This is a genomic window from Candidatus Thiodubiliella endoseptemdiera, assembly GCF_964212635.1.
In the GTDB taxonomy this organism is placed as follows: Bacteria; Pseudomonadota; Gammaproteobacteria; order PS1; family Pseudothioglobaceae; genus Thiodubiliella; species Thiodubiliella endoseptemdiera.
In genome coordinates this window covers 572421-687321 of the sequence record NZ_OZ156463.1, presented here as the reverse complement: position 1 = coordinate 687321, position 114901 = coordinate 572421, and the positions used below count along the sequence as shown (strand labels likewise).

Below are 114901 nucleotides of genomic sequence, written 5' to 3'. Positions count from 1 at the left end.
AGCGTGGTTGCAAGAATAGTGTTGTTATTGTTGGCGTGCAGTGTGCCTGCGTTGGTGATGAGGTTAGTTTTAGTGTTATCAGTATTGTCTAGGGATTTTTTAATGTTGAGATTGTTGCCTGTAATGATATTTGCAGCTGTTTGATTGTCTAGTTCATTGGTGGCTAGATTTATATTTTGTGTGGCTTGGATGGTGCCTTGGTTGGTGGTTTTGATAGTTGCGGTAATGTTGGTATTTTTAGCAATGATATTGGCTTGGTTGTCAAGTTCATTGGTGTTGAGCGTTAATAAATTGTCAGCTTGAATGGTGCCTGTGTTGGTTGTGGTGCTAATATTGGTGAGTTTGTTGGTATTGTTAATAACAAGATTATTAGCACTTAACAAGTTACCACTGTTGGTAATGTCATCGGTATTGATGTTTAGGTTGTTAGCTGTGATGTCTTTTTGGTTGTCCAAAGTTTTAGCGTTTATATCAAGTTGTTGATTGGCTTGGATTGTGCCTTGGTTGGTAAATAGGTTGCTAATGCTTAATAGCATATTATTGACTGCTAATAGGGCTGTGTCAGTAATGCTTAGATTGTTGGTCGTAGTAATATTCGTATCATTGGCACTTATCTTGCCACCTGTGGTAGTCATATTAGTAGCCGTAATATTCAGTTCGTTTGTTGCCGTAATATCACCTGAGTTGTTTAGTCTATTAGCAAAAATGCTTTGGTTGTTATTAGCATGCAATGTGCCTGCATTGGTGATTAGATTACTTGCAGTATTGTCGCTATTGCCATTGCTGTTTAGATGCTTTTTAATGCTTAAATCATTGTCTGCAACGATGCTACTATTTGTTTGATTGTCTAGCTCATTGGTGGCTAGATTTATATTTTGTGTGGCTTGGATGGTGCCTTGGTTGGTGGTTTTGGTGGTTGCGGTAATGTTGACATTTTTAGCAATGATATTGGCTTGGTTGTCAAGTTCATTAGTTGTTAGTGTAAATTGGTTGTCTGCTTGGATGTTGCCAGCAGTGTTGGTGAGTTTGTTGGTATTGTTAATGGTTAAATCATTAACTGTTAAGATATTACCTGAGTTGGTTATATCGTCGGTGGTTACTGTCATGTTAGTGGTAATGATGTCTTTTTGGTTGTCTAAGGTCTTGGCGTTTAAGTTTAGGGTTTGATTGGCTTGGATTTTGCCTTGGTTGGTTAATAGATTGGCAATTTGTAAGTTGATGTTATTCACAGCAGACAAAATTGTGTCAATAATGCTTAGATTGTTGGTAGTAATGTTAGTGTTGTTGGCGCTGATTTTTGTATTCGCACCTGTGGTTGTTATGTCAGTGGCTGTAATATTGAGTTCTTTTGTTGCGGTAATATCGCCTGAGTTGTTAAGTGTGGTTGCAAGAATAGTATTGTTATTGTTAGCGTGCAGTGTGCCTTGGTTGGTGATGAAGTTAGTTTTGGTGTCGTTGCTATTGCTGTCACTATTGCCATTACTATGACTATTTAAATGTTTTTTAATAATTAAGTCGGTGCCTGCAATGATACTGCCATCCGTTTGGTTGTTGAGTTCATTAGTAGCTAGGTTGAGTGTTTGTGTAGTTTGGATGGTGCCTGAGTTAGTGGTTTTGGTGGTTGCGGTAATGTTGGTATTTTTAGCAATGATATTGGCTTGGTTGTTGAGTTCATTGGTTGTTAGTGTGAATTGGTTGTCTGCTTGGATATTGCCAGCAGTGTTGGTGAGTTTGTTGGTATTGTTAATAACAAGATTATTAGCACTTAACAAGTTACCACTGTTGGTAATGTCATCGGTATTGATGTTTAGGTTGTTAGCTGTGATGTCTTTTTGGTTGTCCAAAGTTTTAGCGTTTATATCAAGTTGTTGATTGGCTTGGATTGTGCCTTGGTTGGTAAATAGGTTGCTAATGCTTAATAGCATATTATTGACCGCCAATAGGGCTGTGTCAGTGATGCTTAGATTGTTAGTTGTAGTAATATTCGTATCATTGGCGCTTATCTTGCCACCTGTGGCGGTCATATTAGTAGCCGCAATATTCAGTTCGTTTGTTGCCGTAACATCACCTGAGTTGTTCAGTGTATTAGCAATGATGCTTTGGTTGTTATTAGCATGCAGTGTGCCTGCGTTAGTGATGAGATTGGTTTTGGTGTTATCAGCACCGTCTAAAGATTTTTTAATGTTGAGGTTGTTGCCTGCAATGATGCTACCGCCTGTTTGATTGTCTAGTTCATTGGTGGCTAGGTTTATATTTTGTGTGGCTTGGATGCTGCCTTGGTTGGTGGTTTTAGTGGTTGCGGTAATGTTGGCGTTTTTAGCAATGATATTGGACTGGTTGTGAAGTTCATTGGTTGTTAGTGTGAATTGGTTGTCTGCTTGGATATTGCCAGCGGTGTTGGTGAGTTTGTTGGTATTGTTAATAACAAGATTATTAGCACTTAACAAGTTACCATTGTTGGTAATGTCATCGGTATTGATGTTTAGGTTGTTGGCCGTGATGCTTTTTTGGTTGTCCAAAGTTTTAGCACTTATATCAAGTTGTTGATTGGCTTGGGTTGTGCCTTGATTAGTAAATAGGTTGCTAATATTCAATAGCATATTTATTGACTGCTAATAGGGCTGTGTCAGTAATACTTAGATTGCTGGCAGTAATGTTGGTGTTGTTGGCACTGATTTTTGTGTTTGTGCCTGTGGCTGTTATGTCGGTGGCTGTTATGTTTAAATCCTTACTTGCACTGATGTTGCCGTTGGTGTTGGTGAGTGTGGTTGCAAGAATAGTGTTGTTATTGTTGGCGTGCAGTGTGCCTGCGTTGGTGATTAGATTACTTGCAGTATTGTTGATATTGCCATTACTGTTTAGATGCTTTTTAATGCTTAAATCATTACCTGCAACAATACTACCACTTGTTTGGTTGTTAAGTTCATTGGTGACTAGATTTAAATCTTGTGTGGTTTGGATGACGCCTTGGTTAGTGGTTTTGGTAGTTGCAGTAATGTTGGCGTTTTTAGCAACGATATTGGCTTGGTTGTCAAGTTCATGGGTTGTTAATGTGAATTGGTTGTCTGCTTGGATTTTGCCAGCAGTGCTGGTGAGTTTGTTGGTATTGTTAATGGTTAAATTATTGACTGTTGAGATGTTGCCAGAGTTGGTTATATCATCGGTGATTACTGTCATATTAGTGGCAATAATGTCTTTTTGGTTATCTAAGGTCTTGGCGTTTAAGTTTAGGGTTTGATTGGCTTGGATTTTGCCGTTATTTGTTAAAAGGTTGGCGATTTGTAAATCAATGTCTTTGACTGCTAAGATGTTGGTACTGGTGTTGGTTAAGTTATTGGCAGTGATATTGGTATTGTTGGCATTTATCTCGCCACCTGTGGCGCTAATATCGGTGGCTGTTATGTTTAAATCTTTACTTGCGGTAATATCGCCTGAGTTGTTAAGTGTGGTTGCAAGAATAGTGTTGTTATTGGCATGCAGTGTGCCTGCGTTGGTGATTAGATTACTTGCAGTATTGTTGATATTGCCATTGCTGTTTAGATGCTTTTTAATGCTTAAATCATTACCTGCAACAATGCTACCACCTGTTTGGTTGTTAAGTTCGTTAGTAGCTAGGTTAAGGTTGGTAACGGCTTGGATGATGCCTTGGTTGGTGGTTTTGGTAGCATTTATGTTTAATATCCCATGGCTATTCTGGGTTAAATCTGCATTTAAACCTGCGATAATTTGTGATTGATTGTTGAGTTTCTCACTACTAATATTGATAACATTTTTTGCTGAAACAATGCCTTGTATTACATCAATTTTGTGATCTGCATGAATATCTAAGGCTTGTTCGCTATAAAGATTACCCTTAACGCTTACTTCATCACTTGAGGTGATTTGAATATCGCCTTTTGCACTCATTTTTTGTAAAGATATATTACCTTTGTTATCAATAAAAATACCACTAGTAGAGGCTGATACTTCAGGTGGTAGATTAACCCCTAAGCCTTGGTCAGTACCTACAAGGGTAATTCGATTGGCATACATACCGCCTAATGCAGATGTATCAAGCAATAAATTTTGAACTTGCCCCGAATTACTTGATTGGGTAATACTGCCGTTTTCATTAATAATATTCTTACCTAACTTAATGTTAATGTTTTTAGCGTTAATACCCGCATTAAGTTGCAGGTAGTGACTATAAACATTCACACTATCCTGATTACTTGTATCTAAACCTGTGCCTTCAATTAGGACATCACCGCCATTCACAATGAAACCATTAAATTGATTGTTGTCAAAGGTTGATTTGCCTGTGGTTAAAGTAATGTTGTTGGTGTTGATAAAGCCAGCACCATTAATAGTTAAACCGTTAGGATTGGCAATGATTAAATCTGCTTTTTGACCCGCTACCTCAGTCCACCCTTTTAGACTAGAGCGACTCGTGCTAGTAACTTCATTCAAAATGAGTGTTGCGTTATTGGTTAGACCTTTGTTACCAAAAATAATACCGCCAAGTTGGGTATTAATATTAGTTTGCTTTGAATTGTTAAGAATTAACCCTTCACTACCAACATTGTAATGAATAAATTTGTTGTGCGATAATCCATTGCTATTAGGATTGGCAATATTAACAATAGGAACATTATTACGAGCTTTGTCTAATGTGGTATTGGTTGAGCCGTCTATTTTAAGTGGTACACCATAAGCCACTAAAGGCGTAAATGCCAAATATGCAGCAAAATAGATTAGGAATATTTTTTTTAAAAATAGTAGCATTTATTAAAATGATTTTAATAAAAAGATATTATTGTACCTTTTTTTATGAGACCTTTGCATAAATATGAATAATCATCAAAACGCCATCTTTCATCAAATTACAAACTTTTTAAAAACACCCTTAGCCCTGCTAGGAGTGGATTTAAAAAATTTCCAATTTAATAAAATCTGTCATTTTGCTAATCATCCCTATTTATGCAAAGGTCTCTTTATGTTGTTTATTGAAACTTTTTTCATAACTTTTTCATAAAATAGGGACGATTAGCAAAATTCAATTTTCACTCACAGTGGATTATTGATGATTATTCATATTGGTGCAAAGGTCTCTTATTGCTCCATAATGATAGCCTGAGACCTTTGCATAAATATGAATAATCATCAAAACGCCATCTTTCATCAAATTACAAACTTTTTAAAAACACCCTTAGCCCTGCTAGGAGTGGATTTAAAAAATTTCCAATTTAATAGAGACCTTTGCATAAATATGAATAATCATCAAAACGCCATCTTTCATCAAATTACAAACTTTTTAAAAACACCCTTAGCCCTGCTAGGAGTGGATTTAAAAAATTTCCAATTTAATAAAATCTGTCATTTTGCTAATCATCCCTATTTATGCAAAGGTCTCTAATAAAATCTGTCATTTTGCTAATCATCCCTATTTATGCAAAGGTCTCAGCCTGTATTTTATTGAGTGGTATTATTGACTTCAACAGATTCGCCTACTTGATTAATACTTCCAATTAGCACTAAATACAAATAACGGTTCTTTTTTAAAATCTTGTCCAAGGTCTTTTAATGGATACGACCATGTGAGGGTTGTGCTTAAATTATTACTATCGGTGTGAAACCCAATGGCGCTACCAGCAATCTCACCACAATTACTATTATTGTCACTTTCACATCTTACTTTGCCATAATCAAGTCCAATAAAAGGCGTTATAGTTTTTAATAGCTTTGGATGCCAGTTTAACGCAATAGATTTTGACAAATTATTTCTGACATACCAAGCATTATTGCCAAATAAATTTGACGCACTATAGCCTCTGACTGTGCCACTACCACCTACAGTTTGTTTGTCATTATCATATAAATTATCTTTGGTATATTGCAGACGAAAATTTGAATTTAGCGAGTAATCCCTATCTTGAAAATAGTACAACCATTTACTGGCAATACCAAACTTCTTAAATTCTAAAGTTGCCAGGTTAATTAAGTCAGGCTCAGCACTAATATAATTATCATCCCTCGCACCAAACCAATCTACACCTTGGTAATAACTATAAGTATTGATCAACTGCCATCGATTTTGTGAATGCGTATGAATAAAATCAACTTGCGCCAAAGTGGTCTTATAACTAGACACATCAAGCGGCACATTGGCAGCATAATTTTTAGTATCTTTATGGTAAATTGAGAACAGAAGTTGATACTTATTGCGTTTATCTCTAGCAAGTATTTTGCTAATTTTTAAACGCTTGCTTTCTGTATTTCCATTGGCCAAATAGGTTTTGCTATTTAAGCCAACAGCACCTTTTCGATAAGAAATATCTGCACCAGTAAAATCAATCAAATAACTACCGATAGGAAAAGAATAATTGTATTCACTTCCTTTAGTGCCTTGGTATTTCTGTTGTAGCATGCTGCCATTAATAGTAATTGATAAAATATCATTAATACCCAATAAATTATCGATTGAAAACACAGCGTTAAGGTCTGGATTTTCATCGTTCAAATCACCCTCTCCATTCACACCGAAACTAAAATGGTATGGCGAAGATTCAGTTGTATCAACCTCAATCACACTTTTTCCTATTTGTTTACTGGGTTTTATTTTAAATTTTGCATCAACTGAGGGCACTCGGTTAATCATCTCTAGTGCAGTTTCAATATCTTGCAAATTAAGTGGACTGTTGTTTTGATGAATAAATGCTGTGGCAATTTTGCCATCTACCTTTTGTGTTTTACTATTGACAATATTTTGAATAATGCCAGTTACCACATTGATTTTTATTGCTCCGCTGTTAATATCTTGTGGTTTTAAATAAGGTTTAGTGGTAATATAACCATGATTAGTATAAAAACTATCTACTTCAGTTACTATCGTTTTAATCATCTCAGCACTGATACAACGACCAAGATAGGGATGCAATAAAGACTGTTGTTGCTCCAAAGTAAATAATTGGTACTCATCTAAATTAATGGCTTTTAGCCTGATGCAATTATTAAGTTCTTGTTCTGAATTTAGTGTCAAAGCGTTAACTTGGGTAGCAGAAGTGGCAGGGACTGACATTAGTGTCAAATAAAAGCCAAGATGGATTAAAAACGATATTTTTAGCATAAAGTTTATTTTAATACTATTTCTTTTGATTGGTTTAGTTTTCCCTAATCCAAAAATAGAAATCACAAACCTAGCACCACCCTTTGCAATCTCTACTTTTGGATTGGGGTATAAATACTTTGGGGTGATGTAATGTTATTCCAATGCCATTGCCACCATTACTACCTTAAGCACCAGCGCTTAACCCAGTGGAGCAGTTGTGGCTTAATATTAAGCAAAGGTATTTATCAAATATGTGTTTCAAAAATTACGATGATATTGTAGATAAATCCTGTAACGCTTGGAATGATATTTTAATAGAGAAGGAATTTATTAGGAAATTGTGTAGTATAAAACGAATGAAATTAGTCTTAGAGACCTTTGCATAAATCAACTAAAAACACATCAAACTGGTAAAATAAACACCCTCTAAATCAACCATAAAAATACTAAAATGTCCTGGAAAAACACTCAACAAAACTCATTCGCAGATTCTCTTGTCGTTGAGCATAAATCCCTATCAGAACTTGATGATGTTCACAACATCATTAACTGGAATGAGATAGAGCAAACACTTTCAAATTTGTATTCATCCAAGCGAGGTGCGCCCAGTTACCCGCCATTGATGATGTTCAAGATTCTCATCCTTCAAGCTTGGCATGACCTCAGCGATGAAGCCTTAGAGAAAAAAATTGCCAGAGACTTAATGTTCAGACGCTTTATTGATTTATCCCTATCTGAGAATGTAGCAGACCATTCAAGCATATGGCGTTTTAGACAACTGCTTAATACGGAGCAACTATTAGAGACCTTTGCATAAATATGAATAATCATCAAAACGCCATCTTTCATCAAATTACAAACTTTTTAAAAACACCCTTAGCCCTGCTAGGAGTGGATTTAAAAAATTTCCAATTTAATAAAATCTGTCATTTTGCTAATCATCCCTATTTATGCAAAGGTCTCTATTAGAGCCATTACTAGAACAAATCAACAATCACTTAGAGCAAAACTCAATTATTGTAACGCTAGGTTCAATTAACATCATTGATGCCACCGTCATAGAAGCCAAACAATCGCGTAAGCGCAAGGGCAAAGATAGCAACAATACCCAAGACTCAGAAGCTGGCTATAATGTGAAGACCGCAGCCGATGGCAAACGCAAAACCACCTATGGCTTTAAAATGCACGCCAATACTGATGAAGATGGCTTTGTTAAAAGAATGACCTACACCCCTGGCAATGTCCATGACAGTCAAGAAATGGATAGGTTACTCAACAAGGCTCATGGTCAAGTTTTTGCTGATAGTGCTTATGCCAACAAAAAGAACGATGAAAGACTCGGTAAACACAATGAGACCTTTGCATAAATATGAATAATCATCAAAACGCCATCTTTCATCAAATTACAAACTTTTTAAAAACACCCTTAGCCCTGCTAGGAGTGGATTTAAAAAATTTCCAATTTAATAAAATCTGTCATTTTGCTAATCATCCCTATTTATGCAAAGGTCTCACAATAACAAAATACTGCACAGAGCCTACAGAAACAAGCCTTTAACCAAACAACAAAAACAAGACAATAAACAACGCTCATCCATTCGCTATATTGTTGAACGAACCTTTGGACTGTTAAAACTTCACCACGGATTAGGCAAGGCAAGATACCTTGGGTTAGAACGCAATAAAGCCAAAGCACAGCTTATTGCCATGAGCCATAATCTTAAAACCGGGATGAATATTTTTAAAGAAATGCAACGGTTAAAAACGCTTAGGGATTATTGTGTCCAATGAGTGGCAAAAAGTTAAAATAGAAGAAAAAGCCAAGAAAACAGGGTGTTTTTAGATTTTTATTGGAAAATTATAAGAGACCTTTGCATAAATAGGGATGATTAGCAAAATGACAGATTTTATTAAATTGGAAATTTTTTAAATCCACTCCTAGCAGGGCTAAGGGTGTTTTTAAAAAGTTTGTAATTTGATGAAAGATGGCGTTTTGATGATTATTCATATTTATGCAAAGGTCTCTATAAGAAATTTTAGACAATATTTTTGAAAAATGATAAAATTGAAAATCAAGATAATAAATTATGAATTACGCAAAGGTCTCTTTATTAACCCAGAACAACTTATGAAACACATAAAGCAGCCTTTTTTCCACTCAGAAACTCGTCAAATAACTGGCTATTTTCCTTATTTTTTGGGTGGAAAATGCACTATTGCGCTAGGTTAATAAAAAAGTCTCAATTATGCAAAAAATAATTTTAGCCAGTAATAACCAAGGAAAAATCAGAGAATTTAATGCCATGCTCAAAGGTGTGTATGAAGTGGTTTCAATGAAGACAATGGGTGTGAAAGAAATACCTGAAACAGGGCTAACTTTTGTAGAAAATGCCTTGGAAAAAGCCCGAAACGCATCACAGCAATCAGGTTTACCCGCTTTGGCAGATGATTCAGGGTTGAGTATTGATGCACTTGACGGTGCACCAGGGATTTACTCGGCACGATATAGTGGCGGTAACGACCAGAAAAATATCGATAAAGTGCTTAAAAATTTAGCAGGAATTAAAGACAGAAATGCCTATTTTTATTGTGCCATCGTCTTTGTTGAACACGCTACCGATCCGACACCGATTATTGCTACAGGAAAATGGCAGGGGCAGATTTTAGAGCAAAGGCAGGGTGATAATGGTTTTGGTTATGACCCTATTTTTTATCTGCCTGAGTTTAAAAAATCATCAGCAGAATTAGATACAGAACACAAAAATACTCTTTCACACCGTGCCTTGGCATTGCAAAGTTTACTCACTCAATTATAATGTTCACAGTCCCATGATTTTACCGCCACTTTCTCTTTATATTCACTATCCGTGGTGCGTGAAAAAATGTCCTTATTGTGATTTTAATTCGCACGAGCAAAAAGCCGATAACGATATCCTTTATATGCAAGCCGTTTTGGCGAATTTGAAAAATCAATTACAAGCCGATTGGCTTCAAGGGAGAAAGATACAAACGATTTTTATTGGTGGCGGCACACCTAGTTTGTGCTCGATTAAAGCAATGGAAATATTGTTTTCAGGGTTGAAAAATACCCTGACTTTTGCCAAAGATATTGAAATCACTTTGGAGGCCAATCCAGGGGCGAGTGATACGGAAAAATTCAGCGAATTACGAGCCTTGGGCGTTAATCGCTTGTCCATCGGTGTGCAATCTTTTAATGATAGGCATTTAAAAAATCTTGGCAGAATCCATTCCAGCCAACACGCCGTCAACACCATCAAACAGGCGCAATCTGTTGGCTTTGATAATATTAATATTGATTTAATGTTTGGTTTTGAGGGGCAAACGGTAGACGAATGTCTGAACGATGTTTGCCAAGCGATTGATTTAAATCCAGCTCACCTTTCTTTTTATCAACTTACTATCGAGCCTAATACTTTTTTTGCCAAATACCCACCAAAACTCTCACAAGAAACCAATTGGGCAATGCAAGAACAAGCACACACTTTATTAGAAAAATTAGGTTTTGCACAATACGAAATATCCGCATTTTCACAACGCCCTGCCAAGCACAATCTTAACTATTGGCAGTTTGGTGATTATTTAGGTATTGGTGCAGGAGCACACGGGAAAATTACTATTGACGACAAAATTATCCGCACTTTACAATCAAAATCTCCTAAAGATTTTATTGAAAACAATCAAAATAAAATCACCCCTGTAGAACAAGTGGGTTTTGAATTTATGCTCAATGCATTGCGTCTCAAAGCAGGATTTTCCCCCGATTTATTTACACAAAGAACAGGGCAGCCTATACAGATAATTGAACAACAATTGAAAAAATCACAAAAAATAGGGTTGCTTGAGTTGACTGATAAATGTATTCAGCCCACTAAAAAAGGATTTGATTTTTTGAACGATTTGCAAACTATTTTTTTATGATGAGACCTTTGCATAAATATGAATAATCATCAAAACGCCATCTTTCATCAAATTACAAACTTTTTAAAAACACCCTTAGCCCTGCTAGGAGTGGATTTAAAAAATTTCCAATTTAATAAAATCTGTCATTTTGCTAATCATCCCTATTTATGCAAAGGTCTCATGATATAATTTGAGAATGAAATTTTTACTATCATTGTTTTTTCTTGCATTTATGTCGTTAGTTAATGCTAACGATATTGCTGTATCTAGCGGTATTGAGCATTGTTCATTAGATAGTAAATCGATGAATATGTCTGTTGAAGAACATTTATCAGGATGTTGCGATACAGTCTGTGCGCAACATTTGTCTATTGATAAAAAGGTTGTAATTTCTGAGAGAGTCATTCCTCAATCACTTTCAGTGGCTTTCATTTCTAATACTTTTTATACATCTTTTTCCTCTAAGGTGATTCTCCCCCCTCCAATCGTTTAAATTTTCTAGCGTATTGATGTCTGTAAATTTGTTTTTATAAAACAAACTTTATTATCGTCAATCGTAAATCAAACTAAGTTTTTTTAGTAGTAGAGACCTTTGCATAAATATGAATAATCATCAAAACGCCATCTTTCATCAAATTACAAACTTTTTAAAAACACCCTTAGCCCTGCTAGGAGTGGATTTAAAAAATTTCCAATTTAATAAAATCTGTCATTTTGCTAATCATCCCTATTTATGCAAAGGTCTCTAGTACTTAAGAATTGTTTATCAATTCAAATAGTTATTGATTAAGGAGAATAAAAATGAATAACAAAATATTATCACGCAGGCAATTTGTTACTGGCGTAACAATGGGCGCTGCGGCATTAGCGATTAACCCAAGTATTTTATTTGCGGGTATGCGCAACAATATAACAACTTTAACAGGCAACACTTTTAACCTGAGCATTGGAGAGCAAAGTGTGAACTTTACGGGCACAACGCGTCAGGCAACCACCGTGAACAACTCACTCCCAGCACCCTTATTAAGGCTTAAGGAGGGTGAGATGATAACTTTGCATGTGAAAAACAACCTCAAAGAAAGCACCTCTATTCATTGGCATGGATTAATTTTGCCATCAGAGATGGACGGAGTGCCTGATATCAGTAACGATTTTCATGGTATTGATCCAGGGCAAACTTTTACTTATCGGTTTAAAGCTAAACAAAGCGGTACCTACTGGTATCACTCGCATTCTGGCTATCAAGAGCAAACAGGTTTGTATGGGTCGATTGTGATTGACCCGATTGATAAAGACCCATTTGAATATGACAAAGATTATGTAGTGATGTTGTCGGATTGGACTGATGAAGACCCAAATGATGTGTATGCCAATCTAAAAAAACTTTCAGATTATTACAATAGAGGCGAACGTACACATAGCGATTTGATGAATGATATTAGAGAAAAAGGCGTTAGCGGCACTTGGAATAGTCGAAAAATGTGGAATCAAATGCGTATGTCTCAGCGTGATTTGTCAGATGTGACGGGTTACACCTATACTTATCTTACCAATGGACATACACCAGATAAAGGCTGGGTTGGACTATTTAACAAAGGTGAAAAGATACGATTAAGGTTTATCAACGGTTCAGCGATGACATTTTTTGATGTGCGTATCCCAGGCTTAAAAATGACGGTGGTAGCGGCAGATGGTAATAATGTTCAACCTGTCAATGTGGATGAATTTCGTATTGGTGTGTCTGAGACATATGATGTAATTGTTGAGCCAAAAGATGATATGGCTTATACGATTTTTGCTCAAGATATTGCCCGCTCTGGTTACGCACGAGGCACATTGACACCAAATGTGTCGATGACTGCTGAAGTGCCTGAACTTGATAAAGTACCCAATCTAACACATACCGATATGGGTATGGATATGTCGAATATGGCTGGCATGGATCATGGGTCAATGGATATGGGGGGTAAACCTAGTGCAGGTGTGGATCATTCTAAAATGAATATGGGTCAAAAGCCAATGGCAGGTATGGATAACTCGAAGATGAATATGTCAGGCGGTAAAAAAATGTCAACCATGGATTCAATGGTAACCCATGCCGATACTGAGTTTGGCCCGCATGTTGATATGCGTTCAGCGAGTCCTCAATATCGCTTGGACGATCCAGGTGTAGGCCTGCGCAATAATGGCAGAAAAGTCTTGACTTATGCTGACTTACGCAATTTGCATATGACACACAACTATCCAGACCCAGACCGTGAAGTTCAACTGCATTTAATGGGCAACATGATGCGTTATATGTGGTCGATTAATGGGGTTAAATTTTCTAAAGCCGAGCCGTTGCGTTTTAAGATGGGCGAGGTAGTTCGCATTACGCTTGTGAATGACACGATGATGAATCATCCGATGCATTTACATGGTTTGTGGAGTGATTTGGAAACAGGTGATAATATGTATATTCCACGCAAACATACCGTGATTGTGCAGCCTGGGGCAAAAATTAGTTATCGAGTGATTGTTGATGCCAAAGGTTCGTGGGCATATCACTGTCATTTACTTTATCACATGGCAGGTATGTTCCGTCAGGTGATTGTGGCTTAATTATAGGAGAAATATTATGAAATTATTAACAATAACATTGGCAAGCTATAGCATTGCCTTATCATCATTGTCATTTGCCAGCATGGAAGATGATCCTGTTTTAACCAAAGTAATGGGCGAAGTGGAGATGCGTAGTACAAATGGCGATAACCCTAGGGTTTGGAATATTGATGCTTGGGTGGGTCAAGATTTAAACAAACTTTGGATTAAAGCTGAAGGTGAAAGAGTTGGCAGCAACACTGAACAATCCGAATTGCAATTACTGTATTCAAAAGCAGTTGCACCTTTTTGGGATTTACAATTTGGTGTTAAAAAGGACTTTAATCCGAAACCAAGTCGTAATTGGGGTGTGATTGCTGCCAAAGGGCTTGCGCCTTATTTATTTGAAATTGATGCCTCGTTATTTATTGGTGAGTCTGGTCAAAGTGCGGTACGCTTAGATGCTGAATATGAATATATGCTTAGTCAAAAATTGATTATTTCCCCAGAAATAGAAATCAATATTTTCGGTAAAGATGATGAATTAACAGGCACAGGAAAAGGTTTATCTACTGTTGAAGCAGGACTAAGATTGCGTTATGAAATAACGCGCGAATTCGCCCCTTATATTGGCATCAATTGGGAGAAAAAATACGGCAATACTGCTGATTTTTCTGCCACTGAAGGTGAAAATATTGAGGACACGCAGCTAGTAGTTGGTGTGCGTTTTTGGTTTTAGTTTTTATAATATAGGGCTAATCTGACAATTGGATACTGTGTGTCTGAGGTTTTAATAAATTCATTTGGATAAAAGGCATGAATTGTAGTTAATGGCTAGCCTTTAACTACAATTCACAATACAGGTGAATTTATTGAGATTTTAGGTATATAGAGACCTTTGCATAAATATGAATAATCATCAAAACGCCATCTTTCATCAAATTACAAACTTTTTAAAAACACCCTTAGCCCTGCTAGGAGTGGATTTAAAAAATTTCCAATTTAATAAAATCTGTCATTTTGCTAATCATCCCTATTTATGCAAAGGTCTCATATAGTATCAACTGACAGGTTAATCATAACTTTTTTTGGGAGTATAAAAAATGAAAATTTTATTAAAAATATTGTTAATTGTTGGAGTGTTGTTTTCATTGATTTGGTTTGGAGTGTTTAATGTTTCTGCCAAAGATCAGCATTGGAATATTGCCACAAAGTTATTAGCATTTGTAAAAGAACGATCTATTACTGTTCGTGCACACGACATTAAAGTGCCTGATTTATCAAAGCCTAATATGATTGAAAATGGTGCGAAAAATTTTGATGCAATGTGTGTGCAATGCCATTTATCGCCTACAACAAAATCAACAGAACTCAGTCTTGGGCTTTATCCAAAAGCACCTATTTTTTATCAAGAAAAGCATACGGGTCACGGCTCTGGCAATATATTTTGGACCATTAAAAATGGACTGAAAATGACGGGAATGCCAGCATGGGGTGATTCACATACTGATCAACAAATATGGGAAATGGTGGCTTTTTTAGAAAAACTTAATGGTATGTCTGCTTCTGAATATACGCAGTTGGTTGGCGAGGGTGGGCATACACATAAAAATACTGAGCATACGGAAAAACTAGTTTTTCCTAGAAGTAACAATGCTCATCAAGAGGGCAAACATTCGCATTAAAATAAAACTTATAAAAAAGGAGAGAAAATGAAGAAAATAATAATAGCATTAAGTGCATTGCTTTTAGCCAGTTGTTTTGATAGTGGTGATGCGAAAGCAAAAGAAGTGGCATTGGGGAAAACAGTTTTCAACAAAAATTGTGCGTCTTGCCATGGCAAAGAAGCAGTTGGTTTGACCAAAAATTGGAAGCAAACTTTACCCAACGGGAAATACCCAGCACCCCCTCTTAACGGCACAGCACATGCCTGGCACCACTCACCAAAACTACTACTGAGCACCATTAACAATGGCGGTGCAAAATTGGGCGGATGGATGCCAGCATTTAAAAATGAACTAAGCGAAAAAGAAAAACAAGCAACCTTAGATTATCTTTACAGTTTATGGCCAAAAGACATCCAGCAAAAATACGACAGGAGGTTCAAATGATTAGCAGAAGAAAATTCATTCAAGCAGGGGTAATTTTAGCTACTTTTCCAAAGCAAATTGTATTGGCAGGTAGGCGTTTATTTAGAAATAATTTTCAAGTGCCGACTTTAGAAATGGGCAGAAGAGTAGGCAAAGATGTGTATTTTGATTTGAATATTCAATCAGGGCAAACGGCAATTTTACCGAATAAACTCACCCCAACTTTGGGTGTTAACCAGTCTTTTCTTGGCGTTACTTTGCGTGCAAATAAAGGCGACCGTGTGCATATTAATGTTAATAATCATATTGATGAAACATCCACTTTGCATTGGCATGGAATGAAATTACCTGCCAAAGCCGATGGTGGTCCGCATCAGCCGATTTATCCTAATGGCAGTTGGTTGAGCGAGTTTGATATTATTCAAGATGCTTCTACACTTTGGTATCACTCACATCAATTACACAAAACCGCCGAGCAGGTGTATCACGGTTTAGCGGGATTATTTATTCTTGATGATGATAAATCAAAAAGCTTGAATTTACCGATTGACTATGGTATTGATGATATACCTGTGATTATTCAAGACAGAGATTTTAAGCAAAATGGGGCGTTTGCTTATATGACTTCAATGCGTGATAGGATGATGGGTAAACGCGGAAAAACTGTTTTGGTGAATGGGGTTATTAACCCTGTTTTAAAAGTGAAAAAATCGTTAGTGCGTTTTCGTATTTTGAATGGTTCTAATGCCAGAACTTATCATTTGAGTTTTGACGACCATCGCGAATTTCATATTATCGGCAGTGATGGTGGCTTATTAGAACAAAGCCACACAACCAAAAGATTGCGTCTTGCACCTGCAGAACGCGTAGAGATTTTGGTGGATGTATCTGATGGCAGAATGCCGATTTTGCGTCATAAATCAAGACATAAACAAGAGCAAGGTAGAGGCATGATGGGGATGATGAGTGGAATGATGGACGATGGCAAGGATATGGATATTTTACAAATTGATGCCAGTCAAGCTACAAAAAGCAATCGTAGCATCCCTGCAAATTTAGTCAAACACGACAATCCAAAACCGTCAGAAGTGGTTAAAGAAAGAAAAATGGTGCTGGAAATGAAAATGGGTCCGATGATGATGTTTGGCGGCAATTCTTTCAGTATTAACGGCAAAGCGATGGAGATAGATCGCATTGATGAAGTGGTGAAAGCAGGTAGCACCGAGATTTGGACGATTGAAAATAATTCAATGATGGCACATCCGTTCCATATTCACGATGTGCAATTTAAAATTATTTCTAGAAATGGCGGTGTTAGAGGGCATGAATTAGGTTTTAAAGATGTTGTCTATGTGCGTCCGAATGAAACAGTGAGAGTGGTGATGAAATTCCCTGAGTTTAGCGATGCAAAAATACCTTATATGTATCATTGTCATATTTTAGAGCATGAAGATAGAGGAATGATGGGGCAGTTCACAGTGGTCTGATGGTGTAATCTACAAGGGTATATAGGCTGTAAATGAAGTAATGAATAATTATAGTGTGCAATTTATGTTAAATAACACACTGACTCTAATTCTCCTAATTATTCACTCTGACCCTAATTATTCATAATTATTCACATTTTGTTTAATAACACTCTGACCCTAATTATTCCAGTTTTTTGCCTGCTTGACGCAAGAGTTGGATTTCTGCGTGGGCAGTCGGGTCATTATTTAGAATTGGTTGATTGTGGGCACTGGCAATGAGTTTGTTGTCTTGGACTAAGACTGCACCGACGGGTACTTCCTTTATTTTTTCTGCTAATATTGCTTGTTGAATAGCAAGTGCCATCCATTGTTCATCGGTTTTCATTGAAGTAAGTTGGCTGCTTCGTTAAATAGAAATAGTGCAAATAATATCAATAAAAAGAAGGATAAATAAGCAAAATTATCCTTTAATAATTTAGTGCCCATTTTTCCAATAATTGCATAAAGGAAGAAAAATAAACTGGCTACTAACGCCATTATTGATGCAAAAATAAAGGCGTTGAGCATAATACTTTGTTCTAATTGTGTGGCAATTATTGCCCCTGATGGGAATAACAGCCATATTTTTGGCGAAAGTGCCATAATCATAACCAGATTAGAAACGGTCAAATCTAAAGTGGTGTTTTTTGTTTTACTGCGGATGACTTTGTAAGATAAATAAAGAATATACAATCCGCCAAAAATATAAAACCATAAGCCAATGTCGGCAAAAATCCTTGACACCCATTCTACGAATACGACACAAATCATTGCTTGAGCGAATTGAAGGGTTGCATTAACAGGTAAGAAAACCTTGGTAAAAAAACGCAAAACTTCTGTGTTGGATAGGTTACGAGTGGCTTCCATAACCGCAACCCACACGGGGCCAGGGGTGATATAAAAAATAACCCAAAATAAAATTATTTTATAAATAATGTCAATGTCTATCATTTAAACGCTCCCTTCTTTTTCGATAACCAACACTCTTGCTTCTCCAACGGGATGAGCAACATGCTCAACTCCCTCTGTTGCATAGAATATATCGCCTTCATTTAATAAAACGGATGTTTTCTCGCCATTAACACGATATAGCATTTTTACTTGACCGTCTAAAACAACGAACACCTCATCCCCTTCATTGGTATGCCATTTATAGGCTTTATTTGTCCAATGTAGATGGGTTGTAATCCCATCCATATTTGCTATTTCAATTGAATCCCAAGGGATATCTGAGGTAAATTTTTTGCTGCGTATTATGTTCATTCGAGACCTTTGCATAATCCATAACCCCTTACCTTAATTCCAATTTTTATATTTTTTTTTAAAATATTTTCTCAATAATTAGGGTCAGTGTGCAATAATTAGGGTCCAATAATTAGGGTCAGTGTGTAATTAAATGAAAAATACTAAAATTTATCAAAAGGCGGTCTGCCACCAGGCACTTTGACTTGAATGGTTAAGGCTTTTTCTATAGGCTCTTTAAACAGTTCCCAGTCTATCACTGCATTTAACTTTTGTAAAGGCGGTTGTTTTTTGTTGATTTCTTCTAGAGACCTTTGCATAAATATGAATAATCATCAAAACGCCATCTTTCATCAAATTACAAACTTTTTAAAAACACCCTTAGCCCTGCTAGGAGTGGATTTAAAAAATTTCCAATTTAATAAAATCTGTCATTTTGCTAATCATCCCTATTTATGCAAAGGTCTCTTCTAGTTTGAATTGGTAGTCAAATAATCCTATTGTTATTGTCTTGTTTTTTGATAAAAGATGGTGTTTATTTTACTTTAAATTATTTTGTAGCAAGGTTTTTATAGGTTTTTTTGATTGGAAAAATGCTAATTTTTTGTGTTTGGGTTTTTGGGTACCCTAAATTCTAAATATTTTGATAAAGTTGAATTTGATAAATAAAAAACCAAATAGGTTTTTCCGAGATGATGAAATAATGATTTTTAGTGGTAAAATAATCGGCTAATGAATTCATATCTTTAAGCGGATGTCTAACAAAACCAATAATATTGCCAGTGTTCTCATTGAGGCGTTGCCTTATATCCAAAAATTCTCGGGTAAAAATATCGTTATTAAATATGGCGGTAATGCGATGATTGATGAGAAATTAAAGTCTAGTTTTGCACGGGATATCGTGTTGATGAAATCGGTGGGTATGAACCCGATTGTAGTACATGGTGGTGGGCCACAAATTGGACGGGCTTTGGAAAATATTGGTAAGGAAAGTCAGTTTATTGACGGTATGAGGGTAACGGATAGTGAGACGATGGGCGTGGTTGAGTCTGTACTTGGTGGAGTAGTTAATCAAGAAATTGTGAGCCTCATTCAAAAACACGGTGGTAATGCGGTGGGTTTATCAGGTAAATCGGGTGATGTGGTTTTTGCCAAGCAATTAACAGACCGTGCAGATTTGGGTTATGTGGGCGAAGTGGAGCATATTGAAACAACAACACTTGACGGCAATTCTATCCCTGTCATCGCACCAATTGGCACGGGAAAAGACGGTAGTTCTTATAATATTAATGCAGATTTAGTGGCAGGGGAAATCGCTCAGGCATTGAACGCTGAGAAATTAATTTTACTGACTAATACGCAAGGTTTATTGAATGCAAATGATGAATTACTGACGGGATTAGACGCACACACAGTTGATGAATTGATTGCCGATGACACGATTTATGGCGGAATGTTGCCAAAAATTGATTGTGCATTGTCTGCTGTTAAACATGGCGTTAAAGCGGCACATATTATTGATGGGCGTGTTCCTCACGCTGTGCTTTTGGAAGTCTTTACTGATGAGGGTGTCGGCACACTGATTACAGATGATGAATAATAATCGAGACACTATTCAAGTTACTGATTGCCAGATTTTAGCGCATTATAAATTTGAGGGCGACCAGTATATTTTGACCTTGGCATCTGATGAAATTGCCGAACGAACTAAGCCAGGGCAGTTTGTGCATATTAGCGTTTCTACTTCTTTGTCAATGAGGCGACCGATTTCAATTATGTCAGTGGATGTTGAAAATGGCTCGTTTGATTTGCTTTATAAGGTGGTTGGTGAAGGTACACGGCAATTGGCTGAACGCAAAATTGGGGATGTGTTATCAATTATTGGGCCAATTGGCAATGGCTTTAAGATGACGGATAAAAAATTACCCTTGTTGATTGGCGGTGGCGTAGGAATGCCACCAATGATTGCGATTGCACAACATATTCAAAACTCTAATTACGACCCTTTTGTGATTTTAGGCTCGGAAGTGCCATTTCCTTTCATACCAGAACTCAGCAAAATGGGTAAGCCATGTCCACGAGCCAGCCATACAATGCCCTTGTTAGAAGAATGGGGTGTGGCGTGTCGTCTTGCCAGTTTGCAAAACTATGAAGGAGTTTTTAAGGGATTTGTTACTGATTTAGCCCGTGTGTATTTAGACACTTTGTCAACAGAAGAATTGGCACAGGTGGAAATTTATTCTTGTGGACCACACCCAATGTTAGAAGCAGTGGCAAAATTGGCAGAAGAATATGATTTACCTTGCCAAGTATCGCTAGAAGAATATATGGCATGTGCTGTTGGTGGCTGTGCAGGTTGCGTGGTGCAAGTGCAAACTGAGCAAGGGTTGGCAATGAAACGCGTTTGTGTTGATGGCCCTGTTTTTGATGCACGCACTGTCTTTTGATTGCAGATAGATTACAGCGCGTTCAGGCACGCATTAAAGCGGTTGATAAAAATCAACAAGTAACTTTAATTGCCGTGAGTAAGACCAGGCCTGTTGCCGATTTACAGCAGGCGATTAACGCAGGACAACGCCATTTTGGTGAGAATTATTTGCAGGAGGCGTTGGATAAAATTGAAGTATTGCAGGGGCAGGGTTTAATCTGGCATTTTATTGGGGCAATTCAGTCAAATAAAACCCAGCAAATTGCACAACATTTTGATTGGGTGCAAAGTATTGATAGGCTGAAAATTGCCAAGAGATTAAATGATCAACGACCAAAGGATTTGCCTAAACTTAAAGTTTTATTACAGGTCAATATTGATAATGAAGTAACTAAATCAGGGGTATCAATTGATGAAATTGATGAAATTATTACTCAATTTAAAGGTTTAACAAATCTAACTTTGAAAGGTTTTATGTGTATTCCTAACCCTGATAATTCAGAGCAAAGTTTTACCAAGATGAGAAGCGTTCTTAATCAATACCCTGATTTGGATGTTTTATCAATGGGGATGAGTTACGATTTAGAGTTCGCCATTGAAAACGGCGCTTCGTTTGTGCGTATTGGCACGGATATTTTTGGTAAAAGAGATTGAAGACCTGCATGTGTTTACAAAGTAAGATATGTGCAGATTTCGTACAGGAGAAAAAATATGGATTTATCTTTAAGAGACCTTTGCATAAATATGAATAATCATCAAAACGCCATCTTTCATCAAATTACAAACTTTTTAAAAACACCCTTAGCCCTGCTAGGAGTGGATTTAAAAAATTTCCAATTTAATAAAATCTGTCATTTTGCTAATCATCCCTATTTATGCAAAGGTCTCTTTAACAGTATTGCATTCTCATTTATTTGGATATGTGGTGAAGCAATTGCAACAGCACCTTTTCCGCCCAAAAACTCATCACACACTGGCTATTTTTCTAAGGATAAAATTATGTTAATAAATTTTAATCAGGCAGTTTGGGTATGATTAAGTTACTCATTACTGGTGGAACGATTGACAAAATCTACGATGATTTAACGGGTGGTTTGGTATTTGGGAAAACCCATATTGTGGATATGCTCAATCGTGGGCGGTCGATGAGTGAGACAGCTTCTGAAGTATTGTTTTTAAAAGATTCGTTAGCAATAACGAAAGCAGACCGTCAGTTGATTTTATCTAAATGTCTTGAAGCAAAGGAAGATAAAATTTTGATTACGCACGGCACAGATACGATGGTTGAAACAGCACAATTATTGGGCAATAAGATTATGGATAAAACAGTAATATTGTTTGGGGCAATGGTGCCTTATTCAATCAATCAATCGGATGCATTATTTAATTTGGGTTTTGCATTGAGTAGTGTGCAAACGCTTGAAAATGGGGTTTATGTGGCAATGAATGGCAGAGTATTTGATTTTAATGAAGTGGTGAAAAATAAAACATTGGGTATTTTTGAATGAGAAAAAAAATAGCACACCACAGCATTAAGATATTCAAGGCAAGCACTTGGGTTGTTGGCATTTTGACATTACTTGTTGTTTTGTTGGTAGCAGCTGTAATGGCATTCCCCGTGCTGATGAAAGCACCCATTGAAAATCAATTATCTGAGTTGAGTAATACTAATATTAGTATATCCAACCCCCATCTCAGCTTTAATTTTAGTCAAAATAATTTATCGTTGCGGATAGACGATTTAGATATTACGACCGTTGAGAATGAAGCACCCATTGCAAGCATTAATGGTTTGGAATGGGACATTCACCTTGGTTCATTATTAGACGATGTGTATCACTCAAGTAAAATTACGATTGATACTTTAATGCTACATCCAAGTACCAAATTTAACCTTGCAGAAATTAAACAAATAACAGCACTTAAAAATACAGATAAATTCTATTTTTTCAAGTCATTGAGTGTTAACAAAACTGTGATTAAAGGTGAGAAAAATTTTGAAATTGCACCGCTATTATTGACACGGGACAAACTTAAAATCAAAGGACAAAATCTAAACTTTGGTTCATCAGATACAGAGTCTGCCACAGTTAATTTTGATATTACTCTGCCAGATGCTACACCTGAAAACACCCCTTTAATTATGCCAATTTTGATGAGCAATGATGAATTATCAATCAATACTGAAATTAAATTGTTCAATAAAAACGGCAATGATTGGCTTGAAATTAAAAGTGATTTAGCAAAAATACCAGCCAATAAACTGACCCAATATCTACCCACACAGATAATGAATACCGATACTTATACTTGGATAAAACACGGTTTTATTGCAGGTAATTTGGAAAATTTAAAACTCAGAATTAGTAAAAACTTATCGCAATCAGAGGCAATGAAAACGCAATTTGACATGCAATTAAAAGAGATGAAATTGGGTTTTAATTCCGATTGGAAACCCCTTGAAAAATTGAACGCTAGCCTCAGCACCAATGGTAAAAAAATTGTGCTGAAAGTGCATAATGCCAAACTCAATGGCATGCCATTCAAAGACATCAAAGTGCAGATTTCAGACCTCAGCCAAACCAATTTAGAGGTTGAAGTGAGTGGTAATATTCATACGCAAAGCGAACAATTAATTACATTTTTAAAACACACGCCTTTGGATGAGGAAACCAATAAAATACTACATCAATTCACCTTGTCTGGCAAGGTGGACGGCACTATGAAATTAGTCGTTCCATTAGACGAAAGAGTGCCAATATTGGATATTGATTTGGAACTAAAAGACAATCATTTAACCGTTTTAGAAGGTGCAGTAACAGTTAAAAATTACAATTCTAAACTTGCATTTCATCATAATAAAATCACCGCTATTGGCATGGGCAATATCCGTGGTTTACCATTTAATATTCGTATCAATCCCAACCAAAGGAGCGATGAAAGTAGTTTTAGCGTGGAATTGGTTGATAACAACAGTGGATTTAAAGCGACTATCGCCAAGCAACTGGATCAATCTTGGCGCACCAGAATTGACTCTAAATCTGTTAAAGGCAATGTCGCTATTTTCTTGAATAAAGGCAAGCCACCAACCGTGCGTTTGTTAAATATGCAAATAGCCACAACAGTTATCAACGCAATTAAAGGCGATTGGAAAATCACACCTCAAGACTTTCCAAGTATGCATTTAAGCACTAAAAAAGTATATATTGGCGATACCCTCCTCCCCAATCTAAGTGTTGAATTAACCTCTATAAATAACCAGCTAACGATTAAAGACTTGCAATTTGAAGGGCTTGGGTTTGACAACAAAGCCCTTAATTTCAACGGCAGTTGGAGCAAGGGAAAAACACAACTTCTCGCCAACGCTAAAGGCAAAGTCCTAACCGAGTTTTTGAAAAATCTCAAAATTAAAGAAAAAGTCATTGGCGGTGCATTTGATTTTGATGCCTACCTCACCTGCGAATGCACACCGTGGAATATGAACTACCAAAACATCACCAGCACCTTAAAACTAAATGTCAAAAAAGGTATATTTACCGACAAAGACCCAAATTTAGGACGCATTCTATCACTACTAAACATCAATTCCATCGCCAAACGCCTCAAACTCGATGTCTCCGATGTTACCAACAAAGGCTTTACCTACGACAGCATTAATGCCCAGATATCCCTAGTTAATGCAATTGCTACCATCGACAATTTCAACATAGAATCCTCCTCTAGCCAAATCACATTAACAGGACAAACCAACATTAAAGAAAAAAAATACGACCTTGTCGCAAAAGTTACCCCCGCTGTCAGTGATGCCGTCCCCGTGGCAACCTATCTAGCAGGAGGCGGACTAATTGGGCTGGGTGCTTGGCTAGCAGACAAAGCCCTATTTGACGGCAAAATAATCAGCAGTATTACCGATAGCCTAGTGGAATTTAGATATAAAATAACTGGCCCATGGGACGACCCTAAAATTGAAGAATTGTAAATTATGATTGAACAACTATTAGCAGAACACAAACTCAACCAAAACAAAATCACCACACTACTATCCTCTCTAGCAGTCAAAGGCGTGAATTATGCCGATTTGTATTTCCAACATTCCATCTCTGAATCCTGGCTTCTAGAAGACGGCATCGTCAAATCAGCCACTCACCATATCAGCCACGGCGTCGGCACGCGTGCGGTGAAAGGTGAACAGACTGGCTTTGCCTATTCTGATGACTTAAATGCTAAAGCCATTCAGCAGGCAATTAATTTTGCTAAAGGCATCTCTGGACAACAACAAACGCAAAAAGTTCAAACCTTTCAAACCGCACCACACCCCGCAAAATACAACGGCATCAGCCCACTAAACAGTTTAACCTCGCAAGAAAAAGTGGATATGCTAAAACAAATTGACACCCTCGCCAGAAAAGAGCCAAAAGTCAAACAAGTCAGTGCCTCGTTGTCAGGGGCTTATACAGAAGTTTTGATTGCCTCAACCGACGGCGTTTATCAAAAAGATTATCGCCCAATGGTGCGTGTCAGCGTCAGCGTCATTGTTGAGCATAATGGCAGAGTCGAAAACGCATCCAGTGGCGGTGGCGGGCGTTATGATTATCGTTATTTTATTGACCACAACTTCACTGAAATTTACGCCAAAGAGGCAGTGCGTCAAGCCCTAGTTGCCCTAGAAGCACAGGATACCCCCGCAGGCACGATGCCTGTCATACTTGGGCCAGGCTGGCCAGGCGTATTATTGCACGAAGCCATCGGGCATGGGTTAGAAGGGGATTTTAATCGCCGAGGCACCTCAGTCTTTACAGGGAAAATCGGCGAACAAGTTGCCAGTGAAAAATGCACCATTGTTGATAATGGCACACTGGCAAACCGCCGTGGTTCTTTAACAATCGACGACGAAGGCACGCCGACCCAAAACACCACTCTAATTGAAAACGGCATCCTCAAAGGCTACCTATTCGACAAACTCAACGCAGGCTTAATGGGTGTTAAATCCACTGGCAATGCCAGACGCGAATCCTACGCCCACATCCCCATGCCAAGAATGACCAATACCTATATGCTCAACGGCACAGACAACTTAGAAGATATGATTACCTCAGTCGATGATGGCATTTATGCCGTTAATTTTGACGGCGGGCAAGTTGACATCACCTCAGGCAAATTCGTATTCTCAGCCAATGAAGCCTACCTTATCAAAAACGGCAAAATCACCCACCCCATCAAAGGCGCAACTTTAATTGGTTCTGGTGATGAAGTATTGAAGAAAATTTCAATGGTAGCAAACGACTTAAAACTTGACAGCGGCGTTGGCGTTTGTGGCAAAGATGGACAATCCGTCCCCGTCGGCGTCGGTCAACCAAGCCTAAAAATTGACCAACTCACCGTCGGTGGTACCAGCCTAACTCCTTAACAACCTCCAAAAAAAGCAGATATAACTTCCCCATTTAACCAAAAAACTCATACACCCTGCCTAACGAGGAAATGAGGTGGAAAAATTCGCACCGCATATTGATGCGTATGTGTTTATTAAAAGAGACCTTTGCATAAATAGGGATGATTAGCAAAATGACAGATTTTATTAAATTGGAAATTTTTTAAATCCACTCCTAGCAGGGCTAAGGGTGTTTTTAAAAAGTTTGTAATTTGATGAAAGATGGCGTTTTGATGATTATTCATATTTATGCAAAGGTCTCTAAAAGAGTAAAAGTCTTTTGAACCCCTTTAGAAAATCCCAAGCCACTATTAGTCTAGTCGTGGTTTTTTAGGCTTGTTATACCTTCTAACAGTCTCATCTTTGCTCCCAACAACCTTGTTAACAACTTGTCTCAGCCTTATGGCAATTAGTAATTATGAAGGCGGTAAGCTCACTCGCTTTGCTAATCTTGAGTATAAATCTGACACCCAACGAGACAGTACAAACTATATCAGCAAAAATACCGAACAAGAAGTAAACTTAAAACTAGGCATCGCCTACCAATGACAACACCCACAACAACAGTATTGAAGCCACCACACTGGAAGTTCTAACCTTTGACAAGGTCGAACCTTGTCAACGCATCTTGTCAAAGTGGAAAGGATGTGTGTTAGATTTTTTTAAAGGCTTGTCTTATAACTGAGTAATATAGGATACAAATCCTTTGATAAATTGGCTATAATACTTGAATTCTGTTAATAAAAGAGTGTTGCGTGTTAGAAAATTATCTGCCTATTATGGTGTTTGTCTTTTTAGGGATTGGCTTTGGTATCGTACCAATGTTAATTGGCTACCTATTAGGACCGAGTAAACCTGATGAAGAAAAAAACTCTCAGTTTGAATGTGGTTTTCCTGCATTCGATGACTCTCGTATGTATTTCAATGTGCGTTATTATTTGGTGGCGATTTTGTTTATTTTGTTTGATTTGGAAGTCGCTTTTGTCTTCCCGTGGGCAGTGGTTCAATCGCAACTTGGCTGGTTTGGCTTTGTGGCAATGGGTATTTTTTTATTATTATTGGTGGTCGGCTTTATTTTCGAATGGAAAAAAGGCGCTTTAGAGTGGGAGTAATTAATGGCTATTGATGGTCTAATGAAAGAAGGATTTGTTACTACTTCCCTTGATAAAGTTATCAACTGGGCGAGGACAGGGTCGTTGTGGCCAATGACATTTGGCTTGGCATGTTGTGCGGTAGAGATGATGGAGGCAGGTTCGTCTCGTTATGACCTTGACCGTTTTGGGATTGTTTTTAGACCAACGCCCAGACAATCGGATTTGATGATTGTGGCAGGCACATTAACGAATAAGATGGCACCAGCACTAAGAAAAGTTTATGACCAAATGCCTGAGCCTCGCTGGGTGATTTCTATGGGTTCTTGTGCGAATGGTGGGGGGTATTATCATTATTCTTATGCTGTGGTGCGTGGTTGTGACCGTATTGTGCCAGTGGATGTATATGTACCAGGTTGTCCGCCAACGGCAGAAGCATTGCTGTATGGTATTTTGCAATTACAAGATAAAATCAAACGCACCAACACTATTGCGAGAACCTAAATGCAGGATTTAAAAGGAAAATTAGTTGAAGAATTTGGCGATAGTAATGTTGTTGAGGCATTTGGCGAATTAACGCTAACGGTTGATAGTGCGGATATTGTTAAGTCGTGTTTGAAGCTTAGAGATGTTTTTTTGTTTGACACCTTGATTGATTTATGTGGTGTTGATTATTTGACTTATGGACAATCTGAGTGGGATAGCGATGCCAGTTCTTCAGGGTTTGGTAGAGGGCGAGAGGCACAAGGTGATAAAGACAGGCACGATAAGCGTTTTGCCGTGGTTTATCATTTGCTTTCAGTGCGTAAAAATTACCGACTTCGGGTGAAAGCGTTTGTTGATGAGGTACAGCCGATGATTAAAACAGTAACTGGTATTTGGGCAGTGGCAGATTGGTATGAGCGAGAGGCGTTTGATTTACTGGGTATTTTGTTTGAAAACCACAAAGACTTACGCCGTATTTTGACCGATTATGGTTTTGTGGGGCATCCATTACGCAAAGATTTCCCGATGATTGGCGAGGTTGAAATGCGTTATGATGAAGAATTGGGGCGGGTTATTTATGAGCCAGTGAGTATTGAGCCGAATATCAATGTCCCAAGAGTAATTAGGAAATAAGGTTTTATAAAATGGCTGAAATTCGCAACTACACCCTTAACTTTGGTCCGCAGCATCCAGCGGCACATGGCGTTCTTCGTCTGATTTTAGAAATTGATGGCGAAGTCATTGAACGCGCTGACCCGCATATCGGGTTGCTCCATCGTGGCACTGAAAAACTCGCAGAGTCGAAACCTTATAATCAGTCTATTGGTTATATGGATAGGCTGGATTATGTTTCAATGATGTGTAATGAACACGCTTATGTTAGGGCAATTGAAACCATGCTTGGGTTAGAAGTGCCTGAACGCGCTCAGTATATTCGGGTGATGTTTGATGAGATTACCCGTATTTTGAACCACTTAATGTGGCTTGGCACACATGGTCTAGATGTTGGAGCAATGAGTATTTTCTTATACGCATTCCGCGAGCGAGAAAAATTGATTGATTGCTATGAAGCCGTTTCAGGTTCTCGTATGCATGCAACTTATTATCGCCCAGGTGGTGTGTATCGAGATTTGCCTGAAAAGATGCCACGATACCTTAAAAGCAATTTCCGTAAACCCAAAGAATTAAAGGCAATGAACAAAGACCGTCAAGGTTCATTGTTGGATTTTATTGATAATTTTGCCAAAGAATTCCCTGCAAGCATCAAACAATATAATGATTTATTGACCGATAACCGTATTTGGAAGCAACGATTAGTGAATATTGGGATTGTTTCAGCTAATCGTGCCAAACAACTCGGTTTTACTGGCCCCATGTTACGAGGTTCTGGCGTGGCGTGGGATTTGAGAAAAAACCAACCGTATGCGGTGTATGATAGATTAGAGTTTGATATTCCAGTCGGTGTTACTGGCGACAGTTACGATCGCTATCTTGTGAGAATGGAAGAGATGACACAGTCTAACAACATTATTAAGCAATGTGTGACTTGGTTGCGCGCTAATCCTGGTGCAGTGATGAGTGATGATAAAAAAGTAGCGCCACCAAAACGCACTGAGATGAAAGACGATATGGAATCACTGATTCACCATTTTAAATTGTTTACCGAAGGCTATTGTTTGCCAGTAGGTGAAGTGTATTCGGCGGTTGAGCATCCCAAAGGTGAGTTTGGGGTGTATTTAGTGTCAGATGGTGCGAACAAACCCTATCGCATTAAAATTAGAGCACCGGGTTTTGCCCATTTGGCTTCTATGGATGAAATGGCAAAAGGGCATATGTTGTCGGATGTGGTTACTATTATCGGCACGCAGGATATTGTATTTGGAGAGATTGACCGATGATTTCAAATCAGGCAAAAAAACAAATTGATGTGTGGGTGGCAAAATACCCAGCGGGTAACCAAAGTTCGGCGGTGATGGAAGCGTTGAAAATTGTGCAGGCAGAAAATGACAATAGTTTGAGTGCAGATACCATTCAAGCCGTGGCAGATTATTTAGAAATGCCCGGTATTGCTGCCGCTGAAGTGGCAACTTTTTATGAAAATTACAATCACCAGCCAGTCGGAAAACACACTATTCGTATTTGCCACAATATTTCTTGTATGTTGAATGGGGCGGATGATTTGATTGCCTATTTAGAGAAAAAAACGGGTGTTAAAACCGGCAAAGTTAGTCAAGATGGGTTGCTTAATGTGAAAAAAGTGGAATGCTTAGGTGCTTGTGTTGGGGCACCGATGTTGCAGATTGGTGAGCAATATTATGAAAATCTTACTGAGCAGAAAATTGACAAAATTTTAGCTGACTTAAAGGCAGGTGCTCAATGAATGAAGTTTGCTTTAAAAATCTAGATCAAGAAAATTGCCAGTCTCTTGCAGTCTATGAGAAAAATGGTGGTTATAGTGTTTGGCGTAAAATTCTCAAGGGTGAAATTAGCGCTGATGAAATCATTAACGAACTCAAAGCGTCGGGCTTACGAGGTCGTGGCGGTGCAGGTTTCCCAACAGGATTGAAATGGAGTTTTATGCCACGCAACTCTGATGTGCAAAAATATGTGGTTTGTAATTCAGACGAAGGTGAGCCGGGTACTTGTAAAGACAGAGATATTCTTAGATACAACCCACATTCAGTGATTGAAGGTATGGCAATTGGTGGTTTTGTAATGGGGGCAACTGTAGGCTATAACTACATTCGTGGCGAGTTTATGGAGCCATTTGAACGCTTTGAAAGTGCTTTAAAAGAAGCATATGAAGCAGGTTTATTAGGCAAAAATATCCAAAAAAGCACTGTTAATTTTGATTTACATACGCATTTAGGGGCAGGTGCCTATATTTGTGGCGAAGAAACTGCCTTGTTAGAATCTATTGAAGGTAAAAAAGGACAGCCAAGATTTAAACCACCATTTCCTGCTAATGTTGGGCTATTTGGCAAACCGACCACCATCAACAACACCGAAAGTTTTGCTTCCGTGCCTGAAATTTTAGCCCAAGGTGGACAATGGTTTGCCGATATTGGGGTGGAAAATTCTGGTGGTTGTAAGTTATTTTCAGTGTCAGGACATGTGCAAAACCCCGCCAATTTTGAAGTACCAATGGGTACGCCATTCAAAGATTTATTGGCTATGGCGGGCGGTATTAAAAAAGGCAGAAAACTCAAAGCCGTGATTCCAGGTGGTTCATCCACCCCAGTATTAACCGCAGAAGTGGCAATGACTATGACGATGGATTATGACGGTATCGAAAAAGCTGGCTCAATGTTGGGTGCTGGCTCAGTCATTGTGATGGACGACACCACTTGTATGGTCGCTACCCTAACTCGATTGGCACATTTTTATTATGATGAATCTTGCGGACAATGCACTCCGTGTCGTGAAGGTACAGGCTGGTTATACCGTGTTTTAAAACGCATTATGGATGGTAAGGGCAAAGCAGATGATATTGATTTACTGCTGGGAGTTAGTGACAAAATTATGGGTAACACCATTTGTGCATTGGGTGATGCAGCGGCAATGCCAGTAGAAAGTTTTTTGCGTAATTTCCGTGAAGAGTTTGAGTATTATATTGAGTACGGTAAAAGTATGGTGAAGGGTTAGTTTGATTATGAATAAGGACTATTTAACAAATAGTATTAACACCTTAAATACAAGGTGTTTTATTAAATATAAAAGAGGTGTTACCAAATGATTAAGTTATATTTTTTTATGATAGGAGTATTAATAAATACTAATTTATTAGCCGTTAGCGTGGTTAATGAGTTGTTTCAAATTGGAGAAAGCGCTGTAACGATTGAAATTGTTCAGTCAAATGATGCTGGCCTTGTATTTTTTCATCCTCATGAAGATGAAAAAACTTCCTACGAGGATGTTAAAAAACTCATTAATCAGTATGGCGGCAAATTGGTTTCTATTAAACAACAAGGCAAGCGCTTAGTTGAGGTTAAATATCAAGGAAAACAATATATATTTGACCCAAATAGAATATTTACCCCTCAAGGAATAAAAGATACACTCATTAAATATTCTAGTTTTCATCAACAGGTGGCTAAAGATATTCAAAATTTTGCAGATAGGATTGCTAGTTTAGTGCTTGGAAGATTAGTCGTTGCGGTACATAACAATTATGATAAGGGCTATAACATCAGCAGTTACAAAAATAGTGATGAAGTTAAATATTATTATCAAAATCCAAAACAAGGCACAGGGGAGTTTTTTTATACCACCAACGATCCTTTTTTTAATTTTGCTAAAGTTGCTGGTTATAATGCTGTTGTGCAATCCAAATCGGTTACAAATGATGGTTCTTTTTCAGTTTACGCTGCACTCAAGGGAGTGGAATACATTAACTTAGAAGTAAAAAGAGGCGAAGACAGTTTGGAGCAAGAAATGCTATTGTTTTTAATGCGCTATTTTGCCAATCAGTATTCTAACTTGCCAGTCAAAGGCTGGGCTACACTTACAAAAGGCGATACTATTGATTTAATTGCCCCTTCATCAGCCACCAGTAAAGACAGTATCGATAGAACCGTTAAAATATTAGAAGAATTTGGTTTTAAAATCAGCACAAAATACGCCAAAATTATGCCGACTAAACTTAATTACGCTAATACCGATCAATACCGTGCCAATGCGTTTATTCAAGCAATGAATAATCCAGATTCTCAGGCGGTTTGGGTGGTTAAAGGCGGGGCTGGGGCAACCAGATTACTGCCTAAATTACTAAAGTATCCAGCGCCAAAAATAAGTAAGCCATTGATTGGTTTTAGTGATGTTACTGGGCTGCATAATTTTGTTAATCAACAGTGGAAAATGCCTTCCTTACATGCGATTGTGGCGGGTTATAATAGTGAAGTTGATGCAGGAATAAACACGAATATTAATATAGGAGAATCGATTAAAACTGTAGTTGATATTTTGTTAGAGCAAGAGAATAAAGCACTTTTTTACTCTCATTTAATACCTATGAACACATCAGCTAAACAGGCAACAAAAATTGACGGATCCTTATTGGGTGGTAATTTAACTTTGGTACAGTCCACATTGGATACGCCTTTTCAGGCAAGGCTAGACGATAGAATACTAATACTTGAGGATATTGGTAATTCTGCCCACCAGTTGGAGAGAATTTTGGATAACATTCGTTACTCCCAATTATTAAATGGCGTGAATGCAATTATTTTGGGTGAGTTTATACAAACTACACAAGATAAAAAAGCAGTTATTGATATGATTGATTTAGTATTGCAAAGGTTTGCAAATGGGGTTGATATTCCTGTTTTTAGAGGAGATTTTTTTGGGCACTCTAAGTTAAACCATCCGATGCCGCTTAATACCACAACGCAGATATTTAAAAATGGTAATGATTTTTCTATAAAGGTAAATATTAAATGATTTCAATTGAAATTAATGGTAGTGTAGTCAAAGCCAAAGCAGGTGAAATGCTAATCGCTGTTACCGACAGAGAGGGCATCAGTGTGCCAAGATTTTGTTATCACAAGAAACTTTCAGTGGCTGCCAATTGTCGGATGTGTTTGGTGGATGTTGAGGGTGCACCAAAGCCACAGACCGCATGTTCTACGCCTGTTAATGAAGGGATGAAAGTGCATACTCAAAATGAGAGAGCCAAGGCATCACAGAAGGCAGTAATGGAATTTTTACTCATTAATCATCCGCTTGATTGCCCAATTTGTGATCAAGGTGGTGAGTGTGAATTACAAGATGTGGCAATGGGCTATGGCTCAGATGTATCACGATTTACTGAGGGCAAGCGTGTGGTGGTTGATGGTGATATTGGTGCTTTGATTCAAACTGATATGACTCGTTGTATTCATTGCACCCGTTGTGTGCGTTTTGGTGCTGAGATTGGTGGTACGATGGAAATGGGCGGCACGGGTCGTGGCGAAGCATTGAAAATTGAGCCGTTTTTAGCTGAGGGCATTCAATCAGAATTGTCAGGCAATATGATTGATGTTTGTCCCGTGGGTGCATTGACTTCTAAGCCGTTTCGTTACGAGTTAAGGTCTTGGCAAATGAATTCTGTTTCAAATATTGCACGACACGATTTGGTCGGCTCTAATCTTTACACGCAAACTTATAAAGGCAAGGTCAAACGCATTGTTGCTAAAGATAATGAAGCGGTTAATGAAACTTGGATTTCTGACAGAGATCGTTTTTCTTACGAAGGATTGGCACATAAAAACCGACTGTTAACACCAAAAATTAAAGTGGAAGGTGAATGGCAATCGGTGAATTGGGACACAGCACTTGATTTTTCGGTGCGTGGTTTGGTTGCTAATGTATTAAACAATAAACAAGTCAATAAGTTGGGTGCATTGGCCTCAAATACAGCCACACTTGAAGAATTTCATTTGTTACAAAAGATAATGAGAGAAGTGGGTTCTGAGAATATTGACCATCGTTTGAATGTTAAAGATTTGAACAACACGGTTACATTGGAGTCTAATATTAAGTTAGCAGGATTGGAAGGCGTTGACCATGTCTTGATTATCGGTTCTAACCCACGATTAGAGCAACCAATGATTAATCATCGTTTGCGTAAGGCACATTTAGCAGGGGCAAGTATTGATGTTATTAATGTAATGCCATTTGACTTTAATTATAAATTAAACAATGAAAATATTGTTGACCCTAATCAAATGGCGGTGATGTTGGCAGAAGTATTGAAGTCGGTATTGCAAATCGCACAAAGAGAAGTACCAGAATATTTGGACAAGGTTGAAGTCAGCGATGTTGCGAAACAAATGGCAGATAAATTAGCAGATACCAATAACTCGGTGATTGTTTTGGGTGCACATATACTTAATAATCCGCAGGCATCTAGTGTGGCAAATTTAGTCAGTCAGATTGCACAAGAAAGCAATTCCACCACACTCAATATCACTGTCACAGCAAATTCAACCGCAGCGACGATGGCAAATTTTGTGCCAGGTCAGGGTGGACTGGATACCAATGCAATGCTCAAAGCAGATTTGACAGCCTATATTTTATTAGATGTCTATCCACAATATGATTTTCATCATTCGATTGAAGCTGTGGAAGCACTTAACAAAAAAGATACCTTTGTGGTTTCTATGAACAGTTATCAAGATGATACGGTTGCTCAATATTCAGATGTCTTATTGCCAATCGCTGCTTTCTACGAAACTTCGGGCTCACATGTGAATATTGAAGGTGTTGTGCAATCATTCTCAGCCGCAGTGAGTGCGCCAAATGATGCTAAACCAGCTTGGAAAGTATTGAAAGTATTGGCAGACTTGTTAGACTTACCTGGTTTTCACTTTGCCAATTCTATGCAAGTAACTGATGAAGTCTCACATCAAAGACATAAGCACAATAAGGCTGACAATAAGATTGACATCACAGTCAAATGCGGTGTGAATGTAATTTGGCAGCACTCTCCTTATGCGGTTGATGTGTTATCAAGACACGCAAATTCATTACAGGCAACCAATATTGGGAAAATGCACAGTGCAACAATGAACAAGGGCACAGCGAAAGAATTAGACATTAAAAAAGATACCTACTTAAACTTGCCAGTGGTTATCAATGAATCGGTAGCGAATAATTGCGTTTTTGTCAATGCTAATAAAGCAATAGGAGATGAGTCATGACAGATTTTTGGTTATGGATACACGCCTTGATCCCTTGGTTTGACGGGGCAATTGCTACCATTTTAATTATCCTAATCAAAGCGATTGCGTTGGTAGGTCCACTGATGTTAGTGGTGGCATATTTCACTTATGCAGAGCGTAAAGTCATTGGCTATATGCAATTGCGTATCGGACCTAATCGTGTTGGTCCGAAAGGGTGGTTGCAACCAATTGCTGATGCGTTAAAGTTGATGACGAAGGAAATTATTTTCCCAAGCAAGGCCAATATCTATCTCTTTTTATTAGCCCCTGTCTTAGCAATTGCCCCTGCAATTGCAATATGGGCAGTAATTCCTTTTGATGAAGGTGTATATGTGACAGATTTAGACATTAGTTTGTTGTATGTGATGGCAATTGGCTCGGTGGGCGTGTATGGTATTATTTTGGCAGGTTGGGCATCGAATTCTAAATACCCATTGCTCGGTGCATTGCGTAGTGCTTCGCTGTTAGTGTCTTATGAAATCGTGATTGGTTTTGCCTTGGTAACCGTAGTTATGATTGCAGGCAGTGTCAACCTCAATGATATTGTCATAGCACAAAAAGGCGGTATTTTAAATTGGTACTGGATACCATTATTTCCAATGATGATTATCTTTTTTATCTCAGCTTTGGTGGAAACTAACCGTGCACCTTTTGATGTGGTGGAAGGAGAGTCAGAGATTGTCGGAGGCACTCATGTTGAATATTCAGGTATGACATTTGCAGTATTTTTCTTAGCAGAATATGCCAATATGATTTTTATGGCAGTATTGGCAGTCATCTTGTTTTTTGGTGGTTGGCACTCTCCTTTTGAAGGTATTGCTTATTTAGGCGTAGGGTTTGCCTGGGTGCCGGGTATTATTTGGTTATTGGCAAAAACCACTTTCTTTATGTTTTTGTATTTGTGGGTGCGTGCGACTTTTCCACGCTTTCGTTATGATCAGATTATGCGTTTATCGTGGAAAGTTTTCTTACCATGGACGATTGCGTGGATTTTCGTCGTCGCATTAATGACGCAACTTAAAATAGGCCCTTGGTTTTAGGATTTAATTATGATAAATAACATTAAAAAATTAGTAAAAGACTTTAGCCTTGCCGAGTTGCGTGGCGGTATGAAAATTACTGCTAAGGAAATGGTTAATAAAAAAATCACGGTGCAATTTCCAGAAGAAAGAACACCAATTTCACCCCGTTTTAGAGGCTTACACGCACTGCGTCGCTACCCAAATGGTGAAGAGCGCTGTATTGCTTGTAAATTATGTGAAGCAGTTTGCCCGGCAAACGCTATTACCATTGAATCTGAAATGCGTGAAGACGGATCACGACGCACTACGCAGTATGATATTGATTTATTTAAATGTATTTTTTGTGGTTTTTGTGAAGAAGCCTGTCCTGTTGATGCAATCGTTGAAACTCAAATTTTTGACTACGCCTTTGTTGACTCAAGAGAAGGTAGTATTGTCGATAAGGCATATTTATTAGAAATCGGCGACAAAAATGAGAAAGCTATTACTGATATCAAAGCAGAAGATGCGCCATATAGATAGGAATTATTATGACATTTGACCAAATATTATTTTATGTTTTTTCTTTTTGGTTCATTGCTAGTTCGTTGGCAATGATTTTTTCGCGTAATGCAGCGAAAGCCGTACTATTTTTAATTTTAGCTTTCTTTTCGGCAGCCAGTATTTGGATTTTGCTTGAAGCAGAGTTTTTGGCGATTATTTTGATACTAGTGTATGTTGGCGCAGTTATGGTGTTATTTTTATTTGTTATTAAGATGCTGAATATTGACAAATCAACCTTACGAGCAAAGTTTGCAGGTTATTTACCACTTGGTTTAATCGTGGCAGCGATTATTGTTGCTGAAATGACTTTGGTATTAGGTGCTAATCAATTTGGTTTAGAAGTGGTAGCAACCCCTGTAAGACACACAGCGGATTATAGTAATATCACTACATTGGCGTTGCAACTTTATACTGAATATGTCTACCCATTTGAGTTGGCGTCGGTGTTGTTGTTGATTGCGATTATTTCAGCGATTACTTTGGTGCATCGTAATGAAGTCAATCGTAAAACGCAAAATATTGCAGAACAAGTGAAAGTTCAAGCCAAAGACAGGATGCGTTTGGTTTTAATTACTACGCCGAATGAGGAGCAAGATAATGATTAGTTTGAGTGATTATTTAATTCTAAGTGCTATTATTTTCTGTATTGGCTTGGTCGGTATTTTTGTTAATCGAACCAATATTATTACTTTATTAATGTGTGTTGAGTTGATTTTAGTGGCAGTCAACACTAATTTTATTGCCTTCTCTTATTTTTTAGGTGATGAAGCAGGGCAAATTTTCGTTTTCTTTATTTTGACAGTGGCAGCAGCAGAAGTTGCGATTGGGTTGGCAATTCTAACTTCATTGTTTAGAAACAAAGGATCAATCAATGTTGATGTGACTAACAGTTTAAAAGGATGATTGTGAAGAACTCAGCAGATTATTTTAAAAAATACCGTTTAGAGTTAGGGTTTTCTAATCAGAATGATGCTAAGTTTTTTTTGGCGGCAAAAGATATTAAGCCCAATATAGATTATGCATATATAGTGCTTCTTAATAAACGGTTAATTAAAATTTTAAAGAATCTTAATAAAATATTGGTTGATGACTTAAAAAATAATGATTTAAATTTATTTAGCAAGGAATACATTATCCGTCCTTATGAAATTCTTAAAAATCACGATATAATATCAAAACTGAATAACCAAGGCAGGAGACCAGAACAGGTTCTGTTTTCATGGTTAAGGGGATTTGTTCTTGTAGAATTATTTAAACCTATTTTTGCCAAACTATTCGAAATAGATGTGACTTTAATGACTAATATTGGCGATGATGATTTAAAAAATATTGATACTTTTAAAAGAACACCAACAGCAGATTTACAAATTCAAAAGAATAAAGAAATTATTAATATTGAAGTTCAGGCTGGATTTCAAGGCATTAATGATATTAAAGAGCATAAAGTAAGAGAGGCTAAAAAAGTTTTTCAAGATAATAATATTAAAACTATTTGTATTCATATAGATGTTTTTAATGGTCAAGTTGCTTTTGTTAGATTGGATAGTATTAAAAATGACGATGTTAATTTTGTGACAAGACAACAAATGGAAGGACAGAGCGTTTTTTCTATTGACCAAAACTATTTTAAATGGCGGTTATTGGATGCCTTGCCATCATTGCAAAATTTGGAAGTAGGCTTATGAATGACTTATATACAGTAGAGTTATTCTCAGGTGCTGGCGGTTTAAGTTTAGGGCTAAATAAAGCAGGCTTTAAAGTTGTTTTGGCGAATGAAATAGAAAAAGACTTTGCGAAAACTTATGTGAATAACCACCCAAAGACAAAAATGCTTAATGGCGATATTCGTAAAATTGATTTTAAGAAAGAATTACAAAAACTTAATATTGAAAATATTTCTCTCGTTTCAGGTGGTCCACCTTGCCAAGGGTTTAGCACTTTAGGGTCTAAAAATGAAAAAGACAATCGCAATAATCTTTTTTATGAATTTTTAAGAGCTGTTGCTGAACTAAGACCAAGCTATGTAATATTTGAAAATGTTGCAGGTTTCAAAACTATGTATCAAGGTAAAGTTTATAAAGAACTCCTATCAAAATTAGATAAATTGGGCTTTAATAGCACCACAACTATTTTAGATATTTCTGATTTTGGATTGCCGCAAAAACGATTAAGAACAATCGTTTTAGCTTGGAAAAAAGAGTTAAATAAAGTATTTCTACCAACTGCAACACACTTGTTTAACAAAATACCTCTCATAGATGCTATTTCTGATTTACCACCTATTAAAACAAACGGTTCATCGCAACAATATCATCAAGTTGTTAATCGTTACCAAGAACAATTAAGAGGGAATTGCCAGACACTAACTGAACATAACGCCTCTAATTATGGCACAAAAATGCAAGAAATTTTATCGCTTGTGCCTCAAGGTGGTTCGGTTAATGATTTACCAAAAAGGTTGAGACCAAAAAGTTATTTCAGTAATACTTATGCCAGATTATTGCCTGGTAAAGTTGCTCCAACGATTACTAGAAACTTTGGGACACCCTCTTCTTCAAGATGTATTCATCCTTTTCAAAATAGAGCTTTAAGCACTAGGGAGGGAGCGAGATTACAAGGTTTCCCTGATAATTATGTGTTCCATGGCAGTAAAACTTCTAAAAATTTACAAATTGGTAATGCTGTTCCACCTGTATTAGGCGAGGTGATAGGACGACAAATTATTAACAGCATACAATATTCTGTTAAACAAAATATAGAGAATTGATTATGGAAAAACTTTATTTAACAATTGCACTTGCCCCTTTACTGGGTGCTATTATTGCTGGCTTCTTTGGTAGAGTGCTTGGGCGTAATGCCACACATACCATTACGATTTTAGGGGTATTGATTTCAACCGTATTGGCGTTAATGGTCTTTGATCACCATGTGTTGCAACAAGGGGCAGTTTTCAATCAAAATCTTTATACTTGGATGCAAATTGGCAGTCTGAATGTCAGTGTGGGTTTCTTGGTTGATAATCTGACTGCGGTGATGTTGGTGGTGGTATCGTTTGTTTCCCTGATGGTGCATATTTACACCATTGGCTATATGGATGACGACAAGGATTACACCAAATTTTTTAGTTATATTTCCCTATTCACCTTCTCAATGTTTATGCTGGTGATGAGCAATAACTTTATGCAATTGTTCTTTGGCTGGGAAGCAGTGGGACTGGTATCTTACTTATTGATTGGTTTTTGGCACCATAAAGAAAGTGCAATTGAAGCGAATTTGAGGGCCTTTTTGGTTAATCGTGTCGGTGATTTTGGTTTCTTATTAGGTATTGGTTTGGTATTGGCGTTCAGTGGCTCATTGGATTATATGGAAGTATTCGCCAGCCTCAATAACACAGTCGGCGAAACACTTTGGGGTCTGGATTTAATTACCGTGGTTTGTTTGTTATTATTCGTTGGTGCAATGGGTAAATCAGCGCAAGTGCCATTGCATGTTTGGCTACCAGGTTCGATGGAAGGTCCGACACCGATTTCAGCGTTGATTCACGCGGCAACAATGGTAACTGCAGGTATCTTTATGGTGTCGCGTATGTCGCCCATGTTTGAAATGAGCGATGTGGCACTGACTGTCATTATGGTAATTGGTGCGATTACTGCCTTATTTATGGGCTTGTTAGGTATTGTGCAAAATGATATTAAAAAGGTAGTGGCATATTCAACACTTTCACAATTAGGTTATATGACGGTAGCATTAGGTGTGAGTGCGTATTCAGTGGCAATTTTCCACTTGATGACACACGCATTTTTCAAGGCGTTATTATTCTTGGGTGCAGGTTCGGTGATTGTGGCAATGCATCACGAGCAAGATATTCGTAAAATGGGTGGTTTGAAAAAATATATGCCGATTACTTATATCACAGGCTTGATTGGTACATTAGCATTAATTGGTTTCCCAGGTTTCTCAGGTTTTTACTCAAAAGATATGATTATTGAAGCCGTGCATTTTTCCAATCTACCATTTGCAGATTGGGTTTATTATGCAGTGATCTCAGGTGTTTTCATTACCGCTTTTTATTCATTCAGAATGTTCTTTTTAGTGTTCCACGGCAAGTCACGGGTTAAGCACGAAACTGCAAGACATCTACATGAATCGCCATTATCAATCACATTTCCATTGATAATGTTGGCAATTCCTTCGGCAATTATTGGTTACCTTACCATTGAGCCAATGTTGTTCAAAGGCTGGCTGGACAATGCAATTACAGTTACATCAAACCATGCATCAATGACTTCACTCAGTCAAGAATTTCACGGCGCCTTAGCAATGATTTCTCATGCAGTGCAAACCGTGCCATTCTGGATGATGGCTGGCGGTATCGTTTCTGCATGGGTATTCTCGCTGCATAGAACGCAATGGGCAGATTGGGTTCAGAAAAAATTCTCCATGGTGGATTATGTGTTGAAATCGTTATATGGCTTTGACCGTTTTAATGAAATCGTCTTTGTCAACGGCATTAAAAAACTCGGTAATGTTTTATGGAAAGTCTCCGATACAACAATGATTGACACAATACTAGTGAATGGCAGTGCCAGATTGGTCGGTTTCATTGGTGCATTGGTTCGTCCAATTCAAACAGGTTATGTTTATCACTATGCTTTTTTTATGATATTCAGTTTACTAATTATTTTAACTTGGACGCTGTTTTTGGGCGACCAGCCACTACTTGAGATTTGATTATGCAAAGCACTTTACTTAGTTTGTTAATTTGGCTGCCGATTTTAGGCGGTGGGTTGGTTATTTTATTGGGTGATAAGCGTGCCACAACGGCTCGTTGGGTAAGTTTGGTGATTTCAATTTTGGTATTTGTGATGTCGCTTAGCCTGTGGACGGGGTTTGATTCAAGCACACATTTAATGCAGTTTGTTGAAAAAAGTATTTGGATTGCACAGTTCAATATTCACTACCATTTAGGTGTTGATGGCATTTCTATGCCGTTGATTATTCTCACGACTTTTTCAACTATTTTGGTGATTGGCGCAGGTTGGGAAGTCATCCAAAAACGCCCAGCTCATTATATGGCAGCATTTTTGATGATGGAAGGTTTGATTGTCGGCGTGTTCTCATCACTAGACGCCATCTTGTTCTACGCATTTTGGGAAGCGTCATTGATACCAATGTTATTGATTGTTGGTATTTGGGGAGGTGATAATCGTATTTATGCAGCAATTAAATTCTTCTTATATACATTTTTAGGTTCGGTATTTATGTTGGTATCACTGATTTATATGTATAACAAAGGTGGTTCATTTTCAATTTTAGATATGCACAATCTCAGTCTAAGTGCAACTGAGCAAGCGTGGATTTTTTGGGCATTCTTTATGGCATTTGCGGTGAAAGTGCCGATGTTCCCAGTCCACACTTGGTTACCTGATGCCCATGTCCAAGCGCCCACAGGTGGCTCGGTAATCTTAGCGGCGATTATGTTAAAAATGGGTGGTTATGGCTTCTTCCGTTTTTCTTTGCCAATTACTCCTGATGCGTCGTTTGAGTTTTCAGAAATCATCATCATTTTGTCATTGATTTCGATTGTTTATATTGGCTTCGTGGCTTTGGTGCAACGAGATATGAAAAAACTCATCGCTTATTCTTCAATCTCGCATATGGGTTTTGTAACTTTGGGTGTATTCACTTTATTTTTAGCTTATCAACCAGATCAAGTAGAGGGTGCATTGTTAGGTCTTGAAGGGGCGATGGTGCAAATGATTTCACACGGCTTTATCTCGGCAGCAATGTTCCTTGTGGTAGGTGTGCTATATGACCGTTTGCATTCAAGAGAAATTTCAACTTATGGTGGCGTGATTAATTCCATGCCTAAATTTACAGGGTTTGCAGTGTTGTTTGCGATGGCAAATGCGGGCTTGCCAGGAACATCAGGTTTTGTTGGTGAATTTATGGTTATTCTTGGTGCAGTGCAAGCTAATATTTGGTATGCAGTATTAGCAGCTACGACGCTTATCGTAGGTGCGGCTTATACACTGTGGATGGTAAAACGCGTATTTTGGGGCAAAATTACCAATCCAGCCGTAGCGACACTGAGTGATATCAACACGCGTGAATTTTTTATTTTGGCGACCTTAGCAACTGCCGTGTTAGTTATGGGACTCTATCCGCAACCAGTCATTGAAGTAATACACACTTCAATTAATCATTTATTGCAACAAGCACACACTTCAAAATTATGAATACATTCCAATTTGATACCTCCTCGCTTTTGGTCGCAGTACCAGAAATATTTTTACTTAGTGCTATTGTGGTTATTCTATTAATTGATTTATTTTTAACCAAACCATTCAAGCAAGTTACTTACTACTTAACGCAAATCAGCCTATTGACTACAGGCATATTGGCATTTAATTTAATCGGACACCCTGAAACCGTCATCTTCGGCAACGCATTCGTCCTAGACGATTTAGCATCCGTGCTCAAAGTCTTTATGATGGGTGCAGCCATGATAGCTATGGTTTATTCCCGTCACTACCTAACGCAACACGCCCTATTTAAAGGCGAGTATTTTGTCTTAGTGTTACTCTCAATATTAGGCATGATGGTAATGGTATCGGGTTACAGTTTATTGTCACTATATCTGGGTTTAGAAATCCTCTCCCTATCACTTTACACCTTAATTGCTATCGCCAGAAACCGCTCCAATGCGATTGAAGCAGCACTCAAATATTTTGTCCTAGGTGCAATTGCCTCAGGTCTATTACTCTACGGAATGAGTATGGTTTATGGCATCAGCGGCAGTCTCAATATCAGCGAAATTGCCACCTTTGCCAACCAAGCAACATTAGCCTCAAGAGATGTTTTGGTGCTTAACTTTGGCTTGGTATTTTTGGTAATCGGCATCGCCTTCAAACTCGGTGCCGTACCATTCCATATGTGGGTACCCGATGTCTATCAAGGTGCTCCCACTTCCGTCACAATGTTCATCTCAACCGTGCCAAAACTCGCTGCCGTTGCAATGCTAGTGCGTTTATTGGTTGACGGATTGGGCGCAATGCAGGCTTATTGGTCCGATTTATTTATGGTATTAGCCATTCTATCTATCGCACTCGGCTCTGTGGTTGCCCTAATGCAAACCAATATCAAACGCATGCTAGCATACTCAACCATCTCCCACATCGGCTTCGTCTTATTAGGTTTTGTTACTGGCGTCATTACGGGCTATGGTGCGGCCGTGTTCTACATTCTGGTTTATGTATTAATGAGTTTAGCCGCATTCGGCATCATTATTTTGCTCAATAAAAAAGGCTTTGAAGCAGATTCAATCAACGATTATAAAGGATTAAGCACTCACTCACCTTGGTTCGCACTAATGATGTTAATCATTATGCTTTCAATGGCAGGCGTCCCCCCATTCATCGGTTTCTACGCAAAATTATTTATCTTGCAGCAAGTTATTTCCGCTGGAATGCTCACCATAGCAATCATTGCTGTAATATTTGCCGTCATTAGTGCTTATTACTACCTACAAATCATCAAATCGATGTATTTCGAAGATGCTAACAATGACAAAATCACTATCTCCGCCCCAATGGATATGCGATTAGTATTGTCCATCAACGCCGTGTTGATTTTAGTAATAGGCTTGTTTCCTGACTTCTGGGTAAAGTTGACACTCTCACTTTTTTAATTTGAATTTTTACACTGTTGCTATTTAGTAAAAGAGATACACAAAAATAAAATGAATTATTAGAGACCTTTGCATAAATAGGGATGATTAGCAAAATGACAGATTTTATTAAATTGGAAATTTTTTAAATCCACTCCTAGCAGGGCTAAGGGTGTTTTTAAAAAGTTTGTAATTTGATGAAAGATGGCGTTTTGATGATTATTCATATTTATGCAAAGGTCTCTATTAATTACTAAGTTTAATCCCTGGTTCACTTACCTTTTTCCAGGCGTGTCCGTAAACTATTTCATAAGTAGCAGGTAGTTTGCCGTTGGTACGATAGGACTCATACATTTGAATCATCGATTGGAATTTATTTTTGCCTGTTAATGATTTAGAACGGGTGCTGACGGTTTGGGCACCAATGGCTTTTAGGTCTTTTAATAAATCGGTGACGGTTTGGTAAGTTAAAGTTAGAGTTTCCATTTCCATTACGGGGGATTGAAAGCTGTTTTGTAATAGTTGATCGCCGATATCGTGCATATCGGTGAAGGTGTTTACATGTGGGGTGTCATCGACTACCGACCAACTTTTTTTGAGTTCTTTAAGGGTGTCAGGTCCGAAAGTAGAGAATAGCAAAAGTCCATTATTTTTTAGCACTCTATGGCACTCTGAAAATAGTTGTTTGGTGTCGGGGCACCATTGTATCATCAGGTTGGAAGTTACAATATCTATGCTATTATCCGCCAAAGGCAAGTGATTGGCATCGGCACAAAGTTTGTGGGGTACAGGGTTATTTTTAAGAGATTCTTGGGCAAAATCCAAGCAAATCAGTTGTGAATTTTTAAAGCGTTTGAGTAAGTTTTGAGAGAGTAGGCCTGTGCCTGCACCCAAGTCTAAAATCACTTCGGTATTACCAGAGATAACTTCTAATTTTGAATCAAGACGCAGGGCAATTTCTTTTTGCAAAAAAGCATGTGTATCATATTCAGAAGATGCTTTGTTAAAGGCTGATCTTACTTCAGACACTGGACAATTTTATTGCTGATACTGTGCATCAATTCAAAATAATGATCACCTCCTTGCTGAATGTTAAATCCTATAATATCAATATTTTCTGAATTTATATTTAGACCTTCAGTGAGTGAATTAATGCGTTTTTTTGGTATTTCTACGGTAGCAAGTAAACATTTTGTTTGTGTTTTTTTCATTGTTTTTTTAGCTTTTAGCATTTTAAATATACTTAACTTTTCACCGTGATAGTTCGTAATATTGACTGATTTTTTTAATTGATTAATATTAGTAAAATAATCAAAAGTGTTGGAATAACTTGCAAGTACTTTGGACTTATAAGAGGATAGTTTTTGACTGATATCTTGTTTAAGGTTGTCCAAATTTTGGTTAAGTTTATTAAAATTAGTTGTATAATCCAAAGAGTTATCAGGGTCAATTTGAATCAATTTTTTAACTAATTTTTTGGCAAATATTTGCATATTATTAACATCCAACCAAAGGTGATAGTTGACTATTTCTTGATGTTCATCATGCCCATGCCCTTCGTTGTGAATAAGATGAATATTTTCTATATCACCAATAATCAATTTTTTATCAGTATCAACATTCTCCAAAACTTTTTTAAGTCCACTTTCGAAATAAGGATGAATAAAAATAACTAAATCTGCACGACTTAATAAAGATAATTGAGAAGGCTTTAAATAAGCATGTTCTATTAACTGATTAGTATTTAGTAATAATTTTGGCTCTGTTATTCCTTGAGTCAAACTACTAACAATAGAGTGAATGGGCTTGATACTAACTACAATATTTAGCACTGCAAAGGTATTTGCAGAAAACAACAGGATTATTACCGCTAAGAGTGAGCGAGAATTTATCATAATTTATGCAAAGGTCTCTAAATAAAGAAAACAATTATACTTGCTTAATTTTATTTTTGGCAAATAAAGATAGCACGCTTCGGTGCTGGCAAGCCTTCAATAGTCAGATTGCTATCATTTGGATCTAGGAAATCGGCAAGGGATTGTGTGTTGTCGCCAATCCAGTGGGTTGCTCGTTGTTCTTTCGGCGTGGTCTGGGTAACATCGGCTAATTTTATGTCTTGAAAGCCAGCAGACTCTAACCAACCGTGTAAAGTATCCGTTGACGGTAAACACCAGACATTACGCATTCTCGCATAACGGTCTTTAGGGATAATCTGCTCACCGTATTTTGCATCAATAATCAGAGTTTCTAAAATTAATTCACCGCCATTTGTCAAAACATTTTTGAGCTGTTGCAAGTGTAAAAGATGGTCTTTTTGATGATATAACACCCCCATTGAAAATACCGTATCAAATAAAGGTTCTGTTGGTATTTGTTCTAATTTTAGGGGTAAAACAAACGCATTTGGCGGGTTGTCCATTAAAGTGCGAAGTGCTTGGAATTGATAATTGAACAATAAAAAAGGCTCAATGCCTAAAGCAATTTTTGCCCCTGCCAATGCCATTAAATAAGTGAAATAGCCATTGCCAGAGCCAACATCTAAAACACTTTTACCTTTAAGCGATTGAATATGTGGCAACACTCTATCCCATTTCATATCGCCACGCCACTCACTATCAAGTTGTAAGCTCCCAATTTGATAAGGACCTTTACGCCACGGCATTAGAAGTTTTAACGATTGTTGCAAGGTATCAGTATCGCCATCTTTAGTGTGAATATGTAAATAGGGCACTTGATAATCAACCTTACCTTTTGAGTATTTTTTAATATCGTCAATAGCCGCTTCCCACTTGGGAATGTTGCCATTATTAACCGAAAATGCGTCTTTTGAAATATCCGCCAATTGTTCGCAAATAATTGACAACTTTGACTGCTGACATTGTTTTGTAAAATTATTAATCATAACGGGTTATACTAATATAAAATGCATTCTAAGTAAAATGCAATTTTAAATTATACGGAGAAATAAAATGATGAAAAATAGATTAACTTTTGTAGTAGCAATGACTTTAGCAATGGGCGTTATTGCTGGTGGCGACGACCGTGATATGGGTCCAATAGAATCATTAGAAGCAATGACACCGATGACACCAGTGGCACCAAGTTCAGAGGCTTCTGTTGGTAACCAACCTACAGAAACATTAAAACTCACCGTAGGTGGAAAGGCTGTTTCTGTTACTGCACACATTGTTTGTCAAGATAAGATTGGCTTAAAAGAAAGTAATATCACTATTTTTAGAAGAGCGCAAGCCGCAGGTAACTTATACAACACTGGTCCAATTGAAAATTCTGGCACAGAGTTTTCACCTGGGCGCTGGGATGCCTATTTTGAGTGCGTTGCAAGAAATGGTGGTTAATACTTTAATAAGTACAGAATAAAAAAGCCCTGCATTTGCAGGCTTTTTAATGTTTAAAAGTAAAATATTTAGATTTCAAGCAATGAATTTTCTTTCTCAGTTAATTTATCATCGATAGATTTAATATGTGAGTCCGTCATTTTTTGCACATTTTCTTCTGCTTTACGCGCATCATCTTCTGACACTTCTTTGTCCTTTAATAATTCCTTAAAATCAGAATTTGCATCACGACGAATATTGCGCACTGCAACTTTGGCTTGTTCAGCTTCATCTTTCACCACACGAACTAATTCACGACGACGCTCTTCTGTGAGCGGAGGTAATGGAATACGCATCACTTGTCCAACTGTTTGTGGATTGAGCCCAAGGTCAGAAGTCATAATGGCTTTTTCAATTATCGCAACCATCTCTTTTTCCCAGGGGGATACTTTGAGTGTGCGAGAATCTTCCGCAGAAATATTAGCCACTTGCGAAATCGGTACCATAGAGCCATAATAATCCACTTGAATTTGTTCAAGTAAAGAAGGGTGTGCACGCCCCGCTCTAATTTTACTAAAATTATTTTCTAATGAAGCAAGGCTTTTGCTCATTCGTTCATCAGCATCTTGTTGGATTTCGTTTAACATAATCAGTTTCCTATAATTGTGCCCGCAGGCTTACCATTTAATATATCAGATAATGTGTTGGTATTGCCAAGCATACTAAATACACAAATATCCAAACTGTGTTCGCGACATAATGCAAACGCCGCAGTATCCATAATTTGTAAGTTTTTCTCAATCGCTTCATCAAAATTTAATGATTCATAACGCGTTGCACTTGGGTCTTTGACAGGGTCAGCTGTATAAACACCATCCACTTTGGTGGCTTTAAACACCACATCGGCTTCAATCTCAATACCCCGCAACACCGCACCTGTATCAGTTGTAAAGCATGGACTACCTGTTCCTGCCGAGAAAATAACCACTTTACCTTCGCTTAATGCTTGTTTAGCCTTGTTATGGTCAACAGGGTCACAAACGCCACCACCAATTGGGAAACCTGACATAACCTGAGCATCAATGCCAGCGCGTCTGCATGCATCGCCAATTGCCAAAGCGTTAATAACCGTTGCCAACATTCCCATATGGTCGCCAGTCACACGGTTCATACCTGCTTCTGCAAGTGCTGCACCTCTAAAAATATTACCGCCACCGATGACAATACCCACTTCTACTTTTTGTTTAAGTGCTGATTTAATAATAGTAACCACTTGGCTTAGCGTGCCAGGATCTATAGTGTTATTGCCTTGGGCAAGTGCTTCACCACTCAGTTTTAATAAAATTCTTTTGTATTTACTCACAGTATTATTATGATTTGCTTTGAATAAAAGCATTTTACCGTTATAATTAACCCTTTGCTCAACATAATTTCAACACATATTTATGGAACAAATCAGCATCCGCGGCGCACGCGTTCACAACTTAAAGAATATCGATATTGATATCCCCAGAAATAAATTGGTGGTGATTACTGGCTTATCGGGTTCGGGCAAGTCATCATTGGCATTTGACACTATTTATGCCGAAGGACAACGCCGTTATGTGGAATCATTGTCGGCGTATGCACGGCAATTTTTGTCATTGATGGAAAAGCCAGATGTTGATCATATTGAAGGTTTGTCGCCAGCAATTTCTATCGAACAAAAAGCCACTTCACACAACCCTCGTTCAACCGTAGGTACGATTACTGAAATTTATGATTATTTAAGATTGTTATTTGCTCGTGCTGGTTTGCCAAAATGTCCAAAGCACGGGATTGATTTGGTATCGCAAACTATTTCACAAATGGTGGATAGCATTGTATCGTTGCCAGAAGGAAAAAAAATAATGATACTAGCCCCAGTGGTACAAAACCGCAAAGGCAGTCATATTAAAATGTTAGAAGAGTTGTCACATCAAGGATTTTTGCGTGCCAGAGTTGATGGCAAAGTGGTTTATTTAGAGGATATGCAAGAACTGGATGGCAAAACTCATCACACCATTGAGATTGTGATTGACCGCCTAAAAATCCGAGCAGATATCGCTTCGCGTTTATCCGAATCTCTGGAAACGGCACTTAATTTAAGTGCGGGTTTGGTGCGTATTGCGTCGATAGACGATACAGATTCAAACCAGCAAGAATTGGTTTTTTCAGCTAAGTTTTCTTGCACAAAATGTGGTTATTCTTTAACCGAACTTGAGCCAAGATTGTTCTCATTTAATAACCCTGTCGGCGCTTGCCAAAGTTGCGATGGTTTAGGTATTAAAGACATTTTTGATGAGAATAAAGTGGTCAGCAACCCAAGTGCAAGTCTTGCCGAAGGTGCGATTTATGGATGGGGTCGTTCGAATGCTTATTTTTATCAAATCTTATTTTTGCTCGGAGAACATTATGGTTTCAGTGTTGACACATCCTATGAAAAATTAAGCGACCAGCATAAAAAAATCGTCCTATATGGCAGTGGCAAAGACAAAATTAATTTTTCAAAAATAAAAGGCCGAAAAGGCTGGTCAAATACAGACAAACCTTTCGAAGGTGTAATTCCGAGAATGATGCGTCGTTATGAAGAAAGTGAAATCCGCTCGGTACGCGAAGAACTTTCCCGTTATGTCGTTAGCAAAAATTGTAGCAGTTGCAATGGCAGTCGTTTGAACGAATCTGCTAGAAATGTCTTTATTGGGGGTTGTAATTTATCCGACATCACGCAACTTTCAATTGTTAGCACATACGACTTTTTTACGCATTTAAAACTTGACGGCGTGCGAGGTGAAATTGCTGAGAAAATCTTAAAAGAAATCATTCAACGCCTAGAATTTTTACTCAATGTTGGATTAGAATACCTAAGTTTAGGCCGCCGTTCAGGCACTTTATCAGGAGGCGAAGCACAACGCATTCGCCTTGCCTCTCAGATTGGCGCAGGTTTGATGGGTGTCTTATATGTATTAGACGAACCATCAATTGGTTTACACCAGCGAGACAACCAGAAACTTCTAAATACTTTAATATATCTTCGTGATATTGGTAATACCGTGATTGTGGTTGAGCACGATGAAGATGCAATCAAACAAGCAGATTTCGTTATTGACATTGGACCAGGGGCAGGTATGCACGGGGGTGAAATTATTGCAGTCGGCACGCCACAACAAATTAGCGACAATCCTAACTCCATTACGGGTGATTATATTAGTGGTCGCCAAAGTATTAGCATACCAAAAAAGCGTAAAAAAGCAAAACAATGGTTGCGTATCAAAGGGGCAGACGGTAATAATCTAAACCAAGTTGATTTGTCCATTCCCGTGGGTGTGCTGACTTGTATTACTGGTGTTTCTGGCTCTGGAAAATCCACCTTAATTAATGACACACTTTACTTATTAGCCGCTAGAGATTTGAACCGTGCACAAACTACACCAGCATCTTATCAATCAATCACAGGGTTAAATTATTTTGACAAAGTGGTTAATATTGACCAAAGTCCAATTGGACGCACACCCCGTTCAAACTCAGCCACTTATACAGGTGTATTTTCACTCATTCGGGATTTATTTTCACAAACTTTAGAAGCCCGTTCTCGTGGCTATAAAGCAGGGCGTTTTAGTTTCAATGTCAAGGGCGGTCGTTGCGAAGCCTGTAAAGGTGATGGTTTAATCAAAGTAGAAATGCACTTTTTGGCAGATATTTATGTACCATGCGATGTTTGTAACAGCGACCGTTATAATCGTGAAACTTTGGAAATCACTTACAAAGGCAAAACCATTGCCGAAGTGTTAAATATGACTGTTGAAATTGCCGTTGAATTTTTTGAACCCATCCCAAAAATCAAACAAAAACTACAAACTTTAATGGATGTCGGCTTATCCTACATCACCCTCGGACAAAATGCCACAACTCTATCGGGCGGTGAAGCACAACGCATCAAACTCGCCAAAGAACTCTCAAAACTAGATACTGGAAACACCCTGTATATTTTAGACGAACCCACTACAGGCTTACACTTTCACGATATTAAGCAACTATTGTCAGTCATCAATCGTCTGCGTGACCGCAATAACACCATTATTATCATTGAACACAATCTTGATGTAATTAAAACTGCCGATTGGATTGTCGATTTAGGCCCTGAAGGCGGCGATAAAGGTGGACATATTATTGCCACTGGAACCCCTGAAGAAGTTGCAGAAGTTAAAGGTTCTTATACGGGGCAGTATTTAAAAGAGATGCTTTAAAATATAGTTTAAATATAAACTATATTGTAGTATAATGATAATTATATTATATATTTAAACTAAAGAATGATATTAAAAATAAGGATTTTTGATAAAACTATCGGCTATATGTCTCAAGAAGGGCCCACGCTGTTATTTGAATATGATGCAGATTTTTTAAATGGTAATATTGAAATATCTCCCTTTATGCTGCCCAAAGCATCTGGCGTGCATAGCTTTAATGACAGAAAAGATGATTGTTTTAAGGGGTTGCCGCATTTTATAGCAGATGCATTACCCGATAATTTTGGCAATATGATTACTAACGCAGCCTTTGCCAAAATAGGTAGGAGTGCTGACAGCATCACTATTTTAGAAAGATTGTCCTATCTCGGTAAAAGGGCAATTGGCGCCTTAGAATTTGAACCAGTCTTTACAAAATCTAGTAATAACAACGATATATTAGAATTGAGAGATTTAACAAACTCTATCAAAAGTGCAATCGCTGGCAAACCCTCTGAGGTGGAAGGCGTTTTAATTAGCATCTCTTCTGCCGCAGGTGGCGCTAGAGCCAAAGCAATCATTGGTTACGACAAAGTTAACAATATAATAGTCTCAGGACACAAGGATATTCCTGATGGATTTGAACATTATTTGATTAAATTTGACGGACTTTCTGAGAATGACCCTACGGGTTATAGTAATATCGAATATGCTTATTACTTAATGGCAATCGACTTAGGCATTAATATGACGGAATCTTTTTTGTTGACAAGTCAACTTAGCCAACATTTTATAACTAAGCGCTTTGACAGGGTTGATGGCAAAAAAATACATACACAAACACTTTGTAGCGTCATCGGTTCAGACTTCAATAAACCACAAACTTCAAATTATGCCGATTATTTTAATCTTGCCAACCTTTTTAATTTAGGTTACCCAGTAAAATTAGAAATGTTCAGAAGAATGGTTTTTAATGTCATCCTTGCAAATAGAGACGACCACACCAAAAACTTCTCCTTTCTAATTGATGAAAAAGGTAACTGGTCGTTAGCCCCTGCATACGATATTACCCATGCCTACAACAATACCAATCCTAATGCGTGGACCAGAGAGCACAATTTATTGATAAACGGCAAAGGCACTAAAATTACAAAAGAAGATTTGACAGCAGAAGCAAGCGCCCTGTTGCTAAAAAACAAAGAGATGGAAAGCATCATCAAAGATGCCCAAAAAGTTGCCAATAACTTTACTACTTATGCTAAAAAAGCAAAAATCAGTGCTGTTCATAAAAATAAAATAATAGAACATCTAAAAGAGGTGCAAATTTAATATGGAAAATACAACTCTAATTGGCGGAAAATTTATTACAATTGACCAAGCATTAAGAACTTTTGGCGAGCAATTAAAACATATTAGAAAACAACAAAAAACAACTCAAGCAGAATTATCAGAGCATTGTAATGTCAGCCTAACTGTTGTCAAAAGACTTGAATCTGGTAAGCCAGTTTCATCAATCAACCTAATGAAAATTTTAACTTCATTAGGTAAGCTTAATTTGCTGATTGACCTGTATAAAAAACCTGACACCTCGCCAGCAGAAACTTGGAAAGCCACAAATTCTTAAAGTTTACCTCAATCCTAAAGCTTTCTTAATTGCTTTTGGATAAAGCAGATGTTCTTGTGCTAAGACTTTTTTTGCTAACGATTCAGCAGTATCAATTGATTGAATGGGGACGGATTGTTGTAAGATGATTTCCCCTGAGTCTAATTCATTGGTAACAAAATGCACCGTAGCACCTGCGAATTTTTCGCCTGCGTCAATAGCACGCTGGTGGGTATTTAAGCCTTTGTATTTGGGCAATAGTGCTGGGTGGATGTTGAGTATTTTGCCTGCGAATGCGTTGATAAAATCGGTGGATAAAATACGCATAAATCCTGCTAATATCACTAATTCTGGGTTGATTGTGTTGATATGTTGTATCAGTTTTTGGTCAAAATCTTCACGAGTTTCAAATTGAGTATGGTCAATGAATTGAGTGGCAATGCCTGCTTTTTTGGCTCGTTCTAAGCCGAAAGCGTTGGCTTTATTGCTGATGACGCATTTAATATTGATGCCGATATCATTGGCATTATCGATAATGGATTGTAGATTTGAGCCTGAACCCGAAATCAAAACAACGATATTAGATAACGACTTGTTCACCGTTATTTTTGATGATTTCACCGATTAACCACGCTTTTTCGCCTTGTGCTTCTAAGTGTTTGATGGCATCTGCACTTTCCTCGGCACCGAGTATTAATATCATGCCAACACCGCAGTTAAATACACGATACATCTCTGTTAATTCAATGTTACCCGTGTTTTGTAAGAATTGAAAAATCTCGGGCAGTTCCCAAGAAGTGTTGTCTAATTTTGCAGCCAAATCGTCTGGCAAAACACGAGGAATATTTTCTAACAAGCCACCACCTGTAATATGCGAAATGGCGTGAACAGTATGCTGCTTTAATAAAGATAATACTGATTTCACATAAATTTTAGTCGGCTCAATCAGTTGTTGCAATTGGGCATCAGTCGGCTCTGTTCTTTCTAATACCTTACGAATTAACGAGTAGCCATTGGAATGTGGGCCTGATGAACCAAGGGCAATAATATGGTCACCATTTTTGACTTTGCTGCCGTCAATGACAGCTTCTTTTTCGGCAATACCAACACAAAAACCTGCCAAATCGTAATCCTCACCCGCATACATCCCTGGCATTTCAGCTGTTTCACCGCCAATCAACGCACAGCCAGATTGTTTACAGCCTTCGCCAATACCTGAAATCACTGAAACAGCAATATCAGTATTGAGTTTACCCGTCGCATAATAATCCAAGAAAAATAACGGCTCCGCCCCCTGAACAATTAAATCATTCACACACATTGCCACCAAATCAATGCCGATGGTATCGTGTTTGTTTAACATTTCTGCCACTTTAAGTTTGGTGCCAACGCCGTCAGTGCCTGAGATTAAAACAGGATTTTTGTATTTATTAATGGGTAATTCGAACATTGCACCAAAACCACCCAAACCTGCTAAAACCCCTTTTCTGGCAGTAGATTTTGCAATGGGTTTGATTTTTTCAATTAAGTCGTTACCTTTGTTGATGTCAACGCCAGCGTCTTGATAAGTCAATGATGACATAGGGTTTTTTCCGTATAATTAATTTATTTTTTAGTTGGATTAAAATGAATATCTCATCTCTGCCAAATGCACTGTCAATTTTACGCATTATTTTAACAGTTCCTGTGGTTTTATTTTTGTTAAATCACGAGTTCTCTTGGGCAATAATGTTGTTTTTCATCGCAGGCATTACTGATGCTTTAGATGGCTGGATTGCCAAGCGTTTTTCCTGTCAAACTAGGCTCGGATCTATCCTTGACCCTGCTGCTGACAAACTTTTATTAGTCAGTAGTTTTGTCACACTGCACATTATTGGGTTTTTGCCATTATGGCTATTAGCGTTTATTTTTATACGAGATTTGATGATTGTATCGGGTACAGTTGGTAGTTTTATGGGGGATAGTGAGTCTGAAAATATTTTACTTTCCCCTTCAAAACTATCAAAATTTAATACCACATTACAAATCACATTGGTCTTGTTTTTGGCGGCAACAGGCTTATATCCAAGTCTGTCTGAATGGCATACTATTTTATTTATCATTGTTGCAACTTCTACAGTATTGAGTGGTGCAGATTATATTTGGATTTGGATTGAAAAAGCTATTTTACAAGAGAAACAAAAATGAAGCAACTTGGCTTACCTATTTTACTAAATTCGAAAATGCGATTGAGTAATTTTATCGGAGATGAAAACAAACATATTTTGACTTTTATTAACACCCTGTTTACTAATAATAACTCTAATATTATGGTTATATCGGGTGGAAAATCCAGTGGTAAAACCCACCTTTTACAAGGCTGTACTTTTGCAGCAATGGACAAGCAACTCAACGCAGTTTATATTGATATCAAAGAAGAATTACCCGAAGGCTTTATTACAGATTTATCCGCAGTTGATTGGGTATGTATTGATAATATAGATAATTTAAATAACATACAGCAACAAGAGTTATTCGATTTATATAATCAAATCAAGCAAACTCAAACCAAACTTATCATCAGTGCAAACAATATAGCAAGTAAATTGGATTTGTTAAATGATTTAAAAACTAGATTATCTTTAGCGGTTAATTTCACCCTTGAAGTATTAACTGATGAGCAAAAAATTGTTATCCTACAAAGCAGAATGATAGATAAAAATATTCGTATTAATACCAAGATATACACCTATCTATTCAAACACTACTCAAGAGATTTGGGCGATTTACTTCACGCTATCAACCAATTAGACCAGGCCTCTCTACAGGAAAAAACTAGTATCACCATTCCTCTAATCAAACAAACACTAACCAATCTTAATTAACAAAAAAAGTAAACAAATAGAGACCTTTGCATAAATAGGGATGATTAGCAAAATGACAGATTTTATTAAATTGGAAATTTTTTAAATCCACTCCTAGCAGGGCTAAGGGTGTTTTTAAAAAGTTTGTAATTTGATGAAAGATGGCGTTTTGATGATTATTCATATTTATGCAAAGGTCTCCAAGTGTTGTTTTTATACTTTTTTATTAATCTAACAAAAAATTAACGATTTCTAAATTTAAATTTGGCGATTTTTGGCATTAGTTTTGAAAAAGGGATTTGTTTAAAATTGCCATATTCTTGTTTAATTATGCTGACTAACTCGGTAATATTGTTGATGTTGTCAGAGACAGAATAATTGACAATCTCTTGTAGAGCAAGTAGCCCTCCCATTTTGATTTTTGCTTGTTGCCCGACTGATAGATTGGATTGATAGTGTGATTGCAGGGCAAAATTACTGTTGATTCTTAGGTTTTGATATAACGAGGCACAGTCATTTGATGCTGATTTATTTAAACAAGCGCCAAATTCTTTTTCGGCAACACAGTCTTTTGCGGAAAATTCACAGCCACAGCGACCGCTTAAAATTAAATGGGAAAAAGGACAGGTATAGTGTTTGTTTGACATATAAAAACATTTTACACATTGAGACCTTTGCATAAATATGAATAATCATCAAAACGCCATCTTTCATCAAATTACAAACTTTTTAAAAACACCCTTAGCCCTGCTAGGAGTGGATTTAAAAAATTTCCAATTTAATAAAATCTGTCATTTTGCTAATCATCCCTATTTATGCAAAGGTCTCATTATAATACTTACTTTAGAATTTACCACTAACAGCTTATGGATTATTTTCCTATTTTTATTGATATTGCCAAAAAACCCTGCTTAGTTGTTGGTGGTGGTGATATTGCTTATCGCAAAATTAACCTTTTATTAAAAGCAGATGCACAGGTTACTTGCATAGCACCAGAAACTTGTGATGGCGTTGCTGAGCTGGTAAAAAATAATAAAATCATTTTGATTAAAAAAGATTTTGAGGCAAGTGATGTTAATGCACAGGTGTTGATTGTATCTGCCACGGATGATGCAGTGTTGAATGCGCGTGTTTCTGCATTGGCAAAAAAGGCTAATATTCCTGTTAATGTAGTGGATTCGCCAGCATTGTGTAGTTTTATTATGCCTTCGATTGTTGATAGAAGTCCGATTGTGATTGCCATTTCATCAGCAGGTAAGGCACCTGTATTAGCCCGACTCATTCGTGCTAAATTAGAAAGTACTATTCCCAATGCCTATGGCAAATTGGCAACATTAGCGGGGAATTTTAGACAGCAAGTTAAAGCCAAATTTAATAACATTGAAGATAGGCGTTATTTTTGGGAAAAGGCTTTTTCAGGGGTGGTTGCGGAAAAAGTCTTTGCAGGCAAAATTGATGAAGCACAAACTGATTTACAAGCACAACTTGACGACAGTATTGATAGCGATATCGGCGAGGTTTATTTGGTTGGCGGAGGTCCAGGCGACCCAGATTTGTTGACCTTCAAGGCGTTGCGTTTGATGCAGCAAGCCGATGTGATTTTATACGACCGCTTGGTATCAGATGAAGTAATGGAATTAGTGAGACGCGATGCAGAGCTTATTTATGTCGGCAAAGAGCGCGATAATCACAGTGTGCCACAGGAAGGCATTAATCAATTATTGGTGGATTTAGCCAAGCAGGGTAGGCGTGTTTGTCGTCTCAAAGGCGGCGATCCGTTTATTTTTGGGCGAGGCGGCGAAGAAATCGAAACCTTGGCGGAAAATGGCGTTCCGTTCCAAGTTGTGCCAGGGATTACTGCTGCTTCGGGTTGTTCTACTTATTCGGGTATTCCGTTGACACATCGGGATTATTCGCAGTCTTGTCGTTTTGTAACAGGGCATCTTAAAGACGGCAGTATGAATTTGCCGTGGGATGAGTTGGCTGTTGAGCAACAAACCATTGTTTTTTATATGGCACTTAAAGGGGCACAGCATTTGTCAGACCAACTTATCGCCCATGGGATGCGTGGGGAAATGCCAGTTGCTTTGGTGGAAAAAGGCACAACACCAGAACATAAGGTTCACACTACTACCTTGGCAGAATTGCCTGATTTGGTGGCCAATGAAATCATCCATGCGCCTACGCTGATTATTGTGGGCGAAGTGGTGAAGTTAAGGGAAAAGTTGAATTGGTATGATATGGATAAAAATTAATTCTGCGTTGCCAAAAAAAACCGCCAATTAAGGCGGTTTCTTTAACTAAAAAGCAAGACTAAGAGCGGCAATTATCGTCTTTAGCACCTAACGCTTTACAAATCATTGCTGCTGGGCAGAAACCTGTAAATGCTGATTGGAATAACATAAAACCAACAAAAAATGTCATCCATAACCAATTTGGCTCGTTAAAGTTAATGCTACTTGCCAAAAGTGAACCCATGATAAAAACTCCTGCTATTGCTGATACTGCGTTATTGACCGTCATATTGTTACCTATCTTTTAAAAAGATGTAATTTTAACATCATTTTGCATTAGGGGAATCAATAGGCGAGTGATTTTTTTGGTTTCATTTATGACAACAGTAATGTCTATTTGGGTATAATGCCCGTTTTCGAGCGGGAGTGGTGGAATTGGTAGACACGCTGGATTTAGGTTCCAGTGCTGAAAAGTGTGAGAGTTCGAGTCTCTCCTTCCGCACCATCTTAATAAAAACCCTATTATGACTTAAGGTTGTAATAGGGTTTTTTTGTTTTTTTCTTAGGTAAAATTCCTACAGGTTATGAATACCATTATTTTACATTCCCAAGCGTTAGATATTGCCAACAAAATGGCGGATGTGTGTGGTGTGGCGTTTGAATTTAGGCGCTCGCATTTTCGTTTTTTAACGGATAAGAAAATTGATATTGTAGCGTTGCGCGAGGTATTTTCGGTGGATATTAATTATTTACCTGACTTTGATTTTTCGCAGGCAGCATTGTTTGTGAGTGATATGGATTCGACGCTGATAACGATTGAGTGTATTGATGAAATTGCAGATTTTGCAGGTATTAAACCACAGGTGGCAGCGATTACTGAGCGGGCGATGCGGGGTGATTTGGATTTTAATGCGTCTTTGATTGAACGCGTCGCTTTGTTGCAGGGGCTGGAAGTGTCGGTGTTGAGTCGGGTTTATGAGGAACGCTTGAAAGTCAGTGATGGAGGTAGGGCGTTGATTGCGTTTTTAAAATCTAGGGCGATAAAAACAGCAGTAGTGTCGGGCGGGTTTGGTTATTTCACTCGGCGTTTGTCAGAGGATATTGGGCTTGATCACGACCGTGCGAATACATTGGCGATTGAGAAGGGGCAATTAACGGGTAAAGTTGAGGGGGATATTATTAACGCCACAGCTAAGGCTGAATTTATAACTGAATTGTGTGCAAAATACCAAACGACACCGAGCCAAACTATTGCAATAGGTGATGGGGCGAATGATTTGGAAATGATGGCGGTGGCGGGCTTGTCAGTGGCGTATCATGCCAAACCTGCAGTAATTAAATTTGCAAATATCGTGATTAGTTATGGTGGGTTGGATATAATAATGGATTTTTTTGATGGTTAAATTATGTTACCTGAAATTGGACATTTTGCCTTAATCCTTGCTTTGATAGTCGCTGTGCTACAAGTAGCCTTGCCAAGTGTGGGTTTGTGGCGGGGTAATGTTGCTTTAATGCAACTTTCTCGTCCTTTGTTGTGGATGCAGTTTTTTTGGCTGATCGTATCATTTTCAGTGTTGATGAATGCCTTTGTGGTGGATGATTTTTCGGTTAAATATGTTGCCAGTAATTCCAATACAAATCTTCCTGATATTTTTAAAATGTCGGCTGTTTGGGGCGCACATGAAGGTTCTTTATTGTTGTGGGCGTTGATATTGTCTTTGTGGAGTGTGGCAGTTTCTATTTTTTCTAAACGCTTGCCTGCACAGGTTTTAAATCATATTTTGATTATTTTGGGGTTAATTAGCATTGGCTTTTTGTTGTTTTTATTGCTGACTTCTAATCCATTTGAACGCTTAGATATTATCCCGATACAGGGGCGTGAACTCAATCCGCTGTTGCAAGATTTTGGCTTGATTATTCATCCACCGATGTTGTATATGGGCTATGTGGGAATGGCAGTTCCATTTGCATTTGTATTGTCGTCGTTGATTCGTGGGCAGTTGGATTCTACTTGGTTGCGTTGGTCGCGTCCGTGGACTTTGGTGGCGTGGGCGTTTTTAACTTTCGGTATTACTCTAGGTTCTTGGTGGGCGTATTATGAACTCGGCTGGGGAGGTTGGTGGTTTTGGGATCCAGTTGAAAATGCGTCATTTATGCCGTGGTTGGTTGCTACCGCCTTGGTGCATTCTTTGAGTGTGAGTGAAAAGCGTGGTGCCTTTAAGCATTGGACGGTGTTATTGGCAATTGCTGGATTTTCTTTGAGCTTGTTAGGCACTTTCTTGGTGCGTTCAGGGATTTTGACTTCAGTGCATTCATTTGCTACTGACCCTGCGAGGGGGCTGTTCATTTTGGTATTTTTGGTGATTGTGGTCGGTGGTTCATTGGGCTTGTATGCGTGGCGTGCTAATTTGATGCGTAGCAATAACAGTTTTTCACTGTTATCGAGAGAAAGTGGATTGTTAGTGAATAACATCTTATTAGTCACAGCGTTATTGAGTGTATTTTTGGGTACGCTTTATCCACTATTATTAGATTCATTAGGATTGGGAAAAATCTCAGTCGGTGCACCATATTTTGATGCGGTATTTGTGCCGATTATGATACCTGCTGTGTTGGCAATGGCAATTGGTGGGTATTTGCGTTGGAAAAAAGACAAGTTGGATAGGGTGGTTGATGTGACTATTCATATGGTATTTGTTATTTCGACGATTACGCTAATTACTTATTTATCCATTGATAATATTTATGTCGTTTTGGCAACCTTTTTATCTACTTGGATTGTGTTGCATTCATTACTATTGTTAGTGCAAAGACTAGCACAACGAGGTAATCCAAGTATGGCGTTTATTGGAATGATTGTTGCACATATTGGTATTGCGGTATTTTTATTCGGTGCAACGGTAACGACGCAATATGGTGTGGAAAAAGACATTAAGATGACTCTGAATGAAACTGTAACTATTAAAGGTTATGACTTTACTTTTAGAGGGGTTACAACATTGCAAGGGGTAAATTATACGGGCAATAAGGGTGTGATTGATGTGGCATACGAGGGTGATAAGATTGCCACTTTAAAACCCGAAAAACGCCAATATGTAACGGGTATGCCAATGACTGAGGCAGCAATTGATCCTTCATTATTCCGTGATTTGTATGTTGCTTTGGGCGAGTCATTAGGTAATGGGGCGTGGAGTTTGAGATTATATTACAAGCCACTCATTCGTTGGATTTGGCTGGGGGGATTGTTGATTGCATTGGGTGCGTTGTTGGCGGCCTTTGACAAACGCTACCGTCTAAAAGTAAGAGGTAAATGATGAATTTATATTTGTGGTTTGTTTTAATGTTGGTAATGTCATCGGCATGGTTGGTGTGGTTTTTGTATCGCCCTTTAAAGAACAATGTATTGGATTTGGAGAAATCAAATATTGCATTGGGTAAGCAAAAACAAGCGGAACTCGAACAAGATTTACAAAGAGAGTTGATTGATGAGAGTGTGTTTGAAGATGCTAAAGATGAAATTGCACAAGTATTGGCAGCGGAAATGATGCAGATAGCAACGACAACGACGGTTGAAACGCAAAAACCGATACCAATTTGGTTGGCAGTATTAATTGTGACAGCATTATCTATCACATCTTTAGGTGTTTATCAAACGCTGACTTCGCAATCAATTACCTCTCAAAATGCAACAACGCTACAAACAGAAAAGCCACCAACTTTGGCACAAAGTATTGTCAATATTAGAAAGCGTTTAGCAGAACAACCTGATGATGCAAAATCGTGGAGATTGTTAGGATTGGCATTATTTGATTCTGATCAATTAAGTGAATCTTTAGAAGCGTATGAAAAATCTTACCGATTAAATCCAAAAAGTGAAATTATGCTAGTTGAATACGCTTCAACTTTGGCAAAATCTCAGGGTAACCAATTTAAAGGGCGTGTTTCTACCTTGGTCCGTGAGGCGTTAGAAGTTAATCAGAATAATGTAGATGCTTTATATTTGGCGGGTTGGGTGGCAATTAACGCACAGCGATTAGAGTTGACACAGATGTTGTGGCAAAGGGCGTTGTCATTATTACCCGAAAATCAAGCAGACAGAATGACTTTACAGCGTATGCTGAATGAGTTGGCACAAATGCGTAATACAGATGGAAAATCAACGACAACGCAAAATAAACCAATAGCTCAACACCAGGTTACAATTAAAATAGCACTATCTGAGCGTCTGCATCAGGCAGAATTTAAAGACCATTATTTAATGGTGTATGTCAAAGCCGCACAAGGCCGACCAATGCCGATTGCCATTCAGAAAATTAAGTTAAAAGATTTTTCAGGCGTGGTAATATTGACCGATAAAAATTCTGTCATGCCGACGCAACAATTATCACAAGCATCTAAAGTGCTTGCCGTGGCACGCCTAAGCAAGTCGGGTTCGGCAATACGACAAGCGGGTGATATTGAAGCAGTGAGCCAAGTGACTGAGGTGAAAAATAATCCAACAATTAATTTAAAATTAAAATAAATTTATGAGTGATACACTACAATTAGCAAAGGATTTAATATCTATTGCTTCTGTTACCCCTAACGACAAAGGTTGTCAGCGATTAATGACTGATAGGCTGAAAAAAGTCGGTTTTGAAATTGATGATTTAAAATTTGGTAAAGTGGATAATTTTTGGGCAAAGCATGGTAATAATACCCCTGTTTTTGTTTTCGCAGGGCATACCGATGTCGTGCCAGTCGGGTCGAATTGGAAAACTGATCCTTTTGAGCCAACGGTGGTTGATGGGATGTTATACGGTCGTGGCACAGCGGATATGAAAGGCTCGTTGGCGGCGATGATAACAGCAACTGAACGGTTTGTGACAGATTTTCCCGACCATAAAGGCAGTATCGGTTATTTGATTACTTCCGACGAAGAAGGTCCTGCGATTGATGGCACGGTGAAGGTATGCGAATATCTAAATAACAAAGGGCAAAATGTTGATTATTGTTTGGTGGGTGAGCCATCATCGACTAATCAGTTGGGCGATGTGATGAAAAATGGCAGACGCGGTTCGTTGAACGGTTCGTTGACTTTGATTGGCAAGCAAGGGCATATCGCTTATCCTCATTTAGCAAATAATCCTATTCATTTGTTAGCACCTGCACTCAATGGTTTGATTGCCGAAGTATGGGATGAGGGCAATGAGTATTTTCCAAAAACCAGTTTTCAAGTGTCTAATATACACTCAGGCACAGGGGTTACTAATGTAATTCCAGGGGCGGTTGAAATAATGTTTAATTTTCGTTATTCAAGTGAATCTACACACGAGGGCCTGCAAAAAAGAGTGGAAGATATTTTAGATACGCACGGACTTGAATACAAAATTGACTGGAATCATTCAGGCTATCCATTCCTTACACCAAAAGGCGATTTAGTTAGTGCTTGTATGCAGGCGGTGAAAACAGTGAAAGATATTGACAGTGAATTATCCACTTCTGGCGGCACCTCTGATGGGCGTTTTATTGCCCCTATCCTAAATGCACAAGTGGTAGAGCTTGGACCTTTAAATGCCACAATTCATCAAGTAGACGAGTGTGTGAGTGTACAAGATTTAGAGGATTTAAGTGAAATTTATTACCAAATTCTGAAAAATATCTTAGCCTAAATAATGATACATTTTGATATTATTACTTTATTTCCTGAGATGTTTTCAGCGATTAAAGAAGAAGGGGTAATTGCACGAGGGATTAAAAAATCATTGCTCGCAATTCACACTTGGCAGTTGCGTGATTTTAGCGACAACAAACATCGTAATATCGACGATGCACCCTATGGCGGTGGGGCAGGGATGGTAATACAAGTCAAACCAATTCGTGATTGCCTGCATAAAATCAAACAAAATAATCCAGACACTACTGTTATTTACTTATCACCACAAGGACAAAAATTAACCCACAAACTCGCTCTTGAACTCTCCAAACTCAAATCAATTACCTTATTGTGTGGGCGTTATGAAGGCATCGATGAGCGTGTTATTGAGCATGATATTGACAGGGAAATATCTATTGGTGATTTTGTCATTAGTGGCGGTGAGCTCGGTGCTATGGTCGTGATTGATGCGGTTAGTCGCCAAATTTCAGGCGTATTAGGCAATCAAAATTCGCTCAACGATTCGTTTGCTAATGGCTTGCTAGATTACCCACATTACACCCGTCCAGAAACCATCGATGGGCAAAGTGTCCCAGCGGTTTTACTCAGCGGACATCAAGCAAATATTGATGCTTGGCGGGTAAAAAAAGCCGAAGAAAAGACACAAACCAAACGCCCTGATTTGTATTAATATTTGTCAAGGCAACATCAAAATTGTCGGTAGTTAGGATACCATCCTATCCGCTTTTTTGGATGAAAATGATGCCAACTCTCGTATTTTCTTTTCATCAAAAATTCTCAAGAAATTGTAGATGGGGTTAAATGGGTGATTTTATTAAATATACTCAAGAACTAAGTGTGTCAGATATAGCCTTTTTAAAACTCACTAAACCCATACCATTCTGGGAAAATTATCAGGCTTAATAACACACTAACTTGAATGACGATGAAGGGCGTAACACCTTTATAGATATCGGTGGTTTCGATAGATTTTGGAGCAACGCCTTTGAGGTAGAAGAGACTAAAGCCAAAGGGTGGGGTTAGGAATGAGGCTTGTAGGTTCATAGCAATTAAAATCGCGAACCATTGCATATCGATACCGAGTGAGAGAGCGATTGGGTAAAAGATTGGGACGATGATGAGGGATATTTCGACGAAATCAATAAAGAAACCGAGGATGAGGATGATGCCCATTGAAATAAGGATAAAACTCATTTCTTTGGCGGGAAGGCTGTGAATGAATGTTTCTACGACATGGTCGCCACCGCTGTAGGTAAATACCATTGAAAAGGCGGTTGCACCGACTAAGATGGCGAATACCATGGAGGTAACTTTGATGGTTTCAACGCTGGATTGATAGACGATATCCCAGTTGAGTCTTTGGTAAAACAGAGCTAATAGTAGTGAGCCGACTGCACCGATTGAGGCGGATTCGGTGGGGGTAGCAATGCCTGAAAATATTGAACCTAAGACAGCAATGATAAGGGTGATGGGTGGCACGATGGACTTGGCGACTCGCCAGTATTTTCCTGCGTTTGGGTTATTGCTTTTTGTTGCGGGTGCGGCGTCTTTGTCCCAGTAGGCAATGAATAAAACATAGACAATATAACTGCCTACCAGCACCAAAGAGGGCATAACAGCACTGTGAAATAAATCGCCAACAGGCACACCGAGTACATCTGCCAAGATGATTAGGACAATGGAAGGTGGGATAATTTGCCCTAAAGTGCCTGAAGCACAAATAACACCCGTAGAGAGCGTCTTTTTATAGTTGTGTTTGAGCATTACTGGTAGGGCAATCACACCCATGGCAATCACGCTAGCACCGACTACGCCTGTGGAGGCAGCGAGTAGTGAGCCGACTAAAATGGTGGATACTGCCAAACCACCACGAATATTGCCAAATAAATCGCCCATGGCTTCAAGCAGTTGCTCTGCCAGTCGGGTTTTTTGTAAAATGATACCCATAAAAATGAACAACGGTATTGCCATTAAGATGGTGTTTTCCATAACGCTCATAATGCGGTAAGGCATAAAGCCGAATAAGTCAATACCTTCTGTGAGTGTGCCGAAAATAACAGCAACACCTGCGAAAGTAAAAGCCACAGGAAAGCCAATTATTAGCAATGCCAGAGTAACGACAAACATAATCAAACCAATCATTGTTTCAGCACCTCGTAGTTATCTTTGGCAAACAATCCACCAGAAACAATAACCAAGATAAAGCTGAGTGGAATAATACCTTTGATAATGAATCGTTGTGTTAATCCACCAGGGTCACCACTTTGCTCGTTGATGATGTAAGCTGAATAGGTGAAGTCAATACCATAGTAGGTGATTAGCAAGCTGATTGGTAAGATAAATATTATAAAACCTATGATATTGATAATTGCCTGTTTTTTAGGGGTAAATTTGGCGTAGAAAACATCTACTCTGACATGGGCGTCTTTTTGTAGCGTATAAGCAATACCTAGTAAAAACATAGAAGAGAACAGATGCCATTCCATTTCTTGTAAGGCAATGGATGAGTTGTTAAAGCCGTAGCGAAGGGCGACATCGATGAATACATTGACAATCGTTAGTAGTAATAATCCAACGGTTAAGCGTTCTAACCATTGGGTGTATTGGTAGCGCAATGTTATTATTGGGTTTGAGAATTTAGATAAGCTTGGTCTGAGATGGCTGTCCAAGCGCGTATTTTTTTCAAATAGTTAGTTTGAGATTCAATGATTTCTTTTGAAAGTGGATTATTCGCAGCTAGTTTTTTAAGGAGTTTGTCATTTGCCTTTCTAAGTGCGTCAAATACTGGTTCAGGAAAGGTTTTAACTTTAATATTAGGAAAATCCTTTTTCATTATTGCCCAGTTTTTGGCACTTTCATGTTCGGATTGTGCATACATTTGATAAGCTGAAAGTTTCATTGCTGTTATCAAAATGGTTTGCAAGTCTTTTGGTAGTGAATTGTATTTCTTAAGATTGATTAAAAACTGTAATTCGGTACCTGGCTCATGCCAACCTGTGTAGTAATAGGGGGCAATTTTGTGAAAACCCATACGCAAGTCTAGTGAAGGACCTACCCATTCTAGTGCATCAATTGTGCCACGGTCTAATGCAGTATAAAGTTCACCCGGTGGGATGTTGGTTGGTTTGGCACCAACTTTTGCCATGATTTCTCCTGCGAAGCCAGGAATACGCATTTTCAAACCTTTAAGGTCATCAATTGAGTTGATTTCTTTTTGAAACCAGCCTCCCATTTGGTTACCCGTGCTACCGCCAATCACTGATTTCATACCGTGTTTAGCATAAACTTTATCCATCAGCTCATTACCACCACCGTATTCAAACCAAGCATGTTGCTCGTCAGTTGTCATACCAAATGGCATTGAAGTAAAAAACAAAGTGTTGATGTCTTTGCCTTTCCAGTAATAAGAACCTGAGTGTCCGAGATCGTATTGTCCTGATTTGACGAAGTCGAAAATACCAAATGCAGACTTGTGTTTATTTTTGGAGTCAATTCTGATTTTTAAACGACCATTTGACATGGTTTCTGCTAATTTTTTGAAATTTTTGGTGGCATCGCCAAAGATTGGGAAGTTGGTCGGCCAAGTTTCTGCTAACTTTAAGGAATAAACTTTATCGCTGTGATTAACACCTTCTTTTTGGTCACCGCTAAACCATCCTGCATTAGCCACTGTAGTAATGAGTGTAGTGATTGTCAATAGTTGAATTATTTTTTTCATTTTTTTCCTCGTGAATTTATTTAAGTTGTGCCAAGATGGCACGATTGTTAGAATTATAATCTTGAAAGGTTTTAATGTGAGTGAATTTTTGTTTTAATAATTCAACAATCATTTCTTGCTGATTGTATCCGTGCTCCAAGAGCAAAAATCCGTGCTTGTTTAGGTGGATGGGCGCTTGATTGATAATAATTCTGATATCATCTAAGCCATCTTTTCCAGCGGTCAATGCGCTAATTGGCTCGTGGGTTAAGTTATCCAAATAGCCGTCGCCTTCTTCAATATAAGGCGGGTTGGAAATAATCAAATCAAACCTTTGGTTAGGCACCGCCTCAAACCAACTACCTTGTTGAAAGTTGATTTTATTAGTGATAATCGTGGCGTTTTGTTTTGCAATTTCTAAGGCTTTGTTGGAAAAATCAGTTGCCGTAACTTGCCAATGTGGGTTTTTGTCTGCTAGGGTGATGGCGATAATGCCACTGCCTGTGCCTAAATCCAGTAAATTGCAAGGCTTGTTGATGAATAAATTCAGTGCAATATCAACCAACAATTCAGTTTCAGGGCGAGGGATTAGCGTGTCGGGGGTTACTTTAAACTTTAAATGATAAAAGCCTTTTGTGCCACTCAAATAGGCGAATGGCACACCTTGTTCTCGTTTTTTGATGAGCGTTTTGAGTTTGCTTTCTTCATTTGTGCTGAGCTGATAATCGTCATTTGATAGCAGCCAGGCGTGGCTTTTTTCAAGCACTAAAGACAATAACTGAGTAATGTCTTTATGTTGACTTTTGAGATATTTTTTGATCAATGAAATTTTTGATTGCAACGATTAAGCCTAAGCCGAGGAATGCGCCAGGCGGTAAGATTGCCAAGAGTGTACCTTGATAGTCTTCAAACACAGTGATGCTGAGTGTGTTGCCAAAATCACCCAACAACAATGCCGATTGGTTGAACAAAGTGCCAGAGCCAATTAACTCGCGCGCCGCCCCTAAAATAATTAATACAATTGAAAAGCCAAGCCCCATCATTAAGCCGTCTAATGCCGATTTCCCCCAAGTGTTTTTACTGGCAAATGCCTCAGCCCGCCCCAAAATAGCACAGTTGGTAACAATCAACGGCACGAAAATGCCCAGTATTAAATATAAGTCGTAAAAATAGGATTGCATGATTAATTCAACAATGGTTACAAAAGAAGCAATCAGCAGCACAAAGATTGGAATGCGCACCTCTTTGCGAATGGTGTTGCGAAAAATTGAAACAGTGGTGTTTGAAGCTACCAATACAAACGAAGTGGCAAGCCCTAAACCCATTGCATTGGTGATATTATTGGTTACTGCCAACAGCGGACACAAGCCCAATAATGCAACCAAGGCTTGGTTATTGCTCCACAGACCGTTTTTTATAATTTTGATATAATCTTTCATAAAGGCTGATTATATCAATGTATGGCTAAGGGGCGCGTCTAATAACCTAAAATATTCATCTTTTTACTAAACATCTTGGATTATTAGAGACATACTCAAGAAAACACAATTTCGTCGTTAGACACATTGCCGTGAATAACTGACCCTGGTAGAAATTCTCCAGACAGTATCTTTTGAGAAAGTGGGTTTTCCAATAACTGCTGGATGGTGCGTTTGAGTGGGCGTGCGCCAAATACTGGGTCATAACCTTTGTCTACAATGAGTGTCATTGCACTATCATCCAGTTCAAGTTTAAGGTCCATTTTTGCTAAACGAGATTGCAGGATTTCAACTTGCAATGCAGCAATGCCTTTGATTTGTTCCTTGTCAAGCGGATTGAAAACCACGATTTCATCAATACGATTAACAAATTCAGGGCGAAAATGCTCACCCACAATTTGCATCAATTCGCTGCTCATATCTTTACCTGGATTTTCTTGAATCAAATGCGAACCAAGATTTGAAGTCATTACAATCACCGTGTTTTTAAAATCAACAGTGCGACCTTGTCCGTCCGTCAAACGACCGTCATCCAACACTTGTAGCAAAATGTTGAAAACATCAGGGTGGGCTTTTTCTACTTCATCAAGCAGGATAATTGAGTATGGTTTTCTACGCACAGCTTCGGTAAGCACACCACCTTGCTCATAACCAACATAACCTGGAGGTGCACCAATTAGGCGAGCGACAGAATGTTTTTCCATAAATTCACTCATATCTACCCGCACAATCGCTTGCTCGGTGTCAAACAGAAAATCGGCAAGCGCTTTAGTCAGTTCCGTTTTACCGACACCCGTTGGACCCATAAACATAAACGATCCATCGGGGCGATTAGGGTCAGAAAGCCCTGCACGAGAACGACGAACGGCATCGGCAATAACCTTGACAGCTTTGTCCTGACCAACCAAACGCCGGTGAATAATTTCCTCCATTTGTAAGAGTTTGTCTTTTTCACCTTCTAGCATTTTATCCACAGGAATCCCTGTCCAACGAGCGACAATATGGGCAATTTCGTCTTCGGTAACTTTGTTACGCAATAGCGTCATTGCACCAGTATCCACTGATTCAGCTGCGGTGATTTTGGCTTCCAATTCAGGGATTTTTCCGTATTGAAGTTCGCTCATTTTTGCCAAATCATTGTTACGATGTGCTGCTTCAAGGTCGGATTTTGCTTGCTCTAACGCTTCTTTGAGGTGTTGCGCACCTTGCACCACGGACTTTTCTTTTTTCCAAATTTCTTCAAAATCGGCATATTCTTTTTCAAGGGTTGAAATGTGTTTTTCTAATTCTTTGAACCGTTCTTTTGATGCCTTATCTTTCTCTTTTTTCAGTGCCATACGCTCAATTTTGAGTTGCACCAATTTACGATCAAGTTTGTCCATTGACTCAGGTTTTGAATCAATTTCCATCCGAATTTGCGACGCCGCTTCGTCAATCAAATCAATGGCTTTATCGGGCAATTGCCTATCGGTAATATAGCGTTGAGAGTAGGTAACGGCGGCAATAATCGCAGGGTCGGTGATTTCCACGCCGTGATGCACTTCGTATTTTTCCTTCAAACCACGCAAAATTGCAATAGTATCTTCCTCAGTTGGCTCATCCACCAACACTTTTTGAAAACGGCGTTCCATTGCCGAATCTTTTTCAATATACTGGCGATATTCATCTAAAGTTGTCGCTCCCATACAATGCAAATCGCCCCGTGCAAGCGCAGGTTTGAGCATATTGCCTGCATCCATAGAACCTTCACCTTTGCCCGCACCCATCATGGTGTGCAATTCGTCAATGAATAAAATCACTTGTCCATTTTCTGCTTCAAGGTCTTTGAGCACGGCTTTCATTCTTTCCTCAAATTCGCCTTTATACTTTGCCCCTGCCACCAACGCCGCCATATCCAACGATAATAACCGCTTGCCCTTGACACCTTCTGGCACTTCGTTGTTAATAATGCGTTGCGCCAAGCCTTCAGCAATTGCCGTTTTACCCACTCCCGGCTCACCAATCAGCACAGGATTATTTTTAGTGCGGCGTTGCAAAACCTGAATAGCACGGCGAATCTCTCCATCGCGTCCAATCACAGGGTCAAGTTTGCCGTCTTGTGCGCGTTGCGTCAGGTCAAGTGTATATTTATTCAAAGCATCTCTGTTCGTTTCTGTATTTTGTTCGTTCACGGTTTCACCTCCTCTAAGTTTATCTACAGCCGCCGATAGATTCTTTTTATCAACGCCGAATTTTTTTAATAATGTCGTCGTCGTATCATTACCATTAATAATTGCCAATAAAAACAACTCAGTTGACAGATAACTATCGCCTTTATCAGTGGATAATTTTTCAGCACTGTTAAGCAACCTCAATAAGTTTTGCGACACACCGATATCGCCATTTGGACTAGCCACCACAGCTAAATTATCAATAGTCTCATCAACATCATCTTTCAAATTTTTAGTATTGACACTCAATGTTTTAAGCACATTACTAACACTTGAAGCATAATCACTGAGCATACTACTCAATACATGCACCCCCTCAATAGCAGTATGATTTTTATTAATCGCAATAGATTGTGCAGTGCTTAAGTCTTGTTGAAATTGCGAAGTAAGTTTATTAATATCCATTTTTTATTGTATTTTTCTTTAAGTTACTTTTTATTTATGGATAATAGCAAAAAAATCAAGATAAAATAAAATATTATGTTAAATTTAGTATTGTTTGAACCAGAAATTCCCAACAATACAGGCAGTTTGATTCGTCTAAGTGCCAATATGGGTGCTAGTTTGCACTTGATTAAGCCGTTTGGTTTTGAAATTACCGACAAACGCTTAAAAAGGGCAGGGCTTGATTATAAAGAACTGGCACAAGTGTTTGAGTATGAAAATTTTGCCGATTATTTAGACAAAGCCAAGCCTGAGCGCTTGTTTGCCGTTAGTTCAAAAGTGCAAACTAATTATGCAGAGATAAAATATCAAGCAGGCGACTCATTCCTGTTTGGTCCCGAAACACGAGGACTGCCACAAGAAATATTGGATAAACACACCAGTATCACCCTGCCGATGCAAGAAGGTTCTCGTAGTTTGAATTTGTCTAATTGTGTGTCCATTGTAGCTTATGAAGCGTGGCGACAAATTGGCTTTAAGGGAGCAAAAAGGAATATTATCCCAATCCAAAAGTAGAAATTATAAAAACAGATGTGTCTATTGCTAAAAATTATCTCAATAAGACCTATACACTACAAAGGTCTATTTATAAATAGTATGAGACCTTTGTATAAATAGGGGTGATTAGCAAAATGACAGATTTTATCAAATTGGAAATTTTTTAAATCCACTCCTAGCAGGGCTAAGGGTGTTTTTAAAAAGTTTGTAATTTGATGAAAGATGGCGTTTTGATGATTATTCATATTTATGCAAAGGTCTCAGTATAACAAACACCTATGACAAAGAAAAAAAATACAAAAGAAAAATCAATAGAAGAAACGCTTTGGCAGTCGTGCGATAAACTGAGGGGTTCGGTTGAGCCAGCAGAATATAAGCATGTTGTCCTTGGGCTAATTTTCCTGAAATTTGCCAGCGATAAGTTTGAGCAGCGAAAAAAAGAACTTATTGAGGATGGAAAAGAAAAATATGTAGAAATGAAAGATTTTTACACAATGAAAAATGTCTTTTTTTTGGAAGATATTTCTCGTTGGTCTTATATTGTTAAAAATGCCAAGCAAAATGATATTGCCTTAAAAATTGATACCGCTCTTAATACGATTGAGAAAGGCAACCCTGCTTTAAAGGGTGCATTGCCTGACAATTACTTTTCTCGGCTTGCCTTAGACAAAACAAAACTGGCTTCATTACTAGACACCGTGAATGATATTGACACACTCAAAGACAATGGGCAAGATATTATTGGGCGTGTTTATGAATATTTTTTAGGTAAATTTGCCCTAAAAGAAAGTAGTGGCAAGGGCAAAGGCGAATTTTACACGCCAAAGACCATTGTCAACTTGATTGCCGAACTCATAGAACCCTACAAAGGCAAAATTTATGATCCTTGCTGTGGAACAGGCGGTATGTTTGTGCAATCCATCAAGTTTATTGAAAACCATCAAGGTACAAAAAAAGAAGTGTCCATTTACGGACAAGAAAATACCCCAACCACCTATAAATTGGCAAAAATGAACCTTGCCATAAGAGGCATTTCAGCCAATCTTGGCGGCAAACAGGCAGATACTTTTGCCAACGACCAACACAAAGATTTAAAAGCCGATTACATCATGGCCAACCCACCTTTCAACTTAAAAGATTGGAGGGGTGAAAATGAGCTATTAGACGACCCCAGATGGATGGGTTATGAAGTGCCACCAAAAAGCAATGCCAATTACGGTTGGATTCTCAATATGGTCTCCAAACTTTCTGAAAATGGCGTTGCAGGTTTTATTCTTGCTAATGGTGCGTTATCGGGTGGCGGAGAAGAATACAAAATCCGTAGAAAACTAATTGAAAACAATTTAGTAGAAGCCATTATCATTATTCCAAGAAACACCTTTTACACAACCGACATTAGCGTTACACTTTGGATTCTGAATAAAAACAAAAAAGAAAGAACCGCCCATATCAATAGTACGGATAAACAATACCGTAACCGTGAAAAAGAAATCTTATTTATGGATTTAAGACGCTGGGGCAGCGAATACGAGAAGAAGTATGTGCAACTAACCAAACAAGACATTGAAAAGGTGGTTTTAAACTATCACAACTGGCAACAAACCGATTTTAAAAGCACTTACCAAGATATACCCGAATTTTGTCAATCAGCCAGTTTTGAAGAGATAGAAGCCAATGACTTTTCGCTTGTACCCAGTAAATATATTGAGTTTGTGGATAAGGATAGCGGGATTGATTTTGATACCGAAATGAAACGCATTCAAAAAGATTTTAAAACCTTGTTGCAAGAAGAAAAAGACTCACAAAACCAATTAATTAACGCTTTTAAAACTCTTGGATACGAATTATGAGCAAGAAAAAACAGAAAATAGAGATAAAAGGCAATGAAATTACTGTTGTCAAATCTGATAATGAAGATTATATATCGATAACAGACATAGCCAAACATAAAAATGCTGAAGCTACGGGCTTGGTTATTTCCCATTGGATGAGTACACGATATACAATTGAATTTATGGGATTATGGGAAAAGATGCACAATCCTGATTTTAATGTTACGGAATTCCGTAACATTAAAAATGAATCTGGATCTAATGGTTTTATACTATCCAGTAAAAACTGGATTAACAGCACCAATGCAATTGGAATAGTTGCAAAGGCAGGAAGATATGGAGGTACTTATGCACACAAAGATATTGCCTTTGAATTTGCATCGTGGATTTCTGCTGAATTTAAACTCTTTTTAATAAAAGAGTTTCAGCGACTTAAAGATGAAGAATTAAAGCAATTAGGTTGGGACCTTAGGCGAAATCTTACAAAAATTAACTATCGAATCCATACTGATGCCATTAAAGAAAACCTTATCCCGCAAAATTTAAATAAACAACAGGTAAGTTTTGCTTATGCAAGCGAAGCCGATGTTTTAAATATGGCTCTGTTTGGTAAAACTGCCAAACAATGGAGAGATGCCAATCCTGATAAAAAAGGTAATATTAGAGATTATAGCAATGTTACCCAACTTGTATGCTTGGCAAATCTTGAAAACTTAAATGCTGTTTTTATCAATGATGGATTACCACAAAGCGAACGATTGCTAAAACTTAACCAAATAGCCATTAGCCAGATGAAAATATTACTTGCTGATAAGTCTATAGAAATGTTAAACCCTAAAAATGAAAATGCCGATGAGTAATTATAAACGATTGGGCGATTACATACAATTGGTGGATAACCGCAATAAAGATTTGGCGGTTACCAATCTTTTGGGCATTAATATTTTTAAGAATTATATGCCTTCTGTTGCCAATCAAACAGGACTTGATTTATCCAAATACAAAGTAGTTGCAAAAGGACAATTTGCAACCAACTTAATGCATGTTAATAGAGATGAAGTATTGCCAGTTGCGTTATATACTGATGAAAAACCCGCTCTTGTTTCACCTGCTTACAAAACATTTGAGGTTATTGATGAAACAGAATTACTTCCTGAGTTTCTAATGATGGAGTTTCAAAGACCTGAGTTTGACAGAAAAGCTTGGACATTTTGTGATTCAAGTGTGAGAGGTGGTTTAGAATGGGATAGACTTTGTGATATGCAAATTCCCGATATTGACAATGACGAACAACGCAAATATGTAGCACTTTACAAAGGCGTGCTCAACAACCAAAAAGTATATGAAAATAGTTTGGAAGATTTACAGTTGATTTGTGATACTTTTATTGAAGATTTAATTAAAACAGAAGAATTAAAAACATTGGGTGATTATATTCAACAATCTGATGAACGAAATACAGATTTGAAAATTGATAATCTTGTGGGAATAAGTGTAAATAAAATTTTCATTCCTACCAAATCTAAAAAAGAGGGATTAAACCTTTTAAATTACAAAATTGTAAAACCAAGACAATTTGGATGTGTATCAGTAACTTCAAGAAATGGTGAAAAAATATCACTTGCCATTTTAGATGGAGAAGCAGGGTTAATTTCAAGTACATATACTGTTTTTGAAGCAAAGAATACAGAAGTATTATTACCTGAATATTTATATCTCTTTTTCCAAAGAACAGAATTTGACCGTTATGCTCGTTTCAATTCTTGGGGAAGTGTCAGAGAAACTTTTGATTGGGTTGAAATGTGTAATGTAAAACTACCAATCCCCGATATAAAAATACAAGAAGCGATAGTTACCATTTATCATGCTTTAGAAACTCGCAAACAGATAAATGAGCAATTAAAGGCAAGTATAAAATCGCTTTGCCCTGTTTTGATGCGTGGGGTTGTGGAAGAAATGAAAGTTGAACCTTTAAAAACTGAAGCCTTATGAATTTCATTTTAAGATTGTTTTTGACATTGAGTTCCATCTCGTTTTTCCTAATTGTTTTCTTGGTTCAAAACGAAATAAATCCTTTCAAAACTCAATTAGGAAATTATGCGTGGGTTACTTATGTCGTTTATGTAATAGTTCCTTTTATTTTCACATTTATTTCTCTTGGCATTTGTAAACTTTTAACAAAATCAAGAATAAATAAAGTCATTTCTATTGAAACTTCAAGCAATGATTTTTTAGCTAATTATTTGGCTTTCTTCTTTGTGGCGTTAAGTGCACAAGGGGTAATAACATTTTGGGTAGTCTTTGGAATGACAGTTCTGTTTACTTTTGTTTCAAGAGTATCTTACTTTAACCCAATTTTTTTAGTATTTGGATACAACTTTTATTATATACAGACAGGTGAGCATGTTAAAGTAATGTTGATTAGTAGAAAAAAACTAAAAAGTCCGAAAACATTTGAAAATATGTCTTGTCGGCGGATTAATGACTATACATTTATGGAGATATAAAAATATGACTGAAATTTTTGCAAAAATAAAATCTGAATACAAAATGATATTGAGTCGAGAAGATAATGTGTTGACTGATTTTGACTTGTCTTTAATTGAGGCAATTGATTTTTCACCCAGCCATAAATTGGAAGATAATGAGTGGTTTAGAATTAATGATTTTTCAGAACAAGATTATTTTATTGAGCAATGCAACGCAGATTTTAGTTCAGCAAGCCTAAACCAAATAGGCGATAATGATTATAAAAAAATATCTGCAATTGCTATTTTACAAAATGGAGAAAAACATTTTCAACGGATAACACCTTCTTTATTTGTAAATAGAAAAACAATATTAGACTATTCGGGTGAACCAAGAATTGTTGAACACAGAAATCAAATAGAAATACGCAAAGAATCGGATGCAGTATATCTGGTTGATAGCGATACGCTTTATTTCAAGACCATAGGGAAACTCAAAGTAATTTTCCCAGGAATTGAGGTGTTGCACAGAGAAGCAACACAAGATGAAGTAGATGCTTTTATTGAGAATGACTTCATAACACTTGATACAATTACAAATACTTCCATTGGTTCTCAAAACAGAAAACGTATAGCAGATATTGGAATAAAATACAACGGTTTAAGTGCCGCAAAAAAGACTCAACTAATAACTTATGCTAAGGAAAAAGCAGAAGTTGAAATAGAGGGTAATTCTTTTGTGGTTAAGTCAGAAACTGACCTTAAAAAGGTACTGTATGCAATGGATCAAAGGTATTATTACGCTGATATTTACGAAGAAAATCGAGTTGCAAATTCGGTAAAAGTAGTTAGTGGGCAATAAATTGAAAAATACCCCACTCATCATCTACCAAACCGAAGACGGTAAAGTCAAAATAGAGACCTATTTTGAGAATGAGAATGTATGGTTAAATATTGACCAAATAGCTGAACTTTTTCAAAAATCTCGTTCTACTATTAACGAGCATATTCTTAATATTTACAAAGAACAAGAGCTTGAACAAGAGTCCTCTATGAGAAAAATCGGAAATTCCGATTTTTCTACCAAACCAACTAATTTTTATAATCTTGATATAGTTATTTCAGTGGGTTACCGAGTAAAATCGCACAGAGGGGTGCATTTTAGAAAATGGGCAACTGCACTGATTAAAGAGTACTTAATCAAAGGCTTTGCTATGAATGATGAGCTGCTCAAAGAGGCGGGCGGTGGAAACTATTTTGATGAGCTTTTGGCTCGTATCCGTGATATTCGTTCATCCGAAAAAGTATTTTGGCGTAAGGTGTTGGATGTTTATGCCACCAGTATCGATTACGACCCAAAAACAGAACAATCAGTAATGGTATTTAAAACCATACAGAATAAAATGCACTGGGCAAGTCATGGAGAAACGGCAGCCGAAACTGTTTATAAGCGAGTAGATGCGTCAAAAGAGCATATTGGATTAACCCATTTTAAAGGTGAAATTCCTACCAAAAAAGAAGTGGAGATTGCTAAGAATTATCTTGCTGAAGATGAGCTTAATATTTTAAATAGAATGGTAGCGGCGTTTTTGGAAATTGCTGAAATTCAAGCATTAGACCGTACACCGATGTATATGGCGGATTGGATTAAACAGTTAGATGCTTTCTTGAAAATGACCAATAAAGATATTTTACAAGATTTGGGCAGTGTTAGTCATCAGCAAGCCATTGAGAAAGCACAGACTGAATATGCTATTTACAAACAAACAACAAAAAACAGAATCACGCAAGTTGAAAAGGATTTTATTAGGCAATTGGATGAGAAAACTCAAGGTTTGAAGAAATGAAATTTACAGAAACAAAATTAGAGCAGGCTTTTATTGAACTTTTAGGCAATGAAGATTATCCTCATTACTTGGGTAATGCTATTGCCCGAGCAGATGATGAAGTATTGATTGAAGAGGATTTAAAAAACTATTTACTCAATCGCTATAAAAAAGAACAACTAACTGAAACAGAAACCCAATCTATTATTCTTCGGCTAAAAACCCTTTCTTCTGCTGACCTTTACGAGAGTAACAAAAAAATAATGCGTTGGTTGGCAGATGGTTTCACTCTGAAAAGAGAAGACGGAAAGCAAAAAGATATTCATATTGAACTGATTGATTATTTAGGGCTACCGCAACAAACACAAAGTCGTAATTTGGATAATATTGTTGCCGAACCAGCAGCCCAATACGAACAAGATTATAATATCTATAAATTTGTTAATCAATTGGAGATTGTTGGTGCGGAAAAACGAATTCCAGACGGTATTATTTACATTAATGGTTTACCCGTTGTGGTGTTTGAATTTAAATCAGCCATTCGAGAAAAAGCGACCCTACACAGTGCGTTTGAGCAATTAACTGTTCGCTACAAAAGAGACATTCCCGAACTTTTTAAATACAATGCTTTTTGTGTTATTAGCGATGGCGTCAACAATAAAGCCGGTTCGTTTTTTGCTCCTTATGAGTTTTATTATGCTTGGCGTAGGGTGGCAGGATTGGCAAAGGATGTGGATGGTATTGACAGTCTATTTACTTTGGTTCAAGGGATGTTAAACCAAAATAGACTGAGAGATGTTATTCAAAACTTTATCTACATTCCTGATACTTCAAAAAAAGATGAAAAAATAGTTTGTCGCTATCCTCAATATTATGCGGCTCGTGTGTTGTATGAAAGTATTGAAAAAGCCGAAAAACCTGATGGAGATGGCAAAGGTGGCACTTATTTTGGTGCAACAGGAAGTGGTAAAAGTTTTACAATGCTGTATCTCACTCGTTTACTAATGAAAAGTGAGCATTTTAAAAGTCCTACTATTGTTCTTATTACTGATAGAACGGATTTAGACGACCAACTTTCAGGTCAATTCACCAATGCTAAAAATTTTATTGGCGATGACAATGTAAAAAGTGTGGAAAGCAGGGCAGAATTAAGAACTTTGATGCAAGGTAGAAAAAGCGGTGGCGTTTTCTTAACCACGATTCATAAATTCACAGAAGATACCGAACTGCTGACTGACAGAACCAATGTAATTTGTATTTCAGATGAAGCCCATAGAAGTCAAACCAATTTAGACCAAAAAGTAACAGTAACAGACAAAGGTGTAAAAAAGACATATGGTTTTGCTAAATATCTACACGATTCATTGCCTAATGCCACTTTTGTCGGTTTTACAGGAACGCCCATTGATGCCACTTTGGATGTGTTTGGAAAAGTGGTGGATAGTTATACTATGACTGAATCGGTAAGGGATGAAATCACCGTAAAAATTGTGTATGAAGGGCGAGCAGCCAAGGTTGCTTTGCATAATAGCGAGTTAGAGAAAATTGAACAATATTATGCAGAAGTGGCGGAACAGGCGGCCAATGAATATCAAATAGAAAAAAGCAAACAAGCCACTGCCACGATGAATGCTATTCTTGGCGACCCTGACCGCTTGCAAGCCTTAGCAGAAGATTTTATCAAACATTATGAGAAAAGAGTGTCTGAAGGTGCTACAGTCAAAGCGAAAGCTATGTTTGTTTGCAGTAGTCGTGCCATTGGTTATGATTTTTACAAAAATGTTATTGCATTAAAACCTGAATGGGCAGAAATAAGGGTTGCAGAAGAAGGGGTTGAGCTTACAGAAAAAGAGAAAAGGGAAATCAAGCCGATGGAGAGAATCAAAATGATTATGACCAGAAGTCAGGATGATGCAAAAGAAAGGTATGATTTACTCGGGACAAAAGAGTATCGCAAGGAGTTAGATAGGCAATTTAAAAATGAAAAATCTAATTTCAAAATAGCCATTGTGGTGGATATGTGGTTAACAGGTTTTGACATTCCTTTCTTGGATTCTATTTACATTGACAAGCCAATCAGTCAGCACAATTTAATTCAAACTATTTCACGAGTAAACCGAAAATATAAAGGCAAAAACAAAGGGTTGGTGGTTGATTATATGGGGATTAAAAAGCAAATGAATCTTGCTTTAGCCAAATACAATAAAGGCGATGAGGAAAACTTTGAGGATATTCAAGAATCCCTGATAGTGGTTAGAAATCATCTGGATTTATTAGCCAAAGTATTTCACAAGTTTGACAGTTCAAAATATTTTGATGGCGTTGCATTGGCGCAGTTAAACACCTTGAATATGGCCAGTGAATATGTGCAACGCACAAAAGAGCTTGAAATTCGTTTTATAGGTTTGGTTAAACGCTTAAAAGCAGCCTATGATATTTGTGCAGGAAGTGAGCAATTAACGCAAAAAGAAAGAGATTTGACCCATTTCTATTTGGCCATTCGCTCAATTGTTTTTAAGCTCACAAAAGGCAATACGCCCGACACAGCACAAATGAATGCCAAAGTTAGGGAAATGATAAAAGATGCTTTAGAAAGTGATGGGGTGCAGGAAATATTTAAACTCGGTGATGAGGCGGAAAGCGAGCAAGACCTTTTTGATGAAGATTACTTGGCTAAAATAGACAAGATAAAATTGCCAAACACCAAAATAAAGTTGCTTCAGACACTCTTGGCAAAAGTCATTGGAGAAATAAAGCAAGTCAACAAGGTAAAAGGCGTTGATTTTTCCAAAAAAATGCAATCTTTGGTTGAAAAATACAATGAAAGAAAAGAAGAAGATGTTTTGCGTGGTGAAGTTTATGAGGAAATGGCAGAACAGTTAACCCATTTAATTTGGGCAGTGCGAAAAGAGTTTACCGCAGGTGTTGAATTGGGAATTGATTTTGAGGAAAAAGCCTTTTACGACATTTTGAAAGTATTGTGCGTTAAATATGCTTTTAGTTACCCAGAGGAAAAACTCATTGACTTAGCAAAAGCCGTTAAAGATTTAGTCGATACACAAGCTCAATTTCCTGATTGGAGTAAACGAGATGACATTAAATCCACCCTAAAAGTCGGGCTAATTTTATTGTTGGATGAACATGGCTATCCGCCAGTAGAAAGAGATGAAGTTTACCAAGATATTTTTGAGCAAGCTGAGAACTTTAAGAAAAATAGAGCAGAATAGAGGAGTAGTAAAAATGAAAAAAAACCAACAAATTACAATACCCTAATCCAAAAGTAGAGATTGCAAAGGGTGGTACTAGGTTTGTGATTTTTATTTTTGGATTGAGATATAAAACACCTTTAAAATATCTCTTTAAAAATATCAGTATTCTAAAACAAACAACGATTAAGATTTTTGCATAATTGCGAATGATTAGTATAATGAGACCTTTGCATAAATATGAATAATCATCAAAACGCCATCTTTCATCAAATTACAAACTTTTTAAAAATACCCTTAGCCCTGCTAGGAGTGGATTTAAAAAATTTCCAATTTAATAAAATCTGTCATTTTGCTAATCATCCCTATTTATGCAAAGGTCTCTATAATGAGACTTTTGAATAATAATGCAATGGTTTCATCAAGTTAGATATTTAGGCTAGAAATTATATCACATTTATTCAAAATAGACTCAAATGGGGGTGTTGGGTTTTACACAAGGAAAAAACTATGAAATTTATTATATTAATGTTATTTTCATCCCTAGTAAGTGCCAACAGTTGTGTGGTTTTGTTGTATCACCATTTTTCCGACACCACGCCTAAATCCACTAGCATCAGTCCTCAATTATTTGAGCAGCATTTGCGGTATCTAAAAGAGCAAGATTTCAAAGTGTTGAAGCTTGACACTATGCTCACCTTGTTGGAGCGTGATAAATTGCCAGACAAATGCGTGGTGCTTACCGCCGATGATGTTTATCAATCCATTGCCGATAACGCCTATCCTTTGCTTGAAAAATATTTAATGCCAATGAGTGTATTTGTGGCAACTGAGCCAGCGGATAAAAAATACGGGGCGATGATGTCATGGGCGCAAATGCGCCAGATACGAGGCAATACCCTCCAATTTTATAATCATGGCACCAATCATGCGCATTTTTTAAATTTAAACAAGGCTGAAATTGCGGCGCAAATTCAACAAGCACAAAAACGCCTTAACAAAGAATTAGCAAGGTGCAACAACTGGTTTTCTTGCTTTCCCTATGGCGAAGATGCGGCAGCCCCCATCTTCGCTTATCCTTATGGCGAAGCCAATGTCGCCATTAGGCAACAAGTCCGAGACCTAGGTTACACCGCTTTTGGGCAGCAATCTGGCGTGGTGTCAAAAAATAGCAATCGACAAAACCTGCCGCGCTTCCCTATGGCGGCGCATTATGCCAAGATGATAAGTTTTAAAACCAAAGTCAATGCCTTGCCAATGCCTATCAAGGCTAAAAATATTAATCCAGTGTTCACACAAAATCCACCAACATTAGCATTAGAATTTCTCAAGCCCTTAAACAAATACCAAAAAGTCAACTTAAATTGTTTTGCTAATGGCGGCGTAGAGATGATTTGGCAAGGCAACAAAAGCGTTAAAATCATTGCCAAAAAACCCTTGACCGAGCGTCGTAGCAAATACAACTGCACCATGCCTAGCAAGCAAAAAGGTCGTTACTATTGGCATAGCGTTCAGTGGATTAACCCTAAAGTTAAAGAATAGTGGTATATAATCAAAATTTAAGTCATTGAGAGACCTTTGCATAAATATGAATAATCATCAAAACGCCATCTTTCATCAAATTACAAACTTTTTAAAAACACCCTTAGCCCTGCTAGGAGTGGATTTAAAAAATTTCCAATTTAATAAAATCTGTCATTTTGCTAATCATCCCTATTTATGCAAAGGTCTCATTGAAATTAGGAGAAAAATATGAGAGACACAAAAGAAAAATTGTCCAGTTTAACCATAGCCCTGCATTGGGTAGTAGGTTTAACTATTATCACATTGGCAGTTATTGGTGTTTATATGAGTGAAAATGAGGTGTTTGAGCTTTACCCTATTCACAAATCAATCGGTGTTTTAATTTTCGCAGTCATCATTGTTAGAGTGTATTGGCGTTTTGTCAATGGCTGGCTACAACCCGTTACTGAATACAGAGCAATTGAACACAATTTGGCAAAAATAATCCACTGGGTGTTAATAATTGCAATGATTGTAATGCCAATTTCAGGTTTTATTATGTCTGGTGCAGGCGGTTATGGTGTCTCAGTATTTGGCTTGGAAATCATTGCAGCACAATTTGACCCTGTTGCTAAAGAAGCCATTCCGCATAATGCTGCACTTGCTGGATTTATGCACGAAACCCATGAAATAGCAGGCTGGACAATTATTGTTGCCATTGTTTTGCATATTGCTGGCGCTATTAAACATCATTTTATCGATAAAGATAATACTTTGAGGAGAATGCTGGGTAAAAATTAAGCAAGCAAGACTTGCTCAAAGCAAGTTCAGTGTGTGTTTAAGTGGTACTACAATCCTAGTTTTTTTAATTGATATGCGTTGTTAAAGTCTTTAATATTGGCGATTTTTTTGCCGGCTAGTTGCACTTGTTCTAAACTTAATATACCGTTACCTGTTGCGATATGGCAACTGCCTTTGGTAGAAGATTGAATGACTTCACCTGGTTTTTCATAATAAGTTTTTTCCATAATACTGGCAGATAGAATGCGCAACACTTTGGATTCAAATTTGTCGCTTGTAGCATTAGTTTGGGCGATGGGGTAGGGTTTGAACGCTCTAATTTGTCGGTTAATTTGCTCGGCGGATTGATGCCAGTCTATCCACGCCTCGTCTTTTTTAAGTTTTTTGGCGTAAGTCATGCCTATTGCATTTTGCTTTGTGGGCGACAAGTTATTGAAGTCTGCTAAAGTTGCAATAATAGCGTTAGCACCTAGTGTGGCGAGTTTGTCATGTAAGGTTTGTGCGGTGTCAGTATCGGCAATATCACAGGTTTCTTCTAGCAAAATATTGCCCGTATCCAATCCTTCATCCATCTGCATAACAGTCACCCCTGTAGTTTTATCACCTGCCAAAATAGCGCGTTGAATAGGGGCGGCACCTCGCCAGCGAGGCAGGAGCGAGGCGTGAATATTCAGGCATCCGTGCTTCGGGATGTCTAACACGAGTTTTGGTAACAATTGACCGTAAGCCACGACCACCATAACATCAGCATTGAGTGCAGATAAGGTTTTTTGAGTGTCCTCATCTTTCAGGCTTATTGGTTGAAAAATGGGCAGACTGTGTTCCAAGGCTTTTTCTTTGACGGGGCAAGCGGTTAATACACGACCACGACCTTTGGGGCGATCAGGTTGGCAATAGACACCAATAATATCATGCCCAGCATTAATGAGGGTGGTTAAAACGCCGACTGAAAATTCAGGCGTGCCTGCAAAAACAATTTTCATATTATTTTAGGGTGTTACGAGCGGTTTTGATAGCTTGTTTGACTTGGTTTGGTGCAGTACCGCCCAGATGGTCACGCGCACAAAGTGAACCTTCTAACGATAGTACATCAAACACATCGTTTTCAATGCGAGTATCAAATTTTTGCAATTCTTCCAAACTCAACTCGCTTAAGTCTTTTTGCATTTTTAGCCCATAAGCAACCGATAAACCTACGACTTCGTGTGCGTCACGAAAGGGCAAACCTTTTTTCACCAAATAATCTGCCAAATCAGTGGCAGTGGTGTAGCCTTTTTTGGTGGAATTGTACATATTGTCTCGCTTTGCTTGAATGGTGGGCACCATATCGGCGAATACACGCAAGCAGGCTTTCAGTGTATCAACCGTATCAAACAGGGGTTCTTTGTCTTCTTGGTTGTCCTTGTTATAGGCGAGCGGTTGTGATTTCATAATGGTCAGCATTGAGGTTAAGTTACCATATACACGACCAGTTTTGCCTCGCACCAACTCCGGAACATCGGGGTTTTTCTTTTGTGGCATAATCGATGAGCCTGTGCAAAAGCTATCTGGCAATTCAATAAAGTCAAATTGCGCACTTGACCACAAAATCAACTCTTCGGAAAAACGCGACAAATGCATCATAATAATGCTGGCTACTGATAAAAACTCTATGGCAAAATCACGGTCACTAACACCATCCAGCGAGTTGTGGCAAATGCGATCAAAGCCTAACAATTCAGCAGTGCGAGTGCGTTTAATTGGGTAAGTTGTGCCTGCCAATGCGGCACTACCAAGGGGCATGGAATTGAGTCGTTTACGACAATCAATTAGTCGTTCAGCATCACGAGATAGCATTTCAAAATACGCCATCATATGATGTCCAAAACTTACAGGTTGGGCGGCTTGTAGATGGGTAAAGCCCGGCAATAGGGTGCTGGCTTCTTGCTCGGCTAACACAAGTAAAGCCACTTGCAAACGCTTGATTTCATCATTAATGTCATCAAGTTGCTCACGCAAATACAGGCGAATATCGGTGGCCACCTGATCATTGCGAGAACGACCTGTGTGGAGTTTTTTACCCGCATCGCCAATCATTGCTACTAGGCGTGCTTCGATATTCATATGCACATCTTCTAAATCAACCGACCAGTTAAATTTATCGGCTTGAATTTCCTTAAGAATTGCATTCAAGCCACTAATAATTTGTGATTTTTCCTCCTTAGTTAATAGCCCAACTTCGCATAACATTGTGGCGTGTGCAATGGAGCCAGCAATATCATAAGGAGCGAGAATTTTATCAAAAAACACTGAAGCGCCAAAAATCTTAACAAATTCATCCGTTGGCTGATTGAAGCGTCCGCCCCAAGATTGGTTAGTAGTTGTCATAATGTTGCCTTAAGTTGTTTGGTTGCTTGTTCAATCAGGGTGTCTAATTCGGTCCAATAAGTCTCAATTAAGACAACGCCGATTTTCTTACCAAGTACTTTGCCATTATGATCAAGCAACAACAAAGTTGGATAAAAATTAACCCCGTATGTAAAACTAAATTGAGAGTGATTACTGGAATGACCCGAAAAATTAACTATTTCCATTAATGAAGAATAAAAAACATGACGGATAATCACTTTATTTTTATACTCTACTAAACCACTCATTGAGTTCAATACTTCTTGTTTAACCAATTCGCAGTAAGGGCAACTAGGCTCTGAAAACATCACTAAAATAGGGATTTGTTTTTGTTTTGCTATTTGCCCATCGATAAAAAAATCTTTTGCATTCATCAACATCAGTAAAATAGGTTACTCTTTAAAAATTAGTATTTTATATGAAAACACTCAAAATCGCCACCCGTAAAAGCCCCCTCGCACTTTGGCAGGCTGAACATGTGAAATCTAGGCTAAAACAACTGCACCCTAATTTAGAAGTAGAATTGGTGAAAATGATGACCACAGGCGATCAAATCCTTAACTCCCCCTTGTCAAAAATTGGCGGAAAGGGATTATTTATCAAAGAATTAGAAATTGGAATGTTGGAAGGAAAAGCAGATATTGCCGTGCATTCGATGAAAGATATGCCTTACAAAATCCCTGAAGGATTTGCACTCGGTGCTGTTCTTAAACGGGAAAATCCATTTGACGCTTTTGTCTCTAATCATTTTAATAATTTAGAAGACTTGCCTCTAAATTCTAAGGTGGGAACTTGTTCAATGCGTCGTATCGTGCAACTCAAATCTATTCGCCCTGATTTAGAAATCTTAGATTTGCGTGGCAATGTTAATACCCGACTCAAAAAATTAGATGATGGCGAATACGACGCTATTATTTTGGCATGTGCAGGACTTATTCGCTTAAATTTTGCCGACAGAATTAAACAACAAATCTCTGCCAAGCAATCTCTGCCTGCCGTTGGACAAGGTGCAGTAGGCATTGAAATTAGAGAAAATGACCAAGCGATATTAGAGTTAATCACCCCTTTGATTGATAAACAAACGACGCACAGAATCAGTGCCGAACGCGCAATGAATGCCCGATTAGAAGGAGGCTGTTCCGTGCCAATCGCAGGTTTCTCAACGCTAGATGGAGATATAATTACACTCACAGGTTTGGTTGGCAATGTAGAGTCAGGTGTAATTCTGAAGCACAAAGTTGTCGGAAATGTGGATAATACAGAAGAGTTGGGCAAACAATTAGCAGACAAATTGATTGCAATGGGTGCAAGAGATATTTTAAAAGTAAATTAGAAAAGGGAAAAATTATGGGATTCATTGAAAAAGTTTTTTTAAAAATAACGCAAATGATAGGTTTATTATTTGCAATTATCATACTGATTATGGCAGGAATATTGGGTTATGACAACATCTCTATTACTGATGAGAAATCCGATATACCGGCCATTCAGTTTGCCGATTATCAAAAAATAGCACGCAATCAAGAGGATAAAATCGCTAAAAATTTAGGAAAAAATCAACAATTTGAACAAGAATTTAATGCACATATTGATGACATCGTTATCGCATTAAGCAATTTATCTGACCAAGTAGTTGATAAAAATAACCTAAAACAAAAAGTCAAGGTATCCAGTAAAATCAAACTCAACCGCTATCCACAATCCGTGCAATTATCCTATGTTCAATCCTTGGCAAAACTCATCAATCAAGTTGCTATTGTCGGTGCAAAAGTCAATATTGATGAATTAACCAATTGGCACGACCAGTCTTTTTTCCGTCAAATCCAAGAAAATAGCGAAGCTAACTTCATCAAAATCGGCACCGTAAAAATCAAACAAAATATCTACTCTGCCCTTTGGAATGCACTACTTATTTTTGCAATGTTGGTGATTATGCTTGCCGTTTTGCGTATTGAACGCAACACTCGAAAGTAGCAGCCCAACATATAAATAGAAGAGGTAAAGCAGGACTAACAACTGCTACTTTTGAAAATGGTATTACATATTCGAGACCTTTGCATAAATATGAATAATCATCAAAACGCCATCTTTCATCAAATTACAAACTTTTTAAAAACACCCTTAGCCCTGCTAGGAGTGGATTTAAAAAATTTCCAATTTAATAAAATCTGTCATTTTGCTAATCATCCCTATTTATGCAAAGGTCTCATTCAAAATAAAATACGCTTTTTCAAATATATTGCCATTGATTTTTAGATGTATTTGATGTTTGCCAGCGTACAATTTTTTGGTGGTCATCAATCTAAATAAATGTTTTTTGTGCACAGCAATGCTGGTATTTTGTTTGATATTTAATTGTTTAATTTTAAATACTTTTTCAGAAACTTTTTGATTGTTGGTTGGGTAGATAATTTTGTAATCAATCACCAATTTTTCATCTTTTTGAGCATCAATAGTAAATGAAAAGTCCAAATAGTTATCCAAACAAAGGGTTGTTTTTTTCAGGTTGAAATTGTGTACAGTGATTTTTGGATTGGAGTCAAAGCCAAGCAGTTCTAAGGCGGGTTTATTGCCTTTTTTTACCAGCGTTCTGAGCGCATGTTTGCTTAAAAAATTCCATTCTTTTTTGTTTTGTTTGTTGGCTATTTTCCATTTTTTCAGCGTTTGAATTACCAATGCTGCATCAATTTTAGCAATATCATTTAGGTGATTGGCAACAGAACGAACCACATACCGAGTGTCATCGTCATACAGTCGGTCTAATAAAATAAGGGGTTTTTGATAATTGATATTGATGCCAATGCACCAAGGCAACTTCGGACGCAAGCCTTCGGATGCCAGTCGTCGTTGGTGGTAGTTGTCAGATTGTGCCATTTGTTGCATAAAAATCCAGCTTTCTTGAGGGTGGGCGTTAATAAAATAACGAATTGAGTCTTCGCAGCTAAAGCGTTTGGTAATTTCTGCTAGTGCGTTAAAGGATAGATTTAAATATTGGCTTTCTAGGCCATTTTTTGCCACAAAATCAGATAGGGGTGCAAAAATAAAATCGCCAAAATCATTGTCTGTTTTGCCAGGGTCAAGTTCTGCCGGCAAAGCATTTAAAATAATAGTTAATGCACTCTCAAATTTATTTGGCAGTTGTTTTTCCAATTGTATTCGAATACAACTAATGCGTTGTTTGAGTTCTAATGCTGGAAACTGTTGTAAGATTTGAGCGTTAAATTGTTGCTCTTCAAACTGAGGATAAACATTTTTAATGCGTGATGCCAAATAACTCACTTTTTGTTTGTTGAATAATTGGTCTTTTAAAGAAAATTTTTCTGTCATATTATCCACCTATGTTTGCGTTTCTGCTTTCTAAATCCAGTAAAAACTGCTTTCTACCCAATCCACCATCATAACCCCTAAGCGAGTCGTCTGTGGCAACCACACGATGATAAGACACAATTGATTATGACACAGATGAAAAAAATACATTGTTCTCTGTATTTTCTAAACGGTACTTTTTAACATTCAATAGAGACCTTTGCATAAATAGGGATGATTAGCAAAATGACAGATTTTATTAAATTGGAAATTTTTTAAATCCACTCCTAGCAGGGCTAAGGGTGTTTTTAAAAAGTTTGTAATTTGATGAAAGATGGCGTTTTGATGATTATTCATATTTATGCAAAGGTCTCCAATAGTCTTTCAGAGTGAAATACTCTTAAATTATGACCTAATCAAACAATGCTTCAATAAACTCTTTTGCTGAAAAAGGTTTCAGGTCATTAATCCCTTCACCCACGCTAATATAGCGAATAGGGAGGTTGAGTTCGTCGGAGATGGCAAAGACGATGCCACCTTTGGCAGTGCCGTCGAGTTTGGTGATGCTAATACCACTGAGTTCAACCGCCTTGTTAAATTCCTTGGCTTGGCTGAGTGCATTTTGACCTGATCCACCATCAAGCACCAGCATCACTTCATGAGGTGCATTTTCATTTTGTTTGGTGATAACCCGCTTGATTTTGGCTAACTCTTGCATAAGATTCCCCTGTGTGTGCAAGCGTCCAGCCGTGTCAGCAATCAGAATATCAATATCTTTGGCTTGTGCTGATTGATAAGCGTCGAAGATAACCGAAGCCGCATCAGCACCCGTATCCTGTGCCACCACTGCGATACTGTTGCGTTCACCCCAAACCTTAAGTTGTTCAACTGCTGCGGCACGAAAGGTATCACCTGCCGCCAACATTACCGACTTGCCTTGATTTTGGAACGACTTGGCAAGTTTGCCAATGGTGGTGGTTTTGCCAGCACCATTCACACCGACGACTAAAATAACAAAGGTTTCTTGTTGTTCGGTGTTTAGTTGGTTGTCGTCAATTAACAGTTTTACCAACTCATTTTTTAAGAAATTATATAACTCTTCAGTATTTTTCAGTATTTTTCGTGTTGCATTTTTTCGAACTAATTCCAGCACTTTTTCTGTGGTTTTAATGCCAATATCAGCAGAAATTAACAGCATTTCAAGTTCTTCTAGTAGGTTTTCGTCAATGGTTTTTTTGCCTAATAATAGGCTTGATAATCCAGAGCCTAATTTTTGGCGAGATTTAACTAAACGCTCTTTTAAAGAGGTAGATTTTTCAACTTTATCTTTTTTGAAAAAATTAAACACTATAATATTGCAATGCAAAAAAATCTGATTTTACTATCTTTTTTCTTATTTCAAAGCGTTTTTGCGAATGCAAGTGATTTGGAAAAATATAATGTCACGCAAACGACCTTAGAAAATGGGTTAAAAATCATTGTAAAAACCGACAATCGTGCACCCGTATTCATCTCGCAACTGTGGTATCGTGTCGGTGCGAGTGATGAATTGCGTCCGAATACAGGCATCTCTCATATGCTTGAACATATGATGTTTAAAGGTACAAATGATTATAAAGTGGGTGAGTTTTCGGCAATTATTGCCAGAAATGGCGGTGATGAAAATGCTTTTACCTCTAAAGACTACACCGCCTATTATCAAAAAATGCACAAATCCAAACTCGCATTGGCACTTAAAATGGAGGCTGATCGTATGCGTCATTTGACTTTTTCTGATGTTGAATTAAGCAAGGAAAGGCAGGTGGTAATTGAAGAGCGTCGAATGCGTGTGGAAGATAATCCGAATGCCAAAGTGTATGAAAACCTGAATTTTATTTCTTTTGATGAAAAAGGTGCTTATCACGCACCAATTATTGGTTTTCAAACGGATATAGAATCTTATAAATTGTCCGATTTGCGTGAGTGGTATGCACAATATTATGCGCCGAATAATGCCACTCTTGTGGTGGTGGGTGATGTGCAAGCGGATGAAGTGATTGCGTTGGCAAAGCGGTATTTTGGGGGCTATCAGTATAATCTAAATATTAAAAATACGGATAAATCGTCTATTGCTCAGACAGGTAATACTCGGGTATTGAAACTCAAAGCTGAGTTGCCTTATTATATTTTGTCGTTCCCTGTACCGAATTTAAAAACCAATGAAAATGACGCGTATGCATTGGATATGTTGTCGCATGTGTTAGATAATGGGTTGTCAAAAACATTGATTAGACAACAGCAAATTGCGTCTGGGGTTGGTATCGGGTATCGATTATATGATAAGTATAATACGCTATTTACGCTCAGTTTTGTCCCTGCTAAAGGGGTAAGCAATGAAATGGTTTTGTCGGCAATCAAAGCTCAAGTGGTGGAGTTGATTAAAAATCCAAGCGTGATTGCAGATGAATTATCCCGCACCAAAACACAACTTGAAGCCGAGTTTGTGTTTGAACAAGACCAAATATCCACGCAATCTTATTACTTGGGAATGTTGTCATCGGTGGGGCTGGGGGTGGAAAAATTATTTTCTTATGTAGAAAAAATGAACGCCATCAGTGCAGACGATGTGGCACGAGTTGCCCGGCAATATTTAGATTTTTCACAGGCTAATTCAGTCGAACTTATTCCTCAGGGTATCTAATGAGACCTTTGCATAAATATGAATAATCATCAAAACGCCATCTTTCATCAAATTACAAACTTTTTAAAAACACCCTTAGCCCTGCTAGGAGTGGATTTAAAAAATTTCCAATTTAATAAAATCTGTCATTTTGCTAATCATCCCTATTTATGCAAAGGTCTCCTAATGAAATTTTTACTGATATTTTTGTTATTTACGGCAAACGCCTACGCTAAAATTGACATTCAACATTGGACGACACCCGAAGGGGCAAAGGTGTTATTTGTGCAAACCAAGGGCTTGCCGATTTTAGATATAGCATTGTCTTTTGATGGAGCGAGTAGTCGAGATGGGGCGCAATATGGATTGGCATCTCTGACGAATAATTTGCTTGGTACCGCTACGCAATATCACAATGAAGAGCAGATTATCAATGCCTTTGAATCTGTCGGTGCACAATTTTCCACACGCTCGCTTAAAGATATGGCGATGGTATCATTACGCACTTTATCAAGAGAAGCGATACTGAGAAAATCACTTGCTATTTTTACCGAAGTCGTTACTCAGCCACAGTTTAAACAGCATTATTTAACGCGTGAAAAGCGTCAAACTTTACAAGCCATCAAAGCCAGTAAACAGTCACCATCAAGCGTCGCATCACTCGCCTTTAATCAAATAATATTTGACGGACACCCTTATGCACACAACACAATCGGCAAAAAATCAACCCTTAGAAATATTACCGCACAAGATTTAAGACACCATTATCAGCAGTTTTATGTGGCAAAAAATCTTACCATAGCACTGGTGGGCGATATTAACAAGGTTAAAGCAAAACAAATTGCTCGTCAAATCTCTCACGGCTTAAACAGTGGTAAAAAAGCCTCCGTCAATGCCGAGCTTTCTTTACCTGATTATGGCGATGAAATCCATATTGAATTCCCATCAAAACAAACGCATTTACTTATTGGACAAGTTGGTATAAGCCGCTCTCACCCTGATTATTACCCGCTATATCTTGGCAATCATATTTTTGGCGGTAGTGGGCTGACTTCAATTTTAAGTGATGAAATCAGAGAAGAAAAAGGCTTGGCATATTCAGCATATAGTTATTTCAGTTTAATGCAATCAAATGGCGCATTTTTAATACGCTTACAAACTAAAAATGCCCAAGCTGAAGAAGCAAAAAACATTGCCATTCAAGCCCTTGATGACTTTATTAACTACGGCATAGACGAACAAAAATTACAAGATGGCAAAGACAATATTATCGGCGGTTTTGCTTTAGAAACAGCAAGTAATAGCAATATTTTGACTTATCTTTCTGTTATCGGTTTTTACGACTTGCCGCTAGATTACCTGAGTAGCTTTACCGACAAAATCAAAAATATTACTGCAAAAGATATTGAATACGCTTTTTCGCGTTTGATTGATACTGATAATTTAACCATTCTAAGTGTTGGAAAAGTAGAATGAAAGCAACAGAATTGCTATTTTCCTATGGCACACTACAAATCCCCGCTGTACAAATCGAAACTTTTGGGCGTGAATTAGCAGGCTATGAAGACCAGTTATTAAACTACAAATTAGTCACGCTTGAAATCCAAGATAAAGCTGTCATCGCACTTAGCGGTGAAACTCACCACCCAATCGCCATTGCTAAACAAGATGAAACTATACAAGGAAAAGTCTTTAAGTTAACCCCTAAAGAATTAGCTCAATCTGACAAATACGAAGTTAGTGATTATCAGCGTGTATTGGGAAAAATGGTATCAGGCACCTTAGTTTGGGTTTATGTAGCAAAGGATTAAAGCAATACCTTTTCAATATGTACAGACCTAATAAAGTCTTTTTGCCAATTTTCACCCAACTGCTGTTCAGCAATTAATTCTATTGGATAGATTGGCTTGACGCCGGTTGAATCGCTATAACGAGATAGACCTTGGCGACAGGCAGGGCAGGTGGTGAGCATTTTTGTGGGTTTGTTATTAGTTTTTATTGTTGCTAAATCTTTTTTAATTTCGGCTTCTTTGCGGAACTTTACTTGTTTGGCAATGTCAGGGCGTGCAACTGCGAAAGTGCCTGATTCACCGCAACAGCGATCGTTGCTCACCACTTCTGAATTGACAATTTTAGAGATGACAGTGCTTGAACTATCTGATTTAATTGGGTCGTGGCAAGGGGCATGGTAGAGGTATTTCTCACCTGTATTGTCAAGGGTTACATTATTTTCTAGTAGATATTCGTGGATGTCAAGCAAGCTGGAATTTTTGAAAATATCGCCTAATTCATAGGTCATTAATTGGTCGATACAAGTGCCACAAGAAGTTAGCACATATTTGATATCAAGGTAGTTGAGTGTGTTTGCCATACGGTGGAACAGCACGCGATTGTCGGTGGAAAGCTCATTTGCTTTTTGGTCATAACCTCCTGCTTTTTGCGGATAGCCACAGCAAAGATAACTGGGGGGTAACACCACTTTTACTCCTTGATGGTAGAGTAGGGCAATCGTTGCCAAGCCGATATTGGAGTACAAGCGCTCTGAGCCGCAACCAGGGAAATAGAATACACTCGGTGAGTCAACGGTGGATTTTTCAGGGTGTGCCAAAATCGGTACACTGCCTGTGTCGTTGATATTGAGTAGGCTTCTTAGTGGGGCAAGTGCGGTGTCCGTTGGTAAAGGTTTGTCTAAAATTGTGACTAATTCTGTAAACGCATTGGGTCTGCCGACTGTTTTATCGGGTTGTTTTTTTAAGAATGGGTAGCTCAGTTTGGAGGCGATGTTTTGTGCTGTGTAACTAAAATCAATCAGTAATTTTTTGGTAATATTGATTTTCCAAGGCTGCTTCATATTTAAATAAGCCATTGATACTTTGGAAATGATATTGGTGTGTCTTTGTTTTTGTTTTACCAAGATATTTTTCATCTTGATGGAGACATCACCAAAGTCAATATCCACAGGGCAAGGCTTTTCGCAACGATGGCAAATAGTGCAATGGTCAGCCACATCATTTAACTCATCAAAGTGTCCAATAGAAACACCTCGACGGGTTTGTTCTTCATATAAGAAGGCTTCGGAGATGAGGTTGGTGCCGATGATTTTGTCGCGTGGCGAATAGAGTAAATTCGCCTCTGGAATGTGTGTGGTGCATACATTTTTACATTTTCCACAACGCAGGCACGATTTTACCATATCGTTAATTTCACCAATTTCACTGCTTTCTAAAATCAATGCTTCTTGCTCAACAAGGCGTAACGAGGGGGTAAAGGCATTTTCCAAACCACTATCGGGCATTAATTTGCCTTTGTTAAAGTGGTTATTGGGGTCAATTTTGGTTTTATACTCGGCAAATTCTTGTTTAAATTCGTCGGATAAATACTGGTATTTGGTGATTCCAATCCCATGTTCGCCTGAAATCACCCCACCCAGTTGTTGGGCTAAAATCATAATTTCATCCACCACAGACTCAGCTTGTTGGAGCATTTCGGTATTGTGTGAATGCACGGGAATATTGGTATGCACATTGCCATCGCCAGCGTGCATATGAGTGGCAACGAAGAGGCGAATTTCACGGTGTTCATCGTGAATGGCTTGAATATCCTTGCGAATATCAACAAACACATCACCCATCAATAAATCCTCTGAAGGCTGGGCAAAATCATGCACATAAGAAATCACCCGTTTGCCCGTTTGCAACGCCTCAAAACCCGCCTCTTGTTGTAAATTGATTAGCGCATCTTGCCATTCGCTATTCACCTTATCAAGCAAAACCAAAACCAAAATAATCTTATCTTTAACAAGTGTGGATGCCGGATTAATATTTTGAAAATAAGTTTTAATTGCCGCTATCATTGCCAATTTATTTTTAATCGATAGGCGAATATTAATATGTTCAATACCGTGACTATAATCACTGAGTTTGTCCAATGGAATCACCACATCCTCATTAATTTTAAAAGCATTGGTATGGGCAGCAATCGCTGCAGTATTGGCACGGTCTTTCCAAAAAACTTGGCGTTTTGCTAACGATTTTGCCACAAAACACTCGCCCCCTCTATCCTCTGTCAGCGTGATAATTTTATCAGTTTGGGTATCAAGTAATGCCTCAGTTTCAGCACTCATATCAATCAATAATACCATCTTTGGCAGCTCTGAACGGTTGGCTTTGGTCGTGTAACTAACGGCCTTAACATACCGAGCATCAAGGTGTTCCATTCCTACTAAATCAACAGCAACATTGGCATCAATACTGTCCTTAATATCAACAATACTGGACACGGCTAACTTTAAATTATGCCCAAAAAACTCCAAACACAATGTATGAATGCACTTTAACGGCTGATGCAAAATAAATTCAGCCGAGGTAATAAAACCATCACAACCTTCTTTCTGAATACCAGGCAAACCATCTAAAAATTTATTGGTCACATCCTTGCCCAAACCGTGTTTGCGTAAGTTGCCAGATTTAATATCCAACCTTTTGGTGCTACTAATAGTCTGCGCATCCGCTGCCAATGTATGAATATCAAAACTCACCTCATCCAACAACTGAATCTTATCCTGATTATGATTAATGCGTTCCACTTTGAGCCATTCCCCATCAGGCATCACCATCTTCCATGAAAGTAAATTATCAATCGTCGTCCCCCACCTCAACGCCTTTTTACCCCCCGCATTCATTGCCACATTCCCCCCAATCGTGCAAGCATCTTGCGAAGTCGGATCAACGGCAAACACCAAATTATTCGCCGTAGCCACCTCACTCACGCGTTTGGTAATCACCCCTGCCCCCACATTCACACTGCGTAACCCATCATGTGTTTTAACTGCATTGATAAAACTGAGTTTTTCGGTATTAATCACCGCAGTTTGTGTATTCAAAGGAATTGCACCGCCAGTATAGCCCGTGCCACCCCCTCTAGGAATAATGGTTAACCCTAATTGGATGCAAGTTTTGATAATCGCAGCAATCTCAAACTCAGTATCTGGGGTAATAACTACCGCTGGATATTCAACACGCCAATCCGTGGCATCAGTTGAATGTGAAGCGCGTGATAAGGCATCAAAACGAATATTATTATTGTGCGTTACTTTCAATAGGGCTTTTTTGATGTGTTTTTGATTGCCTTGAAATTCACTCAAACACAATTTAAAATCATCCACCGCCTGATCAGCACTACCCAACAACTCAAGCACTTTTTGATTGCCATCAGCACGCATACGAATCTGATTAAGACGAGAATACAAAGCCTCAGTTAACGAGTGCCAACGGCGTTTATTCTTAATCAAATCTTCCTGCAAATAAGGATTGCGATTAACAGCCCACATATCACCCAACACCTCAAACAACATTTTTGCACTACGCCCCGTATTACGATTTTCCCGTAATTGATGAAGTAATTCCCATGATTCCTCACCAAGAAAACGGCACACTATTTCCTTATCTGAAAACGAAGTGTAGTTGTAAGGAATTTCTCTATATTGCTGCAAAGATGTCGGAAGTTAGTAAAAGTTGTATTATTTTACTATAATAGCGTTATTTATTGTTTTATTTGGTTGGTTTATGTTGTGGATTAAAGCGTTTCATATTATCAGTATCATTACTTGGTTTGCAGCCTTGTTTTATTTGCCCCGTTTGTTTGTTTATCACGCAATGAGCGATGACAAAATCAGCATTGAGCGTTTTAAAATAATGGAACGCAAACTTTATCGCGGTATTATGATGCCGAGTTTTGTTTTGGCAACGATATTTGGAGCTTGGATGATAGTTGAAAATTGGACATATTATTCCATCCAATATTGGTTGTATGCCAAATTAACCTTAGTTGTGCCATTAATTGCTTATCATTTTTATTGTGGACATTTACTGACTATTTTTAAAGCGAATAAAAATACTCGTTCACATATTTTTTACCGTTGGTTTAATGAATTTCCAGTATTGATACTAGTGGCAATCGTTATCTTAGTAGTGGTTAAACCGTTTTAGAAAACCTGTCTGCTAAGGCTTCATAAATAGGCTGGTGTTGGATTTTTTTAGAGATAAAATTGGCAATTAACGCCACAACTAATGCTGGAATGAGTAGATGCAAACTCATTGTCATTTCAAGAATCACAAATGCTGAAGTGAGTGGTGCGCGGATGACCGCACTCAGATAGCCAATCATCGCTATTAGCATAATGACTTGTGTATCAATTTGTGTGTAAAAATGAGATGCTTCCGCACCGATGCCTGCACCAATTGAGATGCTTGGCATAAAAACACCACCTGGAAGGGTGGAAACAAATGAAGTTAAAACAGCAAAAAATTTCATCACTACAAAATCCAAACCTAACGACTGACTATTGAGTACTTGTAATACTTCTGTGTGTCCAGAGCCCGCGATTTGTCCTTTGGATAGATAGTTAAAAAATGCCACAATCATACCGACACCCAACGCCATAACGAGTACTTTGATTTTGCTATTGATAATCAATTTTTGCACAAAATAAAGTGTTATTCTGGAAAATAATCCACCCAAAATTCCAACTACCACTGTCAAGGGCAGTAATTGCCAAACTAAGGTTAAATCAAACGAAACTGAGGATAAGTCCATTAAATAAGGTTTGTTTCCGTGATATAAAATTTCTAAAAAATAGACAAATCCACTGACAATCAAAATCAAAATTAAAGCCTGTTTTTTTAATTTTCTACCAATTTCTTCATAGGCAAATAGCACCCCTGCAATCGGTGCATTGAATGCTACAATCAATCCTGCACTACCACCAATCGCAATTAAAGCGTGGATTAAAAACTTGCGATTGAGTTTAATAAATTGGTTAAAACCATAAAAAATAGAACCGCCAATATGAATACTTGGGCCTTCAATACCAATTGGTGCACCCCCTAACATTGCTAAAAAGATAAGACCAATTTTCCCAAGTGCAATTCTAAAGGAAAGTAACTTTTTACGGATAGACTTATTGCGAGAATCAGTCGCAGCAATCAGTTGTGGAATACCACTACCCTGCACAAAATGACAATAATGTTTGGCAAAATAAATAATCGTCACAAAAGTAATCGGTGTAATAATAAAATTTAAAGCAGGGTGTTCAACAATGAAAGTTTTAAAAGCGTGCTGTGAAAATGCACTAACAGACAAGAAGAAAGTTATCACCACCACTGTTAAGGCACTAGCAAGTGTTAGTAATGCATAAGTTTTTAATTCACGAGGAAAATGGTAGGCGATGTATTTTTTCATTATTCAAAATTCTTTTGTTTGGAGATTTGTAAAAGAGTTTTTTATTTTTGAGTGTTGATTGAGGCTTGTTTTTTTTGCAAACAAGTCCCCCATATCAATAGAAGGCAGGCTGTATGTGCCAAATTGATAGGGTTGTGTAATACGCTCTAAATCACCTCGTAGTTTGGCAATGGAAATTGAGATTGCTGACAGTGTTTTTAAGTTATTAATAGCAGTTTCATCTAACCCATCATCTGTTATTTGAAATAGATAGTCTGTTTTTAATGAAATGACATAGCCAGGCATTTTTTTGCCCTTGTTATTGATATCTATTTCAATGCGAACCATGAATTCATTCGCTTCGTTGGCATCTTCTAAAATATCAAAATTTAAATCGGTTACATAATCAAACATTGAAAAAGATTCTTTAATACCCTGTTTGGGAAAAAATTCTTTAATTGATAATGCGTTTAAAATACTTGCTTGACATTGCAAAGGGGAATTTTGTATTCTCATATTTTATGCCGCTACATAATTTGCATACGATTTAGCATTGCTAACAGAAAGATTTACATTACTAATAGAAAATTTTCCCCTTGCTTGAGCAATATTGTTTTTATTTTTCATGCTATTAGTGATAGATTGTTTCAATTCAAAATCAATACCTAATGCCAGTTCTATTTTTGCCAATGTTTTGAAATTAATTAATTTATTAAGGTTAAAAAACTGAGAGATATAACTGGCAGATGTGCCAATCTTATTTGCCAACTCTTTTTGTGTCATTGATTGACTTTCTAGTGCCTGCTCTATTTGTGTTAAGTATTGACCCATCAAATCATAAGCCTTGGTATTAATTAGTGCATCGCCCGTTGGATTAAAAATATCATGGAAAAAATCAATCGCTTCTTGGTTGGTGTATTTAGTAGTCATAGTCATTTACCTTTGTTATTAAATTTTTTATTTTTTGTGTCAGTTTATTTTGTTTTTTACTTTCTAATAATTCAGATAATACGATAATTCTTGACTTGCCTTCATTGTAATCCTTGCAATAAATTCGTGCGTTATTAAATTGACTTCCTTTGAATTTAATTGCAGTTATATTTTGAATACTATTGTCATAATTTTCTGAACTATAGACATCTTTTGGCGGTTTTCCTTTACATATCCTTGAAAAAATATATCTTAATCTTTCCACACCTTTATCGCCTAAGAAATTTATTATATTGTCTTTATTTTGCTCGTCAATATAAAATTCTATTTCACTATTGCCGGATAATTTTACCTTATTTCTTTTCATAATTAACCTATAAGTTAATTTTTTTTAAACAACCCTGTTGAAAGGTAACGGTCACCACGGTCACAAATGATGGTAACAATAGTGGCGTTATCCACTTGTTTGGATAGTTCAATTGCAGAGGCGACTGCACCGCCAGATGAAATGCCTGCGAAGATGCCTTCTTTGGTGGCTAAATCACGGGTAGTTTGTTCGGCGGAAATTTGTGAAACATCCATTATTGAATCTACCCTAGATGCGTCAAATATTTTTGGTAAATATTCTGCTGTCCAGCGACGAATACCTGCAATTTTTGCCCCGTCTTCAGGCTGTACACCGATAATTTGAATATCAGAATTTTTATTTTTTAAGGTTTCAGAAACACCCATAATCGTACCAGTTGTACCCATTGCAGACACAAAATGTGTAACCTTGCCATTGGTATCTCGCCATATTTCTTCAGCGGTGTTGTTGATGTGTGCACCTGAATTATCGGCATTGGAAAACTGGTCAAGTTGCTTGCCTTCGCCGTCTTTTTCCATTGTATCTACCAAGTCACGCGCACCTTCCATACCCAATGCTTCACTCACCAAAATTAACTCAGCCCCATACGCCGTCATTGCATCTCGGCGTTCTTGTGAGAGGTTTTCAGGCATAATCAGCACCATTTTATAGTCTTTAATCGCTGCTACCATTGCCAAGGCAATCCCCGTATTACCACTGGTGGCTTCAATCAGTGTATCACCCTCTTTAATATCCCCTCGTTTTTCTGCTTGTGTAATCATATTGAATGCCGCCCGGTCTTTGACTGAGCCTGCGGGATTATTACCCTCAAGTTTCAGCAAGATAGTGTTAGACGGGTTAGGGTTAAGGCGTTGTAAACGCACCAGTGGCGTGTTGCCGATGGTTTGTTCTATGGTTTTGTAGTTCATGGCTTTGTGTTACAATTCAAGTTAATTAAGAGGTGGTGCTGGTCTAAAAATTCCTGAAAATCATCCGCTCTAGACCAAAGTTTTTTAAAATCAAAAGCATTATTGGTCAGCTTTTGCTCAAGATTGCTTTCTTTTATAAATTTTGTTTTAAATTCTTCAGCACTAGAAGTATTGTAAAAGTCTGTAAATAGAGTTATTGTATCTTTTTTATTACATGAAAAACAAAGCTCATCTTCTAGGTTTTTATGTTGAACAATTAAACAAATATTATAAGATTTTAAAAGCCTTATATTTTCTTTAAAAGTATCTATTGCTTTCATTGTGTCGGTATCTATAACAAAAATAACAATAACTCCTTTTTTGATAGTTCTGGTTAATTTTTTACATGACTTTGTCCAAAGATTGAATTTTTTAAGTTTTCCCGATTTTATTGTTTGTGTATTTTTCAAAAATTCTAATAATTTTTTTTCAGTCTCCCCTTCATAAAAATACACAACCTGCTTCATTATAAAATACCTTCAATTTTACTGGTATCTGGCAAGGTATTAAATACATCATTTTTCATAAAACTAAGTAAACTTCTGTCATTTTTGGTGTAGCCTAGTTTTTCAGGATGAATGACTTTCACAAAATTATCTTTTCTCATAAAAGTGTAGCTATGGCTTGGTAAATTCATTTCCAAAACATCATAATTATGTGTTGTGTAAAAAAATTGCGAATTTGGCTTTAGTTTTTCAATGATTAAATTTAGGATTGAGACCTCTATTTCCGAGTGCGAATACGCCATTTTTTCATCTAAGAAGAATGTTCCGTCAGAGGCCGTCATTATATAATTAATGAAATCTGCAACCTCAATAGATTCTATTGTTCCTCTTGAAAATCTATCATGATTTAGTATTTTTCCATTTTCTATAAGAACCTCATCACCATTATCAAACTTAACGATGTAGATATTTTTTTCACTTTCTTTAATTGCATTAACGCTTGATATCGAATTATCAAAGGATTGTAAAATATTCTTTAAAGTGTCAATATTAGGAGTTGGCGTGTCTAATATATTAGAATTTTCAAAATCACTATATTTATAACCCCACTGAGTGCTTTGTGCACATAATTTCTCTCCCAAAGAATGAGCAACAGACTTAAATCCAGGATTTTTAATATCGTGATTATTTTCTTGATTGTAGATAAATTGCGGTTCTGAATTTGCTAAATTTTTCAGTGTTTTTTCAAGATTATAAGTTTTTTTTAATTTTTGAACTCTGTGGGATTCTTCAATTAAGCCGTCTTTATTAAATACTACAATGAGTTTATGAATCTCCTTAGTTTCAGATGTAACATAAATGACTTCAATGTCAGCATTTTCATTTTTATTGTATATCGTTTTTGAAACATCTTCAATATTCCTGCCGCATAAATAATTATTGATAGAGCACATCAATTTTCCTAACGAGGTTTTTCCAGAAGCATTTGCACCCATTAAAATACAAACCTTCTTGTAATGAATTTTTGGAAACTCTTCCAAAAATTCATATTCTATGGTTGAGTTTTTAATTTTTTTAGGATATGTAAAATCAAATTCAGTATCCCTGAACATATAAACATTGTTAATCTTCAATTTAAGAAAAATCATAACTATTTTCCAATATGTGGATTTAAATTAGCATAATTATACGCTAAAAATCACATATTATTTAAAATCGCATTCTTAACTTCATCCATTACTGGATTAATTAAAATCATCTCATTTGTACATTGTGCAATCGCCGTATCAGGGTCTTTTAAGCCGTGCCCAGTTAAAGTGCAAACGATAGTAGAACCTTCAGGAATCTTGCCATTTTTAATGTCAATCATTGCCCCAGCAAGTGAGGTGGCAGAAGCAGGTTCGCAGAAAATACCTTCTTGCTCGGTGAGTAATTTTTGTGCGGCTAAGATGGCTTCATCCGTGATGGCATCAAACCAGCCATTTGATTCTTTTTCTACTTTATGGGCTAAATCCCAACTTTGTGGATGTCCGATGCGAATGGCAGTGGCAATGGTTTCGGGATTGTCAACCAATTCACCTTTGGCAAAGGGCGCGGCACCTGCTGCTTGGTAGCCCACCATTGCTGGTGTTTTTTTCGCTTTGCCATCTTGCTGGTATTCTTTATACCCCATCCAATGAGCGGAAATATTGCCCGCATTGCCCACAGGCAAGCAGTGAAAATTCACTTATTTCCAAGAAAGATGTGATGACAATTACTGTTAAAATACTTGCCAATATCAAAGATACATAAGTCTTTAGCTTACTTGGAAATTGAGTGGCTAAATATTTCCTCATTATGATTTTTTGACACTTAACAATGCCACGCCTGTTATTACAAGTACGATCCCAATTGCATGATGCAAACTAAATAACTCATCAAATATCCAAACACCTAGAGCAATGGTAATAATTGGGCCTAAAGTGCCTACAATTCCTGTTTGTGCTGAGCCAATTTTGGCAATGGCTTCACTAATCATAAAACTCGGTATAACCGTACTAACAACAGCTAACATTGCCACCCAAAACCATGCAATACCAGTTATGTTCAGTGTATTAAAATCGAACAATAAGGCATAATAAACGAGTACAAAAATACTAGAAACGCTCATTGCTAATGCAGTAAACCAAAGGCTGCCAAGTAAATGAATAGTTTTTTTACTAAGCAAAACATAGAGTGCATAACTGAATGCTGAAAGCAATACAAATGACATACCTATTGTTGTGTTAGTCATCTGTGTGCTCGCTTCCTGATTGAATATAAACCATAAGCCAGAATAGGTTAGCAATAAACTAAGGGTGATTTTTTTAGTTAATGGCGTGCTTAAAAAAAGTGCACCTAAAATTACGACAAAAGCAGGATAGGTAAATAAAGTTAAGCGCTCTAAACTAACTGAAAGGTATTCAAGTCCTTTTAAATCTAGCCATGAAGCAAGAAAGTAGCCTATAAACCCTAAAAATAGTACCATTAAAAGGTTGTCTTTAATGGCAGTGGTAGGGACGCTATTTTTACTTAAAAATCCAATAATAAACAAATAAATTGGCAAGGAAATCACCATTCTTAACATTAATACACTGTCAGCATCTAACCCTTGTTGATAGGCGAATTTGATAAATATAGACTTTAAGGAGAATAAAGCCGTTCCTAAAAATGCAAGAAAAAGACCAAATAAAGCACCTTTTTGTTTAAATTTAAACATCTAATTGAGACCTTTGCATAAATAGGGATGATTAGCAAAATGACAGATTTTATTAAATTGGAAATTTTTTAAATCCACTCCTAGCAGGGCTAAGGGTGTTTTTAAAAAGTTTGTAATTTGATGAAAGATGGCGTTTTGATGATTATTCATATTTATGCAAAGGTCTCTAATTCTTTATGTAAACAGTCCAGTAGAAAGATAGCGGTCACCACGGTCACAAATGATGGTAACAATAGTGGCGTTATCCACTTGTTTGGATAGTTCAATTGCAGAGGCGACTGCACCGCCAGATGAAATGCCTGCGAAGATGCCTTCTTTGGTGGCTAAATCACGGGTAGTTTGTTCGGCGGAAATTTGTGAAACATCCATTATTGAATCTACCCTAGATGCGTCAAATATTTTTGGTAAATATTCTGCTGTCCAGCGACGAATACCTGCAATTTTTGCCCCGTCTTCAGGCTGTACACCGATAATTTGAATATCAGAATTTTTATTTTTTAAGGTTTCAGAAACACCCATAATCGTACCAGTTGTACCCATTGCAGACACAAAATGTGTAACCTCGCCATTGGTATCTCGCCATATTTCTTCAGCGGTGTTGTTGATGTGTGCACCTGAATTATCGGCATTGGAAAACTGGTCAAGTTGCTTGCCTTTGCCGTCTTTTTCCATTGTATCTACCAAGTCACGCGCGCCCTCCATACCCAATGCTTCACTCACCAAAATTAACTCAGCCCCATACGCCGTCATTGCATCACGGCGTTCTTGTGAGAGGTTTTCAGGCATAATCAAAATCATCTTATAGCCTTTAATCGCTGCCACCATCGCCAAAGCAATGCCTGTATTGCCACTGGTTGCCTCAATCAGCGTATCACCTACGCCAATCTCACCACGCACCTCAGCTTGAGTAATCATATTGAACGCCGCACGGTCTTTGACCGAACCCGCAGGATTGTTGCCTTCAAGTTTGAGCAAAATGGTGTTGGATGGATTAGGGTTGAGACGCTGCAAACGCACCAGTGGTGTGTTGCCTATAGTTTTTTCTATGGTTAAATAGTGCATAATTTTTTAACTCCTGAAAGTAGCATATTAAAACTAGTAGATGTGTTGCTACCATCTAACTTTAAGTAGGGCGTTATTGCTTTTGAACCTGATATGGGTTGATATTCTTTGTTGGTTATTTTTTGTAATTCTTGTTTTGCGTTACCTAAATTATCGGCATTTCTGAATTTCTTAGAAGTTTGACTGAGGGATAATTTTTTATTAAAAGCTTGCTCAACTGCCGATAAATCGCCTAAGTAAAAATTTTCTAATTCATGACAAGCAATTCGAACAATGGATACATTTTTTTTACCACTTTCATTAACTTTGTCTAGTAATTCCCGCTTAACATCAGTGCAAATAGCGCTATCTTGATCTCTAAGAATTAAAAAAACAGTGTTTGGAGTCTTATAATTTTTTAATTTTTTTTCTATTTGTTTATCTAAATCATTTTTTCCCTCAAAAGGAATAACAGAGTGCGAAAAATTATCAGGCAGTATTTCAGGCAGGACAATTTGTAACATTTCTTTTGCAGATCTTTCTTCAGTGAAGCAAACCAGATTCATTGCTTACCTAACTGATCAAAAAATCCTTGTTTCCACAAATATCCCATTTTGTCACCATCGTCCATATAGGCTTTAATTTGCTCATTTTGAGCGGCGCGTTTAATGGTTGTGTAGCCCTTATTTTTGACCAGTAAAAACACCTCGTCAACTTCAATGGCATTAAGAAAATCAGGGGAATGAGTGGAAACAAAAACTTGCTCACCACGATTGGCATACGCTCTAAATTCTTCGGCTAACTCTTCCAATAAGTGTGGATATAATTGATTTTCCGGCTCTTCAACGCATAGTAACGGATAAGGCTTAGGGTCATAAAGTAACACCAAATAAGCCAGCATTTTGATGGTTCCATCGGAAATGTAACGCACTGCAAAAGGCTTATCAAAAGACTCATCTTGGATTTTTAATAAAACTTGCCCTGTTTCAATAGTTTTTACCTCTACTTTGGAAATTCCTGGAATCCTTTGCCTTAAGATTTTAATAATTTTATCCAGTGTTGATTTGTGATTATTGTGCAAATAATCAATGACATTGGATAAATTCTCACCCAAAGTAGATAAATGCTCAGCATAATCCGCTTGTTGTATATTGCGTGCTTCATTGACATGGATATCAGACACATGCCAATTATCAATCAATTCACTGAATGCAATAACGGCTGGAAATTTTTCAAACTGTGCCAAACCCTTAATGGCTAAAATATCTGGCGATTTTAAAGTTTGATATTCTCTACTTAACTCGTTAATATCTGTATCACCATCTAACTCATTAGTTACAGCAGAACCTTTACCATTACTAAATTCTAAAAAATGCCATGTTGCTCCATAACTACCACGACGATATTTTAAAACTTCTCTTTTCACCACTGCTTTGCCATTTTTTTGGGATATGCTTAAAGAGTAAGTAATAATTGGATTATTTCTAACCGTATCTTTCGCTCTAAATTTTATTTCAAACTCAATATTGCCCGTGCAATCTCGGCTAATAACTTCATTGAAACCACCTCGTTTATTAAAAGCAGTATTAACATCGTGGGCTAGCGCATCCTTTAAAAAACCAAATACATTAAATAATGTCGTTTTTCCAGAACCATTCGCCCCAACAATCACACAAAATCTAGGAATATCCCGCATTTCAACATTTTTAAATGCTTTAAAATTCTTAATTTTTATGGATTCTATTTTCATATTTTTTTACATATTATTTAAAATCGCATTCTTAACTTCATCCATTACTGGATTAATTAAAATCATCTCATTTGTACATTGTGCAATCGCCGTATCAGGGTCTTTTAAGCCGTGCCCAGTTAAGGTGCAAACGATGGTAGAACCTTCAGGAATCTTGCCATTTTTAATGTCAATCATTGCCCCAGCAAGTGAGGTGGCAGAAGCAGGTTCGCAGAAAATACCTTCTTGCTCGGTGAGTAATTTTTGTGCGGCTAAGATGGCTTCGTCAGTGATGGCATCAAACCAGCCATTTGATTCTTTTTCTACTTTACGGGCTAAATCCCAACTTTGTGGATGTCCGATGCGAATGGCAGTGGCAATGGTTTCGGGATTGTCAACCAATTCACCTTTGGCAAAGGGCGCGGCACCTGCTGCTTGGTAGCCCACCATTGCTGGTGTTTTTTTCGCTTTGCCATCTTGCTGGTATTCTTTATACCCCATCCAATGAGCGGAAATATTGCCCGCATTGCCCACAGGCAAGCAGTGATAATCTGGGGCATCGCCCAATTCTTCAACAATCTCAAATGCGGCGGTTTTTTGCCCTTGCAAGCGAAATGGATTGATTGAATTGACGATAGACACGGGTGCATGGTCAGCCACTTCTTTTACTAAACGCATTCCATCATCAAAATTACCTTTAATTTGAATAATCACAGCACCGTGCATCATTGCCTGTGCCAACTTACCCAGTGCAATTTTGCCCTCAGGGATTAGCACAAATGCCTTAATGCCAGCACGCGCCGCATAGGCTGCTGCTGAGGCAGAAGTATTGCCTGTTGAGGCACAAATAATTGCCTTAGAGCCGGCTTCAACTGCCTTGGTAACTGCCATGGTCATGCCACGGTCTTTAAATGAGCCGGTTGGATTTAAACCTTCATATTTCACATAAATATCCACCTCTTTGCCGAGTAGGGCGGGGATATTTTCTAAGCGAATGAGGGGCGTGTTGCCCTCGCCTAAACTGATAAATTTGGTATTTTCATCAACTGGTAATCTGTCTTTATAGTGGTTAATTAGTCCTGTATATCTCATATTACTCCTTTCTTTAATCTAATGTTTCTACATGGATAATTTTAACCGCTTCTTGGATAAAATCTTTACTTTGAATTGTCGCAACAGCGGTATTAATATCTTTTGTTTTTACTAAGTTGGTGATTATCGCAATATGTGCATTATTTTGTGCATCAATTTGCTTTTGTACCACGGATTCTACGCTGATATTATGCTGTGCAAGAATGGCAGTAATATCTGCCAGCACCCCCGTTTCATCGGTTGCCAATAAACGCACATAAAACACGCTTTCAATTTCATCTTGATGCTGATTTTGCATTGCTTCGAGTGATTTCCAGCCAAAGATATCGCCACTCACCGTGCCTTTAATCACATCCACTAAGTCCGCAATCACCGCACTTGCCGTGGCTTCATCGCCAGCACCTGCACCGTAATAAAGAGTTGGTCCAACCGCATTACCTTTTATCAATACTGCATTCATTACCCCATCAACATTTGCCAATAACTGTGTTTTAGGAATCAAAGTAGGATGCACACGCATCTGTATTTGACCCTTAACTTTTTTGGCAATGCCAAGATGCTTGATAGAATAACCTAATTCAGTTGCAAACGCCACATCCTCACCACTTACTTCACTAATCCCTATGGTAGATACTTGCTCAAATTGCAATTCACAACCAAAGGCAATTGATGCCAAAATAGCTAATTTATGTGCCGCATCAATGCCTTCAACATCAAAAGTTGGGTCGGCTTCGGCATAGCCCAAGATCTGTGCCTCTTTTAATACATCGGTAAAATCTCTGCCTTTATCACGCATTTCTGTCAAGATAAAATTACCTGTACCGTTGATAATACCTGCTACCATTTCAATTTGGTTGGCACTTAAGCCTTGCTCTAATGATTTAAGGATTGGAATACCGCCCGCTACCGCCGCTTCAAATAATAAATGCACATTATTCGTTTTTGCCAAAGCCAGTAATTCATTTCCGTGTGTGGCAATCAGTGCTTTATTTGCAGTAATCACATGTTTGCCATTATTCAGCGCCGTTTCAACTAATTTTTTTGCCAAGCCTGTGCCACCCATTAATTCTAGCACCACATCAATTGACACATCGTTCACGATTTCAGTGGGGTTTTGTGTCATCTGAATGCCGTCAGTTGGACAAATACGAGATTGATTAATATCACGAACGGCAGCTTGTGTGACTTGAATATCTGTGCCGGTGCGTCGTGCAATTTCGGTTTGATTTTTTGCTAAAACATTAACAACACCACCGCCAACAGTGCCGAGTCCTAAAATTCCGATGTTCATATGTTTGTAATTAAGGTCTAAAAAAAGTTAGATTATACCGATTATTTTGACAAAGTAATCGCCACGCATTTAAGCGGACGAGAATATTGTGCAGGGATTTTGTGCTTATTGTTAAACAAAACAGGAGCTAAAGATTTGAGCATATCTTCATAAATTGGTTTTTTGAAATCAATAATTGCCTCAATTGGGTGCCAATAATCCACCCATTTCCATTCTTCAAATTCAACTTTAGTGTGCGTGTCTAACTTAATATTGATTTCTTTGGCGGTGAGTTTTAGTAAAAACCAAACTTGCTTTTGCCCCACACAATATTTACTTTTCTTATTATCAGGCAAATCATAACGCAACCATTTCGGTGTTTTGGCAACAACTTCTACATGTTTAGCAGTCAAACCAACTTCCTCTTCTAACTCACGATACAAAGCCTCAATTTCATTTTCACCTTTATCAACACCACCCTGTGGCAACTGCCAGCCTTCTTTTTGATAGCGCTTAGCCAAAAGCACCTGCTGTTTATCATTGGTAATAACGATACCAACATTGGCACGATATCCGTCCCTGTCAATCATATTTTATAGTGTAATTTGGAAGCTAGTCGTCGCCAGAAAACGCACCTAAAATATGCAATAAACTCACAAACATATTATGTAGTGATAAATACAAGCCAACTGTTGCAGAGATGTAATTAGTCTCACCACCATTAATAATAGATGACATTTGCATTAGCATAAATGCACCCATTAACAGCACGACTGCAAATGAAATTGCTAAACTCACAAACGAAGATTCAATAAAAAACATATTAATTAACGACAATACAATCACACCTACCATTGCAAAGAAAATCATGCCACCCATAAATGAGAAATCTTTTTTGGTATTTTGTGCATAAAAACTAATCGCAAAAAATGACACGCCTGTGCCTGTTAATGCTTGCATCACTAAACTTGCACCATTCGGCATTGCTAAGTAATGTATCAGCATTGGACCAATTGAATAGCCTAATAAACCCGCCACAGCAAAGGCAGTAAAAATACCTTTATTGCTATTTTGCGTTCTCGGTAATACAAACCAAATCACCGCTAATGCCATGATTGACGCAACCATTGCCGAGCCAAAACCCGCACCAGATACTACAGAAAACCAAGAAGATAGCCCACCAAACACTAATGTGTATGACAATAATCTCATCGTGTCTGACAAAACTTTATTCTTAATTTGAACACTACCCATCGTAGCTGTTGTTGAAAATGTACTCATGATTTTTCCCTCTTTATTTATAAGTGTAAAATAGCCATTTTATTATGAAAACAGCCTGCAATGAAACTAATTTTAGGTAATGGCAAAACTGCACAGTCTATTGCACGGTTTTTAAAGGGTCAAGGTATTGCCTTCCAGTTAATTAAAGACACCCGAGACATTGACGACCATAATATCTTGCAAAGCATTGACGAGATTTTCATCTCACCTGGTATTCCCCAAACGCAAAATATTGTTATTTGGGCAAGAGCACAAAATATTCCCGTTACCAGCGATATTGAACTGTTTTCACGCTATACAAAAGCACCGATTATTGGTATTACTGGCTCTAATGGCAAATCAACCGTTACTCAATTACTTGGTGAAATGGTCGCCAATGATGGCAAAAAAGTCGCAGTGGGTGGCAATATCGGAAAACCCGCACTTGATTGCCTATCCTCCGATGTTGATTTTTATGTGCTTGAACTTTCAAGTTATCAGCTTGATTACACCCAAACACTCAATTTATTAACCGGCGTGGTGCTGAATATCACCCCTGACCATCTAGACCGATACCCCGATTTCGATCATTATGTTAAGTCCAAACTCAGCCTATACCGATATTGCCAACACCCCATCATTAACCTAGATGAGTCACTCACCTCAAAAATAGACAATGCCAAATGTTTCGGCATAGATATGCCCAAACAAGCCACCGATTTTGGCACTGTTACCTGCCACGGCAGTTGTTATTTTTTAAAAGGTGATGACATGTTGATGGCTGTCGATGAAATGAAACTCATTGGCAAACACAATATTACCAACATCTTAGCCGCACTCTCCTTGGGCGACCAAATCGGACTTAATACCGACTCAATGATTGCAACCATTAAAACCTTTAAAGGCTTAGAACACCGTCTAGAATGGGTAGTAAGAAAGCAAAACATTGATTATTACAACGACTCAAAAGCCACCAATGCCATCTCCACCATCAAAGCCATTAAAGCGTTAATCCACAAACACAAAACCATCAGCCTCATCCTCGGTGGCATCGCAAAAGACGAAGACTACAGCGAACTATTCGCCCTTATCAATCAACACATCACCAGCGTCATCCTCATCGGACAAAGCACCAAAATATTTAAAACCAACATCAAAACCCCTCAAACCCACGCCACCTCAATGCAAGCCGCCGTTGATATTGCCAGTAATACAGATTGCGAAGCAGTATTATTATCTCCAGCCTGTGCGAGTTTTGATATGTTTGATGATTTTGAGCAGCGGGGAAATATATTTAAACAGTGTGTAAATAATTTAGGGGGTAAAATTTAGAGACCTTTGCATAAATATGAATAATCATCATGAATAATCATCAAAACGCCATCTTTCATCAAATTACAAACTTTTTAAAAACACCCTTAGCCCTGCTAGGAGTGGATTTAAAAAATTTCCAATTTAATAAAATCTGTCATTTTGCTAATCATCCCTATTTATGCAAAGGTCTCTAGTAAATTAAATAAGAGGGTTGATATGAGTAAAATAATTTCACCAATTGCCATTGATATGGGGGCAAAAAATACGGGGGTTTATCTTAACCATTTTGAGCAGGGAGAAGATCCAACAACAAGTGGTAATACGCAAGGAAAAACCATTGTTATAGATAGCACCAATATTACTTGGTCGCAGGCTGATAGAACCAAAAAACGCCATCAAATTCGCACCAATAAACGCCGTAAATTATCTAAGCGTTTATTAAAACTTACTTTAAGTGAATACGATATTAAGCCAGATTTAAAACAGCAAGAATATTTAAATGGCTTGTTAAATCGTCGTGGTTATACTTATCTAGTAGAGGGACTAGATGAAGATTTAATTAAACAATCTTTTGTGGCTGAATATTTTGTCAAAAAGCACGCTGAATTTTTTAAAGAGAAAAAAAGTTTTTATACTGACTTCTTGACCATCTCAAACAATATTAATCAAGCAAAAGCATTAAAAACAGTTTTAACATTGTCAAAAAAGGAAGCAAAAAAGGAGGTAGAAGAAAACCAGCAAGAATTTGCCAATGCTTACGATAATATTAAATCTGTTTTAAATACACAGATTAAAGCCGAAGATGAGGGACATAAATACCGAACAATCTATTTAAAAAATATTAAAGCAGATATTGAAAATTCTGATTTATTAACACCCTTATTAAGTTATTTAGATGCGAACAAATTAGCCAATTTAATTGGCAATATCAGTAATCTACAATTAAGGGTTTTACGCAAATACTTTAACGATGAAAATATGAAATTAGGCGATACTTGGTTGCCTGATAAATTACATCTGATATTTTTTAAATGGGTGAGAAGTTGGCACGCTAAACAAGAGAATGAAAAACAAAATCGCCAAGATATATTGAATCTTAAAAGCAATGCCAATATTTTAGATATTTTGACAGTGCTAGACCTTGAAAAAACTATCCCCCCTTATGAAGACCAAAATAATCGCCGACCACCTAAAGACCTAACTTTAAAACTAAAGCCACAGGGACTAGACAAGCACTTAACAGACTGGGAAGACATTACACAATTATTAGCAGATAATTATATTTTATCGCCAATAGATAAGCATATTACCACGGAAATAGATATTCAAGAAGGGCTGGAAAACAACGCAAAGCCGCAGAAGGACAAGGGCAAAGACCAAGATACAAAAGCAAGACAAATACTAGCAGATACATTGCACAGAATTTTAGACAGAACGATTATATTAGACCCTTATAAGTTGCGTTGGTTGGAACAAGGTAGTGATACACCTGATGCCAAAAAAGCCCAAGATTTATTAAAC

Annotated in this window: 130 protein-coding genes, 1 tRNA gene and 1 pseudogene (2 of these 132 only partly in view); 80 read left to right on the top strand and 52 right to left on the bottom strand. The window is 37.7% G+C overall.

From position 1 onward, the window contains the following. On the bottom strand, positions 1-2600 hold the start of the coding sequence (locus tag AB8525_RS03640) for a hypothetical protein (RefSeq protein ID WP_369178689.1). Its footprint begins 5935 nt before the window's first position; the window shows 2600 of its 8535 coding nt (coding positions 1-2600); its start codon is at positions 2598-2600; the stop codon falls past the left edge of the window. Then, positions 2584-4716: a filamentous hemagglutinin N-terminal domain-containing protein gene (locus AB8525_RS03635; RefSeq protein ID WP_369178687.1), complete on the bottom strand. Its 2133-nt coding sequence runs from the start codon at positions 4714-4716 to the stop codon at positions 2584-2586. Before AB8525_RS03635 ends, AB8525_RS03640 begins: the two co-directional genes overlap by 17 nt. A 112-nt stretch (positions 4717-4828) precedes the next feature. Between AB8525_RS03635 and AB8525_RS03630 the strand changes: the two genes are divergently transcribed. Beyond that, entirely contained in the window at positions 4829-5014 is a 186-nt protein-coding gene (locus AB8525_RS03630) for a hypothetical protein (protein ID WP_369178685.1), read from the top strand. A gap of 117 nt (positions 5015-5131) precedes the next feature. Then, positions 5132-5395: a hypothetical protein gene (locus AB8525_RS03625; protein ID WP_369178683.1), complete on the top strand. Its 264-nt coding sequence runs from the start codon at positions 5132-5134 to the stop codon at positions 5393-5395. A gap of 99 nt (positions 5396-5494) precedes the next feature. On the opposite strand, the gene AB8525_RS03620 is transcribed toward AB8525_RS03625, so the two are convergent. Next, the gene (locus AB8525_RS03620; RefSeq protein WP_369178681.1) at positions 5495-7105 is read right to left on the bottom strand and encodes a ShlB/FhaC/HecB family hemolysin secretion/activation protein; all 1611 of its coding nucleotides are present in this window, start codon (positions 7103-7105) and stop codon (positions 5495-5497) included. 433 nt (positions 7106-7538) lie between these two features. Between AB8525_RS03620 and AB8525_RS03615 the strand changes: the two genes are divergently transcribed. Genes AB8525_RS03615 through AB8525_RS03595 form a run of 5 tightly spaced genes read left to right on the top strand, consistent with a single transcriptional unit; the run spans position 7539 to position 8878 of the window. Further along, positions 7539-7904, top strand: coding sequence for a transposase (locus tag AB8525_RS03615; protein WP_369178680.1), 366 nt, complete (start codon positions 7539-7541; stop codon positions 7902-7904). Positions 7905-7906: 2 nt separating this feature from the next. Continuing rightward, positions 7907-8056, top strand: coding sequence for a hypothetical protein (locus AB8525_RS03610; RefSeq protein ID WP_369150050.1), 150 nt, complete (start codon positions 7907-7909; stop codon positions 8054-8056). Next, positions 8038-8454 (top strand): transposase, encoded by a 417-nt coding sequence (locus tag AB8525_RS03605; protein ID WP_369178678.1) that lies wholly within the window; start codon positions 8038-8040, stop codon positions 8452-8454. The genes AB8525_RS03610 and AB8525_RS03605 overlap by 19 nt, the downstream gene beginning before the upstream one ends. A gap of 2 nt (positions 8455-8456) precedes the next feature. Continuing rightward, entirely contained in the window at positions 8457-8645 is a 189-nt protein-coding gene (locus AB8525_RS03600; protein ID WP_369178676.1) for a hypothetical protein, read from the top strand. Then, positions 8588-8878 (top strand): transposase, encoded by a 291-nt coding sequence (locus tag AB8525_RS03595; protein ID WP_369178674.1) that lies wholly within the window; start codon positions 8588-8590, stop codon positions 8876-8878. The genes AB8525_RS03600 and AB8525_RS03595 overlap by 58 nt, the downstream gene beginning before the upstream one ends. 67 nt (positions 8879-8945) lie before the next feature. Here the strand turns inward: AB8525_RS03595 and AB8525_RS03590 are convergent, their stop codons facing one another. Beyond that, entirely contained in the window at positions 8946-9095 is a 150-nt protein-coding gene (locus AB8525_RS03590) for a hypothetical protein (RefSeq protein WP_369150108.1), read from the bottom strand. A 238-nt stretch (positions 9096-9333) separates the two neighbouring features. On the opposite strand from AB8525_RS03590, the gene rdgB reads away from it, so the two are divergent. The 11 genes from rdgB to AB8525_RS03535 all read left to right on the top strand — a co-directional run bounded on the left by rdgB (position 9334) and on the right by AB8525_RS03535 (position 17165). Further along, positions 9334-9903 (top strand): RdgB/HAM1 family non-canonical purine NTP pyrophosphatase, encoded by a 570-nt coding sequence (gene rdgB / locus AB8525_RS03585; protein ID WP_369152651.1) that lies wholly within the window; start codon positions 9334-9336, stop codon positions 9901-9903. Positions 9904-9916: 13 nt separating this feature from the next. Next, a complete protein-coding gene (hemW, locus tag AB8525_RS03580; RefSeq protein ID WP_369178672.1) occupies positions 9917-11026 on the top strand; it encodes a radical SAM family heme chaperone HemW in 1110 nt (369 codons plus the stop codon). Between the two features lie 18 nt (positions 11027-11044). Continuing rightward, on the top strand, positions 11045-11197 hold the full coding sequence (locus AB8525_RS03575) for a hypothetical protein (RefSeq protein WP_369178671.1): 153 nt from the start codon (positions 11045-11047) through the stop codon (positions 11195-11197). A 7-nt stretch (positions 11198-11204) separates the two neighbouring features. Continuing rightward, a complete protein-coding gene (locus AB8525_RS03570; protein WP_369178669.1) occupies positions 11205-11501 on the top strand; it encodes a hypothetical protein in 297 nt (98 codons plus the stop codon). A 109-nt stretch (positions 11502-11610) separates the two neighbouring features. Then, a complete protein-coding gene (locus AB8525_RS03565; RefSeq protein WP_369149988.1) occupies positions 11611-11757 on the top strand; it encodes a hypothetical protein in 147 nt (48 codons plus the stop codon). Positions 11758-11809: 52 nt separating this feature from the next. Beyond that, on the top strand, positions 11810-13609 hold the full coding sequence (locus AB8525_RS03560) for a copper resistance system multicopper oxidase (RefSeq protein ID WP_369178667.1): 1800 nt from the start codon (positions 11810-11812) through the stop codon (positions 13607-13609). Between the two features lie 16 nt (positions 13610-13625). Beyond that, positions 13626-14327, top strand: coding sequence for a copper resistance protein B (locus AB8525_RS03555; RefSeq protein ID WP_369178665.1), 702 nt, complete (start codon positions 13626-13628; stop codon positions 14325-14327). Positions 14328-14496: 169 nt separating this feature from the next. Further along, positions 14497-14646, top strand: a complete 150-nt coding sequence (locus AB8525_RS03550) for a hypothetical protein (RefSeq protein WP_369150120.1) — start codon at positions 14497-14499, stop codon at positions 14644-14646. A gap of 45 nt (positions 14647-14691) precedes the next feature. Continuing rightward, positions 14692-15273 (top strand): cytochrome c, encoded by a 582-nt coding sequence (locus AB8525_RS03545; protein WP_369152646.1) that lies wholly within the window; start codon positions 14692-14694, stop codon positions 15271-15273. 27 nt (positions 15274-15300) lie between these two features. Further along, positions 15301-15699 (top strand): cytochrome c, encoded by a 399-nt coding sequence (locus tag AB8525_RS03540; protein WP_369152644.1) that lies wholly within the window; start codon positions 15301-15303, stop codon positions 15697-15699. After that, a complete protein-coding gene (locus tag AB8525_RS03535) occupies positions 15696-17165 on the top strand; it encodes a multicopper oxidase family protein (RefSeq protein ID WP_369178663.1) in 1470 nt (489 codons plus the stop codon). Before AB8525_RS03540 ends, AB8525_RS03535 begins: the two co-directional genes overlap by 4 nt. A gap of 163 nt (positions 17166-17328) precedes the next feature. On the opposite strand, the gene AB8525_RS03530 is transcribed toward AB8525_RS03535, so the two are convergent. The 4 genes from AB8525_RS03530 to AB8525_RS03515 all read right to left on the bottom strand — a co-directional run bounded on the left by AB8525_RS03530 (position 17329) and on the right by AB8525_RS03515 (position 18748). Further along, entirely contained in the window at positions 17329-17532 is a 204-nt protein-coding gene (locus AB8525_RS03530; RefSeq protein ID WP_369178661.1) for a nucleoside deaminase, read from the bottom strand. Next, entirely contained in the window at positions 17529-18137 is a 609-nt protein-coding gene (locus AB8525_RS03525; protein WP_369178659.1) for a hypothetical protein, read from the bottom strand. The genes AB8525_RS03530 and AB8525_RS03525 overlap by 4 nt, the downstream gene beginning before the upstream one ends. Further along, positions 18138-18449: a cupin domain-containing protein gene (locus tag AB8525_RS03520; RefSeq protein WP_369179002.1), complete on the bottom strand. Its 312-nt coding sequence runs from the start codon at positions 18447-18449 to the stop codon at positions 18138-18140. Between the two features lie 143 nt (positions 18450-18592). Further along, positions 18593-18748, bottom strand: a complete 156-nt coding sequence (locus AB8525_RS03515; protein WP_369152638.1) for a hypothetical protein — start codon at positions 18746-18748, stop codon at positions 18593-18595. A gap of 4 nt (positions 18749-18752) precedes the next feature. Here AB8525_RS03515 and AB8525_RS03510 point away from each other — a divergent pair, with 4 nt between their 5' ends. The 8 genes from AB8525_RS03510 (at position 18753) to tldD (ending at position 26263) form a co-directional block, all read left to right on the top strand. Continuing rightward, positions 18753-18902 (top strand): hypothetical protein, encoded by a 150-nt coding sequence (locus AB8525_RS03510; RefSeq protein WP_369151228.1) that lies wholly within the window; start codon positions 18753-18755, stop codon positions 18900-18902. Between the two features lie 280 nt (positions 18903-19182). After that, positions 19183-20028 carry an acetylglutamate kinase gene (gene argB, locus AB8525_RS03505; RefSeq protein WP_369178657.1) on the top strand — a complete coding sequence of 282 codons (846 nt, stop codon included), beginning with the start codon at positions 19183-19185 and terminating at the stop codon, positions 20026-20028. Continuing rightward, positions 20018-20875 (top strand): dihydroorotate dehydrogenase electron transfer subunit, encoded by an 858-nt coding sequence (locus tag AB8525_RS03500; protein ID WP_369152636.1) that lies wholly within the window; start codon positions 20018-20020, stop codon positions 20873-20875. Before argB ends, AB8525_RS03500 begins: the two co-directional genes overlap by 11 nt. Then, positions 20872-21510: a YggS family pyridoxal phosphate-dependent enzyme gene (locus tag AB8525_RS03495; protein WP_369178655.1), complete on the top strand. Its 639-nt coding sequence runs from the start codon at positions 20872-20874 to the stop codon at positions 21508-21510. Before AB8525_RS03500 ends, AB8525_RS03495 begins: the two co-directional genes overlap by 4 nt. Before the next feature lie 90 nt (positions 21511-21600). Then, entirely contained in the window at positions 21601-21891 is a 291-nt protein-coding gene (locus AB8525_RS03490; RefSeq protein WP_369152634.1) for a hypothetical protein, read from the top strand. After that, on the top strand, positions 21888-22364 hold the full coding sequence (locus AB8525_RS03485) for an asparaginase domain-containing protein (RefSeq protein ID WP_369178653.1): 477 nt from the start codon (positions 21888-21890) through the stop codon (positions 22362-22364). Before AB8525_RS03490 ends, AB8525_RS03485 begins: the two co-directional genes overlap by 4 nt. After that, positions 22361-24835 carry an AsmA-like C-terminal region-containing protein gene (locus tag AB8525_RS03480; RefSeq protein WP_369178651.1) on the top strand — a complete coding sequence of 825 codons (2475 nt, stop codon included), beginning with the start codon at positions 22361-22363 and terminating at the stop codon, positions 24833-24835. The genes AB8525_RS03485 and AB8525_RS03480 overlap by 4 nt, the downstream gene beginning before the upstream one ends. A gap of 3 nt (positions 24836-24838) precedes the next feature. Then, positions 24839-26263 carry a metalloprotease TldD gene (gene tldD / locus AB8525_RS03475; protein WP_369152630.1) on the top strand — a complete coding sequence of 475 codons (1425 nt, stop codon included), beginning with the start codon at positions 24839-24841 and terminating at the stop codon, positions 26261-26263. A 116-nt stretch (positions 26264-26379) separates the two neighbouring features. Here the strand turns inward: tldD and AB8525_RS03470 are convergent, their stop codons facing one another. Then, a complete protein-coding gene (locus tag AB8525_RS03470) occupies positions 26380-26529 on the bottom strand; it encodes a hypothetical protein (RefSeq protein ID WP_369151228.1) in 150 nt (49 codons plus the stop codon). Between the two features lie 157 nt (positions 26530-26686). On the opposite strand from AB8525_RS03470, the gene AB8525_RS03465 reads away from it, so the two are divergent. The 18 genes from AB8525_RS03465 (at position 26687) to nuoN (ending at position 44816) form a co-directional block, all read left to right on the top strand. After that, the gene (locus AB8525_RS03465; protein ID WP_369152629.1) at positions 26687-26833 is read left to right on the top strand and encodes a hypothetical protein; all 147 of its coding nucleotides are present in this window, start codon (positions 26687-26689) and stop codon (positions 26831-26833) included. A 206-nt stretch (positions 26834-27039) separates the two neighbouring features. Continuing rightward, positions 27040-27396: an NADH-quinone oxidoreductase subunit A gene (locus AB8525_RS03460; protein ID WP_369152628.1), complete on the top strand. Its 357-nt coding sequence runs from the start codon at positions 27040-27042 to the stop codon at positions 27394-27396. Between the two features lie 3 nt (positions 27397-27399). Continuing rightward, a complete protein-coding gene (locus tag AB8525_RS03455; RefSeq protein WP_369152627.1) occupies positions 27400-27879 on the top strand; it encodes an NADH-quinone oxidoreductase subunit B family protein in 480 nt (159 codons plus the stop codon). Beyond that, the gene (locus AB8525_RS03450; protein ID WP_369152626.1) at positions 27880-28494 is read left to right on the top strand and encodes an NADH-quinone oxidoreductase subunit C; all 615 of its coding nucleotides are present in this window, start codon (positions 27880-27882) and stop codon (positions 28492-28494) included. Positions 28495-28505: 11 nt separating this feature from the next. Next, positions 28506-29759 carry an NADH-quinone oxidoreductase subunit D gene (locus tag AB8525_RS03445; RefSeq protein WP_369152624.1) on the top strand — a complete coding sequence of 418 codons (1254 nt, stop codon included), beginning with the start codon at positions 28506-28508 and terminating at the stop codon, positions 29757-29759. Beyond that, positions 29756-30241 carry an NADH-quinone oxidoreductase subunit NuoE gene (locus AB8525_RS03440; protein ID WP_369152623.1) on the top strand — a complete coding sequence of 162 codons (486 nt, stop codon included), beginning with the start codon at positions 29756-29758 and terminating at the stop codon, positions 30239-30241. The genes AB8525_RS03445 and AB8525_RS03440 overlap by 4 nt, the downstream gene beginning before the upstream one ends. Beyond that, on the top strand, positions 30238-31506 hold the full coding sequence (gene nuoF / locus AB8525_RS03435) for an NADH-quinone oxidoreductase subunit NuoF (RefSeq protein WP_369178649.1): 1269 nt from the start codon (positions 30238-30240) through the stop codon (positions 31504-31506). The genes AB8525_RS03440 and nuoF overlap by 4 nt, the downstream gene beginning before the upstream one ends. Before the next feature lie 108 nt (positions 31507-31614). Continuing rightward, the gene (locus AB8525_RS03430; protein WP_369178647.1) at positions 31615-33300 is read left to right on the top strand and encodes an LD-carboxypeptidase; all 1686 of its coding nucleotides are present in this window, start codon (positions 31615-31617) and stop codon (positions 33298-33300) included. Continuing rightward, positions 33297-35540, top strand: a complete 2244-nt coding sequence (gene nuoG, locus AB8525_RS03425) for an NADH-quinone oxidoreductase subunit NuoG (RefSeq protein WP_369178646.1) — start codon at positions 33297-33299, stop codon at positions 35538-35540. Before AB8525_RS03430 ends, nuoG begins: the two co-directional genes overlap by 4 nt. Beyond that, positions 35537-36601, top strand: coding sequence for an NADH-quinone oxidoreductase subunit NuoH (gene nuoH / locus AB8525_RS03420; protein WP_369178644.1), 1065 nt, complete (start codon positions 35537-35539; stop codon positions 36599-36601). Before nuoG ends, nuoH begins: the two co-directional genes overlap by 4 nt. Before the next feature lie 9 nt (positions 36602-36610). Next, positions 36611-37105: an NADH-quinone oxidoreductase subunit NuoI gene (nuoI, locus tag AB8525_RS03415; RefSeq protein WP_369178642.1), complete on the top strand. Its 495-nt coding sequence runs from the start codon at positions 36611-36613 to the stop codon at positions 37103-37105. A gap of 8 nt (positions 37106-37113) precedes the next feature. After that, positions 37114-37731 (top strand): NADH-quinone oxidoreductase subunit J, encoded by a 618-nt coding sequence (locus AB8525_RS03410; protein WP_369178640.1) that lies wholly within the window; start codon positions 37114-37116, stop codon positions 37729-37731. Continuing rightward, positions 37724-38029: an NADH-quinone oxidoreductase subunit NuoK gene (nuoK, locus tag AB8525_RS03405; RefSeq protein ID WP_369152614.1), complete on the top strand. Its 306-nt coding sequence runs from the start codon at positions 37724-37726 to the stop codon at positions 38027-38029. Before AB8525_RS03410 ends, nuoK begins: the two co-directional genes overlap by 8 nt. Positions 38030-38031: 2 nt before the next feature. Then, positions 38032-38811: a restriction endonuclease gene (locus tag AB8525_RS03400; protein ID WP_369178638.1), complete on the top strand. Its 780-nt coding sequence runs from the start codon at positions 38032-38034 to the stop codon at positions 38809-38811. Next, positions 38757-39893 (top strand): DNA cytosine methyltransferase, encoded by a 1137-nt coding sequence (locus AB8525_RS03395; RefSeq protein ID WP_369178636.1) that lies wholly within the window; start codon positions 38757-38759, stop codon positions 39891-39893. Before AB8525_RS03400 ends, AB8525_RS03395 begins: the two co-directional genes overlap by 55 nt. A gap of 2 nt (positions 39894-39895) precedes the next feature. Beyond that, positions 39896-41857 (top strand): NADH-quinone oxidoreductase subunit L, encoded by a 1962-nt coding sequence (nuoL, locus tag AB8525_RS03390; protein WP_369178634.1) that lies wholly within the window; start codon positions 39896-39898, stop codon positions 41855-41857. 2 nt (positions 41858-41859) lie between these two features. Continuing rightward, on the top strand, positions 41860-43365 hold the full coding sequence (locus AB8525_RS03385) for an NADH-quinone oxidoreductase subunit M (RefSeq protein ID WP_369178632.1): 1506 nt from the start codon (positions 41860-41862) through the stop codon (positions 43363-43365). Next, positions 43362-44816 carry an NADH-quinone oxidoreductase subunit NuoN gene (nuoN, locus tag AB8525_RS03380; RefSeq protein ID WP_369178630.1) on the top strand — a complete coding sequence of 485 codons (1455 nt, stop codon included), beginning with the start codon at positions 43362-43364 and terminating at the stop codon, positions 44814-44816. The genes AB8525_RS03385 and nuoN overlap by 4 nt, the downstream gene beginning before the upstream one ends. Before the next feature lie 59 nt (positions 44817-44875). Here nuoN and AB8525_RS03375 read toward each other — a convergent pair whose 3' ends face one another. Genes AB8525_RS03375 through cmoB form a run of 4 tightly spaced genes read right to left on the bottom strand, consistent with a single transcriptional unit; the run spans position 44876 to position 47697 of the window. Next, a complete protein-coding gene (locus AB8525_RS03375; protein WP_369149988.1) occupies positions 44876-45022 on the bottom strand; it encodes a hypothetical protein in 147 nt (48 codons plus the stop codon). Between the two features lie 19 nt (positions 45023-45041). Next, positions 45042-45824 carry a malonyl-ACP O-methyltransferase BioC gene (gene bioC, locus AB8525_RS03370; RefSeq protein WP_369178628.1) on the bottom strand — a complete coding sequence of 261 codons (783 nt, stop codon included), beginning with the start codon at positions 45822-45824 and terminating at the stop codon, positions 45042-45044. Beyond that, complete coding sequence (locus tag AB8525_RS03365; RefSeq protein ID WP_369178626.1) at positions 45812-46690, bottom strand: metal ABC transporter solute-binding protein, Zn/Mn family; 879 nt, start codon at positions 46688-46690, stop codon at positions 45812-45814. Before AB8525_RS03365 ends, bioC begins: the two co-directional genes overlap by 13 nt. A 50-nt stretch (positions 46691-46740) precedes the next feature. Beyond that, positions 46741-47697: a tRNA 5-methoxyuridine(34)/uridine 5-oxyacetic acid(34) synthase CmoB gene (cmoB, locus tag AB8525_RS03360; protein WP_369178624.1), complete on the bottom strand. Its 957-nt coding sequence runs from the start codon at positions 47695-47697 to the stop codon at positions 46741-46743. 67 nt (positions 47698-47764) lie between these two features. Between cmoB and AB8525_RS03355 the strand changes: the two genes are divergently transcribed. Further along, complete coding sequence (locus AB8525_RS03355) at positions 47765-48151, top strand: hypothetical protein (RefSeq protein ID WP_369178622.1); 387 nt, start codon at positions 47765-47767, stop codon at positions 48149-48151. A gap of 68 nt (positions 48152-48219) precedes the next feature. Here the strand turns inward: AB8525_RS03355 and frr are convergent, their stop codons facing one another. Together frr and pyrH are read right to left on the bottom strand one after the other, a co-directional pair. Then, positions 48220-48777, bottom strand: coding sequence for a ribosome recycling factor (frr, locus tag AB8525_RS03350; protein ID WP_369178620.1), 558 nt, complete (start codon positions 48775-48777; stop codon positions 48220-48222). A gap of 2 nt (positions 48778-48779) precedes the next feature. Next, complete coding sequence (gene pyrH, locus AB8525_RS03345; protein ID WP_369178618.1) at positions 48780-49493, bottom strand: UMP kinase; 714 nt, start codon at positions 49491-49493, stop codon at positions 48780-48782. An 82-nt stretch (positions 49494-49575) separates the two neighbouring features. On the opposite strand from pyrH, the gene uvrA reads away from it, so the two are divergent. The 3 genes from uvrA to AB8525_RS03330 all read left to right on the top strand — a co-directional run bounded on the left by uvrA (position 49576) and on the right by AB8525_RS03330 (position 54001). After that, positions 49576-52395 carry an excinuclease ABC subunit UvrA gene (uvrA, locus tag AB8525_RS03340; protein ID WP_369178616.1) on the top strand — a complete coding sequence of 940 codons (2820 nt, stop codon included), beginning with the start codon at positions 49576-49578 and terminating at the stop codon, positions 52393-52395. A 66-nt stretch (positions 52396-52461) separates the two neighbouring features. Continuing rightward, positions 52462-53706 carry a type II toxin-antitoxin system HipA family toxin gene (locus tag AB8525_RS03335; protein WP_369152593.1) on the top strand — a complete coding sequence of 415 codons (1245 nt, stop codon included), beginning with the start codon at positions 52462-52464 and terminating at the stop codon, positions 53704-53706. Position 53707: 1 nt separating this feature from the next. Then, positions 53708-54001 (top strand): helix-turn-helix domain-containing protein, encoded by a 294-nt coding sequence (locus AB8525_RS03330; RefSeq protein ID WP_369152591.1) that lies wholly within the window; start codon positions 53708-53710, stop codon positions 53999-54001. 3 nt (positions 54002-54004) lie between these two features. On the opposite strand, the gene purN is transcribed toward AB8525_RS03330, so the two are convergent. Both purN and purM read right to left on the bottom strand, forming a co-directional pair. Beyond that, a complete protein-coding gene (gene purN, locus AB8525_RS03325; protein ID WP_369179000.1) occupies positions 54005-54586 on the bottom strand; it encodes a phosphoribosylglycinamide formyltransferase in 582 nt (193 codons plus the stop codon). Continuing rightward, on the bottom strand, positions 54561-55562 hold the full coding sequence (gene purM, locus AB8525_RS03320; RefSeq protein WP_369178614.1) for a phosphoribosylformylglycinamidine cyclo-ligase: 1002 nt from the start codon (positions 55560-55562) through the stop codon (positions 54561-54563). Before purM ends, purN begins: the two co-directional genes overlap by 26 nt. 44 nt (positions 55563-55606) lie before the next feature. Here purM and AB8525_RS03315 point away from each other — a divergent pair, with 44 nt between their 5' ends. Together AB8525_RS03315 and hda are read left to right on the top strand one after the other, a co-directional pair. Then, the gene (locus tag AB8525_RS03315) at positions 55607-56167 is read left to right on the top strand and encodes a CDP-alcohol phosphatidyltransferase family protein (RefSeq protein WP_369152588.1); all 561 of its coding nucleotides are present in this window, start codon (positions 55607-55609) and stop codon (positions 56165-56167) included. After that, the gene (gene hda, locus AB8525_RS03310; protein WP_369178612.1) at positions 56164-56844 is read left to right on the top strand and encodes a DnaA regulatory inactivator Hda; all 681 of its coding nucleotides are present in this window, start codon (positions 56164-56166) and stop codon (positions 56842-56844) included. Before AB8525_RS03315 ends, hda begins: the two co-directional genes overlap by 4 nt. On the opposite strand, the gene AB8525_RS03305 is transcribed toward hda, so the two are convergent. After that, positions 56837-57007 carry a hypothetical protein gene (locus AB8525_RS03305; RefSeq protein WP_369152585.1) on the bottom strand — a complete coding sequence of 57 codons (171 nt, stop codon included), beginning with the start codon at positions 57005-57007 and terminating at the stop codon, positions 56837-56839. The two genes, hda and AB8525_RS03305, sit on opposite strands and share 8 nt — an antisense overlap. Before the next feature lie 58 nt (positions 57008-57065). Continuing rightward, a complete protein-coding gene (locus tag AB8525_RS03300) occupies positions 57066-57503 on the bottom strand; it encodes a hypothetical protein (protein WP_369152584.1) in 438 nt (145 codons plus the stop codon). A gap of 4 nt (positions 57504-57507) precedes the next feature. Between AB8525_RS03300 and AB8525_RS03295 the strand changes: the two genes are divergently transcribed. Both AB8525_RS03295 and cysG read left to right on the top strand, forming a co-directional pair. After that, the gene (locus AB8525_RS03295) at positions 57508-57738 is read left to right on the top strand and encodes a hypothetical protein (protein WP_369178610.1); all 231 of its coding nucleotides are present in this window, start codon (positions 57508-57510) and stop codon (positions 57736-57738) included. Then, positions 57690-59078 carry a siroheme synthase CysG gene (cysG, locus tag AB8525_RS03290; RefSeq protein WP_369152580.1) on the top strand — a complete coding sequence of 463 codons (1389 nt, stop codon included), beginning with the start codon at positions 57690-57692 and terminating at the stop codon, positions 59076-59078. The genes AB8525_RS03295 and cysG overlap by 49 nt, the downstream gene beginning before the upstream one ends. A 58-nt stretch (positions 59079-59136) precedes the next feature. Here the strand turns inward: cysG and AB8525_RS03285 are convergent, their stop codons facing one another. Continuing rightward, on the bottom strand, positions 59137-59346 hold the full coding sequence (locus tag AB8525_RS03285; RefSeq protein ID WP_369152578.1) for a DUF2892 domain-containing protein: 210 nt from the start codon (positions 59344-59346) through the stop codon (positions 59137-59139). A gap of 131 nt (positions 59347-59477) precedes the next feature. On the opposite strand from AB8525_RS03285, the gene AB8525_RS03280 reads away from it, so the two are divergent. The 6 genes from AB8525_RS03280 (at position 59478) to trmD (ending at position 65383) form a co-directional block, all read left to right on the top strand. Next, positions 59478-59562, top strand: a tRNA-Leu gene (locus AB8525_RS03280). A 79-nt stretch (positions 59563-59641) separates the two neighbouring features. Beyond that, positions 59642-60460, top strand: a complete 819-nt coding sequence (gene serB, locus AB8525_RS03275) for a phosphoserine phosphatase SerB (protein WP_369178608.1) — start codon at positions 59642-59644, stop codon at positions 60458-60460. Positions 60461-60463: 3 nt separating this feature from the next. Then, the gene (locus AB8525_RS03270; protein WP_369178606.1) at positions 60464-62371 is read left to right on the top strand and encodes a heme lyase CcmF/NrfE family subunit; all 1908 of its coding nucleotides are present in this window, start codon (positions 60464-60466) and stop codon (positions 62369-62371) included. Next, positions 62368-63579, top strand: coding sequence for a c-type cytochrome biogenesis protein CcmI (gene ccmI, locus AB8525_RS03265; RefSeq protein WP_369178604.1), 1212 nt, complete (start codon positions 62368-62370; stop codon positions 63577-63579). Before AB8525_RS03270 ends, ccmI begins: the two co-directional genes overlap by 4 nt. 4 nt (positions 63580-63583) lie before the next feature. Continuing rightward, positions 63584-64708 carry a succinyl-diaminopimelate desuccinylase gene (gene dapE, locus AB8525_RS03260; protein ID WP_369178602.1) on the top strand — a complete coding sequence of 375 codons (1125 nt, stop codon included), beginning with the start codon at positions 63584-63586 and terminating at the stop codon, positions 64706-64708. A 6-nt stretch (positions 64709-64714) separates the two neighbouring features. Next, complete coding sequence (trmD, locus tag AB8525_RS03255; protein ID WP_369178998.1) at positions 64715-65383, top strand: tRNA (guanosine(37)-N1)-methyltransferase TrmD; 669 nt, start codon at positions 64715-64717, stop codon at positions 65381-65383. Between the two features lie 185 nt (positions 65384-65568). Here trmD and AB8525_RS03250 read toward each other — a convergent pair whose 3' ends face one another. The 6 genes from AB8525_RS03250 to clpB all read right to left on the bottom strand — a co-directional run bounded on the left by AB8525_RS03250 (position 65569) and on the right by clpB (position 72503). Then, positions 65569-66855, bottom strand: coding sequence for a TRAP transporter large permease subunit (locus AB8525_RS03250; RefSeq protein ID WP_369178600.1), 1287 nt, complete (start codon positions 66853-66855; stop codon positions 65569-65571). Continuing rightward, complete coding sequence (locus AB8525_RS03245; protein ID WP_369178598.1) at positions 66852-67328, bottom strand: TRAP transporter small permease subunit; 477 nt, start codon at positions 67326-67328, stop codon at positions 66852-66854. Before AB8525_RS03245 ends, AB8525_RS03250 begins: the two co-directional genes overlap by 4 nt. A 5-nt stretch (positions 67329-67333) precedes the next feature. Continuing rightward, on the bottom strand, positions 67334-68431 hold the full coding sequence (locus tag AB8525_RS03240; protein WP_369152566.1) for a TRAP transporter substrate-binding protein: 1098 nt from the start codon (positions 68429-68431) through the stop codon (positions 67334-67336). A gap of 16 nt (positions 68432-68447) precedes the next feature. Next, the gene (prmC, locus tag AB8525_RS03235; protein ID WP_369178596.1) at positions 68448-69233 is read right to left on the bottom strand and encodes a peptide chain release factor N(5)-glutamine methyltransferase; all 786 of its coding nucleotides are present in this window, start codon (positions 69231-69233) and stop codon (positions 68448-68450) included. After that, positions 69202-69849 (bottom strand): electron transport complex subunit E, encoded by a 648-nt coding sequence (locus AB8525_RS03230; protein ID WP_369178594.1) that lies wholly within the window; start codon positions 69847-69849, stop codon positions 69202-69204. The genes prmC and AB8525_RS03230 overlap by 32 nt, the downstream gene beginning before the upstream one ends. A gap of 95 nt (positions 69850-69944) precedes the next feature. Beyond that, positions 69945-72503 (bottom strand): ATP-dependent chaperone ClpB, encoded by a 2559-nt coding sequence (clpB, locus tag AB8525_RS03225; protein WP_369178592.1) that lies wholly within the window; start codon positions 72501-72503, stop codon positions 69945-69947. A gap of 75 nt (positions 72504-72578) precedes the next feature. Between clpB and AB8525_RS03220 the strand changes: the two genes are divergently transcribed. Next, the gene (locus AB8525_RS03220; protein WP_369178591.1) at positions 72579-73058 is read left to right on the top strand and encodes a tRNA (cytidine(34)-2'-O)-methyltransferase; all 480 of its coding nucleotides are present in this window, start codon (positions 72579-72581) and stop codon (positions 73056-73058) included. 56 nt (positions 73059-73114) lie between these two features. Here AB8525_RS03220 and AB8525_RS03215 read toward each other — a convergent pair whose 3' ends face one another. Continuing rightward, positions 73115-73285 carry a hypothetical protein gene (locus AB8525_RS03215; RefSeq protein WP_369178589.1) on the bottom strand — a complete coding sequence of 57 codons (171 nt, stop codon included), beginning with the start codon at positions 73283-73285 and terminating at the stop codon, positions 73115-73117. Between the two features lie 33 nt (positions 73286-73318). On the opposite strand from AB8525_RS03215, the gene AB8525_RS03210 reads away from it, so the two are divergent. The 11 genes from AB8525_RS03210 (at position 73319) to AB8525_RS03160 (ending at position 84676) form a co-directional block, all read left to right on the top strand. Then, complete coding sequence (locus AB8525_RS03210) at positions 73319-74890, top strand: N-6 DNA methylase (protein WP_369178587.1); 1572 nt, start codon at positions 73319-73321, stop codon at positions 74888-74890. Then, a complete protein-coding gene (locus AB8525_RS03205; protein ID WP_369178585.1) occupies positions 74887-75732 on the top strand; it encodes a KilA-N domain-containing protein in 846 nt (281 codons plus the stop codon). Before AB8525_RS03210 ends, AB8525_RS03205 begins: the two co-directional genes overlap by 4 nt. Further along, the gene (locus AB8525_RS03200) at positions 75725-76864 is read left to right on the top strand and encodes a restriction endonuclease subunit S (RefSeq protein ID WP_369178583.1); all 1140 of its coding nucleotides are present in this window, start codon (positions 75725-75727) and stop codon (positions 76862-76864) included. The genes AB8525_RS03205 and AB8525_RS03200 overlap by 8 nt, the downstream gene beginning before the upstream one ends. Continuing rightward, positions 76861-77379, top strand: a complete 519-nt coding sequence (locus AB8525_RS03195) for a hypothetical protein (RefSeq protein WP_369178582.1) — start codon at positions 76861-76863, stop codon at positions 77377-77379. Before AB8525_RS03200 ends, AB8525_RS03195 begins: the two co-directional genes overlap by 4 nt. Before the next feature lie 4 nt (positions 77380-77383). Further along, entirely contained in the window at positions 77384-78202 is an 819-nt protein-coding gene (locus AB8525_RS03190) for a hypothetical protein (protein WP_369178580.1), read from the top strand. Between the two features lies 1 nt (position 78203). After that, positions 78204-79187 carry a virulence RhuM family protein gene (locus AB8525_RS03185; protein WP_369178578.1) on the top strand — a complete coding sequence of 328 codons (984 nt, stop codon included), beginning with the start codon at positions 78204-78206 and terminating at the stop codon, positions 79185-79187. Beyond that, a complete protein-coding gene (locus tag AB8525_RS03180) occupies positions 79184-82393 on the top strand; it encodes a type I restriction endonuclease subunit R (protein ID WP_369178576.1) in 3210 nt (1069 codons plus the stop codon). Before AB8525_RS03185 ends, AB8525_RS03180 begins: the two co-directional genes overlap by 4 nt. 219 nt (positions 82394-82612) lie before the next feature. Beyond that, complete coding sequence (locus AB8525_RS03175) at positions 82613-82777, top strand: hypothetical protein (protein ID WP_369178574.1); 165 nt, start codon at positions 82613-82615, stop codon at positions 82775-82777. A 105-nt stretch (positions 82778-82882) separates the two neighbouring features. After that, the gene (locus AB8525_RS03170) at positions 82883-83914 is read left to right on the top strand and encodes a polysaccharide deacetylase family protein (RefSeq protein WP_369178572.1); all 1032 of its coding nucleotides are present in this window, start codon (positions 82883-82885) and stop codon (positions 83912-83914) included. A gap of 46 nt (positions 83915-83960) precedes the next feature. Then, positions 83961-84128: a hypothetical protein gene (locus AB8525_RS03165; RefSeq protein WP_369178570.1), complete on the top strand. Its 168-nt coding sequence runs from the start codon at positions 83961-83963 to the stop codon at positions 84126-84128. Next, positions 84125-84676: a cytochrome b gene (locus AB8525_RS03160; protein WP_369178568.1), complete on the top strand. Its 552-nt coding sequence runs from the start codon at positions 84125-84127 to the stop codon at positions 84674-84676. The genes AB8525_RS03165 and AB8525_RS03160 overlap by 4 nt, the downstream gene beginning before the upstream one ends. Positions 84677-84723: 47 nt before the next feature. Here the strand turns inward: AB8525_RS03160 and fmt are convergent, their stop codons facing one another. From fmt to AB8525_RS03145, 3 genes are read right to left on the bottom strand one after another with little or no spacing between them, the layout of a single operon-like run. Further along, positions 84724-85659: a methionyl-tRNA formyltransferase gene (fmt, locus tag AB8525_RS03155; RefSeq protein WP_369178566.1), complete on the bottom strand. Its 936-nt coding sequence runs from the start codon at positions 85657-85659 to the stop codon at positions 84724-84726. A gap of 1 nt (position 85660) precedes the next feature. Beyond that, positions 85661-87043 carry an argininosuccinate lyase gene (argH, locus tag AB8525_RS03150; protein WP_369178564.1) on the bottom strand — a complete coding sequence of 461 codons (1383 nt, stop codon included), beginning with the start codon at positions 87041-87043 and terminating at the stop codon, positions 85661-85663. Further along, a complete protein-coding gene (locus tag AB8525_RS03145) occupies positions 87040-87438 on the bottom strand; it encodes a thioredoxin family protein (RefSeq protein ID WP_369152549.1) in 399 nt (132 codons plus the stop codon). Before AB8525_RS03145 ends, argH begins: the two co-directional genes overlap by 4 nt. A 44-nt stretch (positions 87439-87482) precedes the next feature. Here AB8525_RS03145 and hemC point away from each other — a divergent pair, with 44 nt between their 5' ends. The 3 genes from hemC to AB8525_RS03130 all read left to right on the top strand — a co-directional run bounded on the left by hemC (position 87483) and on the right by AB8525_RS03130 (position 89320). Next, positions 87483-88397, top strand: coding sequence for a hydroxymethylbilane synthase (gene hemC, locus AB8525_RS03140; RefSeq protein ID WP_369178562.1), 915 nt, complete (start codon positions 87483-87485; stop codon positions 88395-88397). 14 nt (positions 88398-88411) lie between these two features. Further along, positions 88412-89038, top strand: a complete 627-nt coding sequence (locus AB8525_RS03135) for a hypothetical protein (RefSeq protein ID WP_369178561.1) — start codon at positions 88412-88414, stop codon at positions 89036-89038. 90 nt (positions 89039-89128) lie between these two features. Beyond that, positions 89129-89320 carry a hypothetical protein gene (locus AB8525_RS03130; RefSeq protein WP_369152543.1) on the top strand — a complete coding sequence of 64 codons (192 nt, stop codon included), beginning with the start codon at positions 89129-89131 and terminating at the stop codon, positions 89318-89320. On the opposite strand, the gene AB8525_RS03125 is transcribed toward AB8525_RS03130, so the two are convergent. The 4 genes from AB8525_RS03125 to ftsY all read right to left on the bottom strand — a co-directional run bounded on the left by AB8525_RS03125 (position 89258) and on the right by ftsY (position 91718). After that, positions 89258-90391, bottom strand: a complete 1134-nt coding sequence (locus AB8525_RS03125; RefSeq protein WP_369178559.1) for a DNA alkylation repair protein — start codon at positions 90389-90391, stop codon at positions 89258-89260. The genes AB8525_RS03130 and AB8525_RS03125 overlap by 63 nt on opposite strands. A gap of 1 nt (position 90392) precedes the next feature. Continuing rightward, positions 90393-90509 (bottom strand): hypothetical protein, encoded by a 117-nt coding sequence (locus AB8525_RS03120; protein ID WP_369178557.1) that lies wholly within the window; start codon positions 90507-90509, stop codon positions 90393-90395. 68 nt (positions 90510-90577) lie between these two features. Continuing rightward, complete coding sequence (locus AB8525_RS03115) at positions 90578-90727, bottom strand: hypothetical protein (RefSeq protein ID WP_369150050.1); 150 nt, start codon at positions 90725-90727, stop codon at positions 90578-90580. Positions 90728-90782: 55 nt separating this feature from the next. Next, a complete protein-coding gene (gene ftsY / locus AB8525_RS03110) occupies positions 90783-91718 on the bottom strand; it encodes a signal recognition particle-docking protein FtsY (RefSeq protein WP_369178555.1) in 936 nt (311 codons plus the stop codon). A gap of 12 nt (positions 91719-91730) precedes the next feature. Here ftsY and AB8525_RS03105 point away from each other — a divergent pair, with 12 nt between their 5' ends. The 3 genes from AB8525_RS03105 to AB8525_RS03095 are packed head-to-tail and all read left to right on the top strand — an operon-like array spanning position 91731 to position 94840. After that, positions 91731-93050, top strand: coding sequence for a M16 family metallopeptidase (locus AB8525_RS03105; RefSeq protein WP_369178553.1), 1320 nt, complete (start codon positions 91731-91733; stop codon positions 93048-93050). 18 nt (positions 93051-93068) lie between these two features. Beyond that, positions 93069-94505, top strand: coding sequence for a M16 family metallopeptidase (locus AB8525_RS03100; protein ID WP_369178551.1), 1437 nt, complete (start codon positions 93069-93071; stop codon positions 94503-94505). Then, positions 94502-94840, top strand: coding sequence for a gamma-glutamylcyclotransferase family protein (locus tag AB8525_RS03095; protein WP_369178549.1), 339 nt, complete (start codon positions 94502-94504; stop codon positions 94838-94840). Before AB8525_RS03100 ends, AB8525_RS03095 begins: the two co-directional genes overlap by 4 nt. Here AB8525_RS03095 and AB8525_RS03090 read toward each other — a convergent pair. Then, positions 94837-98520: a DUF3683 domain-containing protein gene (locus tag AB8525_RS03090; protein ID WP_369178547.1), complete on the bottom strand. Its 3684-nt coding sequence runs from the start codon at positions 98518-98520 to the stop codon at positions 94837-94839. The genes AB8525_RS03095 and AB8525_RS03090 overlap by 4 nt on opposite strands. A 73-nt stretch (positions 98521-98593) precedes the next feature. Here AB8525_RS03090 and AB8525_RS03085 point away from each other — a divergent pair, with 73 nt between their 5' ends. After that, complete coding sequence (locus tag AB8525_RS03085; protein WP_369178545.1) at positions 98594-99016, top strand: CopD family protein; 423 nt, start codon at positions 98594-98596, stop codon at positions 99014-99016. Here the strand turns inward: AB8525_RS03085 and AB8525_RS03080 are convergent. From AB8525_RS03080 to AB8525_RS03000, 17 genes and pseudogenes are all read right to left on the bottom strand, one after another. Continuing rightward, positions 99003-100268, bottom strand: coding sequence for a chloride channel protein (locus tag AB8525_RS03080; RefSeq protein ID WP_369178543.1), 1266 nt, complete (start codon positions 100266-100268; stop codon positions 99003-99005). The genes AB8525_RS03085 and AB8525_RS03080 overlap by 14 nt on opposite strands. Positions 100269-100271: 3 nt before the next feature. Then, positions 100272-100763, bottom strand: a complete 492-nt coding sequence (locus tag AB8525_RS03075) for a hypothetical protein (RefSeq protein ID WP_369152526.1) — start codon at positions 100761-100763, stop codon at positions 100272-100274. Positions 100764-100766: 3 nt separating this feature from the next. Further along, positions 100767-101177 (bottom strand): helix-turn-helix domain-containing protein, encoded by a 411-nt coding sequence (locus AB8525_RS03070; RefSeq protein WP_369178541.1) that lies wholly within the window; start codon positions 101175-101177, stop codon positions 100767-100769. Continuing rightward, on the bottom strand, positions 101167-101544 hold the full coding sequence (locus AB8525_RS03065; protein WP_369178539.1) for a hypothetical protein: 378 nt from the start codon (positions 101542-101544) through the stop codon (positions 101167-101169). The genes AB8525_RS03070 and AB8525_RS03065 overlap by 11 nt, the downstream gene beginning before the upstream one ends. Before the next feature lie 14 nt (positions 101545-101558). Further along, positions 101559-102452 (bottom strand): cysteine synthase CysM, encoded by an 894-nt coding sequence (gene cysM / locus AB8525_RS03060; protein WP_369178537.1) that lies wholly within the window; start codon positions 102450-102452, stop codon positions 101559-101561. Further along, on the bottom strand, positions 102449-102958 hold the full coding sequence (locus AB8525_RS03055; protein WP_369178535.1) for a hypothetical protein: 510 nt from the start codon (positions 102956-102958) through the stop codon (positions 102449-102451). The genes cysM (AB8525_RS03060) and AB8525_RS03055 overlap by 4 nt, the downstream gene beginning before the upstream one ends. Further along, positions 102958-104085, bottom strand: a complete 1128-nt coding sequence (locus AB8525_RS03050) for a hypothetical protein (RefSeq protein WP_369178534.1) — start codon at positions 104083-104085, stop codon at positions 102958-102960. The genes AB8525_RS03055 and AB8525_RS03050 overlap by 1 nt, the downstream gene beginning before the upstream one ends. Positions 104086-104135: 50 nt before the next feature. Next, positions 104136-104660, bottom strand: a pseudogene (locus AB8525_RS03045) (pyridoxal-phosphate dependent enzyme); the annotation flags it as partial. Positions 104661-104771: 111 nt separating this feature from the next. Beyond that, complete coding sequence (locus AB8525_RS03040; protein ID WP_369178532.1) at positions 104772-105674, bottom strand: DMT family transporter; 903 nt, start codon at positions 105672-105674, stop codon at positions 104772-104774. Beyond that, positions 105675-105824 carry a hypothetical protein gene (locus tag AB8525_RS03035; protein ID WP_369150368.1) on the bottom strand — a complete coding sequence of 50 codons (150 nt, stop codon included), beginning with the start codon at positions 105822-105824 and terminating at the stop codon, positions 105675-105677. It abuts the gene before it with no gap. A 24-nt stretch (positions 105825-105848) separates the two neighbouring features. Further along, positions 105849-106736: a cysteine synthase CysM gene (cysM, locus tag AB8525_RS03030; RefSeq protein ID WP_369178530.1), complete on the bottom strand. Its 888-nt coding sequence runs from the start codon at positions 106734-106736 to the stop codon at positions 105849-105851. Further along, positions 106724-107281: a DUF4276 family protein gene (locus AB8525_RS03025; RefSeq protein ID WP_369178528.1), complete on the bottom strand. Its 558-nt coding sequence runs from the start codon at positions 107279-107281 to the stop codon at positions 106724-106726. Before AB8525_RS03025 ends, cysM (AB8525_RS03030) begins: the two co-directional genes overlap by 13 nt. Further along, complete coding sequence (locus AB8525_RS03020; protein WP_369178526.1) at positions 107278-108465, bottom strand: AAA family ATPase; 1188 nt, start codon at positions 108463-108465, stop codon at positions 107278-107280. The genes AB8525_RS03025 and AB8525_RS03020 overlap by 4 nt, the downstream gene beginning before the upstream one ends. 6 nt (positions 108466-108471) lie before the next feature. After that, positions 108472-109536 carry a threonine synthase gene (gene thrC, locus AB8525_RS03015; protein WP_369178524.1) on the bottom strand — a complete coding sequence of 355 codons (1065 nt, stop codon included), beginning with the start codon at positions 109534-109536 and terminating at the stop codon, positions 108472-108474. A gap of 13 nt (positions 109537-109549) precedes the next feature. Next, on the bottom strand, positions 109550-110827 hold the full coding sequence (locus tag AB8525_RS03010) for a homoserine dehydrogenase (RefSeq protein WP_369178522.1): 1278 nt from the start codon (positions 110825-110827) through the stop codon (positions 109550-109552). 41 nt (positions 110828-110868) lie between these two features. Next, positions 110869-111396 carry an RNA pyrophosphohydrolase gene (locus tag AB8525_RS03005; protein ID WP_369152507.1) on the bottom strand — a complete coding sequence of 176 codons (528 nt, stop codon included), beginning with the start codon at positions 111394-111396 and terminating at the stop codon, positions 110869-110871. 22 nt (positions 111397-111418) lie between these two features. Then, positions 111419-112087 carry a Bax inhibitor-1 family protein gene (locus AB8525_RS03000; protein ID WP_369152506.1) on the bottom strand — a complete coding sequence of 223 codons (669 nt, stop codon included), beginning with the start codon at positions 112085-112087 and terminating at the stop codon, positions 111419-111421. Positions 112088-112147: 60 nt separating this feature from the next. Between AB8525_RS03000 and murD the strand changes: the two genes are divergently transcribed. The 3 genes in view from murD to cas9 are tightly spaced (at most 29 nt apart) and all read left to right on the top strand, a layout consistent with a single transcriptional unit that may run on beyond the window. Continuing rightward, a complete protein-coding gene (gene murD / locus AB8525_RS02995; protein ID WP_369178520.1) occupies positions 112148-113398 on the top strand; it encodes a UDP-N-acetylmuramoyl-L-alanine--D-glutamate ligase in 1251 nt (416 codons plus the stop codon). Positions 113399-113427: 29 nt separating this feature from the next. Beyond that, complete coding sequence (locus tag AB8525_RS02990) at positions 113428-113574, top strand: hypothetical protein (protein WP_369149988.1); 147 nt, start codon at positions 113428-113430, stop codon at positions 113572-113574. Positions 113575-113596: 22 nt separating this feature from the next. Continuing rightward, on the top strand, positions 113597-114901 hold the start of the coding sequence (cas9, locus tag AB8525_RS02985; RefSeq protein WP_369178518.1) for a type II-B CRISPR-associated RNA-guided endonuclease Cas9/Csx12. It continues 3321 nt past the right edge of the window; only the first 1305 of its 4626 coding nucleotides appear in the window; the start codon lies at positions 113597-113599; its stop codon lies beyond the right edge, outside the window.

Coding starts and splice junctions, on each gene's coding strand:
- AB8525_RS03565 (WP_369149988.1), top strand. CDS start 11,611: ATGAATAATCATCAAAACGCCATCTTTCATCAAATTACAAACTTTTTA.
- cmoB (WP_369178624.1), bottom strand. CDS start 47,697: ATGATTAATAATTTTACAAAACAATGTCAGCAGTCAAAGTTGTCAATT.
- AB8525_RS03085 (WP_369178545.1), top strand. CDS start 98,594: ATGTTGTGGATTAAAGCGTTTCATATTATCAGTATCATTACTTGGTTT.
- AB8525_RS03305 (WP_369152585.1), bottom strand. CDS start 57,007: ATGAATAATCATCAAAACGCCATCTTTCATCAAATTACAAACTTTTTA.
- AB8525_RS03195 (WP_369178582.1), top strand. CDS start 76,861: ATGAATTTCATTTTAAGATTGTTTTTGACATTGAGTTCCATCTCGTTT.
- hda (WP_369178612.1), top strand. CDS start 56,164: ATGAAGCAACTTGGCTTACCTATTTTACTAAATTCGAAAATGCGATTG.
- AB8525_RS03600 (WP_369178676.1), top strand. CDS start 8,457: ATGAATAATCATCAAAACGCCATCTTTCATCAAATTACAAACTTTTTA.
- AB8525_RS03100 (WP_369178551.1), top strand. CDS start 93,069: ATGAATAATCATCAAAACGCCATCTTTCATCAAATTACAAACTTTTTA.
- AB8525_RS03530 (WP_369178661.1), bottom strand. CDS start 17,532: ATGAAAACCGATGAACAATGGATGGCACTTGCTATTCAACAAGCAATA.
- AB8525_RS03575 (WP_369178671.1), top strand. CDS start 11,045: ATGAATAATCATCAAAACGCCATCTTTCATCAAATTACAAACTTTTTA.
- AB8525_RS03300 (WP_369152584.1), bottom strand. CDS start 57,503: ATGCAAAGGTCTCAATGTGTAAAATGTTTTTATATGTCAAACAAACAC.
- AB8525_RS03315 (WP_369152588.1), top strand. CDS start 55,607: ATGAATATCTCATCTCTGCCAAATGCACTGTCAATTTTACGCATTATT.
- AB8525_RS03365 (WP_369178626.1), bottom strand. CDS start 46,690: ATGATAAATTCTCGCTCACTCTTAGCGGTAATAATCCTGTTGTTTTCT.
- AB8525_RS03555 (WP_369178665.1), top strand. CDS start 13,626: ATGAAATTATTAACAATAACATTGGCAAGCTATAGCATTGCCTTATCA.
- argH (WP_369178564.1), bottom strand. CDS start 87,043: ATGACAACTACTAACCAATCTTGGGGCGGACGCTTCAATCAGCCAACG.
- AB8525_RS03135 (WP_369178561.1), top strand. CDS start 88,412: ATGGGATTCATTGAAAAAGTTTTTTTAAAAATAACGCAAATGATAGGT.
- cysM (WP_369178537.1), bottom strand. CDS start 102,452: ATGAACTACAAAACCATAGAACAAACCATCGGCAACACGCCACTGGTG.
- AB8525_RS03190 (WP_369178580.1), top strand. CDS start 77,384: ATGACTGAAATTTTTGCAAAAATAAAATCTGAATACAAAATGATATTG.
- AB8525_RS03500 (WP_369152636.1), top strand. CDS start 20,018: ATGATGAATAATAATCGAGACACTATTCAAGTTACTGATTGCCAGATT.
- AB8525_RS03375 (WP_369149988.1), bottom strand. CDS start 45,022: ATGAATAATCATCAAAACGCCATCTTTCATCAAATTACAAACTTTTTA.
- AB8525_RS03205 (WP_369178585.1), top strand. CDS start 74,887: ATGAGCAAGAAAAAACAGAAAATAGAGATAAAAGGCAATGAAATTACT.
- AB8525_RS03210 (WP_369178587.1), top strand. CDS start 73,319: ATGACAAAGAAAAAAAATACAAAAGAAAAATCAATAGAAGAAACGCTT.
- AB8525_RS03080 (WP_369178543.1), bottom strand. CDS start 100,268: ATGAAAAAATACATCGCCTACCATTTTCCTCGTGAATTAAAAACTTAT.
- AB8525_RS03270 (WP_369178606.1), top strand. CDS start 60,464: ATGTTACCTGAAATTGGACATTTTGCCTTAATCCTTGCTTTGATAGTC.
- serB (WP_369178608.1), top strand. CDS start 59,642: ATGAATACCATTATTTTACATTCCCAAGCGTTAGATATTGCCAACAAA.
- AB8525_RS03125 (WP_369178559.1), bottom strand. CDS start 90,391: ATGACAGAAAAATTTTCTTTAAAAGACCAATTATTCAACAAACAAAAA.
- AB8525_RS03330 (WP_369152591.1), top strand. CDS start 53,708: ATGGAAAATACAACTCTAATTGGCGGAAAATTTATTACAATTGACCAA.
- AB8525_RS03610 (WP_369150050.1), top strand. CDS start 7,907: ATGAATAATCATCAAAACGCCATCTTTCATCAAATTACAAACTTTTTA.
- AB8525_RS03175 (WP_369178574.1), top strand. CDS start 82,613: ATGAATAATCATCAAAACGCCATCTTTCATCAAATTACAAACTTTTTA.
- AB8525_RS03455 (WP_369152627.1), top strand. CDS start 27,400: ATGGCTATTGATGGTCTAATGAAAGAAGGATTTGTTACTACTTCCCTT.
- AB8525_RS03570 (WP_369178669.1), top strand. CDS start 11,205: ATGAAATTTTTACTATCATTGTTTTTTCTTGCATTTATGTCGTTAGTT.
- AB8525_RS03485 (WP_369178653.1), top strand. CDS start 21,888: ATGATTAAGTTACTCATTACTGGTGGAACGATTGACAAAATCTACGAT.
- frr (WP_369178620.1), bottom strand. CDS start 48,777: ATGTTAAACGAAATCCAACAAGATGCTGATGAACGAATGAGCAAAAGC.
- AB8525_RS03095 (WP_369178549.1), top strand. CDS start 94,502: ATGAAAGCAACAGAATTGCTATTTTCCTATGGCACACTACAAATCCCC.
- AB8525_RS03000 (WP_369152506.1), bottom strand. CDS start 112,087: ATGAGTACATTTTCAACAACAGCTACGATGGGTAGTGTTCAAATTAAG.
- AB8525_RS03395 (WP_369178636.1), top strand. CDS start 38,757: ATGGCGGTTATTGGATGCCTTGCCATCATTGCAAAATTTGGAAGTAGG.
- fmt (WP_369178566.1), bottom strand. CDS start 85,659: ATGAAAATTGTTTTTGCAGGCACGCCTGAATTTTCAGTCGGCGTTTTA.
- cysM (WP_369178530.1), bottom strand. CDS start 106,736: ATGCACTATTTAACCATAGAAAAAACTATAGGCAACACACCACTGGTG.
- AB8525_RS03520 (WP_369179002.1), bottom strand. CDS start 18,449: ATGAACATAATACGCAGCAAAAAATTTACCTCAGATATCCCTTGGGAT.
- hemC (WP_369178562.1), top strand. CDS start 87,483: ATGAAAACACTCAAAATCGCCACCCGTAAAAGCCCCCTCGCACTTTGG.
- AB8525_RS03065 (WP_369178539.1), bottom strand. CDS start 101,544: ATGAAAAGAAATAAGGTAAAATTATCCGGCAATAGTGAAATAGAATTT.
- AB8525_RS03170 (WP_369178572.1), top strand. CDS start 82,883: ATGAAATTTATTATATTAATGTTATTTTCATCCCTAGTAAGTGCCAAC.
- argB (WP_369178657.1), top strand. CDS start 19,183: ATGTCTAACAAAACCAATAATATTGCCAGTGTTCTCATTGAGGCGTTG.
- nuoG (WP_369178646.1), top strand. CDS start 33,297: ATGATTTCAATTGAAATTAATGGTAGTGTAGTCAAAGCCAAAGCAGGT.
- AB8525_RS03355 (WP_369178622.1), top strand. CDS start 47,765: ATGATGAAAAATAGATTAACTTTTGTAGTAGCAATGACTTTAGCAATG.
- AB8525_RS03590 (WP_369150108.1), bottom strand. CDS start 9,095: ATGAATAATCATCAAAACGCCATCTTTCATCAAATTACAAACTTTTTA.
- nuoK (WP_369152614.1), top strand. CDS start 37,724: ATGATTAGTTTGAGTGATTATTTAATTCTAAGTGCTATTATTTTCTGT.
- AB8525_RS03490 (WP_369152634.1), top strand. CDS start 21,601: ATGAATAATCATCAAAACGCCATCTTTCATCAAATTACAAACTTTTTA.
- uvrA (WP_369178616.1), top strand. CDS start 49,576: ATGGAACAAATCAGCATCCGCGGCGCACGCGTTCACAACTTAAAGAAT.
- AB8525_RS03180 (WP_369178576.1), top strand. CDS start 79,184: ATGAAATTTACAGAAACAAAATTAGAGCAGGCTTTTATTGAACTTTTA.
- AB8525_RS03020 (WP_369178526.1), bottom strand. CDS start 108,465: ATGAAAATAGAATCCATAAAAATTAAGAATTTTAAAGCATTTAAAAAT.
- AB8525_RS03440 (WP_369152623.1), top strand. CDS start 29,756: ATGATTTCAAATCAGGCAAAAAAACAAATTGATGTGTGGGTGGCAAAA.
- AB8525_RS03160 (WP_369178568.1), top strand. CDS start 84,125: ATGAGAGACACAAAAGAAAAATTGTCCAGTTTAACCATAGCCCTGCAT.
- AB8525_RS03145 (WP_369152549.1), bottom strand. CDS start 87,438: ATGAATGCAAAAGATTTTTTTATCGATGGGCAAATAGCAAAACAAAAA.
- AB8525_RS03470 (WP_369151228.1), bottom strand. CDS start 26,529: ATGAATAATCATCAAAACGCCATCTTTCATCAAATTACAAACTTTTTA.
- tldD (WP_369152630.1), top strand. CDS start 24,839: ATGATTGAACAACTATTAGCAGAACACAAACTCAACCAAAACAAAATC.
- nuoI (WP_369178642.1), top strand. CDS start 36,611: ATGATAAATAACATTAAAAAATTAGTAAAAGACTTTAGCCTTGCCGAG.
- thrC (WP_369178524.1), bottom strand. CDS start 109,536: ATGAGATATACAGGACTAATTAACCACTATAAAGACAGATTACCAGTT.
- AB8525_RS03515 (WP_369152638.1), bottom strand. CDS start 18,748: ATGCAAAGGTCTCTAGAAGAAATCAACAAAAAACAACCGCCTTTACAA.
- AB8525_RS03295 (WP_369178610.1), top strand. CDS start 57,508: ATGAATAATCATCAAAACGCCATCTTTCATCAAATTACAAACTTTTTA.
- AB8525_RS03560 (WP_369178667.1), top strand. CDS start 11,810: ATGAATAACAAAATATTATCACGCAGGCAATTTGTTACTGGCGTAACA.
- AB8525_RS03285 (WP_369152578.1), bottom strand. CDS start 59,346: ATGACGGTCAATAACGCAGTATCAGCAATAGCAGGAGTTTTTATCATG.
- AB8525_RS03550 (WP_369150120.1), top strand. CDS start 14,497: ATGAATAATCATCAAAACGCCATCTTTCATCAAATTACAAACTTTTTA.
- AB8525_RS03115 (WP_369150050.1), bottom strand. CDS start 90,727: ATGAATAATCATCAAAACGCCATCTTTCATCAAATTACAAACTTTTTA.
- AB8525_RS03445 (WP_369152624.1), top strand. CDS start 28,506: ATGGCTGAAATTCGCAACTACACCCTTAACTTTGGTCCGCAGCATCCA.
- AB8525_RS03385 (WP_369178632.1), top strand. CDS start 41,860: ATGCAAAGCACTTTACTTAGTTTGTTAATTTGGCTGCCGATTTTAGGC.
- nuoH (WP_369178644.1), top strand. CDS start 35,537: ATGACAGATTTTTGGTTATGGATACACGCCTTGATCCCTTGGTTTGAC.
- cysG (WP_369152580.1), top strand. CDS start 57,690: ATGGATTATTTTCCTATTTTTATTGATATTGCCAAAAAACCCTGCTTA.
- AB8525_RS03005 (WP_369152507.1), bottom strand. CDS start 111,396: ATGATTGACAGGGACGGATATCGTGCCAATGTTGGTATCGTTATTACC.
- AB8525_RS03535 (WP_369178663.1), top strand. CDS start 15,696: ATGATTAGCAGAAGAAAATTCATTCAAGCAGGGGTAATTTTAGCTACT.
- AB8525_RS03430 (WP_369178647.1), top strand. CDS start 31,615: ATGATAGGAGTATTAATAAATACTAATTTATTAGCCGTTAGCGTGGTT.
- AB8525_RS03545 (WP_369152646.1), top strand. CDS start 14,692: ATGAAAATTTTATTAAAAATATTGTTAATTGTTGGAGTGTTGTTTTCA.
- AB8525_RS03025 (WP_369178528.1), bottom strand. CDS start 107,281: ATGAATCTGGTTTGCTTCACTGAAGAAAGATCTGCAAAAGAAATGTTA.
- clpB (WP_369178592.1), bottom strand. CDS start 72,503: ATGGATATTAATAAACTTACTTCGCAATTTCAACAAGACTTAAGCACT.
- AB8525_RS03630 (WP_369178685.1), top strand. CDS start 4,829: ATGAATAATCATCAAAACGCCATCTTTCATCAAATTACAAACTTTTTA.
- AB8525_RS03625 (WP_369178683.1), top strand. CDS start 5,132: ATGAATAATCATCAAAACGCCATCTTTCATCAAATTACAAACTTTTTA.
- AB8525_RS03010 (WP_369178522.1), bottom strand. CDS start 110,827: ATGAACATCGGAATTTTAGGACTCGGCACTGTTGGCGGTGGTGTTGTT.
- AB8525_RS03040 (WP_369178532.1), bottom strand. CDS start 105,674: ATGTTTAAATTTAAACAAAAAGGTGCTTTATTTGGTCTTTTTCTTGCA.
- AB8525_RS03615 (WP_369178680.1), top strand. CDS start 7,539: ATGTCCTGGAAAAACACTCAACAAAACTCATTCGCAGATTCTCTTGTC.
- nuoL (WP_369178634.1), top strand. CDS start 39,896: ATGGAAAAACTTTATTTAACAATTGCACTTGCCCCTTTACTGGGTGCT.
- AB8525_RS02990 (WP_369149988.1), top strand. CDS start 113,428: ATGAATAATCATCAAAACGCCATCTTTCATCAAATTACAAACTTTTTA.
- AB8525_RS03480 (WP_369178651.1), top strand. CDS start 22,361: ATGAGAAAAAAAATAGCACACCACAGCATTAAGATATTCAAGGCAAGC.
- AB8525_RS03165 (WP_369178570.1), top strand. CDS start 83,961: ATGAATAATCATCAAAACGCCATCTTTCATCAAATTACAAACTTTTTA.
- AB8525_RS03220 (WP_369178591.1), top strand. CDS start 72,579: ATGTTAAATTTAGTATTGTTTGAACCAGAAATTCCCAACAATACAGGC.
- AB8525_RS03540 (WP_369152644.1), top strand. CDS start 15,301: ATGAAGAAAATAATAATAGCATTAAGTGCATTGCTTTTAGCCAGTTGT.
- nuoF (WP_369178649.1), top strand. CDS start 30,238: ATGAATGAAGTTTGCTTTAAAAATCTAGATCAAGAAAATTGCCAGTCT.
- AB8525_RS03035 (WP_369150368.1), bottom strand. CDS start 105,824: ATGAATAATCATCAAAACGCCATCTTTCATCAAATTACAAACTTTTTA.
- AB8525_RS03200 (WP_369178583.1), top strand. CDS start 75,725: ATGAGTAATTATAAACGATTGGGCGATTACATACAATTGGTGGATAAC.
- AB8525_RS03215 (WP_369178589.1), bottom strand. CDS start 73,285: ATGAATAATCATCAAAACGCCATCTTTCATCAAATTACAAACTTTTTA.
- AB8525_RS03510 (WP_369151228.1), top strand. CDS start 18,753: ATGAATAATCATCAAAACGCCATCTTTCATCAAATTACAAACTTTTTA.
- AB8525_RS03595 (WP_369178674.1), top strand. CDS start 8,588: ATGCAAAGGTCTCACAATAACAAAATACTGCACAGAGCCTACAGAAAC.
- AB8525_RS03250 (WP_369178600.1), bottom strand. CDS start 66,855: ATGATTGGTTTGATTATGTTTGTCGTTACTCTGGCATTGCTAATAATT.
- purM (WP_369178614.1), bottom strand. CDS start 55,562: ATGTCATCATTGACTTATCAAGACGCTGGCGTTGACATCAACAAAGGT.
- AB8525_RS03070 (WP_369178541.1), bottom strand. CDS start 101,177: ATGACTACTAAATACACCAACCAAGAAGCGATTGATTTTTTCCATGAT.
- ccmI (WP_369178604.1), top strand. CDS start 62,368: ATGATGAATTTATATTTGTGGTTTGTTTTAATGTTGGTAATGTCATCG.
- AB8525_RS03130 (WP_369152543.1), top strand. CDS start 89,129: ATGAATAATCATCAAAACGCCATCTTTCATCAAATTACAAACTTTTTA.
- AB8525_RS03335 (WP_369152593.1), top strand. CDS start 52,462: ATGATATTAAAAATAAGGATTTTTGATAAAACTATCGGCTATATGTCT.
- murD (WP_369178520.1), top strand. CDS start 112,148: ATGAAACTAATTTTAGGTAATGGCAAAACTGCACAGTCTATTGCACGG.
- AB8525_RS03075 (WP_369152526.1), bottom strand. CDS start 100,763: ATGAGAATACAAAATTCCCCTTTGCAATGTCAAGCAAGTATTTTAAAC.
- AB8525_RS03450 (WP_369152626.1), top strand. CDS start 27,880: ATGCAGGATTTAAAAGGAAAATTAGTTGAAGAATTTGGCGATAGTAAT.
- AB8525_RS03230 (WP_369178594.1), bottom strand. CDS start 69,849: ATGAAAGATTATATCAAAATTATAAAAAACGGTCTGTGGAGCAATAAC.
- AB8525_RS03055 (WP_369178535.1), bottom strand. CDS start 102,958: ATGAAGCAGGTTGTGTATTTTTATGAAGGGGAGACTGAAAAAAAATTA.
- hemW (WP_369178672.1), top strand. CDS start 9,917: ATGATTTTACCGCCACTTTCTCTTTATATTCACTATCCGTGGTGCGTG.
- AB8525_RS03620 (WP_369178681.1), bottom strand. CDS start 7,105: ATGCTAAAAATATCGTTTTTAATCCATCTTGGCTTTTATTTGACACTA.
- AB8525_RS03105 (WP_369178553.1), top strand. CDS start 91,731: ATGCAAAAAAATCTGATTTTACTATCTTTTTTCTTATTTCAAAGCGTT.
- AB8525_RS03525 (WP_369178659.1), bottom strand. CDS start 18,137: ATGATAGACATTGACATTATTTATAAAATAATTTTATTTTGGGTTATT.
- dapE (WP_369178602.1), top strand. CDS start 63,584: ATGAGTGATACACTACAATTAGCAAAGGATTTAATATCTATTGCTTCT.
- nuoN (WP_369178630.1), top strand. CDS start 43,362: ATGAATACATTCCAATTTGATACCTCCTCGCTTTTGGTCGCAGTACCA.
- AB8525_RS03050 (WP_369178534.1), bottom strand. CDS start 104,085: ATGATTTTTCTTAAATTGAAGATTAACAATGTTTATATGTTCAGGGAT.
- AB8525_RS03465 (WP_369152629.1), top strand. CDS start 26,687: ATGGCAATTAGTAATTATGAAGGCGGTAAGCTCACTCGCTTTGCTAAT.
- AB8525_RS03605 (WP_369178678.1), top strand. CDS start 8,038: ATGCAAAGGTCTCTATTAGAGCCATTACTAGAACAAATCAACAATCAC.
- rdgB (WP_369152651.1), top strand. CDS start 9,334: ATGCAAAAAATAATTTTAGCCAGTAATAACCAAGGAAAAATCAGAGAA.
- AB8525_RS03240 (WP_369152566.1), bottom strand. CDS start 68,431: ATGAAAAAAATAATTCAACTATTGACAATCACTACACTCATTACTACA.
- AB8525_RS03410 (WP_369178640.1), top strand. CDS start 37,114: ATGACATTTGACCAAATATTATTTTATGTTTTTTCTTTTTGGTTCATT.